Raw genomic sequence first — 91,740 nt, forward strand, 5'->3', positions numbered from 1 at the left:
AGCACTAATCGTAGAGTTCTACTCTCGTTAATAGTAAAAAGCCGTTCCCTATGGAGCGGCTTTTTTACTGTCTTTATACAAAAAAAGGCCTTTCGGCCTTTTTTTATGCGTATTGAATAAGCGTATATTTTTTCTTGCCTCGACGAATTACTGTAAATTGACCTTCAATACGGTCTTCTGCTCCTACTGTTTTTTGCAAATCTTGCTCACGCTCACCGTTTAAGTAAATCGCACCGTTTGAAATATCTTCACGCGCTTGACGTTTAGAAGGAGAGATTTTACTTTCTACAAGTAAATCGATTAAACCAATATCTTCACCTGTATGCGTGTAAGAAGGAACATCCTTGAATCCTTGCTTAATTTCTTCTGCTGTTAACTCTGAAATACTTCCGTTAAATAAAGCTTGCGAAATACGAATGGCTTGCTCAAGAGCTTCTTCACCGTGTACAAGCGTAGTCATCGCCGCTGCTAGTGCTTTTTGTGCTTCGCGTTTTTCAGGCGCTTCTTTTGCAGATGCTGCTAATTCATTAATTTCTTCATGTGATAAGAATGTAAAGTATTTTAAATATTTTATAACATCACGATCATCTGTATTGATCCAGAACTGGTAGAATTCATACGGACTTGTTTTTTCAGCGTCTAACCAAATTGCTCCGCCTTCTGTTTTACCGAACTTCGTGCCGTCTGCTTTTGTTACAAGCGGAACTGTTAATCCAAATGCTTTTGCATCTTCTTCTGATTTACGAATTAATTCTAAGCCAGCTGTAATATTTCCCCATTGGTCGCTGCCGCCAATTTGAAGCTTACAGTTATACGTTTGGTATAAGTTCAAGAAATCATATGATTGTAAAATCATGTAGCTGAATTCCGTAAATGAGATGCCTGATTCGATACGAGATTGAACAGAATCCTTTGCCATCATGTAGTTAATACCAAAGTTTTTACCGATATCTCGTAGGAATGTAATAACATCTAACGTGCCAATCCAGTCATAGTTATTCGCAATAACCGCTGCATTTTCACCTTCTTCAAAATCTAAGAAGCGTGAAAGCTGACCTTTAATACGCTCACTAAACATAGCAACCGTTTCTTTTTCATTTAACGTACGCTCTGCTTTTTTACCGCTTGGATCTCCAATAAGACCCGTACCTCCACCAACTAATGCAATCGGTTGGTGTCCAGCTTGTTGAAAGCGACGCAAAATTAAAACAGGAAGCATGTGGCCGATGTGAAGGCTGTCGGCTGTTGGATCGAATCCACAGTACAAACGAACAGACTCTTTACTCAAAAGTTCATTTAAACCTTTTTCATCCGTTTGTTGATTAATGAGCCCTCGAAACTCAAGATCTTGTAAAATATCCATGTTATATTCTCTCCTTTATCTAATTGCTCGTTACAATTTGTTGAACAACATAAAAAACGCCCCTTCTTAAAAAAGAAGGGACGAAAATATCGCGGTACCACCCTATTTGGAAATAAATTATTTCCCACTTAAATGATGTAACGGTCTACCCGTCTTTTGCTACTGTAAGTTCACAAAAGATGCTCAAGGACGTATTTCATATTTGTCTATGTACTGATTTTCAGCAACCATCAGCTCTCTTAAACAGGGAGACAAGTATTACTTCTTCCTATCACTGCAGTTTATTTTATTTAAAAGTTTACACCCCACAATTATGAATGATTTCATTTTAAAATTCAAGTCCAAAAAAAAGTTCAAACAGCTGGCTGTTTGAACTTTATAAAAATCACTTATTTTCCATACAAAGATTGAAACGTTTACTCCTTAGTCTTCCATCGTCGACAAATCGCCCGTTGGCAAATCTAATTCCCACGCTTTTAAAACGCGACGCATAATTTTACCGCTTCGTGTTTTAGGTAGCTTATCTTTAAACTCGATTTCACGTGGAGCTGCATGAGCAGCTAACCCTTTTTTCACAAATTGACGAATATCTTCAATCAGTTCATCTGAAGATTCATACCCATCTCTAAGTGCGATAAACGCTTTAATAATTTCCCCACGCACAGGATCAGGCTTACCAATGACACCCGCTTCTGCTACAGCAGGGTGTTCAACAAGCTTACTTTCTACTTCAAATGGACCAACTCGTTCTCCTGCGGTCATAATAACGTCATCAATTCGGCCTTGGAACCAAAAATAACCGTCTTCATCCATATACGCGGAATCACCTGATACGTACCAGTCGCCTGGCATAAAGTATGACTCATACTTTTCCTTGTTGTTCCAAATTGCATGCATCATAGATGGCCAGCCTTTTTTAATTGCTAAGTTACCCATTCGATAAGGTGGAAGCTCTTGTCCTTGATCGTCAACGATTGCTGCTTGTACACCCGGAATAGGTTTTCCCATAGATCCTGGTTTAATTTTCATAGACGGGTAATTACAAATCGTCTGACCTCCAGTTTCAGTCATCCACCACGTGTCATGAATACGTTTTTGGAAAACCTTCATTCCCCAGCGTACCACTTCAGGATTTAATGGTTCTCCCACGCTTAATACATGTCTCAGGCTGCTTAAATCATAGCGTTTAACTAAGTCATCGCCAGCACCCATTAGCATACGAAATGCTGTAGGCGCACTGTACCAAACCGTTACGCCAAAATCTTCAAGTGCTTGATACCATGCATCTGGACTAAAGCGTCCTCCTACAATCACATTTGTTGCTCCAGCAAGCCAAGGACCAAAAATTCCGTAGGAAGTTCCCGTTACCCAACCCGGATCTGCTGTACACCAATACACATCGTCATCTTTTAAGTCGAGCACCCACTTAGCAGTTTGATAATGCTGAAGCATTGCATTATGAACGTGAAGCACCCCTTTTGGTTTTCCAGTTGAACCTGATGTATAATGAAGCAGCATACCATCTGTTCTATCTACCCACTCAATCTCCACCTCTTTATTCGCCGCTTCTAATCGCTTCAGAAAATCTAGTTGAATGCCTTCTTCTGCTACATTTTCCCCTACAAGGAGAATGTGTTTTAAAGCTGGCAAATCCTTCACCGGAACGCGGCTCAGCAGTTCAGGCGTTGTAATTAACACTTTTGCATCACTGTCTTGCAAACGATCTTTTACTGCACCTTCCATGAATGCTTCAAACAAAGGCCCAACAATAGCGCCAAGCTTCACCGCGCCTAACAATGCAAAATAAAGTTCCGGAGAGCGAGGCATAAAGATAAACACACGATCTCCCTTCTCTACGTCTGCTTGTTTTAGCACGTTTGCGGCTTTGTTTGACCATTCTTTCATTTCTTTGAATGTATATTTTTCATTGCGCTGCGCATCTCGATAATAAAGCGCAACTTTATTTTTACGCGTAGAGTTTGCGTGCTTATCAATTGCTTCATAAGCTGCATTTAATTTACCTGTTTCATGCCATGAAAATTCCTTCTCCACTTGTGACCAGTCAAAGGTTTGATACGTTTTATCGTAGTCCTGTAAGTTGTATACCCCTTCAATTACAGGAAGCGCTTCCACCTTCATCACAAACTCCCCCTTATGTATAAAATTTACAAACCTATTATATAACAAAAATAGACTTTTCACAATTTTATAAAAATTATTTGTCGGAATTGGGATAATAGTCTCCCTTGTTATATGACAACCTTTGTTATATAAGTGTCGAATTAACAAGAATCTCTTTTAATTTCCTATTCTATGTTTTTGAAAAAACTCCTTTTCTTTTATTTAATTTTTTGAAAACGCTTTAATGTAGAGTTTTTTTTGTATTATAATACAGATAAGACTGCTTGAAGGTGGTGATTCATGTGAAACATTCCCAAACATACAATATGAAAGAACTAAAAACAGCGGTTGGAGCAATTGTTATTGAAGGACCTGTCTCCTCACAAACCTTGCAACAACTTGATTTTCATGAGCAACTAACGGCCTTTCGTCCACCTGAACAGCAAAAAGAAGCATTGATCGAGATTGCCAACTTGCCTGAAGGTAGAATCATTATTGCTCGTCATCATCATACAATCATTGGTTATGTCACCTTTTTATATCCCGATCCTCTAGAACGATGGTCGGAAGGAAATATGGAGAATTTAATCGAATTAGGAGCTATAGAGGTAGCTGCCCCGTTTCGCAGCTACGCTGTTGGAAAAAACTTGCTTATCGTATCTATGATGGATGATGCAATGGAAGATTATATTGTCATTACGACAGAATACTACTGGCATTGGGATTTAAAAGGAACAGGGCTAAATGTGTGGGATTACCGCAAAATTATGGAGAAAATGATGAATAAAGGCGGACTGACGTGGTTTGCCACAGATGATCCGGAGATTAGCTCCCACCCTGCTAATTGTTTGATGGTAAGAATCGGGAGCAGAGTCCCTCAAGAAAGCATACAAGAATTTGATAGCCTGCGCTTTCGAAATCGCTTTATGTATTGAGCTGACCTTTAAGAAAAGGAGCTGTGTCTGATGATTGTTGAAGAGATGATGAAAACCGATCTCGTTACCTTAACCCCCGACCATACGATTGCTGAAGCTATGAAACTTTTAGATACACATAAGATTAGACATATTCCTATCGTTAATGACCTTCATCACGTAGTTGGCATCATTTCTGATCGAGACGTAAGAGATGCAAGTCCATCTATTTTAGATAATACTTATACATCTGCTCTTCTATCCGAACCCGTGCGGATGATTATGAAAACAGAAGTCATTACAGCTCACCCTCTTGATTTTGTTGAAGAAATTGCAAGCATTTTTTATGAACACCAAATCGGTTGTATTCCCGTCACAAAAAACAAGCGGTTAGTAGGAGTTGTTACCGAAAGAGATCTACTACATACGTTTATTCAGCTTACTGGCACTAATAAGCCAGGTTCACAAATTGAAATAAAAGTAGAAAATAAGGCTGGCGTGCTCGCTGAAGTTACATCCCTCTTTGGTTCAAAGAGAACAAACATCTTAAGCGTACTTGTCTACCCTGATGTAGATGAACGATATAAAATCCTTGTGCTTCGCATTCAAGCTATTAATCCATTGATTAGTATAAATACATTAAAAGAAAACGGCTATGAGGTGCTATGGCCTAAATTACCGGAGATGACGTAATGACTAGTAATGCTGTATTTATTTATTCAGATGATATTCTTTCGTACAAATTCAGCAATAATCATCCGTTTAACCAGCTTCGTGTTCAACTAACATATGAACTGTTACGGGAATTTGGCGCTTTAGGCAATCAAGATATTGTATTACCGCGGATGGCATCTGATGAAGAACTTCAGCTTGTCCATGATACTAGCTATATTCAAGCGGTAAAATTAGCAGGAAGCGGCGAGCTTTCTGTTGAAAAAGCAGCAGATTTTGGTCTTGGAACAGAAGATACACCTATGTTTCCCAACATGCATGAAGCCAGTGCGTTTTTAGTTGGGGGTACACTTACGGCTGTAGATTATGTGATGACTGGAAAAGCTAAGCATGCTCTAAATTTAGGAGGAGGATTGCACCACGGCTTTCGAGGAAAAGCTTCCGGCTTCTGTATTTATAACGATAGCGCGGTAGCCATCAAATATATGCAGCAAAAGTACAACGCGCGCGTCCTCTATGTCGATACAGATGCTCACCATGGTGACGGCGTGCAATGGACATTTTATGACGATCCTTCCGTTTGTACTCTTTCCATTCATGAAACGGGACGCTACTTGTTTCCAGGCACGGGAAACGTTAACGAACGCGGGCACAGTGAAGGCTATGGTTATTCATTTAATGTGCCTGTTGATGCTTATACGGAAGATGAGTCTTGGCTCGACGTTTATAAGACCTCTTTAAAAGAAGTAGCTGCTTTTTTTAAACCAGATGTTATCTTGACACAAAATGGAGCCGATTCTCATTATTACGATCCGCTCACTCATTTATGCGGCACCACGAAAATATACCGTGAGATTCCTAAAATTGCTCATGAAATTGCCCATGAATACTGTCAGGGAAGATGGATTGCGGTTGGCGGAGGAGGTTATGATATTTGGCGGGTTGTTCCTCGGGCTTGGTCATTCATTTGGCTTGAAATGATTGAACGAAAGGCAGAAGGCATGCTTCCTCTATCATGGCTTGAAAAATGGACAAAAGTATCGCCTCACCCCATTTGCACGCAGTGGGATGATGAACCTAATATCTATCAGCCAATTCCAAGAAAACCAGAAATAACAGAAAAAAACGCTCAAACTCTTGAGCGCGCTCTTTATCCTATTCGTTCTCATACATCTCATTCTTAAAAAAAGGCTATACAAACGTATGGCCTTTTTCACTGTGCTTCGGGATCTGAAATAATAATTTCGACGCGTCTATTTTTTTGTAAATTGTCATTAGACGTGTTCGGAACAAGCGGCTTTGTATCTCCGTATCCAAGTGCTTCAAAGCGGTTAGCAGAAAGAGAAAAGTGGTTCGTTAAATAACGTATGACGCCGCTGGCACGCGCTGCCGATAGTTCCCAATTAGATGGATAACGATAGGTGTGAATAGGTCGATTATCGGTATGACCTTCTACTTTAATATCATTTGGAATAGTACTGAATAACCTTCCTAATTCATCCAGGAAAGGGGTACCTTTCTTCAAAATGTCTGCCTGTCCTGTTTCAAACAGCACCTGTTCTTGTAAAATAAGCACAACTCCGCGTTCATCTCGCTTAGCAGTAATAACATTCTGAAGCTTATTTTCCTTCAGGTAATTTTGCACTTTCGCTAAAATGTTATCCAGCTTTTGAGACTGCTGGCTCTTTTCTACAGAAGCTAATGAGCCACCGCTTGTAAGCGAATTGACAACGGTCTGAAACTTTTGATTATCAACGCTAGACATTGAAAATAGTAAAATAAAAAAAACTAATATTAACGTCACCAAATCAGCAAATGTTACCATCCATTTTGGCGACTGTGCCGAATACCTTTTTCTTCTACGCTTCACGAACGTGTTCTCTCTTTTCTTCCAGCTTTCGTTTTTCAACAGGGGCAAATACTTTTAGCTTTGCTTGCACAAAGCGAGAATTTTGCCCCGCCTGCAAGCCGATGACACCTTCAATAATCACTTCTTTAACAAAAAGCTCATGCTCCGTTTTACCAGCTAATTTAGCTGCGATTGGCTGAAAAAACAAGTTTGAAAGCAGCGCCCCGTAGAAAGTCGTTAAAAGAGCAATTGCCATGTTAGGCCCAAGCGATGAAGGGGTATTAAGGCTTTTAAGCATTAGCACTAGCCCAACGAGCGTCCCAATCATTCCCCAAGCGGGGGCATAATCGCCTGCTTTTTCAAACATACTTCGACCTCTCGTATGTCTTTCTTCTACTGCAGCTATTTCAGCTTCAAGCAGCTCTCGAATCATTTCTGGTTCTACTCCATCAATGGCTAGCAAAATACCTTTTTTCACAAATGAATCATCGATTTGTTCAAGCTCTGCTTCTAACGATAGAAGCCCTTCTCGACGCGCTTTTTCCGATAAATGTACAAATGTTCCTACAATTTCTTCTACGTTTATTTCTTTCGATTGAAACGCTTGTTTCCCTACTCTTCCCATATTTTTTAATTGTTTTAACGGAAAGCTCACGCACAGCGTACCAAAAACGCCTCCCAGTACAATTAAAATCGATGGCACATCAATAAAAGCTAAAAAACCGCTCATTCCTCCACTTGAAATAACCCCAAACACAACCATAGAGATACCAATTAGTATCCCTATAGGTGTGAGCATATCAATTTTTTTCATATTCTATCTCCCCGTGTCTGAACTTTGGATTCGTTCTTATTCATTCACAGGTATTATTATTTTGTTGATTGTCTGAACTCGATGCGGTGAGGAAGCTGTACAATGCTGCTGTCTACCGTTTCTTTGTTCATGTATTTCGTTAAGAGACGCATCGCTACTGCACCAATATCATACATTGGCTGTACAACAGATGTTAACTGAGGACGAACCATTGTTGAAAGTCTTGTGTTATCAAAACCGATAACTTCTAGATCGTTTGGTACATTCAACCCGCGATCTTGTGCCCCGTGAATAACGCCTAATGCCATTTCATCCGTTCCAACGAAAATAGCAGTTGGCTTTTCATCTTCTTCTAATAGTTTTTCAACTGCTTCAATACCTGAATCGTACGTGTAGTCTCCTTCTACAATATAAGAATCGCGTACAGGCAATCCGCTTTCAGTAAGAGCACGCTTGTACCCTTTTACTTTTTTCGCATGATTGATCGGTTCTTCTAGCGTACCTGAAACGAATGCAATATTTTTATGACCGCTGTCAATTAGTGATTGCACTGCATCAAAAGCTGCTTGTTCATAATCAATAGTTACAGATGGAATTTGGTTAGTTGATTCGATTGATGCTGCAAGTACAACTGGAACCGGTGATTTTTTTAACTCTTCTACGTGTTCTTCCGTTACATTCCCACTCATGAAGATGATTCCGTCTACTTGTTTACCAAGCATGTTATTTAAAAGATGAAGTTCTTTATCTTGATTTTGGTCGGAGTTACTTAAGATGATATTATACTTGTACATTGTTGCAATATCTTCGATTCCACGCGCTAACTCTGCATAGAAAATATTTGAAATATCAGGAATGATAACTCCTACTGTCGTTGTTTTCTTACTGGCTAATCCACGCGCTACTGCGTTCGGACGATAGCCTAGTCTTTCAATTGTTTCTAATACTTTTTTTCTAGTTGATGGTTTTACATTTGGATTTCCGTTTACCACACGAGAAACCGTTGCCATCGACACGCTTGCTTCCCTTGCTACATCATAAATTGTTACGTTCACAACAAACACTCCTTATCGAAAAACATTTCGTTTATTTTATCCTTATTTCATTTCTTGTATTTACGTATATAAATCCATCTTCCTTTATAGAATGGCTATTTCTAGCTCCTTCACTCTTACATACAGCTTAGATACCCTGTATGCATCTAAATCATTCCTGTTATGCCCTTATTATTACGTGTGCAAAGACAATTTTACCAGTTTATATGTAACAATGTAAAAGACGGTGTATAGTAAGTAAATAAAAAAAGTGAATCGCGAATTTATATCATATGCACTCACAGAATGATAGCGAATATCTGTAACTACTATACGATACTATGTGCTTCACCGCAACGTATTTACCGCCTTTTTCCGACAAGTTTCACGAGAATTTCATAAATTCTTGTTTTTTGGATTTGCACTTATTCTTTCCTATTTTGACAAAAGTTATCGACTGTTTTCAAAATACGTGATAATTTCGCTTATCTTTATTATAACGAAAGGCAAACAAGCTTGAAACCATTAAGTGCCTCAAACTTGTCATAAAAGTATACGAATTTTTCTTTTTTACGTTTTTTTATAAATTTAAGTTACATATAGGTTTTAGCTGCTTCATAAATTCTGTAAATTGCGGAATATCCATTTGCTGAGCTGAGTCAGAAAGTGCTACCGCCGGATCTGGATGAACTTCTGCCATAATTCCATCCGCACCAATGGCAAGAGCCGCTTTAGCCGTTGGAACAAGCAAATCTCGTCTTCCTGTTGAATGCGTGACGTCGACTAAAACAGGTAAATGAGTTTCTTGTTTTAAAATGGGAACGGCTGAAATATCCAGCGTATTTCGCGTTGCTCGCTCATACGTACGAATTCCTCGTTCACACAAAATCAGCTGATCATTTCCTTTTGATACAATGTATTCAGCAGCATTAATAAACTCATCAATCGTAGCGGCTAAGCCCCGCTTTAATAAGACAGGCTTCTTCACCGCACCCGCTTCTTTTAACAGCTCAAAATTTTGCATATTACGAGCACCAATTTGAATCACATCTACGTATTCTACAGCCGTTTCAATATCAGCGGGGTCGACAATTTCACTAATAACGGCTAAATCATATTCGTCAGCTACTCTTTTTAAAATTTGCAGTCCTTCTAAGCCGAGGCCTTGAAAATCATAAGGAGATGTTCTTGGCTTGTAGGCTCCGCCTCTAAGCATCCGCACACCCTGCTGCTTTACGGCTTTTGCTACGGCTGCTACTTGCTCATAGCTTTCAACGGAACAAGGTCCTGCTACAAAACGCTGAAGTCCGTCACCAATTGTTTCTCCTTTTACCGTAACGATTGTATTTTCCGGCTTCTTTTTACGGGATACAAGAAGTGCTTTACGATGATCATCTTCTTGAAGCTCTAAATGAGCTTTGAAAATCTCTTTGAAAATATGTTGAAGCGTAGATGTTTGAAACGGTCCTTCATTCTTGCTTAAAATCGCATCAAGCATTGCTCGTTCACGAACAGGGTCAAATCGTTTGGTTGACTGCATTCCTTTTAATTTTCCTATTTCTTGAACAAGCTCGCCTCGCTCATTAATAAGCTTTAACAGTTTCATATTTACTTCGTCAATTTGAGATCGCAAATGCTGAAGATCTGAATTCGTCATGTACGTCCACCCTTTCACTGATTTTAAAAAATCCGTTTAGCAGGGTTACTACATAAGATGATAGGTGATGGAGGATATATGTAAGGGGCTTCTCTGCTTTTATGTGCTAAACTACATCTATTGTACGAAAAAGTGGATGAAACCGCAATCAGCTTACAAAAAAAACCGAACGATTAATCGTTCGGATCTTCCTTCACCTAAACTGCTTTTGTACCAGCCTCTTTCAATTAATGAGCTACATTTTTCGCTAATTCTTCTTCGTTAATGTTCCAGTGAGAAGCGTGCCACTTCACTTTTCCATCTTCAAACAGAAGCGCTTGAGGTGATTCATGCTTCACTTCATACGTTTCAGCAATATAGTTGGATACGTCTCGTGAATCTTGCACATGAAGATAATAAGAAGGAATGTCTTCATGACTAGAAGCAAACGCTGAAAATGCCTCATGACCAGCTGCACTAATTGGACACGTCGTGCTGTGCTTTAAAAATAAAAAGCGATGGTTTTCCTTAATAACTTGTTCGAACTCTTCAACTGTTGAAATCTTTTTCATTTTTTTCACCCTTTCTGTACTTACTCTTAAGTTTACATGGTTTGACCGTTTCCATACAAAAAGAGTGCTCAGCTTTATGTATAATGCTAATGAATTTATTTATAAGGTGAAGTTATTTTCAGCATAGAAAGAAAAGAACTTGTTAAATTAAAATCCCTCTGATGAAACTAACATTTACTTGCCGTTCAACCTAAATTACATACAAAAAAAGCGTTCACCCTATAGGTTAAACGCTTTTGATTCTTTATTATGGTCGTGGCACTGTGCTTTCCACTTCATCTAATGCTTTTTGAGCTTCTGTTAGCTTCTGTTGAACGTCTTCGTTGCTTTGAGACTCCACTTCATCAGCAAGCACTTCTAAGCTCGTTGGAGGTAATGCTTCGTGTTCAGGATCTACTTTACGGAAGTTTTTCACTTTGTCCACTACTTGTGAAGATTGCTCAGATAATGTTTGTGATAAACCAGCCGTTTTTTCTTTAGCCGTTTGAGCAAACCCTTGTCCTTTTTCAACAGCGCTGTTTTTCGCTTGCTCTGTTTTTAAACGAACGTAAGCTGCCTGCTCATTTAAATCCGAACGGAACTCTTTACCTGATTTTGGAGCAAGTAATAATGCCGTTGCAGCTCCTACAACTCCTCCAATCACTGTTCCTACTAAAAAGCCTTTATTTGAAGTGTTGTTTGGTTTATTTGGTTTGTTTGACATATGCGTCTCCTCCTTTAAAGTTCATCCTTATGAAAATGAGCGTGAGCGTTGAACCGCTTTTTCTTTTACTTCAACAGGTACAGGCTCCGCGTCAATTTTTTTCTGTTTTCTTAATTTTATACGTTCCCATACGTCTAATGCAACATTGCTCCATTGAACGACTTGAGCAACAGTTTCTTTATTTTCTTCTACTTTCTCTGAAACGCTTGATGATACGCTTTTAATCGACTTATTTAGGTCTTGGATTGAGTCACCTACGCCTTTAACAGAATCCACGACTGTGTTCAGCGCTTCGGATTTACGCTGAATATCTTCAGCTAACAGATTAGTCTTATGTAAAAGTGCAGTTGTTTCAGCTGTGATTCCTGTCATTTGCTTTTCTACACCGTCTAAAGTACCTGCCACTGAATTTAATGTGTGCTGAACGGATTTCAATGTTTTTGACACGGAAACCACCAGGTAAAAAATCGCAATGGCAACAATAGCAGCGCTTAAATAAAGAATAATAACCATCTGTGCAAGGCACCTCCTATTTTCATCTCTCTTGTTATAACTACTTTCCCAATTTTATAAACAATTAAACCTTCTATTCCCTATAGACTCTTTAACTTTACCATATTCTCTCTGCATTTATTCATAAAAAGGGAAGATTGCTACATTATTTCGCGATATATGAGTTATTTCCCTTCCTAAAGAAAAAAAGGATTTTAAAGCATAAAAACAAACAAAATAAGCTCAGTGGGGTACAATAGAAAGTGAATCATCAATCATTGTTATTTTAAGGAGGCACTATTTATGAAAGACCCTAGAATTGCAACATTAGCTAAAAATTTAATTAATTATTCTGTTCGCCTTCAAAAAGGAGAAAAAGTATTAATCGAAAACTTTGGACTTCAGCGCGAGCTTGTGACAGCACTTGTAGATGAAGCGTACAAGGCCGGTGGCTACCCGTTTGTACTGCTAAAAGATCATTCGGTAGACCGAGCTCTTTTAAACGGTGCACAAGAAGAGCAGTACAATATGATGGCAGACTTCGAAGCAAATGTGATGAAAGAAATGGATGCTTATATTGGCTTACGTTCTGGTTCAAACATTTTTGAACAATCAGATGTTCCGGCAGATAAAATGAAAATCCAAGGGAATACGATCGGTAAAAAAGTACATAGAGAAATTCGCGTTCCAAAAACAAAATGGGTCGTTCTTCGCTACCCAAACGATTCAATGGCGCAGCTTGCTAAAATGAGTACAGTAGCATTTGAAGATTTTTATTTTGATGTATGCAACTTAGACTATGGCAAAATGAGCAAAGCGATGGATGCTTTAGTTGAGCTCATGAACCGTACGGACAAAGTGCGTTTAACGGGTGAGAATACAGACTTAACGTTCTCTATTAAAGATATTCCTGCAGTGAAGTGTGCCGGAGAAATGAATATTCCGGACGGTGAAGTATACACGGCTCCTGTACGTGATTCTGTAAACGGAACAATTTCTTACAACACTCCTTCTAACTATCAAGGCTTTACGTTTGAGAATGTATCCTTAACATTTAAAAACGGTAAAATTGTTGAAGCAACCGCTAATGATACAGAACGCATCAACGGCATTTTTGATACAGATGAAGGCGCTCGTTTTGTTGGCGAATTTGCGATTGGCGTAAATCCGTATATTCAACATCCAATGCAAGACATTTTATTTGATGAAAAAATTGACGGAAGCTTCCACTTCACTCCTGGCGAGTGCTACGAAGATGCGTATAACGGAAACAAGTCAAATATTCACTGGGATATGGTGATGATTCAGCGCCCAGAATACGGTGGCGGTGAGGTTTATTTCGATGACGTGTTGATTCGTAAAGACGGGCTATTTGTCATTGAAGAATTAAAAGCGTTAAACCCTGAAAATTTAAAATGAGTTTTGAAATAAAAAAAAGGCACTCAGAAGAGTGCCTCTTTTTTATGATACGGTTTGCTGATATAGTTTTTCAAACTTTTGAATGTCTCCAGCACCCATAAATACTAATACAGCTTCATTATGGTCTTTTAACGATTCAATTGTTTCTTCATTAATTAATTCAGCTCCGCTGATTTTGCTTCGTAGATCTTCAATTGATAATTTACCTTGATGCTCACGGGCTGATCCAAAAATGTCACATAGATATACTTTATCAGCGTGCTGTAAGCTTGCTGCAAAGTCCTCTAAGAACGTTTGTGTACGCGTAAACGTATGCGGTTGGAAAACAGCCACAACTTCACGGTTTGGATACTTTTGACGAGCAGCTGAAATCGTTGCATTAATTTCCGTTGGATGGTGTGCATAATCATCGATTAGCACTTGTTTGCCAACGTTCTTTTCGCTGAAACGACGCTTTACACCTTGATATGTTTTAAAACGCTCTTGCAGCACAGCAACGTCAATTTCTTCATAATGACAAAGTGCAATAACGGAAAGTGCATTTAAGATGTTATGGTCGCCATACCCTGGAATCTCAAATGATGCGTGGAATGTATTTCGAACGAACACGTCAAATGTTGTGCCTGTTGTGCTTTTTACGATATTACGTGCTTGGAAATCATTTTCTTCGCCTAATCCGTAATAAAGAACAGGTACCTTCGCTTGAATTTGCTGCAGATGTTCATCGTCTCCACAGGCAATAATTCCTTTTTTGACTTGAAGTGCCATCTCTTGGAACGCGCTGAATACATCATCGATATTGGCAAAATAATCAGGGTGATCAAAATCAATATTCGTCATAATTGCATAGTCTGGCGTATAAGATAAGAAGTGGCGGCGATACTCACATGCCTCAAACGCAAAATACTTGCTGTCTTTTACACCTTTACCCGTACCGTCTCCAATTAAATATGAAGTAGGTTCAGCTCCTTGAATCACATGCGCTAACATACCCGTTGTGGATGTTTTTCCGTGTGCTCCTGTTACGGCTACACTCGTATACTGTTTCATAAAGTCACCTAAGAAACGGTGATAGCGTACAAGCTTGACTCCTTCTTTTGAAGCTGCTTCTGCAATTTCTTCATGCGTATCAGGAAAAGCATTTCCTGCAATTACAGTCATGCCGTCTTTAATATTATTTTTATCAAATGGTAAAACAGGAATTCCCTGCTGTTCTAGTGCTTTTTGCGTAAAAATTTCTTTTTCAATATCCGATCCTTGAACTTGAAAGCCCATATCGTTTAGGATTTGCGCAAGCGCACTCATTCCTGTTCCTTTAATACCTACAAAATGGTAAACTGTCATATAAAGAACCTCCAACATTCGTCTATCTGTAAGACAGTATATGACGGTTATCTAGAATTGCTCTTACAAACGTATATAAATGTCGTTTGATTGCTGATTTCACGATAACATTCGTACATTATATCACTTCTTATAACATAACTCCATGACTCCATTTCTACTCTCTTCCCTTGCGAAACGGCCTTTTATCTTGGCTTCATCACATAGTATATAGCCTGCTGTTTTAAAAACGATCGCCATGTCATTGCATTTTTTTTGTCATTATATTGGGTTACTAACTGTTCAATGCGTTGTTTATGTCCTAAAAAGAAAGAGTCAATTAACACGTCATATCCGATTGATTTTATTTTTCGAATCCAAATTACTTGTTGTTCCTCTAAATTTGCAAATCTTCCTCTTACATCTTTGATGATAACCTGCTCATTTGTCAATGGGGTATATCCTTTTAAGAAAAACGAATTAGGTACTTTAGACACAATAATTGGCTCTAGTACACTCGTCAAAAAAAAGGCTCCTTGAATTAAAAACGACTCTGTTTTCTGCTTCGCCTGATCAGCTAAAAACAGCTGCAGCAGGGTTTTCCCCTGAATGGTTACATATTCAAATGCAAACCACTGAAAAAATAATTGTTCATGGGAATCAGATAGAGCCGCCTCATGAGGCAAGTTTACTAACTCTTTAAATAGATGTGAAGCCCGCACTTTTTCTCGTATATTCGTATAGCGGTTCACAAAAAAGAAATATTGATTGTAAAAGTCGCAAATAGCATTATCAGACTGAAGCTGCTTTTGTTCACGAATTTCATTAAAGTTAATCAGTTCATGATTTTCTTCTGTCATTACTCTTCACTCGTACTCTGATTATTTTGGTTTGTCCTCTTTAAACGCCTTCAGCTCATATGTTTCAGCTGGTGAGAAATGATAGCAAACTATCACATGCTAAAAAAGCAAAACACACATTATCCTTACATATAGTAAATCATTTTACTAGTTCTGACAAACCTTTTCCTTTTTTTCCTGATGGATTTCTTCCAAAATCCCTACTCAAATTCTGTATAAACGAACTTAAAGCAGGAAAAAAAGAGGCGGCGGATACAGTGACAGAGCGTTAGCTCACATAAAGCTGTATCCTGCTGATTTTGCATAGCCTCTTTTTTTAACCTACATGCAGAAACACAGCTTAAAATGTAGAAGTGGCTGTTTGACTTTCCATTTCCTGAAGCTCGTTTTCGGTAATGAGCACATCTCTCGGCTTGCTTCCTCTTGCTTCTGAAATAATTCCTTGCTGCTCCATCATATCAATTAGGCGCGCTGCGCGATTGTACCCCATTCTGAAGCGTCTTTGCAGACTGGAAGTAGATGCACCGCCTTGGTCTAGCACAAACTCGCATGCTTCATAGAAAAGCTCATCTTCTTCATTTGAAGCAAAGCTTTGCTGCTTTTTCAACAAATCTTCTTGATCAAATAAGTATGTTGGCTTCATTTGCTTTTTGACATGATCTACAACGCGATCAATTTCTTCATCTGAAACAAAGTTCCCTTGAATTCGAACGCTTTTAGAAGATCCGTTTTCAAGAAGCAGCATATCACCTTTACCTAATAGCTTCTCTGCTCCTCCTGTGTCGATAATTGTACGTGAATCAACTTGCGAAGAAACAGAAAATGCGATACGCGTTGGCACATTTGCTTTAATTAAGCCTGTAATAACATCTACGGAAGGACGCTGCGTTGCAAGCAATAAGTGAATGCCACACGCTCTTGCCTTTTGTGCAATACGGCAAATAGCTTCCTCTACTTCCCCTGGAGATACCATCATCAAGTCGGCAAGTTCATCAATAATAATAACTAGATACGGCAGCTCCCCGCTTTTTTCATTATGTTCTTTTACACGTTCGTTGTATTTTGTAATATCACGTACGCCCGCATGTGCAAACAGTTCGTAACGGCGCTCCATTTCCTCTACTGCCCACTTTAAAGCTGTAGTAGCTGCTTTCGCATCCGTGATAACCGGGCTGACTAAATGCGGAATGCCGTTGTAAGGAGCTAGCTCAACCATTTTAGGGTCAATTAACATAAGCTTGACTTCGTGTGGCGCAGCTTTATAAAGCAAGCTGACGATAATGGTATTAATACACACACTTTTACCAGACCCCGTCGCTCCAGCAATTAAACCGTGAGGCATTTTGTTCAAGTCAGTCACAACCGGCGTTCCTGAAATATCTAACCCTAACGCCACCGTTAAAGGAGAGTTATCTTTTCTAAAAGAAGGATGCCTCAAAATTTCGCGAATTAACACCGGCTTACTTTGACGATTTGGCACTTCAATCCCAATCGTATTTTTCCCTGGAATTGGCGCTTCAATTCGAATATCACGCGCGGCTAGGCTCAGTTTAATATCATCTGTTAAATTCGTAATTTTGTTCACTTTCACACCGGGCTCAGGATGTACTTCAAATCTGGTTACGGTAGGACCTTGCGTGACGTTTACGACCTTAGCTCGAACGTTAAAGTTTTTTAATGTCATATCCAAAAGCTCACGCTGCTCATCCGCCCATTGATTATCTTCTTCAATAGCAGCTGGAGGAATGTTAAGCAAGTTCATTCCAGGAAATGTATAAGGAGAAGAAGCTTTTACATTTACAGGTTCTTCAGATTTTAATGAAGCCTGCGGAACCGCTTCTTCGGTTTTTTCACCGTGAACTTCTTCTTGCCTACTTACTTCCGTTTTTTTTTGCAGAGCTTCTGCCTCCTGCCTTTGGTATGAACCTTGGGACGGCTGACTTTTTTCTCGAGCGCTGTTATCCATCTTTGTGCGGTCTTTTTTCAGCATCATTACGTTAAAAGGCACTAATCGCTTACCGCGAGCTCGTTCAGCATTCCCTGGCTGTTCTGCAGGTACAAGAGGTTCTACAGCTGACTCTTGCTGTACTTGTCCTTGTAACTCTTGACTTTCTTGCATCCTGCTCTCTTCCTCTTTTATCACTGAATTTTCAAGCTCTCGGTGCACAACAGCGGATACCGCTTCTGGTTGCCATTCATCAGCTGCGGGTTGCGATGGATGTAAACTTTCAGAATTCAGCTCATGTTCTGCTTCAACATGAACACTGTTTGTTGGCTCTTCTAGAATGACGTGACTTTCTTTTTCAGCGGCTGGAACTTCTTCTCTCTTTCTAGGCTTTAGTGCTTCTACTTCTTCTGCTTGTAAAAACGCTGGGCTTTCTTCCATCAACGTTTCTGCTTCTGCCTCTTCAGCTTCATTTCCGATCTCTTGTTGGAAAGAAACGGATGATTCAAACGGAGGCGTTTCCTTTGAAATTGGAGCCTCTTCAGCTACTGCTGTTTCTTCCGCCAAATCCCAGTCGGTAGCTTTCTCTTTTGCCACTAACGGTTCGACCGCATGTGATTCTTCAAAAGTTGGAACCTCTTCCTGTTCTTTTACGGCTACTGAAGAACTTGGCTTTTCTTCAGGAAATGATATCTTCTCTTTTTGATTTTCCTCATATTGCTTCCACTGAGCAAAACGCTGAGAAGACAGTTGCATCATTTCTTCCGTTTCTTGAATCTGTGCTTCTTCCGCTATAGGCTTAGAAACTGGTTTTCTTAACGGCTCTACAACAGACGTATTCATCGCTCGTCGGTAAATTTCATCTTCAAACGCTGCTTTTGATAACTGTGTACTCGGAAGCTCATATTCTACTACTTCCTCACTTCCGTTTTGTACAACATTAGAAGGCCGCTTATTAAACCCATAAACAGGTGAAGGGATTTCAGTCGGACGGAACGGACGTTTTCTTACTTGCGGAATCGCTTCTTTCTTTTCAGATACCGCTTTTAACGGCTGAGATACTGACTTAGGCTGCGTTAGCGCCGACTTGCGAACAGGCTCTTGATAAAACGGAGCCGGTGCCTTTTTTGCTACAGGCCTTGGTTCATTTTTAGGAGCTGCTGCCTTTTTTGCTTCTCCCGTATCATCAATTAAAGGGAAACGAAACGTTCCTTTTGGGTATTGATAAGCTACTTTTGTATGAACATCTTGCTGCTCTTCACTGTAATTCCGCTTTTGCGTTCTGGCCGAGTGTGGAACAGAAGGTTTTGGCGCTGCTTTCATCACTGGCTTTTGATGAACTGACTGCATTTGTTTAGGCTTAGTAGCCTTCTTTTTAGGAATTGTTTTTTCTCTATTTAAAGGGTATTCTTCCGTTGTATTTCCATGTTCGTCTACAACGATTTCTTTCACTTCGTATCCTAGTAAATAATCCATTACTTTTCGTACAAAACCCATTTTTATCACTCTTTCTATCAGACTATCTTACTTCGTTTAGCCTCTTATATCGCAGTGCTGCGACATCTACAAAAAGCTATCCATGCATCCTTTATTTACCTTTGGCCTCAAAGTATTCTCTGAGATGGATATATATACTATCTTTTCATTTATCATTCTATCACGTATGCTTGAACTCTTACTATAAAATCTACTATTTTGCTTCCCTTATTTATACAGTAAAATTCCTCTTTGCAAAAATATTTTTTCATGTTTAATTAGCACTCATAATTAAACGCGAAAAAAGCCACTAGTCTATACTAGTGGCTTTTAATTTTATCAAACCTTTTTAAGAATTGACAATTGCTTTTCAGCAACTGTAACGCTTTGAAATATACGTGTAAAAAAACATCCTGCTTTTGCCCTATAAATTAGTATCACACTCTGCTTTTATGCTTGAAAAGGCTGACCTACTTCATATTTGTCTTCAAGTACTAAAATCCCTTTTTCTTGAGGAGCGTTCGGAAGCGCCAGCTCTTTAGCAGAGCAAATCATGCCTGAAGAAGGTACACCGCGCAGCTCTGCATCTTTAATGATCATACCGCTTGGCATAACCGCTCCTACTTTTGCTACGACGACTTTTTGACCTGCGTCTACATTTGGTGCTCCACATACAATTTGAAGTGTTTCTGTGCCAACATCTACTTTACAGATGTTTAGCTTATCTGCATTTGGATGCTTTTCTTTTTCTTGAACATATCCAACTACAAACTTAGGAGATAAATCCACTTCAAGTTTACCTTCAAAACCGCTTTCGCTAAGTACACGATTTACTTCTTCCACCATTTCTTCTGTTAATTCAAGAGAACCATTTCCCTCTACTTTTAACTTAGAAGAAGCATGAAAGATGTTATAGCCAGCCGTTGTATTTGATTTTTGATCAAAGATACGCACAACGTCGCTTTTTGTTTCAAACGTGCGATTTTCAATTGCAATATCTTCTAGCTTGACGATTAACGTATCGCCGATACCTTCTTTATTATAAAAAAGATTCATAATTAGTCCCGTCCTTTACTGCGATTTTTTCCTAGAATAAAAATAGGTTCTAGCTCACCGTTTTCGTATAAAAATGAAAGAGCTGTGATGGGTACACGTCCACTTGCAAAAAAGCTCATGGTCATTTGCGCAAGAATATCATAACCCGTTTCGTTTTGGATATCAGCTAGAATCAGCACATCTTGATGAGGTACTGCTACAGCCATTGTGCCCGAAACACTAGAAGCAAAATCTTGCAAAAATGCCTCGTTAAGAATTCGGCTTGCATCGTATCCATCGTTCTGATTTACAAAATAAAAGTCATTGCCTGCTACCGTATCTTTTTTATGTGAAATCGGCAAAGAGCGAAGATTAAATTTAGCCATTTCCCGCACTGCGGATAGATCTAAATTTTCCTTACGAATTAGTTTCTCATCTAATAGACGATATGTATTGCCTAAATCAAGCGCATAATAAATGCGTGTTTCAGCTGTATGTTCATCATAAATCAACGGCACGTCTTCATTCGATTTATCCGGAAAAGACGTTGAGCGAATAACTGGATAAATGCGCTTTTCTTTTCCCGTTACCTGCTGTTCATCGTTCATAACACGAAGAGCTTCTTTTATATAATATACCATTTCATCTAGAGCCGCTTCCTTTTTTTCTTCCCATTTTGCAATTAGCCCAGGTAAAGAAATGGTTACACCTTTTTTCGTTTCCTTATGTTCAACGCGAAGCGTATCTTTTTCACGGTCAAATAAAAATGACCAATCCGCACCCGTTAATCGCTCTTCAAGTAGCTTTCTCATCTTTTGACTATTCATTTTCGCCATATTTACGCCTCCTTTTCTCATTTTTATGTATGAAGACTGATAGCTGTAGATCGCTATCAGTCTTCACTTGATTTATGCATTTAAGCCGTTAATAAACTCTTCAATTTCTTCTTTTGTTTTACGGTCTTTGCTGACAAAACGCCCTGTTTCTTCTCCGTTGCTGTAACCGACAAAGCTTGGAATGCCAAAGATGCTTAATTCTGCACAAAGATCGATAAAGTCGTCGCGGTCGACATAATGAAATGTATACTCGCTATGATTCGCCTCAATTTCTGGAAGCACAGGCTCGATTACTCGGCAATCTGGGCACCAGTCTGCTGAAAACATCATGATATGTTTTCCTTCTTTAATGATTTCTTTGTATTGTTCAATTGTTTGCATTTTTTCCATTTTTCTTTCCTCCACTTTTTTTTTTTACTTTCGTATTTAAACGGCTAAAGCCCCATACATTTTTTAATCCTTCTACATCAAAACATAGTATATGAGTTGTTGCAACTATCATACACTGATGCTTTTCTATTATAAAGGGTTACAAAGGAATTTCCTATTGAACAGCTTGATTTGTCCTAAAATCCAGCTGTCCTTTTAGCATTAAAACAACCTGATAAAACATAGCGGTCCGATCTAAATTTCCATTGGTGAAAATGCCGATTGCTCCTTCTTTTTTTCGAATATTTTTTTGGTTTGTATACACTTCCATAGCTTCGGCTAATTCTTTTTTATCATGACGAAGCATATCGGCTACCGCTTCAGGAAGCCGAATACGAGCTCCTCCACCTAAAATCGGTTCAAGGTCCTTAGAGGTAACAAGACTTCCCCAGTTGCAAAGGAATAAGCCATGAGGCGTTTCCTGTACCCCTCCTTCAAGTCCAATGCCAATATCAGCACCTGTCTCTTTGACAGCAGCACGCGCGCGGTTAATCGCTCCTTGGATGGTTTCTTCATCAGAAAAAGGCTGTGGTGACACCCCGGACTGCACGTCTACCTCTACATATGTAAAAGTATCTCCAAATACTTTTTTTACTGCATTTACTTTTGTTGGGTTCTTCGTTCCGATTGCAATTTTCATTTTTTTCTCCTGTCATGATGAAACAAAGCAACCGCAAAAGCAGCTGCTTTGTTCTTCTTTATCCGTTTTGTTTAATCGTATCAAGCGTTGTTTGGTCTGTAGAGCGTACAAGTTTGACTAATAATTCTTTTGCAGCTGCATAGTCATCCACATGAATCATAGATGCATGGGTATGAATATAACGTGAACATACGCCGATCACTGCAGAAGGAACTCCGTTATTAGAAGTATGAACGCGCCCTGCATCCGTACCTCCTGGAGAAACGAAGTATTGATAAGGGATGCTGTTTGTCTCCGCTGTATCTAAAATAAATTCTCTCATTCCTCTATGTGTGACCATCGTACGGTCAAAGATACGAAGTAATACGCCTTTTCCTAATTGTCCAAATGCATTTTTATCGCCTGACGTATCGTTAGCAGGACTAGCATCTAGTGCATAAAACAAATCCGGTTTAATCATATTCGCAGCTGATTGAGCACCGCGAAGTCCTACTTCTTCTTGAACAGTAGCTCCAGAATATAAGATATTTGGCAATTTTTCATTTTTTACTTCTTTTAATAATTCAATCGCAAGTCCGCACCCATAGCGGTTATCCCATGCTTTTGCCAGTATTTTCTTTTCATTTGCCATTGGCGTAAACGGACAAATCGGTACAATTTGATCGCCAGGACGAATGCCCATTTCTGCTACTTCCTGCTTGCTATCTGCGCCCACATCAATCATCATATTTTTAATGGCCATTGGCTTGTTGCGCTGTGATTCGTCTAATAAATGGGGAGGGATAGAAGCAATTACGCCGGTGATAGGACCTTTTTTTGTCACAACATGGACGCGTTGAGCTAGAAGTACTTGACTCCACCATCCTCCTAGAGTTTGAAAACGAAGCATTCCTTTATCAGTTACAGACGTAACCATAAATCCTACTTCGTCCATATGTCCTGCTACCATTACTTTAGGACCTTTTTCTTCATTATAGCGAACGCCGAATAAACTTCCTAACCCATCTTGAATGACTTCATCTACAAGGGGTTCAATTTGCGAGCGCATAAATGAACGTACTTGATGTTCGTTTCCAGCGGCACCTGGTAACTCCGTTAATGTTTTAAATAGAGATAGCGTTTCATTGTTCATATATACTCTCCTTTATGTATCATTTTCTTTATTGTATCGAAAACCGGAAATAGTTGCTAGTTCCGTCCTTCTCTTCTATGACTCAACTTAACAAAGCATTCGACAATTTGATATAATGATGAAAACATATCCTTAAAAAGCAGGTGAATAACGTGAAATGGACTCAACTAATAGCAGGAGCTGCAGTCGGATTTGCAAGCGCTTATATTATTCAAAAAAGAACGTCGTCAATTTCCTCATCGGAAGCCCTTACGATTGTTAAAAGCGCTTTTAAACAAAATGGGGCAATCGACGGCTCATGGATTGAAACGACGACTAAGGTCATTCAAAAGCATGGTCTCTCTTTTTATGGTTATACAGGTGGAATTATCAGAACACGTGATGCAAAACAGGAACATTACGAGTTTTTCATTGATAAAAAAAGCGGTGCTATTATTGAATTGACGCTGAATACACCCGTTTAATTTCGTCAACTATTTCTCCTTTGTTATCCCATTTTACAGCTCGATAAAAAGCATCATGATAAAAACTTAGCCAAGCTTGATGCTCATAGGCATAAGCTAACCACTGCTGCTTTTGTTCAATCGAAGTCATTGGATAGTCATCATATGCCATTACCCATAAGACATTTTGATGTGCATGTGTTGGCAAAAGATCGCCCATGTGCACTAAGATGTCATTGTTTCCTTTTAATATAACTACAGCATGACCATCGCTATGACCGCCGGTATGATGAACCGTTACTCCAGGCACAATTTCATCTTTGTCGCTAAATGTTATTACTTGATGCTGAATAAATTCCCAATTTTGTTTCCAATACGTATTTTTAGAACGTATATTAGGATTCCTCATTTCATTCCACTCGATGTCACTAACAAAAATTCTTGCATTTGGAAAAGCAGAGGAAAAGTTTCCGTTGATACATTTTGTTAAGCCTGACACATGATCAAAGTGGAGATGCGTCATAATGATATGAGTAATATCTTCGCACGTGAACCCTAACTTTTGTAAGTCTTCAGCAATAAATGATTCTTCCGTTACGCCAAAATGACGCTTTTTTTTCTCATCCAACATCCCATTTCCTATACCTGCATCAATTAACATGAGGTGTTTTTCAGTTTGAACGAGCAAAGGATCAGTCCTCATGGGAATTCGATTCCCGTCTGAAATGGGATATTTTTTTGTCCAAAGCTCTTTTGGAACAACACCAAACATTGCCCCTCCATCTAAATGATTATTCCCTCCACGAAGCCATGTAACTTTTAATTCGCCTATTGTTAGCGTTTCCATTTTACACCTCCATTATATTCCTTTTTATTTTATCACTATCCCCTTCTCTTTTTGAACAAAAAAAGACTGAGGAACTCAGTCTTTTTCATTCAGGTATTTTACTTCACAGCGGTAAATGCGGCTGCCTTTTTGTGAAAATTTCTCTTCATATTCCGTCATAACATTGCCTTCAAAATCGCTTTTATGCAAATCTAAGCTAATGTACTTGAGAAGAAGTCCATATTCTGAAAAGCTTGTCAATGAATACTCAAATAGCCCTTGATTATCTGTTTTAAAGTGAATTTCTCCACCATCAACCAGCAGATTTTCATACATACTTAAGAACGTTTTGTATGTTAAGCGGCGCTTGGCATGTCTCTTTTTTGGCCATGGATCAGAGAAATTGAGATAAACGCGACCCACATCATTTTTTGCAAAAAACTCACTAAGATGGTTAGCATCTACATTCAACAACTTTAAATTTGGAAGCTCTTCTTCAATCAATCGTTCTAGAGCACTTAAGATGACACTTTCATACATTTCAATTCCAATATAGTTGATATGCGGATTTTGTTTAGCCATCCCTACTAAAAATTGGCCTTTTCCTGTTCCTACTTCAATATGAAGAGGATTTTCATTTCCAAAAACTTCTTTCCAGTTTCCTTTATACTCCGCTGGATTTGGAACCACGTATTGGGGATTTTCAGCAATTTTATCTTTTGCCCAAGGTTTGTTTCGTAATCTCATGTTGCACCTCTTTAATTTATTTTGACGCATTGAAAATGTCGGTTATTCGAAACAACCGACATTTTCATGCATAATTGTGTTTAGATAGAAAAAAATAAGAGCATCATACGAGAAAGGATGATGCTTAATGCCTTTAAATGCCGAACACCAAATGAATATAGTAAAAGATATTTTATCTAATCATCAAAGTGATTGCTGCGGAACGGTTGCGGAATGTGAACAGGTTGAACGTTTAATTCAATCAATGTTAGCAAAAGGATATGCTAGCACAGACGTACAAGCAACACTACAAAACGTTTATAAATACACGCAAGATGCAAAAAGTGCTGCTCATTTAGACGAACATATTCAAACCAATCAACAAAATTTATCACAATGGGTCCAAGAACTATCTACCTTGTCATAACCTTTGCTACTGTGCTTGAATGTCGTTGACGAGCAACATCCGAAGATATTCAAGCCAGTAATTCATTTCAGAATGTTCATTTTTCGAACGATGCCATTCAATGAATAAAATGGTTTGACTTATCACATACCACTTCATTCTCGTTTTCAAGTTCTCAGTTAGTTCAACCCCATAATGCTCAAGCCATTCTTCCCACTGAGATGGATTGATGTACCAATAAAGCAATAAACCTAAATCAATAGCAGGATCTGCAATCATCGCTCCGTCCCAATCGATTAAATATAGCTGCGTATTCTCTCCAAGCATCCAGTTATTGTGGTTCACATCACAGTGACATACCACATATTTATCTGTCTGAATGGACGGAAGCTCTGCTTGTAAATAGCTGATTCCCTGCTCTACAATACTCTCTTTTTGAAGTCGCTCGTCCACGTTCTCTAGAATATCGGCTAGCACGTCTCCGGGAAGAAGCGGTGTTTTCCCTAACCTTTTCAACATATCTAATAACTCGTTTGAATGATGAATTTTACTAAGCAATTCTGTCACTCGACTCGAATTCATATCTTTTGGTTTTAATTCTCGACCATCTAGCCAGTGCTGAGCTGTGATCACATCTCCATTTTCCATTCGTCTTGTCCACACGAGCTTCGGTACAATTCCTTCAGCTGACAATACTGCTAAAAAAGGTGATGAATTACGCTTTAAAAAAAGCTTTCGGTCTTGAAATTTTGCAAAATAAGCTTCTCCTGTCGCTCCGCCAGCAGGAGTAATTTCCCATTCGCTTCCTAATATATCTTCCAACCAATTCACCTTCAATTTCAACACACACATTTCGTTTAAAAATTTCACTCAATAAAGCAATCTATTAAGACATCATGACGTTATTTTCTTAGTAAATAAAAAAGACGGCTATTGAGGATATGTATCAATAGCCATCCTTTATAAATATTATCTCCATCACACTTTTTTCGTCAAGTGGTTGAAGACAATAATTACGTTTGAAATAAAATAAGAACGCTAAGCTTTGGAACATTTATAGCATTATCCTCTATAGTAGGATACCCATTTTTATATACTTTACAATGATCAAGTGCTATTTTCCATGGTCCTTCTGGCAAAACTACTTTTTCTTCCATTAGGCCTTGATTAAAAAACACAATAATATTCTTCCACGGACCGTAAGCCAATACGTTTGATAAGCAATAGCCAATAACGGATTTCGGCGTGTTTAGAAAAGAGACATGCTGCCTAATCGCTGAAGCATCCCCCAAGCGAAATGCATCGTGCTGTTTGCGAATACGAATCAGCTCTTGAACCCAATTCACATCAGAAGAAAATTCCCTTCTTCGATTCCAATCGAGTGCATTAATATCATCGGGTGAATTATAGCTGTTCTCTACGCCTTTTTTAGTGCGGTAAAACTCTTGACCACTATGAAGAAACGGTATGCCTTGTGAAAGAAGCACAATAGCAGTAGCAAGGCGATGACGACTTCTACGAGTGTCTTCGTCTTCTTCTCCGTTTGAATTCGTTAACTTATCCCACAGCGTATGATTATCATGTGATTCAACATAATTAATTGACTGTGCTGGATTTATAAATAAAGCGGGACTGTCTTCTTTATCCAGAATGCTACCCGCTATCACAGATTGCACTGCTTCTTTTTGATGAATATTCCCGCTGATAAAACCTTTTTCATACACATCGAACGTGCTTCCTTTTACAGAATCTCGAAAGCGGTCATTAAAATAGCCGATTTGAGGTGTTTGGCGGGCATTCGCCATCATTGCTTTTTGAGTGTGGGGAAGAGGCGTATTTAAATCCCAGCCTTCGCCAAACACCAAAATAGTAGAATCAATTTCATTTATTTTTTCCCGAATGATTTTCATCGTTTCTATATCTAAAATCCCCATGAGGTCAAAACGAAAACCATCAACATCGTACTCTTTTATCCAAAATAATACTGAATCGATAATAAACTTTTGCGCCATTTTCCGTTCAGAAGCAAAATCATTTCCTACTCCCGTCCCGTTCGAAGGCATCCCAAACTCATCATGTCGAAAATAATAGCCCGGAACAATTTTTTCAAAAGGTGATTCTTCTCGTACAAATACGTGATTATAAACTACATCTATAATAACACGGAATCCCTGTTGATGAAGCGTTGATATTAATTGCTTCACTTCAACAATACGAGTGGTGGGATTTGAAGGGTCAGCAGAGTAGCTTCCTTCCGGCACATTAAACAACAATGGGTTATACCCCCAATTATAAGAAGCTTGAGGATTTAATTCATCTACTCCTCCAAAGTCGTTAATAGGAAGAAATTCAAGGTGGGTCACTCCTAGCTCTTTTAAATAATGGAGGCCTGTTGGTTTGCCTGGCTGACCGCTTGATTCAGTAACAGCTAGGTACGTACCTTTTTTTTCTATCCCGCTTGAAGGATGAATAGAAAAGTCTCGAACGTGCATTTCGTAAATAACGGCATCCGTTGGCTGAAAGAAAGGCGGCTTTTCATGGAGATGAACATAGGCTGTATGAAGATTTATCAGAACTCCGTATTCACTATTTGCTGTAGCTGCAACGGCATAAGGGTCCACCGCTTCATTTGTCCGACCGTTTACATCTATTAAAAATCGATAATAATACCCTTCTTTATCTAAGGGAAGTTCCTTTTCCCATACGCCTTTTCTTTGACGAGTCATAACGTACAGTTCTTCTTCTCCGCTATTTGCATGTATTAATTTTAAAACCACTGCTGATGCAGTCGGGGCCCAGACTTTTATCATAATATGATCTGAATAAAAGGCTGCACCCAAATCATTTTGATTATAATAAAATTTTTCATCAAACTCTTTTGTTCGTATAACAGCCCCTACCTGCAACGGAACTTTCTCCCCGTGATTATCACAGATAACGTACGAATGTCCAATTTCTATGCTCTCTTCAACTTTACCTTCATATTTGATAAAACCTTCTAATTCATGTACGTTTTCAATAGAGATGGTCTCATGCATTTGTGCACCTTTAATCACAAAAAAATCAATTTGACCTTCATGATAAGAAGTTGGAACTAAAACAGTAATACGATCTATTTGATCTAAATAAGCCTGAAACTTATTATCACCAGTCATCCTTTTCTCCTCCTTATGCCAATTACCTCTTTAGTAGCATTATATGTAGCAAACGCAAAAACGAAAGCACTTTCATAGCATGAATGTTCAGATTATTCACCTGCTTCGAATTCCCGGTCAAAATAAATACTCTGGCTGTGTTCGAGCAGTACCTGAGCTGCTTTCATCTGTTTAAACTTTAAAGGCGCTTTAGATTTCCTAAGTTCATAAAACCATTCTTCATACTTTCTAGCATCTACAAATTCAACCTGATAAGGCTCCGCAGCGTAGTCAATGTATCCGTTTCTGCTTAGTAATATTTTCTTTACGCTATGTTCAATATCGTGAGTACGATAGATACTTCGGACAATTTGCTCCATTCGATTTAACCCAATTAACGGATTTAATATCTTTTTTTGATCTCTTCCTCTTAACTCTGTCCAAAAATTTTCTTTTGAATACTGAAAAACAGCGCTTTTATATGTTTCTATTAAACAAATACAGAGGGTTTCCGTTGGAGTAACAATAATGATATCCCCTTCTACCGGAGCTTTATTCATCAGGAAAACAGGCTTGTACATCACGAGATACGTATCAGGAAAGCGCTGAATAAAATAACGGAGAGCTTCATCATGGTAATATTTACGATCTGCTTGCGAGAACTCAAATAAAGTGGATGTAGCCCATTTCATTTGAAGATCAAATACATTTTCTAAAAACAATATTTTCAAATCTTCCGCTGTTTGTGGAAGAGTTGTAAACCTCAATAGCTCTTGATTTTCCACGCTATCGCTAGAGAACGCTTCTTCCACTTCAAGCGTTTCTTTTTTCCTTGTAAACCGCTCTTTTGCTTTTTGCAAAAATGAACGTTGAGCTTTTGTTTCTTCTTTTACAGGAGGGCCATGTAATAGCCCTTGTTCAAACAATTGCTTTGCTTTCTTCCAATTATGTTTTTTTAAATGATTAAACTGAGACGTGTAGTGATAAACGTCTTTTTCATAACGGGAAATATAATCTTGCACCTTAAGTAGCTGCGCCACGTTTACATCAATCCCCTAATTAAAATTCCTCTAACACTTGGTTCACCGATTGTTTCTCTATTATCATCGGCGTTTTCTTTCCTTTAATAAGAGTGATCTTTAAATAACCTCTCTCCATACTTGTATGTTCATATGCTACTGTGACTGCAATGAAAAAGATAGTATTTTTTTATATTTAGGTTTGCTAGCAGGATGAACTTCAAAAAGGGCAAATGAACTTACTTGAAACTGTTCTTCAACCGACGTTTGCTTTAACTGCTCTTCCGAAAGCCCGGCTTCCCCTCCCCACTTCTTTGCAATCGTAATATGAGGACGATAAGGACGTTTTTCGTATAAGCCGCTTAGGTCTCCCCATACAGCTTGTATATCCCTTTGTAGATTCACAAGCTTATCATTTGGCTTAAGGCTTACATAAAGCACTCTAGGCTTGTTATACGCACCGAACACATCGTACTGAACGGTCTGCAGTGAAAAACTTGAATGACGGGAGGCTACTTCTTTTAAGCGGTTAATCAGCTTTTCTTTTTTGTTATCTACAAATCCTAAGAATTGTAGTGTTATATGATAATCGTCAGGGTATGTCCATTGTTTAAAAGGAAAAGGTGTTAATTCTTTTGCCCAATTTTCTGCCTGATATGCAATGGAGACTGGCACGTTGATTCCAATAAAATAGTGTTGATCACTTTTCATCAAATCTCTCCTTTTCTTTTCATTATCTTTCCCCAATTTGTCATGTTCAAAAAGAGCTAGATTTATTTTAAAGGTTTTCTGGATCAAATAGAGAGGTTTTTCTGAAAATTTGTCATGTGCTTAAAAAATAAGAAATTGTGTTATCATAGAAATAATACAGAGAATTTTTATAAGAAAAGGATGAGAAAAATGAAAGTTGTTAACAATATGGCTGATTTGATTGGCGAGACACCTCTTGTTAAATTGAATCGTCTTCAACCAGCAGATGGAGCATCCGTTTACTTAAAACTAGAATTTTTTAATCCGAGCCGTAGTGTAAAAGACCGTGCTGCTTTTAATATGATCGTGGAAGCTGAAAAAGCAGGCTTGCTCAATGAAAATTCCACCATTATTGAACCAACGAGCGGAAATACAGGTATTGGCTTAGCTATGAATGCAGCAGCAAGAGGGTATCGTTCTATTTTAGTCATGCCCGATACGATGACTCAAGAACGAATTAACTTGTTAAAAGCATATGGTGCTGAAGTTGTTCTAACACCTGGCGATGAAAAAATGCCTGGCGCAATCCGCAAGGCAGAAGAGCTTACAAAAGAAATTCCAAATGCATTTATGCCCATGCAGTTTGAAAATAATGCAAACCCTGACGCACATCGAAAAACGACTGCTAAGGAAATTATTGAGGCAATGAACGATTTAGGAAAAGACCTATCTGCTTTTGTTGCTACTGCTGGAACAGGCGGAACGATCACGGGCACAGGTGAAGTCCTAAGAGAAAACTACCCAAATATGACCGTTCATGTTGTGGAACCAGCTGGGTCTCCTGTATTATCTGGAGGAAGACCTGGAAAGCACAAGCTTGTAGGAACAAGCCCTGGATTTATTCCTGATACGCTTAACATAGAGGTTTACGACGAAATTTTAAAAATTAAAGATGAACAAGCCTACGATATTACGCGACGCCTGGCTTCTGAAGAAGGAATTTTAGTCGGTCCTTCATCTGGCGCTGCCTGCTATGCTGCTATCGAGGTAGCCAAAAAATTATCTCCTGATCAAGTGGTCGTATGTATTGCTTGCGATACAGGTGAACGTTATTTATCAAGCGACCTATTCTCATTCGAATAATAAAGAGGCTGGAACAAAAGGATTTTAGCCCAAATGAAAAACGAACCATTGATCAACATGTTTGATTCATGGTTCGTTTTTTTGTGATGGTGAATGTAGGTTCATCGGTTTCGTTACTTCTAGCAGTTGATTGGAGGGCAAGGCGAAGACTCCTGCGGGAAAAGCGGAACAGGTGAGACCCCCCAGGAGCCCAGGCGACGAGGAGACTCAGCGGCCGCCCGCGGAAAGCGAAGCCTTGCATGGAAATCAACTGCGGTGTCACAAACAGTCCAGCTCATGTATCCTAGTTATTCACCTTTAAATTGGATTCGTTTCGTTATGTCTCAACCTCTTTTTATTTAGCCAATTCGTAAATAGCCTGTGCATAAATAGCTGTTGCACGAAGCAAATCTTCAATTACCATGTACTCGTCTTTTTCGTGCGCTACTTCTTCACGGCCTGGGAAAAGAGGTCCAAATGCCACACCCGCTTCTAATGCTCTGGCATATGTTCCTCCTCCAATTGAAATAAGCGTAGGTTCTTCATTTGTTTGTTCTTGGTAAACCTTTTGAAGCGTTTGAATAAGCTCATGTTTTTTATCGACGTGATGTGGTTTAGAATCTGTAAAATGTTTGATAGTCATTTGATAAGATTCACTTTTTTCTTTAATCGTATCAATAATATCGTCAATATGAGCTGATACAGGATAGCGAATATTTAAGCCAAAGTGCCCCGCTTCTTCTTGATTATAAGACATGATTCCCACATTTATTGTTAAATCACCCGTGACCTCATCTTTGCGATTTAAGCCCATTTTTTCTCCTAGTGCATCTTGGACTAAATACGCATTTGCATAACCTACAAACTGATTAGCTTGTTCATCAAGTTCTAATGTGTGTAAAAAGCGAAGAAGTGTAAGCCCAGCATTTTTCCCTTTATCAGGCACGCTTCCATGTGCTGAAACTCCTTCTAGAGTAAGTGTATACGCACCGCCCTTTTCGGTTATTGAACCTTTTAAAGACTTATCTTTTAAAAATTGATCATATTTATTTTTAATATCCGTTTCACTATGGAATTCAAGAACAGCTGTTGCAAGATCAGGAACCATATTGTAGCGTCGCCCAGAGACAAATGATATAAGCTGGACGCTTCCCTTTGTTCCTTCAATGGGCTGCTGGCGAATTTCTACATCTGTAATGCCTTTTTCAGCATAAATGATAGGAAAATCCGCATCCGGCGCAAATCCCATCGTTGGCATCTCTTCATGATTGAAGTAGTGGTCCACACATCTCCAGTCACTTTCTTCATCCGTTCCAATAATCATTCGAACCCGCTTAGATAGAGGAAGCCCTAAATCTTTCACAATTTTCATCGCATAATAAGCAGCCATCGTCGGGCCCTTATCGTCGATTGCTCCTCTAGCAAAAATTTTCCCGTCTTTTATTTCACCGCCGTATGGATCAACCGACCACCCGTCTCCTTCAGGAACGACGTCTACGTGACACAAAATGCCAAGAAGGTCTTTTCCTTCTCCCGCTTCAATATGACCTGCATATCCGTCTACGTTCTTGACGGAAAACCCGTCATTTTTTCCTTTGTTTAAAAGAAAGTGAAGCGCTTGAGCAACTCCAGGTCCAAATGGCTCTTCTTTTTTTTCTGTGTCTGTCAAAACACTTTTAATTTGCAAAAAACGCTGCGTCTCAGCTAGAATTTCAGCTTCTCTTTTTTGCACTTCCTCTTTCCAATTAATTGCTGTCATCTGTGTGCCTCCTTTGCCTGCTTTTACAGATTGTATCTATCATTACTATTGGTAAATTTAACTTTATCATACCTTTATATAGAAAGAAATAATTGTCTCTTTCCTTTCATATCAAAGGTTTACAGAGTCAAAATTCCGGGAAATAATTTGTAGGCACAATCGATAAAAACGGATTCTATTTGTTTATTGTTTACATATACTATAAAAAATGTGCAAATAGAGGAAGGAGATGTTACGAAAGGATTACATATTTATATCATTTTTTGTAAATATTGTGTTAATTTGCGTTTTCTCTTTTATTTTTCTGTCGATTTTGTGTACAATAAGGATAAGGACTGAAATAGTGCTTGACATCTCAGAGTTATAAAGAAGTTGTGCCTTACGAAAAACGAATAAGGAAGTGGTTTTTTGAAACCTTCAACTAATCGAATGCTAACTCGTATCAAATCGGTCTATATGTTCATTTGTAAAAATGGAACAGTTACAACGCAAGAGCTCGTAGACGAATTTGGTATTACACCAAGAACCATTCAGCGTGACTTGAATGTGTTAGCATATAATGATTTAGTTCGCAGCCCAAGTCGCGGTACATGGACGACTACGCAAAAGAAGGTCAAGATGTCATCCTAGTAAGTTTATTTCAAGGGTAGTAAGTGATTTATATATAGAGATAAAATTCTACGCAGTAGAAAGTCAAGACTTGGACGAGTGCATAGTCCCCCGCTCCATTTGCACGTCAAGCAGAGTTGGTACTCGTTTAAGTGCTTTAACGTGAAATGTTTCACTTGTCTAACAAAGTGGACAAAAAAAGGAACCATTTTAGACTTAGGTTCCTTTTTCTTTCGCCTCTTCTTAGGCATTTGATTTTTGTAATAAAGCTAGTTCTTCTTCCGTTAACTCCCTGTACTCTCCTAAATCTAACGACTCGTCTAATAGCAAAGCTCCCATAGATAAACGTTTTAAATACGTTACTTTTTTTCCTCTTGCTTCAAACATACGCTTCACTTGATGAAATTTCCCTTCAACGATCGTTAATTCAATTTCTGATTCCACACCGCTTGTTAGTACCTTTAACTCTGCTGATTTTGTTACGTATCCATCATCAAGAGTGACACCCTGTCTAAATGCTTTAGCATCTTCTTCAGTCACCGGCGCATTAATTTTTGCAAAATACGTTTTAGGAACGTGCTTTTTAGGAGATAGCAGCTGATGTGCAAGCTGACCGTCATTTGTCAGCAGCAAGAGCCCTTCTGTATCTTTGTCTAAACGCCCTACCGGAAATGGGTCATACACAGCATCGTCAATTTCCAATAAGTCCAAAACTGTTTCATGAAGAGAATCTTCCGTCGCTGATATGACACCTTGCGGCTTATGCAGCATAAAGTAAACAAATTCTCGGTAAGAAACGGCTTCGCCATGCACAGTTATTTCTTGTTCATCTGGATTAACATGTACCTTAGCATCTTTAACCGCTGTACCGTCTACCTTAACAGCTCCAGTCTTTAAAAGACCTTTAACTTCTTTTCGGCTTCCGTACCCAATGGTAGAAAGCAATTTATCCAAACGCATGTAATATCCTCCTTTTTTTGAAAAGAAGATGACTCTAACGAGTCATCTTCTTATGCACTGCGCTGTTTATTTCGGCGCAGTATCTTTCGTTCAATTGCACCTGTTACCCTCGCTCCCATTACTTTTTCAAGCAAGCTTGAACGATAGGTAATAATAAAGTAAATAAGGCCGCCTACTGCTGCTCCTATAATCGTAATAACCGTGGCAGAGAATCGTCCTGGGGTTGTAAACAGACCAATTACTACTGAAACAATTTTTACGCTGATTCCCATAATCGCAACAAAAATGAGAATGAGCACAGAGCGTTTTATAAACTCACTGTAGTTATATTTTGCGTGTTTTTGAATAAGCGCAAACATATAAACAAGAGATACGATATAGCCTAGTGCTGTCGCTAAAACTGAACCGATCTCGTGGAACATAAGAATAAATGGCACGTTCACGACAATTTTCACAATCAATCCAAATAATAGACTTAAAACAGCATATTTTTGTTTGTTGATCCCTTGTAAAATAGCTCCATTAACCGTGAAAAACGAGAACAATAAAGCTACGGGTGCATAATAAAGCAAGACATTTCCACCCGCATCCGATGCATCTGTTCCAAAGAAAAACGTATATGCTGGACCAGCTAAAGCCATTAACCCTACAGATGCTGGCAGCACAAGAAACATAATCGTTTGATATGTTTGATCAATTTGCTTTTGCAATACATTATAATCTTTATTCACAAATGAACGTGTAATCGTTGGTACAAGAGTCAAACCGAATGCAGTAGCTAATGAAACAGGAATCATCACAAGCTTTGGAACATAAGACTGAACAATTCCGTTCATGGACTCCGCTATTTCTTTTTGTCCAGCCGCTACCATCGCACGGTTAAATGTGAATTGATCCACATACTGATAAAGCGGAATAGCTAAGCTGACAAATACATAGGGCAATGAATACGTAAGCAGCTCTTTAAAAATGGATACGGTAGAAATACGCGTAGGCGTTACCGTCTGCTCGTTCACCATTTTATCGAGATGAGGCTTTCGTTTTTTCCAGTACCAAATTAATACGGCAAGTCCAGCAAGAGCTCCTACAAAAGCACCCATTGTAGCAAATCCAACGGCTAGCGCAAGACTCCCATGTACAACTTTGATGACGATATAAGTGGATGCTAATAAAAAGACAACCCGCACAAGTTGTTCAACTACTTGTGAAACAGCTGTGGGTCCCATAGACTGGTGACCTTGGAAAAATCCTCGCATTAAACTCATCATCGGTACTACAATTAACGCAACACTAACCATTCGCATAACCATTACTACATCTTCTAAGGAGTTATTTAAATCAGAACCTCCAAGTGTAATTCTAGACATAACAGGCGCTAACGAATATAAAAGTAAAAATGCAAGTATTCCTGTGACAAGCATTAATTTCATGCCGGCCCGATACATTCTTCTACTCGTATAATAATCACCGAGTGCATTATATTTTGATACAAATTTCGATACGGCCATTGGCATACCGGCTGTAGCAATACTTAAATAAATAGCATATTGGTTATATCCATAACCAAACAGTGCTCCCCCTACGGTTCCAACAAGGATCGCAAATGGAAATAAATAAATCATTCCCAGAATTCGGGATACATAAGTGCCAAGCGTTAGCACAAAGGTCCCTCTTAACAATTTTGAATCAGACATACGTTTGCCTCCGATACTTAATGTTACATACTGATAATAATGATAGAATTGAAAAGAAGCAAGTGAGAGTATACACTAAGAAAGGTCTTATACTCACTCACACTCGTCAACAAGCTAAAAAACAAAGACTATAGCCCATTTTATCCAATGTTGAGAGATTTGTCAGTGAACAAACTAAAATTTTTTAAGAATAGACAGGTTGGTGAAAGTATGATATATGATGTAGTCGTAATCGGAGGAGGACCTTCTGGTTTGATGGCATCGATTGCAGCTGGTGAGTCAGGTGCAAACGTATTATTAATTGATAAAGGCAATAAACTTGGACGAAAGCTTGCCATTTCTGGAGGGGGCCGCTGTAATGTAACAAACCGCCTTCCGATTGATGAACTTATTAAACACATTCCAGGAAACGGACGCTTTTTATACAGTGCGTTTTCTGTTTTTAATAACGAAGATATCATCTCCTATTTTGAAGGCCTTGGAATTAAATTAAAAGAAGAAGATCACGGGCGTATGTTTCCGGTTAGCAATAAAGCACAATCTGTTGTTGATGCATTAATTAGTGAACTTCACCGTCTTCGTGTAACAATTCGCACAAACACAGCCGTTAAACGCGTAAACTATGAAAACAACACCGTGAAAGAAGTTGTGCTTCAAAACGGAGAAGCAATCCAAACGAAAAGCGTTGTGATTGCAGTAGGCGGAAAATCAGTGCCTCATACGGGTTCGACAGGAGACGGTTATCAATGGGCAAAAGATGCAGGTCATAAAATTACTGAACTTTACCCAACAGAAGTTCCTATTACATCTAGCGAACACTTTATTAAAACAAAAACGCTTCAAGGTCTATCGCTTCGCAACGTAGGACTAAGCGTACTTAATAAAAAAGGCAAACCTGTCATAACTCATCAGATGGATATGATTTTCACTCACTTTGGCATCTCTGGCCCTGCCGCTCTTCGCTGCAGCCAATATGTTGTTAAAGAGTTAAAGAAACAAAAAAGCAACACTGTTCAAATGTCTCTTGATTTATTTCCTAGCCAAAACGAAGAAGAGATTTTTCAACAATTAGTCAAAACAACAAAAGAAGAGCCGAAAAAAGTGATTAAAAATGTTTTAAAAGGTTTTGTATCTGAACGCTATCTATTATTTTTACTCGAGCAAGCAGACATTGATAGCCAAGCGCTAGCGGGACAGCTTCAGCATGAAAAACTGAGAGAATTCTCGAGAATGTGCAAACGATTTGAATTTGCTGTAAACGGCACACTTTCTTTAGAGAAAGCATTCGTCACAGGAGGCGGAGTATCCGTTAAAGAAATTCACCCAAAAGAAATGTCTTCTAAATTTATGCAAGGCCTTTACTTCTGCGGGGAAATTCTTGATATCCACGGATATACTGGAGGATACAATATTACTTCTGCCCTTGTAACAGGCCGTTTGGCTGGCAGTAATGCAGGAGAATTTGCAACAAGCCTAGCATAATATGCTAGGCTTTATACATAACCATGGCTGAAAAACAGTACACCTGCTCATCACGATCAACATCCACTGTGACTTGGTACTTAATATCCACGACGTCTTCATCTTCTAATTTGCGTAAAAATCGGTTCACCGCAAACTCTAAATCTTTTTCATGCTCTTTATCAAACATTTTCACCTGTATCATAGCTTCTACCACCTTGTCCTATCAAATTTGTTTCAATCAGAATGGACTGCTTCTCTCAATGATGGCTTTCGTACTGATTTTCAACTTCTTCCTACCTCTATTTTTATGAAGACTTTTATAGATTTAGTCATCATTTGTTTTGCTACTATCATTTTAGTCGAATGGTAGAAGTTTCATTCCAAAAGAAAAAAGCGCCTGTCAAAGGCGCTTTTTCTTATTTATTAACCGTTTTTCCTTCCCACTCTAACATACCGCCAACCATATTTGTTACTTTATAACCTTGTTCTTGAAGGTAGTAACATACGTTTTCACTGCGGCGTCCAGAACGGCAAATGAAAATATATTCTTTTTCTTTATCGAAATAATCCACATTAGTTGGAATATCATTCATACGAATGTGTTTAGCAGTTGGAATCATTCCTTCTGCTACTTCCTCATCTTCGCGAACATCAACTAAATGAAGCTCTTCTCCATTTTCAACGCGTTTTTGAAGCTCTTCAGGCGTAATCACTTTTACTTCTTCCATCTTCGTCATTCCTCTCTATTCTTTCATTCAGCTTGCTATCGCTATTGTAGCAAATTCAAATACCTTTATGCCACTAAATAAGAAAAGCTTAAGCAGCAGCCTACCTAAGCTTTTCCAATCGTAGTTAAAGGTTTAACTAAGGGCCTGATGTCAACCCCGAAAGGGGGACATCAGACGCTTAGGTCTAGAACAGCCCCCCTGACTGCTCTTTAGTCAGGGGGGCTGTTCTACATCAATACTTAATTAGCTACGATGTTTACTAATTTACCAGGCACAGCAATCACTTTGCGTACTGTCTTACCTTCAATGAACTCTTGAACATCTTCATTAGCCATTGCAATATCTTGAAGCTCTTCACGAGATGCCTCAGCAGGTACGTTTAATTTTGCACGTACTTTACCGTTAATTTGAACGACAATTTCCACTTCATCATCTACAAGTTTCGCTTCATCAAACGCAGGCCAAGCTTCATATGAAATCGTATCTTCGTGGCCTAGTTTGCTCCATAATTCCTCAGTTGTATGAGGACAAATTGGTGCTAATAGCTTCACAAATCCTTCTACGTATTGCTTTGGCAGCACATCAACTTTGTATGCGTCGTTGATGAATACCATAAGTTGAGAGATACCTGTATTAAAACGAAGACCTTCGTAATCTTCCGTTACTTTTTTCACCGTTTGGTGATATACGCGTTCAAGTGTAGTATCATTGCTTTCTTGAACCTTGCTGCTTAATTCACCATTATCCTCGATAAGTAAACGCCATACACGATCTAAGAAACGGCGTGCACCATCAAGCCCTTTTGTTGACCAAGCAATGGATGCATCTAACGGTCCCATAAACATTTCGTAAAGGCGAAGCGTATCTGCACCGTGGCTTTCTACGATTTCGTCTGGGTTTACAACGTTACCTTTTGACTTACTCATTTTTTCATTGTTTTCTCCAAGAATCATACCTTGGTTAAACAGTTTTTGGAACGGCTCTTTTGTTGGAACTACGCCGATATCATATAAAAATTTATGCCAGAAACGAGCATACAATAGATGAAGAACAGCGTGTTCAGCTCCACCGATATAAATATCAACCGGCAACCATTCTTTTAATTTGTCTGCATCTGCTAATGCTTCGCTGTTCGTTGGATCAATGTAGCGTAAGTAATACCAGCAGCTGCCTGCCCATTGAGGCATTGTATTTGTTTCGCGGCGCCCTTTTTTGCCCGTTTCCGGATCTACAACGTTCACCCAGTCATCAATGTTTGCTAATGGAGATTCACCTGTACCTGACGGCTTGATTTCAGTTGTTTTTGGTAAAACAAGCGGAAGCTGATCTTCAGGAACTGCAGTTGTTGTGCCATCTTCCCAGTGAATAACAGGAATCGGTTCACCCCAGTAGCGCTGACGGCTGAATAACCAGTCACGCAGACGGTATGTTACTTGTTTTTCACCTTTTTCATTTGCTTGAAGCCACTGAATCATATTTGAAATTGCTTCTTCTTTGTCTAGACCATTTAAGAAGTCTGAATTAACGTGCTCGCCGTCGCCTGTATAAGCTTCTTTTGAAACGTCTCCACCCGCTACTACTTCTTTAATCGGCAGTTCAAATTTAACAGCAAACTCATAATCACGCTCATCATGAGCAGGAACAGCCATAATTGCACCTGTACCATAGCTCATTAGAACATAGTCAGCAATCCAAATTGGCATTCTCTCACCGTTTACAGGGTTAATTGCATAAGCACCTGTGAATACGCCCGTTTTGTCTTTAGCTAAGTCTGTACGCTCTAAATCGCTTTTGCTTTTAATTTGATCTAAATACGCTTCTACCGCTTCTTTTTGTTCGGCTGTCGTAATTTTATCCACAAACGGATGTTCAGGTGCTAAAACGGCATACGTTGCCCCAAACAGCGTATCAGGACGCGTTGTGAACACAGTAAATGTTTCGTCATATCCATCAATTGTGAAGTGAACGTGAGCTCCTTCAGAGCGGCCAATCCAGTTTCGCTGCATTTCTTTAATACTTTCTGGCCAATCAAGATCATCTAAATCTTCTAGTAAACGATCTGCATAAGCTGTGATTTTAAGCATCCACTGCTTCATTGGACGACGCTCAACCGGATGCCCACCGCGCTCACTTTTGCCATCTATAACTTCTTCGTTTGCAAGTACTGTTCCCAACGCAGGACACCAGTTAACAGCTACTTCATCCACATAAGCTAAGCCTTTTTTATATAACTGTAGGAAAATCCACTGCGTCCATTTGTAGTAGTTAGGATCAGTTGTATTAATTTCACGCTCCCAATCGTAAGAGAAACCTAACGATTTGATTTGACGACGGAAATTATTAATGTTAAGTTCAGTGAACTCAGCCGGATCGTTTCCTGTATCTAATGCATACTGCTCAGCAGGTAGTCCGAATGCATCCCATCCCATTGGATGAAGTACATTGTATCCTTGCATACGCTTCATACGAGATAAAATGTCCGTTGCTGTATAACCTTCTGGATGCCCAACGTGTAAACCCGCCCCAGATGGATAAGGGAACATATCTAATGCGTAAAACTTACGCTTTCCTTCATCTTCTGTTGTTCTAAATGTTTTATTTTCTTCCCAAACTTTTTGCCATTTTTGTTCGATCTTTTCATGATTAAAAGCCATACATAATCCTCCTTGTACGCTCCAGCTGTATTTAATTAAACTAAAAAACCCCTCATCCCTCAAACAAAGGGACGAGAGGTTGAATAAACTTCCCGCGGTACCACCCAAATTAGCACAATTATGTACTCACTCATTTTCCTTAACGCGGATAGACGGTAAATGTTACTTTACTTCACATTTACAACTCCAAGGTGAGTTCATGAACGCCCGTTTGCTGACTCGCACCACCCGTCAGCTCTCTTAGCTCGCTTCGTTCACTACTATTCCTTATCATAGTTTTTACATCATACTACCTTGTATTGTAAATAATATGTTCGCAAACTGCAAGTTGTTCAACGGATTTTGTAAAAGTTTCTACACTGCCTCACTGCTTTGTTGCTAAATCCCCTCTTTCATTCTTATATATGAACAACTTCTCCCAAAAACATACATACAACGCCAAACAAAGAGATTTAGACATAATTAAGTTAATCCTATCTAAAGCTGAATAAATAGGATATCTGGACTCCTTGCTACAAAACTGTTCATTTCCGTGCAAGGCTTCATCTTGCGCTCCAATCAACAGCTTAAAGCAACTAAACACATAAAAGCCGAGTTCACCATAATAATGAAAAGATCCGAACGATTTATCGTTCGGATCTTCCTTCACCTAAAATACTTTTGTCCCCGCCTCTACTTTCTTTAACAGCTATTATTAAATACCAAATCCAAAAGAAAACAGGATAATCGCAAGTACGAGACCAACAAGCGGAACAACTACCGTCATCGCTGCAACTGATCCATACGCATCTTTATGAGTTTCTCCGCAAATAGAATTAATTGTGGTGACGACATAACCATTATGAGGCAAGGAATCTAATACGCCAGAAGATATAGCTACTACACGATGGAGAGCTTCTGGATTTACACCAGCATCTAGATAGTGAGGGGCTAAAATTGGCAAAGCAATCGCCTGACCTCCTGAAGCCGAACCTGTCATCCCCGCGATAACACTCACCGCAATAGCTCCCCCTATCAACGGACTGCCTGGAATATGCGTCATGGCATCTACAGCCACTCCAAACGCGGGAACAGCCTTAGCAACCCCTCCAAAACCTACGACAGCAGCTGTATTCCCAATTGCAATTAACGCTCCAAGCGTCCCTTCTGATGCTGCATTCCAAAATCCTTTAAAGTGTTTTCGGTTCACAATGTATGTGACAATGATACCGCTTAAAAGTGCGACAATCAACGCAGATTGCTGAAGCGGCTTATGAAGTGCAAAAGAAATAATGAGCACGACCACAAGCGGAAGCAAACTTAATAACGGATTAGGAAGAGACTGATTTTCCGTTACTGCTGGATCTTTCTCGCGTGATATAAAACGCTCTCCATTTTTAACTGCTTTTGAAATTAAGCTCTTTAACCACCAGTAGCCGAATACAGCCATCACTACCGCTACAACTAAACTAACTTCCCATCCTGCATACGGACTAGTCTTTAAATATTCAATTGGAATCCAGTTTTGGATTTCAGGCGATCCAGCCGAGGTCATCGTAAACGTAACGGAACCGAATGCTAAAGCAGCAGGGATAAACCGCCTCGGCAAATCAGCTTGTTTGAATAAGCTTAAAGCCATTGGATAGACAGAGAATGCTACTACAAACAGACTGACTCCTCCATATGTTAAGACCGCACAGGCAAGTACAATCGCCAACACTGCTCTTTTCATTCCTAGTTTACTGACAATCCAGCGAGAAACACTATCAGCGGCCCCGCTGTCTTCCATCACTTTTCCAAAAATGGCGCCCAATAGAAACATTAAATACCAAGAAGCAATAAATCCTGTGAAACCAGACATATAATTCCCAACAAAATTTGCTTCTCCTTCTTTCACCAGCTGTGGAAATAAAGGCATTCCGCTTGTTAACGCAACAACTAAAGCACTAAGCGGACCTGCTATAAATAAATTCATGCCTCTCATCGTTAATACAATGAGCAGCAATAATCCTCCAATTAATCCAATCATACTAAGCATATTCTAGCCCCCCAAGAAGTTATATAATTAGAAAACGCTTACATTTTTACAGGTATATACTCCTTTCTTTGCTTGTCACGACCCTTACTATATTATTAAAGGAATACTGAAGACATTCCTACGTTTATTGAACAGTCAAAAATAAAACCACCTCTATTTATTTAGAGATGGTTAGTGAACGCTGACGTTTTTCTTTTAATTTATAATCGTATATCCATGTTGTACACATGCTAAATAACAATAGTGCAATTAATAAATAGCACAGGGTAGACATATTAAACGCATCGAAAATAACGCCTCCAAAGAGAGGGCCAATCATTTTACCTGCAGTAGCCATACTGTTGACTACGCCTTGATAAAACCCTTCTTTTCCTGATGGAGCTAACTGACTTGCGACAGCTGGAATTGCTGGCCAAACAAACATTTCTCCAACTGTTAACACAATCATTGCTGTTAAGAACTGCGAAAATGTTGTGGCATTCACCACGATGATGAAAGAAGCCACAAAAATAACCGTTCCAATTAGAACCTGTACTTTTAATGTCTTTGCTACTTTTTGAATGATAGGCACAATCAAAGGCTGACCGACTACAATTAAAATGCCGTTAATCGTCCAAAGCAAACTGTAGCTAGAAAGAGGTATATTCAACTCACGCGTATGCGTAGCAATCGTTGTTTGCCACTGAACATACGCGACCCAGCATAATACGTATCCTGTACATAAAATAAGAAGGGCCGTCAGTTTCGTTTTGTGCTGAATACTACCGGCTTCATTAAGGACATTCGTTTGCCCAACTGTAACCGAAATATGACGGTATGAAAAAATAGCAATAAGAAGAAAAATAACGTATAAAATTGTATTAGCTAAGAAAATATACGTAAATGAATAGGATGCTACAACGCCCCCTACCGCTGCGCCAATAGCCACTCCTGCATTTTGAGCAACGTACATCGCATTAAATGCTTTTCTTCCGCCTTGTGGCCAGACTGAGCCTGCCATTGCATACATAGATGGAAACACAATACCAGATCCAAATCCTACAATAACCAAGAGAACAACGTATGTAGGCCAACCATGGAAAAACACCAGTCCCACTAATGCAACAAGGGTAATAATAATTCCTGATAAAATGGATTTATATCCTCCAATTTTGTCAAAAAGCGTTCCCCCTAGTAAATTACCCACTACGCTTGCAGCAGAGTTCAGCATAAGAACCACTCCTGCAACGGATAACGACTTTCCTAAATGTTCATTTATATAAATTGTATTGAGAGGCCATAAAAACGAAGCTCCCGTTACGTTTACAAGCATACCAATAATCAAAAACCAAAGTGACTTGGGCATTGATCTCCCCCCTATCTATTCGAATGCCAACGTACATTCTAGTCTTTTCTTAAAGGGTTCGCAATGCTTTTACATATAGACAATTTATTTGAAATTCGCTGACTATTTAAAAAGGTGATTTCACATGACAATATCATGCAAAATCACCTTTTTACCGCTTATTTTTGCTTCGAACGAACCGGCTGGGCACGCTTGCTGTTCCGTGCTTTTAATTCTTTTACAGGATCAAAATCTTTTCCTAGCTCAATATCATTGCTATTGATCCCGTTTTTTGTTTTTTGTTCCGGGTTATTTTGATTTGAACGAGTTGCCATAAAATCCTCTCCTTAATGCTGAGTTGTAATCAATTTATTTTGCAGCTGCTGAACTTGCAGGCGCATGCGATATAGCTGCTCTCTTTGCTGTGCATTTGCACTGTGAGAAAACTCTTCAATTTCTTTATAAGCATTTTCTAATTTTTCCTGTGCTTTTGTATATTCAGTGTCATTGTAATGTTCTTGTTTCATGCCTTCCTGTAACTGACCTTGTCCAAAGCGAATAGCATCTTCACACTGCTGCATAAGTTGATCCACTGCTTGACGAGTTGTCATTGTCTATTCCTCCTATTCGTTCATTTCTGTCTTATTTTGCGCAACTTTACTCTCCTTTACGACAAGAAGAACCTGTTAAATATAAGCATCCCTAAATTTGTTTGGCACTTTTTCACGTTTTTGATACAATTTGTTGATGTATATTGCATGTAAAAAGGAGGTTGCTGATTTGAATCAGACAAACCCATTTCCGTATAAATCTGAAAACAAACGTTATCATACCTGGAATTACCACTTACGTAACCACTTTGGCCATAAGGTATTTAAAGTAGCCTTAGATGGAGGATTTGATTGTCCAAACAGAGACGGCACGGTAGCTCACGGCGGCTGTACGTTTTGCAGCGCTGCCGGTTCAGGAGATTTCGCTGGAAACAGAGCGGATGATCTTGTGACACAATTTAACGAAATCCGTGAAAAAATGCATCATAAATGGAAAGACGGAAAATACGTTGCTTACTTTCAAGCATTCACTAACACTCACGCTCCTGTTGAGGAGCTTCGTGAAAAATATGAAGCGGTCTTAAAGCTTCCCGGAGTTGTTGGGCTTTCTATCGCCACGCGCCCTGACTGTCTCCCCGACGATGTGGTGGAGTACTTGGCTGAATTAAATGAACGAACTTATCTATGGGTAGAACTTGGACTGCAAACTGTTCATGAACGAACTTCACTGCTTATCAACCGGGCACACGATCACCAATGCTATGTAGATGGTGTAGCAAAGCTTCGAAAACACGGTATTCGCGTTTGTTCTCACATCATTAATGGTTTGCCTTTAGAAACACCTGAGATGATGATGGAAACGGTACGGGAAGTAGCAAAATTAGACGTTCAAGGAATTAAGATTCATCTGCTTCATTTACTAAAAGGAACTCCTATGGTCAAACAGTATGAAAAGGGCCTTGTTGAATTTCTTTCATTTGAAGAATATGTAAAGCTTGTATGCGATCAGCTCGAAGTAATCCCTTCTGAGATGATTGTTCATCGTATTACCGGTGATGGACCGATAGACCTCATGATCGGACCGATGTGGAGCGTAAATAAGTGGAGCGTATTAAATGCCATTGATCAAGAGCTCGAACGTCGCCAAAGCTATCAAGGAAAATATTACGAAACAGAGTTGATGGAAAGATGAAAATAGAACGTATCCTGCCTTTTGCCCGCACGTTGCTCACTAATGCTGTGGCCGAAGGAGATGTCGCGATTGATGCTACAGCAGGAAATGGACATGATACATTGTTCTTAGCCAACTTAGTCGGAGATACAGGTCATGTATATGGATTTGACATTCAGCCCCAAGCCATTCAAGCAACTCAGCAGCGATTGACAGAACATCATGTAGAAAAACGAGTCACGCTTATCCAAGAAAGCCATAGCAATATAAGCATGCTTCCTACTTCTATTAATGGACGAGTGACGGGCGCTGTCTTTAATTTAGGTTATTTACCAGGTGGAGATAAAGACATCGTCACCACTTCTGAAACAACAATTTCTGCAATTGAGCAGTTACTTGATTTGCTAGCACCTGAAGGAGTGATTGTGCTCGTTATTTATCACGGACACGAACAAGGGAAACAAGAAAGAGACGATTTACTAACGTACGTCCAAAATCTGGATCAAAAAGATGTCCATGTTTTACAATACCGCTTCATGAATCAGCAAAACAATCCTCCGTTCATCATTGCTATTGAAAAAAGATAAGCCGCATATGGCTTATCTTTTTAACATTCGGTACAAGCGTCCGTTGATATAGAAAAAGTAGCTGAGTGCTCCCCCCGCTTTGATTAATCGACGTGCATTCACATGAACATGTTTTTGTGCCCTCACTTTTTGATCGGACAAATAAACGCCCAGGAGTCCCTTATAGATAAAGCAGTGAAAGTGATAATCCGGCAGTTTTTTAGCATATTCGTCCGCTTTTACAACAAAATGCAAAAAGCGGTCCATCATTTGCTGATAGTGAGGATAATAAAAACAAAAGTTCAAATCTCCTCCTGCTTTATCTTCTTCTTGGTCAATTAAATAATCGAGTAAAATATGTAAACCTTGAATATAAGGAAAATATCCCGCTTTTATTTTCTCCGTCATTTCTTTGGTCATCTCTTCTTGAAAACTGTAAGCGGCCAAACAAAAAATGCCTAACGTTGAACCAGAGCACGCTGAAAATTCATACCACTCCATTTCAGGAACACTGTGCCGGTGAGCATCAAACCAATTCTCTAATCGTGGAACTCTTTCCTTGATTTCAACATGCTTATGTATTTGCAAATCACAATAATAAGTAGCTAGTTCTAATAAATGTGAAGAGACGATATGGTAATTACAGGCTTTTCGCAAGGACTGCTGACAAGTCTGGACAAGTTCCGCTAAATATCCTCCATCGTCTTTATCCGTTCGAAAACGATAGTAATCCCCAAGAGGTGCATGAGGAGTCAACGCATCTGGCATCGATTCGTGTAAGGCTGCAAAATCTTTAGGATCGAGCGAATTGCTGCGGTCACATAAGTTATCTAAGTAATCGCTGATTGTTTGGTAGGCAACGATAAATTTTACGCATTCAATCATGTTTTCTTTCGCTAAAATCGATAGGATACCGCCTCCTTCACAATGAAAAGTTTTTGTATCGATACTTGCCAATGCTTGAGTGCGTAATTCTTTATTAGGAATCTCTTTTGCCCGTTCCCGCCAATGGTTAAGCTCATGATGAACGACGGGAAACACTTCTCGATAAATTTTTCTCATTAATGAAATAGGACGAGACGGAATCTTCATTTATTTTCACCTCAATTTCTGACAGCACTCATTAAATGTGAAGATCAACAAAGCTTTTCGCGTATGTAAAAACGTATTCTCTTTCAGGCTCATTAAAGATTTCGTGATACAGCTGAGACCATTCTTTGTAGATTTTTTCACTTAGCTCTATTTCATCAAACCACTGTCTAACAATCAGCTTTTCAATAATTTTATCTTCTCCTGCCTGCATCACAAGAAGCGGAACATCCGGCAAACGATCGATATCTTTAAAAGCTAAGTTAACAGCTTGAATCAATTCTCGGTACCATCTTACAGAAACTTTTGTAACGTACAGTGAGTCGTTTTCATCTTCATCTCGAACTTCTTGATTTCTTGTTGCTTTTTCAACAGTAAGACCCAAATCAAAAAGTTTGTTCGGCATGACTTTATTTAATCCTTTAGATAACATATCTAAGTAAGCTGGTACTTGCTCTTTTAATCCTAGACAAGGTGAGGAAAGAATCGCACCCCATATAGGAAGATTTTTTGTCTGCAGCGTACGAATAACCGCCAGTCCTCCCATACTATGTCCTAACAGGAAAATAGGCAAATCATATTTTTGCGCTTCACGTACCCATTCTTCCACTTCATATACATATTCATCAAAGGATAGGATATGTCCTCTTCTTCTCGTTGTTAAGCCTTGGCCAGGAAGGTCTCCCATGATTACGTGCATTCCAACCGAACGCCACATCTCAATCAGCCAGCGATAGCGCCCGTGATGCTCCGCTGCTCCATGGACCATGACAATAACGCCTTTTGGATTTACTGCTTCCCATTTATGCATTTGAGTTACTCCTTCTTCCTTTTTTTGTTTACCTGCTTTAAAAACCTTTGTACACTTACATTAGAAGATTTACTACTTTTTTTCAACTAATAAAGGGAGATGATTTGATGATTTATCCGTATAAAGAAAAAATGCCTAATATTGCACCCAGCTGCTTCCTCGCAGACTATGTCACGATTACTGGAGATGTCACCATTGGTGAAGAAAGCAGCATTTGGTTTAACACCGTTATTAGAGGAGATGTTTCACCTACTATTATAGGTAAACGAGTAAATATACAAGATCAATCAACACTCCATCAAAGCCCAAATGCTCCTTTGCTTATTGAGGATGATGTGACAGTAGGACATCAAGTTATTTTACACAGCTCCATCATCCGCAAACGCGCGCTCATTGGCATGGGCTCTATTATTTTAGACGGTGCGGAAATTGGTGAAGGTGCTTTTATCGGTGCAGGAAGTTTAGTGCCTCCCGGTAAAAAAATACCACCTAATACTCTCGCACTCGGTCGACCTGCTAAAGTAATCCGCACTCTGACTGAGGAGGATTTAAAAGATATGCAGCGCATTCGTACAGAATATGTAGAAAAAGGGCAGTATTATAAGTCTATTAAGAAATCTGATTCTTCATTATAAAGGAAACGTTCCCTCAGAAAGTCATACTGAGGGAATTTTTTTAGTATCTCCACAAACTCTCTAATCATGTTCTATTCTCTCCACAATTGTAAAGAAATTTCCATATTAATTTACATCGTTTTAGTACTGCCTCCACAATTAAAGATTAAACTGAATAATAAAGACGTATTTATTAAAAAGGGAGCGACTCTATGAAAGCCAAGTTAATTCAGTATGTATACGATGCCGAATGCCGATTATTCAAAAGTGTAAATCAACATTTTGATCGAAAGCACTTAAATAGATTTTTACGTTTACTAACTCATGCCGGCGGAGCCACGTTTACCATTGTGATAGCGTGCTTGCTGCTATTTCTGCATCTTTCATCCGTCGCTTACGCCTGTGCGTTTTCTCTAGCCGTTAGCCATATTCCTGTTGCCATTGCTAAGAAGCTATATCCGAGACAACGGCCTTATATTCAACTAAAGCATACAAAAGTATTAGAAAATCCATTAAAAGATCATTCATTTCCATCGGGGCATACAACGGCTATTTTTTCGTTAGTTACCCCTCTGATGATTACTTACCCAGCCTTCGCTGCCGTTCTTTTGCCGCTTGCAGTAACGGTAGGCATTTCAAGAATTTATCTCGGTCTGCACTATCCGACGGATGTCATGGTAGGCCTGATACTCGGCATCTTTTCAGGTGCTGTTTCACTGAACATATTTTTAGTCTAATTGATAGGAGGAGTACTCATGAGAATTGCTTTATTTACAGATACATTTGCTCCGGAAGTTAACGGAGCTGCTAAAACACTTTATCAATTTACTCAGTATGTCAAATCAAAGCAAATTCCCATCCAGGTATTTGCTCCTGAATTTGCTCATAATCGGTCGTTTTCAACATACGTTCACCGCTCGCCTAGCATGCCGTTTTTCCTTTATCCAAACAGCCGCTTTTCATTGCCAAACGTTCTAAAAATTAAAAAGCAGCTGCAGGAATTCAACCCTTCTCTTATTCATTTGGCCACTCCTTTTACAATGGGGCTTTGCGGCTCCTATTACGGGAAAAGATTAGGTATTCCTCTTGTCGGCTCTTATCATACCAATTTTGATGATTATTTATCTCACTATGAACTTGAAAAAATGCGTGTACCACTGCAAAAATATATGAAATGGTTTTATAAACCTGTACAAAAATTATTCGCTCCCTCCGAAGTGACCAAACAGCAGCTAGAAAAACAAGGGTTTCACAACGTAGCTATTTGGTCGCGAGGGGTAAATCACAAATTGTTCCATCCCCACTATGACCGCTTTGATATTCGTATTAAATATAATATAAAAAAACCCTACATCTTAACGTATGTAGGAAGGTTAGCTAAAGAAAAGAACGCTGATTTTTTACTAAAAATTGCCCGATCTTTACCTGATCATATCCGCCACCAAGTTCACTGGCTTATTGTGGGAGATGGTCCTTTAAAAGAACAAATGCAACAGCAAGCATCTGAGCATATGACATTTACAGGCTTTCTTGAAGGTAAGCAACTTGCTCATATCTATTCTTCATCTGATTTGTTTGTTTTCCCTTCAGAAACAGAAACGTTCGGAAATGTCGTACTGGAGTCTCTTGCTTCTGGAACTCCCGTGGTGGCAGCAAATGCAGGAGGAGTTAAACAGATGGTTCAGCACGGGCGAAACGGCTACCTTTGCAAACCTCACTCCTTAGAAGAATTCAGTTCGGCTATTACAGGTTTACTTGATGATTTGCACCAGCGGCTTCACTTTAGCCATGCAGCGAGACACTATGCTCTTACTCAATCATGGGACGCCATTTTTCAGCATTTGCTTTCAGAATATGAAGATGTCGTAGAAAAATCTGCTGAAGGTATTCAATGGGCATAAAAAAATCTCCGTTTTCACGGAGATTTTTTTATTATTTAGCTAAAGCTTGAGTTTTTAATGCTTCAGCTTTGTCTGTGAACTCCCAAGGAAGCTCCACATCTGTACGACCAAAGTGACCGTAAGCTGCTGTTTGCTTATAAATTGGGCGACGTAAATCAAGCATTTTAATGATGCCTGCTGGACGTAGGTCAAAGTTTTTGCGTACTACATCTACTAGTACTTCTTCAGAAACTTTTCCTGTACCGAATGTATCAATTGAAATAGATACTGGCTGTGCAACACCAATTGCATATGCTAGTTGTACTTCACATTTATCAGCAAGATCAGCTGCTACAATGTTTTTCGCAACATAACGAGCTGCATAAGCTGCTGAACGGTCTACTTTTGTTGCGTCCTTACCAGAGAATGCACCGCCGCCGTGACGAGCATATCCGCCGTAAGTATCAACGATAATTTTACGACCAGTTAAACCAGCATCTCCTTGAGGGCCGCCGATTACGAAACGTCCTGTTGGGTTAATGAAATACTTTGTATTTTCATCAATTAACTCATTTGGAACAACTGGATTAATTACATATTCTTTTAAGTTACGTTGAATTTGCTCTAACGTTACTTCTGGGTGATGCTGAGTTGAAATAACAATTGTATCGATGCGAACAGGTTTGTTGTTTTCATCATATTCAACTGTTACTTGTGTTTTACCATCCGGGCGAAGGTAAGGAAGAATTTCTTCTTTACGTACTTCTGTTAGACGGCGAGCAAGTTTATGAGCTAATGAAATTGGAAGAGGCATTAATTCTTTTGTTTCGTTACATGCATAACCAAACATTAACCCTTGGTCTCCAGCTCCGATTGCTTCGATTTCTTCATCGGACATTTGACCTTCACGTGCTTCTAACGCTTGGTCTACACCAGCAGCGATATCAGCTGACTGCTCGTCGATAGATGTTAATACTGCACAAGTTTCAGCATCAAATCCGTATTTTGCACGAGTATAGCCAATTCCTTTAATTGTTTCACGAACTGTTTTAGGAATATCCACGTAAGTAGAAGTTGTAATTTCACCGCTTACTAAAACTAAACCAGTTGTTACGCTTGTTTCACAAGCAACACGAGCATTTGGATCCTTTGCTAGGATAGCATCAAGAATTGAGTCAGAAATTTGGTCACAAATTTTATCGGGATGTCCCTCTGTAACAGATTCTGACGTGAACAGACGACGTTGTGTTGACATCAGTTTTCCTCCTTATAAATACGATACATTGTGATACGGTACTCATTCCCTTATTTTCATTACACGTTAAAAAATATAAAAAAACCTTTCCTTGTATCGAGGAAAGGTATCAAATTCTACATAAGCCTTTCACTCTTATCGATCAAGGTTGTGCCCTTGCATCAGGTTAGCACCTTATCGTCTACACAAAAAAATGACGATGGTTGCTGGGTTTCACAGGGCCTGTCCCTCCACCAGCTCGGGATAAGAGAGTATCCGTTCAAGGACATATAATACATGAAAAAGCGCTTCACTGTCAACAACATTCAAATGGAAATCATCTCTTTATGTTTGAATCTGTTTTAATGTAACATACTCAAATTTAAAAATAGTATACCTTATTAAGAATGATCACGAAGTTTGGTTAACAAGACAGACCAAAAAAAGGCTTTCACTTGAAATAGCTTCACTTTTTTCGCTTCTAGCACATATACATGTGTCTAAAATAGGTATAACGTACATTTTTTTATAATGCACAAACATTTTTAGTTAAATAGTATAGAATAATTAAATAAATGTGTTATACTAATTATAAATTTCAAACATTAATGAATAAATAATAGCTAAAAAAGGAAGGTAGTGCACATGAGTACTGTTGATATGTCTATCGAATTAAATGGTTTGCTTCAATTAAAAACAACAAAACACCAATTATCTGTTCCACAACTTGTTGAAAAAATTCTAGCTCGACGCGAAGGAACGCTGACTTCTACAGGTGCTGTGTCAGTCGAAACCGGAAAATATACAGGCCGCTCTCCTTTGGATAAATTTATTGTAAGCGATGCTGTATCTTCAAAAACGGTTGAATGGGGACCCGTCAATCAGCCAATTTCTGCTCAGCGATTCGATGCGCTATACAAAAAAGTCTTAACCCACTTAAAGAAGCAGGATGAACTTTTTGTTTTTAATGGATATGCTGGAGCTGATAAAAAGTATCAGTTACCAATTCAAGTAGTTAATGAATTTGCATGGCACAACCTATTCGCTCAGCAGTTATTCATTCGCCCTTCAGCTGAACAAAAAACAAATGATGATGTGAAGCCGTTTACAATTGTAGCAGCTCCAACGTTCAAAGCTGATCCTGAAACAGACGGGACGAATTCTGAAACCTTCATTATTCTTTCATTAGAGCGACGCATTGTGCTAATTGGAGGAACTGAATACGCTGGTGAAATGAAAAAATCTATTTTTTCAGTGATGAACTTCTTGCTTCCTCAAAACAATATTCTATCCATGCACTGTTCTGCTAACGTAGGAGAAGAAGGTGACGTTGCATTATTCTTTGGTTTATCTGGAACGGGTAAAACAACGCTTTCTGCTGATGCAAACCGTCGTTTAATCGGAGATGACGAGCACGGTTGGTCAAGCTCTGGTGTATTTAATATTGAAGGGGGCTGCTACGCGAAGTGCATTCAGCTTTCCGAAGAAAAAGAACCGCAAATTTTTAATGCAATTCGCTTCGGCGCAGTACTGGAAAATGTAGTGTTGAATCAAAATACGAAAGTAGCAGATTACAATGATAATAGTTTAACAGAGAATACTCGTGCCGCTTATTCAATTGACTCTATTGATAATACGGTATTGCCAAGCGTTGCTGGGCACCCTACAGCTATTGTCTTTTTAACTGCTGATGCCTTCGGCGTCTTACCTCCAATCAGCAAGCTTACAAAAGAACAAGCGATGTACCATTTTCTGAGCGGATACACTAGTAAGTTAGCTGGAACAGAGCGCGGCGTAACATCGCCACAGGCTACTTTCTCTACATGCTTTGGTGAGCCTTTCTTACCTCTTGCTCCAACAACTTATGCAGAAATGCTAGGAAAGAAAATCGATGAACATAACGTAAATGTCTACCTTGTAAACACTGGATGGACCGGCGGTGAATACGGCGTGGGTGAACGAATGAAGTTAAGTTACACTCGAGCTATGGTTCAAGCAGCTCTTGAAGGAGAACTAGCTAATACCGAAACAGTAACAGATGCTATTTTTGGTTTATCGATTCCAACTCATGTTCCGGGAGTTCCTGATGAAGTGCTTCAGCCTTCTAAAGCATGGAACGATGCAACAGCTTATAACCAAAAAGCAACTGAACTTGCCGCTAAATTCAAAGCGAACTTCAAGCGTTTTAATGATGTAGCATCGGACATTTCAACATTAGGCGGACCTAGAGTCTAATAAAAAACCGATCGTCTTATAGACGATCGGTTTTTTAGTTAGTCGAATGTAATTTTGTCAGTTCATATGTGACAATGGTTTTTTCCTGCTCCATTTCTACCTTACGCACAACAGCAGTTCCAATACATTCTCCATTTTTCGTTTTGTGAATGTTTAATGGAATATCCAACGGATACAAACGATATCCTTTTTTCTCAACTTGAAAAATGTTATCTGTTACACGCTTTTCGTTGCCTTTTGTCACAATCATTGTATTTAATTCTAGCGGCATCCCCATTTTCTCTCACTCCTCACTGTTATTCTACTTGTTTTTTCTATCGTAGCATATCTTTTATTGCGCTTTCATCCACTTCGTTAACTTCTTTACCGTTTCTCGGTTTTCTTTTGGTGGAAAAGCATGTGGAAAGTTTTCAAAATACCAGCTGGTAACTTTTTTATTGGACTTCTTTAGTTTAGATTCGAGCTGATAGGAATGATCAATTGAGACGTTTTTATCTTCTAAACCATGAATAAGCAAGACCGGCGGCTCGACGAGATGAGCACGATGCAAAGGTGTCCTCCATTCGTATCTTTCAGGATATTTAGAAGGAGTTCCTCCAATCACCCGCTTCATCATTCTTCTTAAATCTTCTCTTTCTTCATATGTCAGCACCATATCCGTGACGCCTCCCCATAGCACAAGAGAACGGCTGTCTTTTTTTTCAATGGCTGTGAGTAAAGCCATCACTCCCCCTCGTGAAAACCCAAAAATATGAATGCGGTCATGGTGGACGTTAGGGAGCTGTTTCAGTAAATCGTAAGCAGCAAAAGCATCGTAACGATCATCTCCTGCAAAATCTTCGTTTCCTTCGCCTCCTTGATTTCCCCTATAGAACGGAGCCATCACAATAAAACCTTGTGAAGCAAATTGAATGAGTCGAGCAGGGCGAACCGTTCCTACGTTCTTAATACCTCCTCTTAAGTATAAAAAGCCGTCATACATTCCTTTTTCTTTTGGCTCTGCAAGCATTCCTTTAATCTTAAGCCCTTGACATGCATATGTAATCACCCACAGCGTCACGCGAGGATTTGATGATGGGAAACGCTGTTTATGAAGAATTGTTCCATCTTTCATTTTTTTCCTCCATTCTTTATATAACTAGCCTACTTTCTTCCGCTAAGGTTTACTTTCAGTCGTTGACTACTACTTCTTTGATTTTCCACATAGTTATATAGGCACTCACCTTCTTCCACTTCTTTACATACATTATCATAAAATATTTTATTACTTTAAGGAGGCTTGCTTTATGAAACCAATTAAATGGCTTTTTTCTTTGCTTGCTATTATGATTTTACTCATTCCACTAATTAGCTGCAGCAAAACAACATCTGTACAAACGGTTCGTGTCGGCGAAGTAACTCGCTCTATCTTTTATGCTCCCCAGTACGTCGCTATTTCAAAAGGCTTTTTTGAAGAAGAAGGACTAAAGGTAGATTTAAAAACAACTTGGGGCGGAGATAAGACAATGACGTCACTTTTATCTGATGGCATCGACGTCGCCTTAGTCGGCTCGGAAACGTCAATCTACGTATATGCACAAGGGTCTAGTGATCCCGTCATCAACTTTGCACAGCTAACCCAAACCGACGGAACATTTCTAGTAGCACGTAAAAAGGTCGATCAATTTTCATGGGATCAGCTTAAAGGCAAAACGTTTCTTGGTCAACGCAAAGGCGGCATGCCGCAAATGGTAGGGGAATATGTGTTAAAACAGCATAATATTGATCCTAAAAAAGATGTAAAACTCGTTCAGAACATTGATTTTGCTAACGTTGCGAATGCTTTTGCTTCTGGTACTGGAGATTACGTTCAATTATTTGAGCCAACGGCTAGTATTTTAGAGAAACAAGGAAAAGGACATATCGTTGCTTCCTTCGGAAAAGAATCAGGAACAGTTCCTTATACAACATTTATGGCCAAAGAAAGCTATTTAAAAGATAATCCTGAAGCAGCAGCTAAATTTACTCGAGCTATTTACAAAGCACAAAAATGGGTGAATACACATAGCACAGATGAAATTGCTGAAGTGGTTGCACCGTATTTTGAAGATACACCTAAAGACACGCTAAAAACTGTTATTGACCGCTATAAATCGCAAAAATCCTTTGCAACTAACCCTTTATTAGATGAGAAAGAGTGGGATCATTTACAAACAATCATGGACGAATCTGGAGAACTTCCAAGACACATTGATCACAGCAAGCTAGTCAACACAAAATTCGCAAAAGATGCAATGAGGGAGTAATATGACAAAACTTCACATTCAAGATGTTCAACATATGTACCTTACGACAAAGTCTGCTACCACTGCACTTGAACATATTAATTTGTCTATTGAAGAAGGAGAATTCGTTTCCTTTCTCGGCCCAAGCGGATGTGGAAAAACGACGCTTCTATCGATTATTGCAGGCTTGATTGAACCAACGTCAGGCTCTGTCACAATAGACGGTGAAAATATCGGAACATCAGTTCCAAACATCGGTTATATGCTTCAACAAGATTATTTGTTTCCGTGGAAAACCATTAAAGAAAATATTTTACTTGGGCTTGAAATTCGCGGACAGCTAACAGACAAAACGGAGAGTAAAGCACTGCTGCTCCTAAAAGAAATTGGTCTACAAGGCGTAGATGACCTATATCCACACCAGTTATCCGGAGGCATGAGACAACGCGTCGCTTTAGTCCGAACACTTGCCATTGACCCCGCTATTTTACTCTTGGATGAACCTTTTTCAGCACTTGATTTTCAAACAAAACTCAAGCTTGAAGAACTTGTCTCCAAAACACTGATGACTTATCAAAAAACGGCCGTTTTGGTCACGCACGATATCGGCGAAGCCATTGCTATGAGCAGCCGAATCTTTTTATTCTCAGCCAAGCCAGGAAAAATCGCAAAAACATTCACGGTTCCTTCTATTTTACGAACCCTCTCTCCGTTTGAAGCACGACAGCATCCTGTCTATAACGATTTATTTATGGACATATGGAAGGAGCTTGAACAACTTGAAACCCACTAGCTCCCTAGATACTCTTCACGAAAGCTACCTTCGCAAGGTTCGGGGCGAAAAACGATTAGTACTGAGCGTACAGCTGGTCATTTTCTTAGCCTTTTTTAGCTTCTGGGAACTGGCTTCTCGTTTAAAGTGGATTGACCCTTTAATCTTCAGTTCTCCTACTAAAGTATGGCATTTATTTTTAATTAAACTTGCCGACGGCTCGCTGGCAGAACATATTGGTTTTACGTTATTCGAAACAGTTCTTGGCTTCATTTTAGGCACAGTGCTAGGTATTTTACTTGCAACGGCCCTTTGGTATTCAACTAGGCTTGCACATATATTAGACCCTTACCTCGTTATTTTAAACGCCATGCCTAAAGTAGCGCTGGGCCCTATTTTAATTGTAGCAATTGGGCCAGGATTTTTCTCAATTTTAACGATGGGAGCGATTATATCCGTTATCATTACATCCATCGTCGTTTACACAGCCTTTAAAGAAGTGGATCCAAACTATATTAAATTACTAAAAAGCTTCGGGGCAACGAAAACCCGCTGTTTTAAAGAAGCAATTCTTCCAGCTTCCATGCCTGCCATTATTTCCACATTTAAAGTAAACGTCGGTTTATCTTGGGTAGGCGTCATCGTAGGAGAATTTTTAGTTTCTTCAAAAGGGCTTGGATATATGATTATTTATGGTTTCCAAGTCTTCAACTTTACTCTTGTTCTTCTCAGCTTATTATTAATTGCCATTTTCGCTACGATTATGTACCAAGGCGTGGCTTATCTAGAAAAGAAATTGATCCGACGCTCATAAAAAATACCCCCGTACAAACGGGGGTATTTTCGTTGATATGATGCTTTTACAAAAATGTTCGCTTTACATATTTCATTACATACTGCAAAACATTATCTTTCATGATGAAGCTGTACGCATCATCTTGTTGAATGCCCGAAGGTAGTTCGTCAATCATTACGGGACCATCTGTTTCCATGTAGTCTTCTTTTTTAATTACATTTCCAATCGTAGCAAAATAAATATTTTTAATAATGGTCTTTCCTTTACTTACTACTTTATATTGACCAATATAAGTTAAAGAAGAGACTTCTCCGCCTGTTTCTTCAAACACTTCTCGAACCGCTGCTTCTTCTGGTATTTCATTGCCTTCTAGTTTTCCTCCGGGAAATTCTAAACCTCGTTTTGAGTGATTCGTTAGCAACCATTGATTTTCATACCTGCATACGACCCAAACGTGACGTGGAGTTTTCGAGAATGGATTTTTTTCAAATGATAAAAATACTTGATTATGATATGCATCCTTAAATGTGTACATGGTCGACTCAAACTCCATTTGATTTTTCCCTTATTTTATCATACATTACGGCCATACCTGATAAGAAAAGTATGCTCGTACTTTTTTTCTTTGCATTTTACCCCTTATTCCGTTCTATCTGAAGATAAAATATTCATCTGTTTGATATGTGATTTTGTTTCATCGTCTCCCAGCTGATAAAGCATGGCATATATGTCAACTGTTGTTTTATCGTACATATCATTTTGAGAATCATGATGATATTCCAGATACGGAATATGGGATCGCCAAAAGCTTGACCAATCGCTTGAAGCGCGCTGATCTAAATAGGTTCTCAGCTGCTCCACTTCTTCATCTGTTGCTTCAATCGCATAATTCCAATCTGAAGCAGTATTTGACTGATTGATTTCCCCTGAACTCAGAGATACATAATATTTTTTTGTCATGAAAGATATTCAGCTCCTTCTTTCTAGTGCCAACTTATCTTTCTTATGTGTATCTTATTCTTTTTTTATACACTCTACGATTTAAAGCGGTCTTTTAAAATCGCTATTGCTTTTTTTAACGGCTCTGGAATTGGAACCCCTACAATTCTTGCGTTTTCTGTAATTGAAATCATTTCGTTTAAAATATAGAACAAAATAGCTCCATCTCGAATAATATGACCGTTTTCCCAAAATACAGAATCGATAAAGTTTGCTACAGCAATCATGGCAAAAATAAAAATTTTTTTGGCAATTCCTTTAAAACCTACTTTGCTAGATAAACGTTTATTTATAAAAGCTGCAATCGTGCCTGTCAAGTAATCCATTGCCACTAATGCTACTAAAGCCATTAGTAAATAGTCCCACTCTCCAAATAAAAAAAAAGCCAGTGAACCTAAACTTGAAATTATCAAGACAGAAAGCTTCTGCATATCCACTTTTTTCACCCTTTCAGCAGTCATATCCCTACAGTATATGCCGGTGAAAAAAAAGTGTTCGTCCATCTTATCATAAAAAAACCTGCGATTGCTCGCAGGTTTTACTTACTTGCCTAGGAATGACTTTAACATCCACGTATGTTTTTCTAAGCTTTGATGAATAGCTAACAGCATGTCTCCTGTTGTTTCATCGCCCGCTTCACCGGCTGCATCCATTCCTTCTTTTAATTCAGCAGTTAGCGTATCAAAATCGCTTACTAAAGAAGCAACCATGTCTTTAGCCGTTTCGCTTCCATCCGCTTCTTTAATAGAAGAAAGCTCTAACGATTCTTTCATTGTTGCCACAGGTTTTCCTTCTAGTGCTAAAAGGCGTTCTGCAAGGTCATCAATAATTGTAGCTGTTTCCGTATACAGCTCTTCAAACTTTTCATGAAGAGTGAAGAATTGTTCACCTTTCACGTACCAATGAAAATTATGAAGTTTTATGTACATTACACTAAAGTTTGCCACTTGTTTATTAACAATTTCATTTACATTTGCTGCCATGTTGTTCGCTCCTTTATGAACTCTTTATATAGTATAGTTGTACCCTTTTTTAGTTGATTAAAACATTTTTTTCATAAAAAGAGACATTTCCCTTTCTTTAGACTCGGAGAAACGTCTTCATCTTTTTCCAAATAAAATAAGCAGCCCAGCGGACTGCTTATTTTTAGCCAAATACTTTTTCTAAATCTTCTTTGTCCTGTTCTAACCAGAACTTCATCAAGCGTTTTGCTCCTTCTAAATCGTGAAGTTTTGCTTGACCGCACTGTTTTTCATTTGCTGCTGGAATTTCAGTAATGTTAATTGCATCTTTTAGCGTATCGTCCAACAAATCAATAATTTCACGTACAGTCGGCTCCCCGCTCACTACTAAGTAGTATCCCGTTTGACATCCCATAGGCGAAATATCAATAATATCAAAGTGATCGTATTTTTCTACATGAGTACGAATATTAAAAGCTAATAAATGCTCTAACGTATGAATAACGTCCGGCTTCATTGCTTGTTTGTTTGGTTGGCAAAAACGAATATCGAATTTATTTACAACGCCGTCGCTTCCCACTTTGTGAACACCGCAGTGTCTTACGTAAGGTGCTTTAACCGCATTATGATCTAGCTCAAAACTTTCTACTGATGGCATAATACCACTCCTTTTTTCTTCTTTCACCTATCATAACATGCAATTCCGATATATTTCATCCATTTAATAACCTTTATTTCTTTTAGTTGCTTTTTATTCCTTCTATCCCTTATAGTATGAGCAAACACGAAAGAAAGAACGTGATAATAAATGATTGCAAAGCTTTTGCTTTTACTTATAAAAGGATATCAAAAAGGAATTTCGCCTTTTCTTCCGGCAAGGTGCCGGTTTTACCCTACTTGCTCCCAGTACGGAGTTGAATCCATTAAACGCTTTGGTGCCGTAAAGGGATCTTATTTGACTATAAAACGCATTTTAAAATGCCACCCGTTCCATCCGGGTGGCATCGATGAAGTACCTGAGAAAAAATCACACTAAGCTTTAGTTGTTTTCGATTGCTTCATACCCATTTACAACAACATCTAGCTTTCCTGTATTTGGATCAATAACTAGTCCATGTACAGGAGTATCTTTTGAAAATAGAGGATGATTACGAATTGTCTCTACACTATGCTGAACAGTCTCTTCTACTGAATCAAAACCCGTTAACCATTTTTTCAAGTCCATAGAATATTCAATGGTATTAATCACTTCATCTGAGATGCCTTTTGCTCTTACTTTCTCTAAAAAAGGTTCCGCCTGAAGTTTACCTGCTCCGCAGTCATGGTGACCAATTACACATACCTCATCAGCTTGTAGCTCGTACACAGCTACTAAAATGCTTCGCATAATACTTCCAAATGGATGTGAAACAAGTGCTCCTGCATTTTTAACAATTTTCACGTCTCCGTTACGCAGATTTAAAGCGTGCGGAAGCAGTTCTACCAATCTTGTGTCCATACACGATAAAATAACCATTTTTTTATTAGGGAATTTGCTTGTTTCGTAAAGTTCATACTTCTTTTCTTCTACAAATTTTTTGTTGAATTCTAAAACATCTTGTAATAAGCTCATTTGCTGTCTTCTCCTTCATAAAAAAAATTCTTTCTTGTATTATAATACTTTTTCCTATAAGATGAAAAGTGTTAAATCGTAATCATTATTATTTAAAGACAAGAAAGTAGGTTATAACAGTGAAAAAAATTCCCGTTACCGTTTTAAGCGGATACCTTGGGTCAGGTAAAACAACTCTTTTGAACCATATTTTAAAAAATAAAGAAGGTTTAAAGGTCGCGGTCATTGTCAATGACATGAGCGAAGTAAATATTGATGCAGACTTAGTTAAACAAGGCGGATTTTCTCGAACAGAAGAAAAACTTGTTGAAATGCAAAATGGCTGTATTTGCTGTACGCTTCGAGATGATTTAATGAAAGAGGTAGAACGCCTGGCTGACAATGATGATATTGATTATATTGTCATTGAATCTTCCGGAATCAGCGAACCTATCCCTGTTGCTCAAACATTTACTTATATTGATGAAGAGCTTGGCATTGATTTAACTCAGAAATGTTCATTAGATACGATGGTCACTGTAGTAGATGCTAATCGCTTTTGGGAAGACTTTTCATCAGGTGAAAGCTTATTAGACCGCAAAGAAGGAACGGATGAAAACGATAAAAGAGAAGTGGTTGATTTATTAATCGATCAAATTGAATTTGCAAACGTCATTTTATTAAACAAAGTTGATTTGTTAACAAAAGATGATGCAGATGAGCTGCAGGCTGTTCTTCACAAATTAAACTCAGAGGCCACTGTTATCCAAACAATTAATAGTGAGGTAAAACTTGAAACCATACTTCATACCGACTTATTCGACTTTGAAAAAGCTAGTCAAGGAGCCGGATGGATTAAAGAATTAAATGAAGAACACCATACGCCTGAAACAGAAGAGTTTGGTATTTCTTCTTTTGTATATAGAAGGAATCGTCCCCTTCATCCTGAACGCTTTATGAAATGGTTAGAGGACTGGCCGGTTGATATTGTACGTGCAAAAGGATTTTTCTGGCTTGCTTCACGTAACCATATGGCAGGACTTCTTTCTCAAGCAGGTACGTCCATTATGATTCAAGGAGCGGGTGAATGGGTCGCAACGTACATAGCAGAGGAAAGGGAACAAACCTTAAAGGAAGAACCTGAATTACGAGCAAAATGGGATGAACAATTTGGAGACCGTATTAACGAGCTTGTATTCATTGGTATTGATATGAACAAAGCTGAAATAATTGAAACTTTAGACCACTGTTTGCTGACAAATGAGGAAATGAATCAAGATTGGGCTACTTTCAAAGACCCCCTTCCTAAGTTTACAGTAAGTGCGTAAATTTTTAGTTTTCAAATCGTAATAATTACGATATAATAACATAGGTCATAAATGGTTACGATACGAACGGAAGGAGCAACATAATGAAATTCAAACCACTTTTAATGGTGCTGGCATTAGGAATTGGAACAGCCCTTGCAGGGTGCAGTTCAAGCAGTGCAAATAACGCATCTGATAATAAAAATAAAAAATTAGAAGTTTACACAACAATTTACCCTTTACAGGATTTCACTGAAAAAATCGGTGGAAAATATGTAGAAGCTAAAAGCATTTTACCAACAGGTGTAGATGCTCACTCATTTGAACCTACCACAAAAACAATGGTCAAAATCGCAAACGCGGACGCATTCGTTTACTCAGGAATTGGGCTTGAAGGCTTTGCAGATAAAGCACAGTCTACGCTAAAGAATGAAGATGTCGCTTTAGTAGAAGCTGCAAAAGGAATTGAACTAGCAAAGAGTTCTGAAGATGAGCATGCCCATGAGGACGAACATGCACATGAAGAAGAGCATCACCACGGAGATACAGACCCTCACGTTTGGCTTGATCCTATTTTAGCTATTCAATTAGCAGAAAATATTAAAAATGAACTTGTTGAATTAAAACCAGATAAAAAAGCAGAATTTGAAAAGAACTTCCAATCCTTAAAGACTCAGCTTGAAGATGTGAACCAAGAGTTAAAAACAACGATTGGCGACGCACCTCATAAAGAAATTTTAGTATCACATGCAGCCTACGGCTACTGGGAAAAACGATACGGATTAAAGCAAATTAGCGTAGCGGGTTTATCTCCTACAAATGAGCCGTCTCAAAAACAATTAGAAAACATCGTAAAACAAGCAAAAAAAGACCATATCAAATACTTTATCTTTGACCAAAATTTAAAGCCTAAAGTGTCTACACTTGTAAAAAATGAAGTGGGAGCTCAAGCTTTAACACTTCATAACTTAGAGTCATTAACGAAAAACGATGTTAAAAATAAAGAAGATTATTTCTCCATTATGCAACACAACATTGATACGTTGAAAAAAGCATTATATTAATAAAAAAACTAGCCTCTCGGCTAGTTTTTTTATTGTAATTTATATTTTTGCTTAAAGCGTTCCACACGGCCGCCTTTATCAGCAAATTTTTGTTTTCCTGTATAAAATGGATGTGTATCCGAACTAATTTCAACTTTTAAGAGCGGATATGTGTTGCCATCTTCCCATTGAACGTTCTCATTTGATTGTTTTGTAGATCCTGATAAAAATGATGTTCCGCTATTTGTATCCATAAATACAACTTTACGATAGTCTGGATGAATATTTGTTTTCATTAAATATCTCTCCTTTAAAACAATATATACTCATTATAATCGTAATGATTACTATTTTCAAGTTATATGTTTTACCAATTCTGATGCATAAAGCGTGGTAAAAAGTGGACAATAAGGTTTATCAATACTTTACTGGAAAGGTTGAAAAATGAATGGATCATTTAGTTACTGCACGTTCAATGTTTGGTCTGAACATGGGAGTACATATCATTTTTGCCACTCTTGGCGTCGGCATTCCTCTCATGATTTTATTGGCTGAAATTCTTTACTACAAAACAAAAGATAAAGATTATGAACTTATGGCACAGCGCTGGACAAAAGGAGCTGCTGTCCTGCTTGGAGTCGCTATTCCTACGGGAACGATTGCTGGTGTGCAATTAGCGTTGCTTTGGCCGGGTTTTATGGAAATCGTAGGAAAAGTGATGGCTCTTCCTTTTCAAATTGAAATTTATGCTTTCTTTATTGAGGCTCTTTTTCTCTCTATTTACGTATACGCAGCGGACCGTATTTCTCGAAAAATGAGGATTATCAGTCTCATTTTAGTAGCAATAGGCGCTCTTGCCTCTGCCGTTTTAATTACAAACGTGCACGCATTTGAAGGAACACCTGCTGGCTTTCGAATTTTAAATGGCGAAATTGTAAGCGTAGATCCTTGGGCAGCTTTCTTTAATCCGAGTTTCTTTGTAACGTCCGGTCACGTAGCCGTTTCTGCTTATACAACCGGAGGCTTTGTCATTGCTTCAGTCGCTGCCTTTAAAATGCTTCGTGCGCGAAAACATAATCCAAGAGAATATAAATTTCATCATAAAGCATTGATGATGGGATTAGTAATCGGCGGGATTTTTTCTTTTGTAACAGCTTTGAATGGACATGAATCGATGCAAAAAGTATACGAATATCAACCCGAAAAACTTGCAGCAGCTGAAGGTCTATTTGAAACGCAAGATCATGCGCCATTAGCTTTAGGCGGATTTACAGATGAAAAAGAACAGCGAGTCAAGTATGGCATTGAGTTTCCATGGATGCTCAGCTTCTTGTCGGGTAATAGCTTTAATACAGTGATTACTGGACTCAATGACTTCCCTAGAGATTATTGGCCGCCGCTTTTTGTGCATACCTTGTTTAACGGTATGGTCATTATCGGATCGATTTTAATTTTAGTGGCGCTAGTGGGCGTTGTTTGGTACAAGTTTTTAAAGAAGAAAAGCTTCCCTAAAGTTTTCATGTGGGCATTTGTCGCAACGGGCCCTCTCGCGATCATGGGCATTGAATTCGGATGGATTTTCGCATGTACAGGCAGACAACCCTGGGTCATTTACCGCATCATGCGTACATCAGAAGCCGTTACTACTTCTGCTAATTTGCATATTTTATTTTTCTTGTTTTTGCTTGTTTATATCGTACTCGTGGCCGCAGTCGCCCTTGTACTGGTGTTTTATTTTAGACGAAATCCGCTTTCTAAAGAGCTTGCTGCGCAAGCAGATTAAAAAGGATGTGAGAATATGGGTGATTCATTACTAGCAATTACTGTAATATGGGGCTTCATTTTTATCTATGCTGTAATGGGAACGATGGACTTTGGAGCTGGTTTTTGGTCGATGGTCTATATTAACCGTACGAAAACAAATGCTACAGATGTAGCAAACAGATATCTATCGCCTACTTGGGAAGTAACCAATGTATTTATCGTTGCGATTGTTGTTGCGCTGTTTAGCTTTTTTCCGCGAGCTACATTTACGCTTGGAACAGTGCTACTAGTACCGGGGAGTATCATTTTACTTCTCTTATCTATTCGAAGCGGATTTTTAGTGTTTTCACACTATGCTGGCAGCTTCAAATATCGGAGAGCGTTGGTTTACGTATCTGGTATATCTGGCGTATTAATTCCCGCTTTTTTAATCGCCGTACTGCCCGTAAGTCAAGGTGGATTTATTGATGTAATTGACGGAACGCAGCGATTAAATTTAGCAAGAGTGTTTTCAAGTCCGCACGTCTATTCATTTATTGGTTTTGCCATTACTTCTTCCCTGTTTCTGTCGTCTCTTTTATTAGCAGACTACTCGAAGTCATCTGACGAAATGGAAGCTTATGCGGTCTATCGGCGCGATGCGCTCATTACAGGACCTCTTTCACTGCTAATGGCTATCTTTATTATGATTACAATGCAATCAGAAGCCAGCTGGTTATATGATAAAATGATGCAGTTTAAGCCTCTTCTTTACGGGTCTGTAGGTCTATTTGTAGTAGCTGGTATTGCTCTGCTGCTGCCTTCTCAAAAAGGAAAAGGAATGCCTCGTTTAGCCGTGGTATCAATCGTCCTTCAATATTTCTTAGCAAGTTACGTATACGGACGAAGTCATTTACCGTATGTCGTGTATCCAAACGTAACGATTGAGAATGGATTTACACATCCCGATGCGTTCCATTCGTTATTTATTGTGTATATTGTTGGCTTTGCGATTTTATTTCCTGGATTCTTTTATTTCTGGCGTCTATTTATGAAAGATAATAAAGAATACAGCAAAAAGAAGCCATATTAAAAACCCGGTCAGCACTTGACCGGGTTTTCTTATGAAGCAGCAGATTTTGCCACTACTTCAGCAAAGTCTTTAGCAAATACCTTACATTTTTCTACATCTTCTCCAAAGGGAGAAAGCTCGATTTTCAAACCAGGAACAGCTATATTTCCGTTGCGTCCCTTTATTTTTTCTTCAATTAAATCAACTGCTCCGCAAAAAACATCATATGATGAATCACCTGAACCAAATACAGCCATCTGCTTTTGACTGAGATCTATATCATCCATTTCATCATAAAGATCTAAAAAATCATCTGGCAGCTCTCCATCTCCCCACGTATAAGCTCCAAAGATAATAGATTCTGCCAATACAAGGTCCGAAGCAGCAATGTCATATACTTCTGCTCGTTTCACATGCAATCCATGCTTGACTAATTCTTCTTCGATCAAATCGGCTATCGCTTCTGTGTTGCCTGACATACTCGCATAAGCTAGTAAGATTTCCTTCATGTAAATGACGCTCCTTTACACCAGCAGTGTGGGCCGCACATCCCCTTCTTCATCACATTCTTGCTTAAGAGGACAGTTTTCACACTCACTGGATGCATAGTTCTTTTGAAAATGTTTTGGTTCCATTAACACACTTTTGACAATATGTAGTTGAAGTATGGCCTTTTCATAATCGCCTGTTGCAATATAATAAGTTGTTGTTTCTCCGGTTAATAATGAATAAAAACGAATTTGTTCAGGAACCTTTTGAAAAGCTTGTTTCGAAAAAACGATAATAAAGTCTTTCATTGCGTTCTTCACTTCTTCATGGTCATCTAGAATGAATTTTGTTACCGTATAAGACTTCTCTGTCCATGCAGCAAAATCAATGGTCAGAGAAAGGTTGCTTTGAATTTCTTCTACATAAACGCTGTATTTTTCAAACACAAAAAGTGGTAGCTCCACATGTGTTTTCTCGCCTAAAAACCTCAGTAAATAATCACTTACTTTAGCTAACACATCGTAATAGTGAATGGGTGATGAAAACATATTTGGCTTTAGGCGCCAATATTTTTCAATAAGCTGTAAAACATAGAGGTTTGAGCGATACTCAACTGGCTTGCTATAGTATGTTTTAATGATTTGATGGACGGTTACTTGAACATGCTGTTTCCAATCTATAGATGTCTTTTTCAAAAGAAGCTGCTGCTGATAAAATTTGTACGGACATCGAATAAATTGTTCGATGTGGTTATTGGAGAGTGTCTTTATATGCACTTTTATCGGTTCCATCTATGTCTCACCACCCTAATTGAAATTCATTCTCAATAATGATCAAAAATTAAATCATGAAATTTGCTCAATCACTTTACGAATAGCACTCCATGAATGTTTGACGAAATAAATTGGTTTTTGCTGTTTTTTTGCTTTCTCTTTAATGACTTTTGCCATATTGTGATTAATAAAATCCGTAATAACTAATACAAACCCAATATGTTCGGGAATTTCTCGCTTCACCATATTGCTTTTACGGCCATCTAAATGAATTACTTCATTAAACCCTTCTCCCGCTAGACGATCTGTAATATGCTTTAACCTGTCTCCTCCTACAACCATGACTGATGACATGTTTGTTCCCTCCCAATTAATTATTCATTTAATGATTTGACAACAACCTGTATTCTTTACTATATATACAGTTTAATTGAGAATGATTCTCTTTGTCAACGTTTAATTGATAAAAATTCTCAATTAAAATGAAAGTCTACCACCTTTCTTATAAGTTAGTTGAATTTTGACCATACTATAGCTATCACATACAAAGGAGGGTTAACGTTGGAACAAAACATTCTTTGTGAAGTAAATAACTGTCACTTTTGGAAAAATGGAAATCACTGCAGTGCAGAAGAAATTTACGTAGTAAGTCATAGCGGAAAACATGCAGCAAGCAGCTATGAAACAGACTGTAAAACGTTCAAGCCAACTGAAGCGTAACCCGCAAAAGGACAGCCTCTGGGTTGTCTTTTTTCTCTCTTCAAGATCATAAAAAAGGAGACTAGTATGAAGACTGAACAACTGATTCATTTTTTTAAAGAAGAAGCCATAAAAGCAAATGAACAAACCTTTCCAATCTATGTACAATCATTTACTCATTTATGGACATACAAATGGGGAACACTTGAAAACATTCCAGAAGAAATTGATGACTTAATTACCACACGTGCGTTAGAACTTGGACTTATTCACTTAAAAAAAGCTGACTAATCAATAAGGAAATTAGTCAGCTTTTGTGTTTATAAATCATCAAATCCATTTGCATCTGATGCTTTTGTATATTGTCGTGATTTCTGTTCAAAGAAATCGGTTTTCCCTAAATCTACCTCTTGATAAGCAATAATCCAACGAAGAGGATTTTCAATCGGTGCTTCTGGGAAAGCAGCTCGACCGAAGCCTAACTGATTACAGCGTTTATTCGCCATATATTCAATGTACTGCTGCAGTTCTTTCATCGTAATGCCGTCGAATTTTTCTCCAATAACAGATTCCGCCCATTCAATTTCAAGACGAGCTGCCTCTTGGAACGTTTCAACTACAAACGTTTCTAGCTCCTCCGTACGATAAGCTGGATTTTCATTTAGTACTTCCTTGAAAATCTTTTCAAATAACCCAACGTGAAGCTGTTCATCACGATTGATATAATTAATCATCGTAGATGTCGCCACCATCTTTTGATTTCTCGCAAGATTATAGAAGAACGCAAATCCGCTATAGAAGAAAAGTCCTTCTAAAATAACATCATATACCATAGACTTCAAAAAGTTTTCAACCGTTGCTTCTTCGCTAAATGCTTTATATCCGTTTGTAATAAAGTCATTTCGTGCGCGAAGCTTTTCGTCTGTACGCCAGTATTCAAATACTTCATCTTGTTTTCCTTTTGGTACAAGACTTGATAAAACATATGAATACGAATGATTATGAACCACTTCTTGCTGCGCTAAAATAATCATTAGAGCGTTAATCGAAGAATCGGTTACATAGTCAGCTACTTTGCTAGCATAATCTGATTGAATACTGTCCAGTAGCGCCAGCAGGCCAATAATTTTTAGAAAGCTCTCTTGTTCGTCAGCGGTTAACTGAGGGAACTGTTTAATATCTTGACCCATATTAATTTCAAACGGCGTCCAGAAATTAGCTAGCATACGCTTGTATTTAGGGAACGCCCATGAAAATCGGACGTCATCCCAGTTTAGAATATTGGAGCTCTTGCCGTTGATGATTCCTGTCGAACGGTTCGGAGCTGTTTCGTTCATTAATTCTCGTTTTAACATGCTTGTCATCAATTATTCACTCCTTTTAACTATGACAGCTTTCACATTCTTCAATGACTTCACTTGATGTTGAACGTACGTAATAGGTCGTTTTTAATTTTTCTTTCCATGCCGTCATATGAAGATCCAGCAGCTCTTTTGCTCGGATATCATTTTGTACATATAAATTGAATGAAATAGATTGATCAATATGACGCTGGCGCTTGGCGTTTTGCTTAATGCTCCAGTGCTGATCAATTAAATAAACGGACTTATAATACCAGTTTGTTGCTGGCGATAAATCTGGTGCCGTCACTGGGATTTTATAGTTTTTCTTTTCCTCTGAATAAAACTTACGGAAAATCGGATCAATACTTGCCGTAGAACCCGCGATAATAGATGTTGATGAATTAGGTGCTACAGCCATTAAATATCCATTTCTTATCCCATTGCTTTGAACTTCGCTACGCAGTTCACTCCACGCTTCGCTCGTGTATTCACGTGTTTCAAAATAAGCGCCTGACTCAAAATCTGAGCCTTTAAATAATGGATATGCGCCTTTTTCTTTAGCTAAGTTCATGCTTGCCTGCACGGTTAAGTAAGAAATTTGTTCATACAATTCATCGCAATATGCTACCGCTTCATCTGTCTCCCATGCTATTTTCTTTAAGGCAAGCAAATGGTTCCAGCCAAATGTGCCAAGCCCTACTGCGCGGTACTTTTGATTCGTTAGCTTTGCTTGAAGTACCGGCAAATCATTTAACTCAATAACATTATCAAGCATGCGTACTTGAATTGGAATTAAACGTTCAAGTACATCTTCAGTTACGGCTCTCGCTAAGTTAATAGAAGAAAGATTACATACAACAAAATCGCCCGGATTCTTTGTAATAATAATTTTTCCGTCTTCCGTAATTTCCTCTGTTACGACCGTTGTACTTTGGTTTTGCGTGATTTCTGTACATAAGTTACTGCAGTAAATCATGCCCGCGTGTCGGTTTTGATTAGCTCGGTTAACCGTATCACGATAGAACATATAAGGAGTTCCGGTTTCAAGCTGCGAAAGCATAATGCGCTTGAAGATCTCAATAGCAGGCACTGTTTCTCTTGAAAGCTGTTCATTGTTTACACACTCAGCGTAACGAGTGCGGAACGAACCGCTGCCTTCTTCTTCATCATAAAAATCTTCTAACGAGTAGCCCATCAGCGTACGAACTTCGTGAGGATCGAATAAGTGCCAGTCTTCACGTGCTTCTACTTTTTCCATAAACAAATCTGGCAAACATACGCCAGTGAATAAATCATGCGTGCGCTGGCGTTCATCACCATTGTTCAAACGCGCGTCTAAGAATGAAAAAATGTCTTTATGCCAAACGTCTAAATATACGGCAATAGCTCCTTGTCGTTGACCTAGCTGATCGACACTTACAGCCGTATTATTTAGCTGTTTCATCCATGGAATTGTTCCTGATGATACGCCTTTAAAACCTTTTATATCACTTCCTCGGCTTCTAATATGACCGAGGTAGACACCAATTCCGCCTCCATTTTTACTAAGCGTGGCCAAATCTGTATTGCTATCATAAATACCGCGTAAGCTGTCATCAATCGTATCAATAAAGCAGCTAGATAGCTGTCCGTAGCTCTTTCCTGCGTTTGAGAGTGTTGGTGTGGCAACCGTCATATATAGACTAGAAAGCGCCCAGTACGCTTCTTTTACTAATGCTGTTCGATTTTCTTTCTTTTCTTGAGACATCAGCGTCATAGCAATGATAAGAAAACGTTCTTGCGGTAATTCGTATACACGCTTATCATGTGATGTCGCTAAATAGCGATCTGCTAATGTCAGCAATCCAATGTATGTAAATAAACGATCGCGTTCAGGAATAATGACTGAAGCAATTTCATTAATTTCTTCTTCTGTATATGTTTTTAATAGCTGTTTATTATAAATGCCGATTTTTGTTAGTTCTTGAATAAGCTGATAAAACGAACCGTACTTCTCTTTTTTATCATAACCTCGGTTGTCCGCTGCTTTTCGATATAGTTCGTTTAAGTAGACGTCTGCCGCCACGTACGTCCAATCTGGTTCTTCCATTGAAATACGCTCTAGGGCTGCCAAAATTAGTACGTTTGCAACCTTTTCGTCCGTCATATTTTCCTTTACTGTAACAGTTTGAATAACCTTTTCCTCATACAAAGAAAAATCAAGCTGCGTAAATTCTTTTTTTAAACGTTCAATATATGCAGTTAATTCATGTAGAATTGTAGGCTTTAATGTATTCACCATAAATATGGCTCCTCTCTTCACTTCAAAATAAAAAATCGCTCACCGTACCTCGGTGAGCGAATAGAACGAAGATAGAAGAAGACACTAAGTCTTTTCTCAATCCTCGCTCTACCCTCTCACCTCCCGAAGAAGATAAAACGACATAAAAAAGGCAGGTCTCCTGACTTATGCTTCTTTTTACTTTAAGGCCTTCCCATGATGTTTACTCACAGTGGATCTCCTTATTTCATCAGCATTCACAGTTGCGGGGACAGCTTTGGATTTTCACCAAATTCCCTTTTAAGTCTTTTTATCAGACACCTTTTTCACTGGAAAACACAAAATATAGTATTTTATTATTGTTTAACAAACAACATATTGTGTTATGTTATAAACACATTATATAGGACAACTTAGAAAACTATCAACCTATTTTCAAAAATAATTTTGTTTTTTACGATAAAATCCTTCGACTTTTTTCATCAAACTACTCCATCATAACATGTTTTGACACGCTTGATGGAACAATGTGCTCTTTTTAAAAAATTTGTCCTATTTTTCTACTAAACATTGCCAACATCAATAAAAAAACCGTTTTTCATAAAAAACGGTTTTTAATTATTTGTATTCTTTTTCAAATGCTGTGATTGTTTTGATAAACTTTTTATCAATATCGTATCCGATCCCCGGTTTTTCCTTCACCTTTATTACTCCGGCTTCTACCTCTACTTCGGGCTTAATAATATCTTTTTCCCAATAGCGAGACGACGCAGAAATGTCACCTGGTATCGTGAAAGAAGGCAGTGTGGCAAGGGCGATGTTATGAGCTCGTGAAATCCCGGCTTCTAACATTCCGCCAACCCAAAGCCTTACACCATGTAGGGCGCATAAATCATGAATTTTTTTTGCTACAGACATTCCGCCAACTCGACCGATTTTCACATTGATAATCTTGCAGCTTTTTTGTTCGATTGCATGACGTGCATCTTCATAGCTCACAATACTTTCATCTAAGCAAATCGGCGTCTTCATTTGCTTTTGTAATAATCGATGATCAAGGATATCATCCGAACTTAACGGCTGTTCGATCATCATTAAATTCAATTCATCTAGTTTTTTCAATGAATCACTATCGCTTAACGTATAGGCTGAATTGGCATCAGCCATAAGAGGAATGCTTGGAAATTCATCTCGAATTTGTTTCAGTAGCTCATAGTCAGCGCCTGGCTTAATTTTCACTTTAAAGCGCTTATAACCATCTTTCATATAAGTCTTTATTTGTTCTTTCATGATGGAAATATCATTTAAGCCAACTACCACTCCAGCTTCTACAGCAGGCCTTATTCCGCCAATTACTTCAGCTAAGGGCTTATTTTGGCGCTTTGCATACAAATCCCATACAGCACAGTCCAAAGCTGCTTTAGCCATGTTGTTCCGCTTTAGAGGTTTGAATAACTTTTGAACATCCTCTGGTTTTTGAAGCTGCTGGTGAAGAAGCGAAGGAATTAAAAAATCGTCTAACATATGAAAACATGTCTGAATCGTTTCTTCCGTATACCAAGGAGATGAAAAAGCAACGACTTCTCCCCATCCTGTAAATCCTTTTTCATCTTCTACTTCAAGCAAAATCAATTCTCGATCCTGGACCGTACCATAGCTTGTTGAAAAAGGAGAAAGAAGCTTCATGTCAATTTTATAAAGATGTACTTTTTTGATAATCATCGATTAAATTCCTTTCTGTATGAACGATGATAGCTTCCGGCGTATGATTTTATTAGAGGCCGTTCGCGGCAGCTCCTCTACTCGAACGAAATACTTTGGAAGTTTGTACTTTGCTAAAAATTGTTGAATGTGTAAAGATAACTCTTCATCTGAAACGTCTTCGTTTATAACAATGCATGCTGCAGGAACTTGTCCCCATTTTCCATCGGCTACTCCCGTTACACCGGCCTCTTTAACAGCGGGATGCTTCAACAAAACATTTTCAATTTCAGCTGGATATACATTTTCTCCACCTGAAATAATAAGGTCCGAGCGTCTGTCTAATACATATAGAAAGCCTTCTTCATCCACTTTCCCGATATCTCCTGTATAGAACCAGCCTTGTTGAAGGGCTTTTTTAGTAGCTTCAGGTTTATTTAAATATCCTTTTGTAACATTTGGACCTTTAACAATGATTTCTCCTGCTTCACGTGTTTCATTTCCATTCTCATCTACAATTTTCATTGCACACGGAAATAATGGTTTACCTGCTGATCCCAGTTTTCGCAAACTATCTTCAGGTGAAAGCGTAACGAACTGTGAAGATGTTTCTGTCATTCCATACGTTTGATAAACAGGAATTTCTTTATTCACACAAGCCTCTAAAATAGTAAGCGGTGCGGGTCCTCCTCCTAAAAGCATACAGCGAAATGTATTTGGATATTTACGTTCAGCTAATTCATCCAGCATATTCGATAGCATGGAAGTGACAACCGAAATAATTGTTACTCCTTTGTTTTCAATGGCTTCATTCACCGCTCTTGCTTCAAATCGTTCTTCTAAAATGATTTTCATTCCGTAAAAGACGCTCCGCATTAAAATGGATAATCCGCTAATATGAAACAAAGGAACCGCTATAAGCCAGCAGTCTTTTTCATTTAATCCTAAATTAAGCGCTGAACCAATGGAACTCCACCAGTGATTTCCATATGTCTGCAGCACTCCTTTTGGATTACCTGTTGTTCCAGACGTATACATAATGGTGAACGTCTCCTCGAGATTCCACGTTTTCTGAAAATACGTTTCTGTTTCTGGAGAACTTTTTAAAGAAGATAAAGGAAGCTGAGTAATGGAACTTTGGAACTCTCTCGTTAAAAATGCTTCATCCGTAATAAGCAACGACACGTTTGCATCTGTTAGCTGATAATTGATTTCTTCATTTGTCAAACGCGTATTGACGAGCAGCACCCGAGCGCCAATATAAGAAACCGCATGTAAAATCTCAATAAACTCCACGCTGTTTTTCATGCATAAAGCAATGGTATCACCTTGCTTTACACCGTTAAACGAAAGCTGCTGCGCTACTTTTTGAACACGCTTATGAAGCTCTTGAAAAGTAAGCGACGTTTGCAGTGTTTCTACCGCCACTCGGTTTGGCGTCAAATATGCTCTTTGCATAAGCCCATTAGGAATCGTTTGGCCACTCATAAATTTCTCTCCTTTTTATACTAATTAACTAAATCAAATTGAAAAAACAGCCTGATGATAATCACCAAGCTGTTTCAGCTGTTTAAGGGAAACGTGGGAACTGTTGGAAGTCTGGATTGCGTTTTTCCTTAAATGCATCGCGACCTTCTTTTGCCTCGTCCGTTGTGTAATAAAGAAGCGTTGCGTCACCCGCAAATTGCTGGATACCAGCTAAGCCGTCCGTATCAGCATTAAATGCTGCTTTTAAGAAACGAAGAGCGGTTGGACTTTTTTCTAACATCTCTTCACACCATTGAATTGTTTCAGCTTCAAGCTGTTCTAATGGAACGACCGTGTTTACTAATCCCATGTCTAGTGCTTCTTGAGCGTTGTACTGACGGCATAAGAACCAGATCTCACGCGCTTTCTTATGGCCTACGATGCGAGCTAAGTAACCAGAGCCATATCCTGCATCGAAGCTTCCAACTTTAGGACCTGTTTGTCCAAAGACTGCGTTATCCGCTGCAATTGTTAAGTCACATACAACGTGAAGAACGTGGCCTCCACCAATTGCATAGCCTGATACCATTGCAACAACCGGCTTTGGAATTACGCGAATTAAACGCTGTAAATCTAGAACGTTTAGACGTGGAATTTCATCTTCTCCTACATAGCCGCCGTGACCGCGAACTCTTTGGTCTCCGCCTGAGCAAAATGCTTTATCCCCAGCACCTGCTAATACAATTACTCCAACGCTTGCATCGTCACGAGCATAAGCAAATGCATCGATCAATTCCATTACTGTTTTTGGACGGAATGCATTGTGCACTTCCGGACGGTTAATCGTAATTTTAGCGATTCCGTTATATGTTTCGTATAAAATGTCTTCATATTGACGTACTGATGTCCATTCAACTGTCATCTTTATTTCCTCCTAATTATGTAGTAGCTAAGAACTCACTTACTATTCTACCAAAAATCTCGGGTTGTTCCACGTGAATTGCATGGCCTGTCCCTAAAATAATTTTAGAAGTAGCATTTGGTATTAATGTTTGCATTTCTTTGGAAATTAAACAAAACTTTTGATCTACTTCTCCTGTAATAAGCAAAACCGGCATCAACAGATCGTCCAGCTTCTCCCAAAGGGACGGCTGGACTCCTGTTCCCATTCCTTTCAAACTGTTGGAAAGGCCGATTTCTGTATGCGAAAGTCTTTCTTGACGCACCGCTTCTTGAACATAGCTAGGCAATTGCTTTTGAGAACGAAAAAGAGGGATTTCCTCCCAAAAGTTCACAAATTCTTCAATTCCATTTTTCACAATGCGGCTCGCCAGCTGCTCATCTTTTTCTTTTCTTAGCTTTTGTTCTTCTCGCGTTTTTAAACCAGGCGATGCGCTTTCTAATACCAACTTTTTCACAAGGTGTGGATATCGCTGAGCAAATGAGAGAGCAAGCCTTCCTCCCATCGAATATCCAATTACATTCACCTGTGATAGAGATAGCTGTTGAAGCAGCTCATGCAGTGCTTCAACAACTGCTTCCATTGAATATGGTTTGATTTCTTTCGGAGCTGCTGATTGGCCATGACCAATAATATCAACAGCAATCACTTGATAGTCTTTAACGAATTTCTTCATAAAGGTACGCCAGGTTTGAGAAGAACCGGTAAAGCCGTGAAGAAGCAGCAGCGGCTCTCCTTTTCCCTCGGTGTGCACATAGTAAGATACACCATTTAATTGATACATCATTGCTTATTCCACACCGTTTGACAAATTTATTTCCTCGGAAACAAGTTTCCACAAACTGCGATGAGTCTCTACATTTTCTGTACGAGTTGTACGAATCTCTACAACATGTAACCCGCCTTTTGTGAAAGCATGGTTCATTGCATGTCGAAATTCTTCCCAGCTGCTTGCTGAAGAAAATGTGCCATCATACAGACGAGTGGCATGCTCAAAATTCAATCCAGTTGGCGTACCGAATAAAAATTCAAAGTGCTTTTCTTGTTTTGACTGCGGTAAAAATGAAAAAATTCCTCCGCCGTCATTGTTAACTAGCACAACGGTTAAATTTAAATTATGCATCTTAGCTGCCAGCAGACCATTTAAATCGTGATAAAAAGATAGGTCACCAATAAATAAAACGGTGTGATCGTAAGCCGTGCTTACGCCTAGAGCAGACGAAACCACACCATCAATTCCATTTGCTCCTCGGTTTACAAAAAGTGGAATATCTTTCTCCGTATTTAAGAAGAAAGAATCAATATCTCGAACAGGCATTGAATTTCCAACAAACAAAGCCGTGCCTTCAGGTACTACATCCACAATTTCTTGAACTACTTGTCCTTCGAACCATTCCTGGCCAGAAGTTAATGTTTTGAGAGCCTGTGCAGTTTGAGCATTAATCTTTTTCCATAGACTCAGCCATGAAGTAGACTCCTCTTGATTCGCTGAAAGGCGCTTGATCAGTTCTTCACAAAATAATGTTTCATTGGCTTCAATCATCACTGTTGAACGCAAAGTAGGATCTCTCCAGCCTTTACCTTGGTCAACTACAAACATTTCTTTCGGCTCGTGTGCTTTTAAAAATTGCAATAGCGGTTTCGATACCGGCATCGCGCCAAAACGAATGACAACTTCGGGGTAAAAACGCTCATCAACCTTATCACTTTTTAAAAATGTATCATATGTCTCTATTACATTTTCTTTTGAATGCTTGCCGCTTCTTAATTGTGATAACGGATCTGCGAGCACCGGAAAGCTTAAAGCGTCAGCTAAACGGCATACGCTGTCTACTGCTTTTAAAGACATTTGATCTCCGCATATAATAAGTCCTTTTGTTGTTCCCTCTAGGCGCTTCGCAATTTCTTCGAATCCTTTTTCAGATAGAGATGCTTCTCCATGAATAGCAGCCACATATGATTTACCGCGTTTCCCCTGACTCCATAAATCTTCAATAGACAAATCTGGTACAATCGGTTCACGTAAAGGTACGTTAATGTGTACAGGACCGCTCGGTATAGCTTGAGCTGTATGAACAGCCCTTGAAGCTACTGTTCGAATATAACGATTCATATCTGCACTTTCTTCTGGTAAAGCTGTATCTACAAACCACTTCGCATACTGACCGAAAAGATGATTCTGATTAATTGCCTGCGGGGCACCTATATCCCTTAACTCGTGCGGCCGATCGGCTGTGATAACGACTAAAGGAATGCGTGAGTAGTGAGCTTCAATTACTGCAGGATAATAATTCGCTGCAGCTGTTCCAGATGTACATACAAGCGCCACTGGTTTTTTCTTTGCTTTTGCTATTCCTAGAGCAAAAAAGCCGGCAGAACGTTCATCAATGTTTAAGTGCACATGAATATCAGGGTGCTCAGCCATAAGCATCGCAATAGGCGTTGAACGTGACCCTGGACTGACCACTACTTCTTCAACATTTGCTTCTACTAATTCATCCACGAATGACGCAATATACGTTGTTAATGATTTAATGTGTTCCACGCATAATCCCTCCTAAAGCTGAAAGCATCGGGTTGAATTTAATTTTTGTTTCTTCATATTCACTTTCAGGCGTAGAATCTGCTACAATTCCACAGCCCGCAAATAAAACAGCTTCTTTTTGCTGAATAACAGCCGAGCGGATTCCTACTATAAATTCACCGTTTCCATTGATATCCATCCATCCTAAAGGAGCTGCGTACCACCCTCGGTCAAAGGATTCTAGCTTTCGAATAATAGGCAAGGCCTCCTGTTGAGGATATCCTCCTAACGCTGGTGTTGGATGGAGCTTTTGAATAAATGAAAATAGCGTCACATCTTCCTTTATACGCCCTTTCACAGGTGTATACAAATGTTGAATATGCTTTGTTTTATATAAACTTGGCTTACTTGGAATTTCTACTTCATAACAATAAGAATTCATCGCTTCTTTAATCATATGAACAACAACATCGTGCTCAATTAAGTTCTTAGGATCCTGAAGCAATTCCTCACCTAGTTCGTGATCTTCCTGCCTTGTCTTTCCTCTTGGAATCGAACCCGCTAAACAAGTGGAAAACACGTAATCTCCTTGTTTTTGTACTAGTCTTTCTGGGGAAGCGCCGATAAAATGCTGATGCTCTCCCTCTAAAATATATGTGTAGCTAGTTGGCTGTTCCTTTAACAGACGCTGAAGCACGTATTCAGTAGAAATATCTTCATTAAATTTTACTTTTAATTGGCGAGCAAGAACCACTTTCTCTATAACCTGTTGCTTAATTAAAGTAGTAGCTCTTTCAATATTTCCTTTAAATTTCTCTACCCCAATTTCTTCTTTTTCCAACAGCAAAGGTGAAATATGAGATTCCCCGTCGTACTCTTCACAAAGAACAAGTTTTTGGACCTCTTCGAAATAATTGATGTGCTCTTTTACAGAATCTTGTCCTTTAACCATCATATTAACGGTAAGATATCCTTCTTTATTTACCTGGGTATATAACACAGTTGGAATCATAAATTTTGAACTCGGGAAATCACTCCAATAGTTTTCTCGATACTGATTTGGGTCAAATGAAAATCCTCCAAATAAAAGAGGACCTGTCCCATCAGGGAAAATTTGGTTATTTTTATAAAAGTCTTCTTTTATAAAGCGCTTCCATTCATTTTCAATGTGGAAATAACGTTCTTTTGCCGCATTGGTGCAAATAGTATGCGCATATCCTAATCCAACAAATGTATAATAACTGTTGGGATCTTTCCAAAAAAAGCGTTCTTTATAAAACTGGTCATGTCCGTTCGCATAAAAAATAAGGGGGTCAATAGGTCTTACTTTTTTCACTAAACTGACCAATTTTGGCTGATTTTCATTTTTTGCACGCTCAATCGCATCTTTAATGTATTCTTGTACTAACTGTTCGGTCGTTGCAATCACACTACGTCCCCCCGTTCATCTTTTTTTCTTAAGTCTGTAACTAACTTATTATAAACTTTCAGTTCAAAAAAATCTAGCATCGCGATTCATGAGCAAAAATTAATTTTGCTTGTCTAAATTACGCCTTTTCAGTAAACCAATAAAAAAATCTTTATGATCTATTTAGTACCCTTTAGCCCTCAAGAACATTATTTTTATCATACCCTTTTCTATAACCTTTACCTTTCTTTAATTTTCCACTCCATTTCTCTCTTAGCTTCATGAATACCCCAAATCCTCCTAATATGAATCGTGTTTTTTTGAATTTTTAACACATACTACAAAAGCACACTAAATTTTTAAGGGGGAGCTTCATGACACTTTCAAAACAAGAAATCAGTCAGTTAAAACAAAATTTACAGCAGCAGCAGGCTGATATTCAATCGCACTTTGATCAAAATGATCATTTTGGTCTAACTCGAAGCGACGCTCACGATGCTGTAGGAGAACTTTCAAGCTACGATAACCACCCTGGTGACACAGCCACAGAAACATACGAGCGTGAAAAAGACCTTGCACTAAATGAACATGCAAAACAAGAGCTACATGAAATAGAAGAAGCACTGCAGGCAATCGCTCACAGCACGTATGGAACATGCAAAGTATGTGGAGCAGATATCTCATTTGAAAGACTTCAGGCTGTACCAACTACTTTATACTGTAGAGAACATAGCCCATCACAGGATATTCCAAAGCACAGACCTGTAGAAGAAAATGTTCTCCATCACCCATTTGGTCAATACGACTATGACGATACCGAGACGACAGGATACGACGCAGAAGATTCTTGGCAAGACGTTGCGCGTTACGGGACGTCTGAATCTCCTTCTGATTTTATAGAAGATACGTCTAACTATAGTGAAACCTATATTGAGGCGGATGAAGCTATCGGGTACGTTGAAGATTATGAAAACTTTGCCGCTACCGATTTATATGGACAGCCTCTTCCTATTTACCCTTCAAAAGAGCATGAGCGATATGAAAATGCACTGGATGAAGAAGGTACGATGACCATATTTGGAGATTTACCGGCCTATGAGAAAGATCCATACACTGAAAAGGAGTAGTTCTTCATACTACTCTTTTTTCTATTTTTAGTAGGAGCTATGGGAGATGACATCGAATGAATAGGAGATTAGAATTAATAATGAGGTGAACATAATGAATGCACATGAAATTGATTATAAATTGTATGGAGATGACATGCAGTTTGTTGAAATTGAATTAGATCCTTCAGAAAGTGTGATAGCAGAAGCTGGAGGAATGATGATGATGGAAGATGATATTGAGATGGAAACCATTTTTGGTGACGGTTCTTCCTCCAACAGCAGCGGACTTTTTAATAAACTAAAAGGTGCTGGGAAACGCGTATTAACTGGTGAAAGTTTATTTATGACGGTATATACAAATAACGGATATCACAAGCGAAAAGTATCTTTCGCTTCACCTTTTCCAGGTAAGATTATTCCTGTCGATTTAGAGCAGCTCGATCATAAAATCATTTGTCAAAAAAGCTCCTTTTTATGCGCTGCCAAAGGCGTATCCGTTGGTATTGACTTTCAAAAAAAACTAGGAACGGGCTTCTTTGGCGGTGAAGGTTTTATTATGCAAAAATTAGAAGGCAATGGCCTCGCATTTTTGCATGCAGGCGGCACCATTCATAAGAGACAGCTGCAGCCGGGTGAACGCCTTCGTGTAGATACTGGCTGTTTAGTGGCCATGACCCGTGATGTAAATTACAACATCGAATATGTAGGGAAAATTAAAACAGCTCTGTTTGGAGGAGAAGGCATGTTTTTTGCTACTCTGTCAGGACCGGGAACAGTTTGGATTCAATCTCTTCCTTTTAGTCGACTAGCCGATCGCGTTTTATCAAGTGCAGTTTCACCAACGGGAGGTAAAGGTGAAGGCAGTATCCTTGGTTCTTTAGGTGATTTCTTAAACGGTGACAACAGATAAAATAAAAAGGTGTAGTCGTTGACTACACCTTTTTTATTTATTGATTTAATAAATTTTTAGTGGAATGAATTCCCCAAATATCAGATGCATATTCCTCAATCGTTCGGTCACTAGAAAAAAAGCCGGAATGTGCAATGTTCGTCGCACTCATTTGAAGCCATTTATTTTCATTTCCATAAGCTTCGTTTACTTTTTGCTGTGCCGTAACGTATGAGTCAAAGTCACGGAGTACGTAGTATTCATCATTTTGCATTAATAATGAATCATATATAGGCTCGAATAAGTCATATGTGTCAGGTAAGAAGCCGTTTGTGAGCTGCTCGAGCACTTGTCGAATCCGCTTATCATGATGGTAATAATCATAGGCACGGTATCCTCCATTTTGCTGATAGCTCAATACTTCTTCGGCTTTTAACCCAAAAATAAAGACATTATCTTTTCCTACTGCCTCGCTAATTTCGACGTTCGCTCCGTCCATCGTACCAAGAGTTAACGCTCCGTTCATCATGAATTTCATATTTCCCGTTCCCGAAGCTTCTTTGCTGGCGGTTGAAATCTGTTCGCTGACATCCGCTGCAGGAAAGATATACTCAGCAAGTGACACTCGATAGTTTTCTAAAAAAACGACTTTTAAAAACGGTGATGTTTGTGGATCATGATTGACAACATCAGCTACAGAATTAATTAGCTTGATGACTTTTTTTGCATAATAATAGCCGGGAGAAGCTTTCGCACCAAAAATAAATGTACGAGGCACGATTTGAAAATTAGGGTCTTCTTTTAATCGATTGTACAAATACATAATGTGCAGTACATTTAAAAGCTGTCTTTTATAAGCATGAAGCCTTTTAACCTGTACATCAAAAATAGAATGTGAATCTATTTTAATTCCCGTTTGCTCTTGAATAATATCGGCAAGCAGCTTTTTACGCTGTTGTTTTACTGTTTTTAGTCCTTGTAAAAAGCTTGGATCTTCCACATACTCTTGGAGCTTTATAAGAGAATGCGGCTGTTTAATCCATTTATCTCCTATCACCTCGGTAATAAGAGAGGAAAGCTGCGGGTTAGCTTTTAACAACCAGCGCCGGTGGGTAATTCCATTCGTTTTATTGTTAAATTTAGCAGGATAAAACTGATAAAAATCTTTCATTTCTCGTTCTTTTAAAATATCAGTATGAATCTTTGCCACGCCGTTTACTTTATAACTTCCCACAATTGCTAAATGAGCCATCTTTACTAGCCCGTGCGCTAAAATAGCCATATTTTCAATCCGCTGCCAGTCTCCTGGATATGCTTCCCATAATTCTTTACAAAAGCGCTCATTAATTTCTTCAATAATCATATACACTCGTGGAAGCAAGGGTTGAAATAAATCAATCGGCCATTTCTCAAGGGCTTCAGAAAGAGTCGTATGGTTTGTGTATGAAATGGTATTGGACGTAATATGCCATGCATCTTCCCATTCCATTTTTTCTTCATCCAGTAAAATTCTCATTAGCTCAGGAATCGCAAGTACAGGATGCGTATCGTTAATATGAATGGCTACTTTTTCGTGAAAGTTTGTAAGTGTTTGATAGGTATTTCGATGTGCTCTGATAATACTTTGTAAGCTAGCTGACACAAGAAAATATTGCTGTTTCAACCTTAATATTTTACCATCTTCATGTGTATCATCCGGATATAAAAATTCTGATACAGCCTCTGTTTGACGCTTATACTCCATCACATCTTTATGTACTGGAAATGATGAAGGCTCCGCATTCCAAAGGCGAAGTGTATTCACTGTATCTGTTTTATACCCGATAACCGGGATGTCATAAGGAACAGCAGAGACGGGTTCTCCTTTTACATGACGAAAAGAGAATGTTCCGTCTTCCTGTACCATTTCAACTTCGCCCCAAAAGTTCACTTCGATTGCTTGATCTAATTTGCGTACTTCCCATGAATTCCCATGCCTTAACCATTGTTCTGGGAGCTCAATTTGAAAGCCGTTTACAATCTTTTGATCAAACAAACCGTGTTTATAGCGAATCCCATAACCGTGACCAGGAAGATTAAGTGAAGCAAGAGAATCTAAAAAACAAGCAGCAAGCCTGCCTAATCCCCCGTTTCCTAATCCTGCGTCTACTTCGATTTCCTCAATATTTTCAAGTGAAATATTCAGATCACTTAATCCTTCTTTTACAACTTCCCGAATTCCTAAGTTCAACAGATTTTGACCCAACAGTCTGCCTAATAAAAATTCGATAGAAAGATAATACACTTGCTTTGTATGTGAAGACCTATGAATTTCATTGGTTGAAATCCAATCGCTGCTAATATACTCTCGCACCATATTTCCTAATGTATGATAGTGATCTTGAACAGTAGATTCTTTAAAGCTCTTTCCATATGTCATTTCCAGCTTTTTTAAAAAAGCCTCTTGAAAGCTTTTTTTATCAGAGAACAATCTGCTCACCCTTTCACGATGGAGTAGATGTCAAATTTGAATACAATTGATTATATTTAAATGCCGATTGCCCCCAGCTATAATCCTGACTCATAGCATCCATCATTAATTTTTTCCATACATCTTTCTGGTGATAAAATGAAACAGCTCTTTCTAACGTATGAAGCATGTCATGAGCATTATAATTCTTAAAAGAGAAGCCATTTCCCTCTCCGCTATATTCATTATAAGCTTTGACCGTGTCATTCAGACCGCCCGTTTCACGCACGACTGGAATGGTTCCATACTTTAAGGCTATTAATTGTCCGAGTCCGCAAGGCTCAAAACGGGAAGGCATTAAAAATAAATCCGTACCGGCATAAACTTTATGAGCAAGTTCCTCATTAAAACCAATAATGGCTTTTACTTGTTGCGGGTACGTATCTTCCATCTCACGGAAAAACTGCTCAAACTCGTGTTCGCCAGTTCCTAAAATAACAATTTGGGCTCCTAAGTTAACCGTCTCATGGAAAACGTGCTTGACTAAATCCAATCCCTTCTGCTGGGTTAACCTTGTAACCATCGAAATAATTGGAACATCGTTATTTTCCTCTAATTCAAGATAGCGCTGGAGCTCTTTTTTATTTTTATATTTTCCTTCAATCTCTTCTACAGAATAAGGATAAGATATAAGCTGATCTGCGTCTGGGCTATAAGCTTCTTCATCGATTCCATTTACAATCCCAATTAAATCTTGATTTCGCTGACGCAATAATCCATCTAAACTTTCTCCGTAATAGGGCATTTGAATTTCATCTCGATATGTAGGACTTACCGTGGTAATTTTATCAGCTGATACAAGAGCCGCTTTCATAAAATTAATATTCCCATAAAACTCGAGCTGGCTTGTAGTAAAATAATAATCATTTAAATTTAATAGCTCATATAAATTGCTTTTAGGGAAAATTCCTTGGAATTGCAAGTTATGAATCGTAAAGACCGTCTGGATATGATCATACATATCATAATTAGCACGAAGTAAAAATGGAATCATAGCCGTATGCCAGTCGTGACAATGAATGATATCAGGCTCATTCTCTAAAAATGGGATAGCTTCAAGCACAGCTCTGCTGAAGAAAGCAAATCGTTCAGCGTCATCGTAGTGCCCATATAAGCTATCTCTTTTAAAATAATATTCATTATCAATGAAAATATATTTAACGCCATCCATCGTTAACGATTCAATCCCACAGTACTGTCTTCTCCACCCAACCTGCACATGAATAACTTTTTCAAGCACCATTTCATCTTGATAATGTTGAGGAATGGTTCCGTACTTTGGCATGACTACACATACGTTCGTTCCTAACTTTTTTAATTCTTTAGGCAGGGCACCTGCTACGTCTGCTAATCCTCCTGTTTTAATAAAAGGTACACATTCTGATACAGCAAATAATACATTCACGACTTCATCAACGCTCCTTGAGTTGTTCCTTTAGCAATGACTCTAGGTAGACCTGACTCACCTAGCAACGTTTCATTACTTCCTATTTTCACATCTTTGTCTAAAACAACATTTTCTAATACACTATTTTCTAAAATAACGCCTTTTTGCATCACAATGCTATTCTTAACGACCGTACCTTTTCCAATTTTAACGCCTCGGAAGATAATACTATTTTCCACATGTCCTTCAATCACGCACCCGTTTGCGATCATTGAGTTTTTCACAACCGCTTTTTTTGCGTAACGAGTAGGCGGTTCATCTTTTACTTTAGTGAAAACAGGACGTTCGTTGATAAATAACTGCTTCCAAACATCTGGAGATAAAATTTCCATACTTGTTTTATAGTAGGCATCTAAGCTAGAAATCTCAGCCGTATATCCATGGTGCTCGTACTTTTCTACACGATGAGATTGTGCCATATATCGAACCATTTCTTTAATCGTATAAAAATCATGCGATTCATTTTGCAAAATATTAACTAGAATAGATTTATTAATAATATACATATTAAGCGATTTATCACCCTGCTTCATTTCAGTAATATCTGCATTTGAAGCAATATGACGCTGCAGCACGTGCTCAAAGTCAACTGTACATATCGTATAACTATTAGCAATTAATACGTATTCCTGCTTACTTCTTAAGAAATAATCAATATGATAACGGAACTGCGTGAATAGTGATGGACTCTCTAAGTGTAAATCACTTGTCATAGGAGGGAAGATAAACAATCCATCTCGCTTCCGATCCAAATCCCATTCTTTTCCTGAACCTATATGATCCATCAATGCGCGATAGCGATCACGAGGAAAAATGGCAACGCTCGAAATTCCAGAGTTCACCATATTAGAAAGCGTAAAATCGATTAATCGATAGCGCCCTGCAAAAGGAATGGCAGCAATCGATCTATAAAAGGTTAAAGGCTGCAGCGCTGTTGTGTTTGTACAAGCATCAATAATACCAAGCATTTGATTATTCAATGTCGTTCATCCTCTCTGTTCGTTAAATGCATTTAGCAACTGATTCAATCAATTCTTGAGTAACAAGAATTACTTCTTCGCTTCCTTTGGTCGGTCGAATGATAGTACCGTCTGGAACTTCAATGTCCGATGGAACAATTGCGTTTTCAATATATACGTTAGAGCCTATCTTTGCAGTAGGCATGACAACCGTTTTCTTAACTTCAGAACCTGAACCGATTTGTACACCTGGAAATAACACGGACTGCTCTACGTTTCCTTCGACAACGCACCCTTCATTTACTAATGACTCCACCACGCAGGCGTTTGGCGCAATATATTGAGGAGGCTGATTAGGGTTAACAGAGTATACTTTCCATGAAGAGTCAAATAAATTAAGCTCGTCTTTATCACATAACAAATCCATATTCGCTTCCCATAAGCTTTTTACAGTTCCTACATCTTTCCAATAACCTTGGAATGGATATGCAATTAGCTTTTTCTTTTCATCTAGTAAAAGCGGAATAACATCTTTACCAAAATCATGGCTTGAGTATGGATTGCGTGCATCCATTTCTAAATATTCTTTTAAAATACTCCATTTAAAAATATAAATCCCCATAGAAGCTAGATTATTTTTAGGACGCTGTGGCTTTTCATCGAACTCCATTACATCTAGGTCACTATTTGTATTTAAAATACCAAAACGGCTCGCTTCTTCCCAAGGTACTTCAATAACAGAAATCGTTACATCTGCTTCTTTGTTTATATGATAATCAAGCATATTTTCATAGTTCATTTTATAAATGTGATCACCTGATAGAATCAGTACGTACTCAGGATCATATTGTGTCAAATAGTTTAAATTTTCATAAATAGCGCTAGCCGTGCCTTTATACCACTTTACTCCATCTGACTCCGCGTATGGAGGCAATACTGTGACGCCACCATTCCGTCGGTCCAAATCCCAAGCGCTTCCAATTCCAATGTATGAATTGAGAACTAGCGGTTGATATTGTGTTAATACACCTACTGTTTCAATACCTGAATTTGTACAATTACTTAAAGCAAAATCAATAATTCGGTACTTACCACCAAATGGTACAGCTGGCTTTGCTAGATTTTTTGTAAGCGAACTTAGCCGACTACCTTTTCCTCCTGCCAATAACATCGCTACGCATTTCTTTTTTAACATGTTGTTTTCTCTCCCCTCGTTTTCTCTTTGCTCGTAGTATACTAATGCCAAACGGCGGAATATTCATTTCAATGCAAAAAGGTTGACCGTGAAACGATTCATCCACTGATTTTAATGCCTTTTTATTTACAATGCCTGAACCGCCGTACACTTCGTCATCACTGTTAATCACTTCAATGTACTCTGTCTCAACTGGAACTCCAACTTTGTAAGAATGATATGGATGCTCAGAAAAATTGCTAACAACTATAAAAATCTCCTGATTTTCTTTCGACTTGCGAATAAAGGAGAAAATTTGTTGATGATGATTGTTAACATCAATCCATTCAAATCCATCTGGATTATGGTCTAATTCATATAAAGGCTTGCTTCTTTTATAAATCTTGATGAGATCCTTCATATACCCGTTAAGATTGCGATGCATGTCAAAGTCATAAAGCATCCAGTCTAACTCTTCTAAATCTTTCCACTCATCAAATTGGCCAAACTCTCCGCCCATAAATAAAAGCTTTTTTCCAGGGTGTGCAAAGAAATATCCATATAGCAGTCGAAGCTGTGCAAACTTGCGCCAGTAATCACCTGGCATCTTATTAAGCAATGATTTTTTCCCATGTACGACTTCATCATGAGAAAGCGGCAAAATAAAGTTTTCGTTAAACGCATACATTAGTGAAAAGGTCATTTTATCGTGAAGATAGGGACGTCTTTCCACGCCAGCTTCCATGTACGTTAAAACGTCATTCATCCATCCCATGTTCCACTTATAATTAAAGCCTAAACCGCCCTCATACGTAGGTGCTGTAACAAGGGGCCAATCCGTTGAATCTTCTGCCATCATTAATATCGTTTCATCAGATTTAAAAACAGCTTCATTCAATTTTTTTAAGAAGCTGACAGCTCCATCATTTACTGCTTTTCCAGAAGAATTTTGCCAATAAAGCATATTAGCTACAGCATCTACTCGAAATCCATCTATGTGGAAGTACTCCAACCAAAACAAAGCGTTCGAAATGAGAAAACTTTGTACTTCAGGCTTGCCTAAATCGAAATTAGCTGTTCCCCAAACATAGTTTTCACGGTCGGGTTCTTTTTTGTATTCATAAGTAGGTTCTCCATCGAACATATACAGACCATGTTCATCCTTACAAAAATGCCCGGGTACCCAGTCTAAAAGAACGCCTATATTATTTTGATGACACTCATCTATAAAGTTCATCAACTCTTTGGGTGTACCGTATCGACTGGTAGCAGAATAGTATCCAGTTCCTTGATATCCCCAGGATCGGTCGAGCGGATGCTCAATGACTGGTAATAACTCAATATGTGTAAAACCTTGTTCAGCAATATAAGGAATAAGCTCCTGTGCTAATTCACTGTATGTATAAAGGCTGCCATCTTCATGAGTCCTCCAAGACCCTGCATGCAGCTCGTAAATACACAGTGGTCTTTCATATATATTTTGCTGTTTTTTCTTTCTACGCCAATATTGGTCGTTCCATTTGTACCCATCCAATGAGTAAACAATAGACGCAGTGTTTGGACGCACTTCACTGAAGAAAGCGTATGGATCTGCTTTTAATTTTTTTTGATTGCTTTGTGTGATGATTTCATATTTATAAATAGTCCCTTGTTCTAATTCAGGGATAAATGTCATCCAAATACCTTCTTCATTAACTTTAACCATTGAATGTTGAAAACCGTTCCATTTATTAAAATCACCTACAACGCTTACACCCTTTGCATGAGGTGCCCACACGCAAAATCGTACGCCTTCAATTCCTTCTACCGTTACCTGATGCGCACCGAAAATAGAGTAACTGCGAAATAAGTTTCCTTCGTGATACAAATGAACATCAAATTCAGTAGGCTGAACCGCTAGATTCACTTTTGCCACCCCTTTAACTTCAAACATAATATACGCACATAATATACGCTTCTTACCACTCATTCCCTTTTATAGTAAAAACATAAACCTTTTCTACAAATATAATAGAATAAATGTTCTCTAAAATTACTCTTTATTCCATACTCTTCATACTTTATTACTTTATGAATAATTCCATATGATATAGGGAAAATCCTGCTTAAAACTTACTTTTTATTCTGAAAATTCATGGTAATTATTCCTAACTATTATTCCTGTTTACTTAATCTTTAAAAAAGCGCAAATAAAAAAAAGGTTTGCATATATGCAAACCTTTTTAAGATGACCCGTACGGGATTCGAACCCGTGTTACCGCCGTGAAAGGGCGGTGTCTTAACCGCTTGACCAACGGGCCATATTTAAATTTAAAACGACTGGCGGAGAAGGAGGGATTTGAACCCTCGCGCCGCTTACACGACCTACACCCTTAGCAGGGGCGCCTCTTCAGCCACTTGAGTACTTCTCCGTATGGCTCCACAGGTAGGACTCGAACCTACGACCGATCGGTTAACAGCCGATAGCTCTACCACTGAGCTACTGTGG

The 91,740-nt window shown here is 38.7% G+C and carries 90 protein-coding genes, 2 tRNA genes, 2 riboswitches and 2 other annotated features (1 of these 96 cut by a window edge); of the genes, 29 read left to right on the top strand and 63 right to left on the bottom strand.

Annotated elements, in window-relative coordinates; genetic code table 11:
- Positions 1–31 carry the final stretch of a 30S ribosomal protein S4 gene (gene rpsD / locus ACRPLY_RS18930; protein ID WP_013059485.1) on the top strand. Its footprint begins 572 nt before the window's first position, so the window shows 31 of its 603 coding nt (coding positions 573–603); the start codon falls outside the window, past its left edge; its stop codon occupies positions 29–31.
- Positions 32–103: 72 nt separating this feature from the next.
- Here the strand turns inward: rpsD and tyrS are convergent, their stop codons facing one another.
- Both tyrS and acsA read right to left on the bottom strand, forming a co-directional pair.
- Positions 104–1,363, bottom strand: a complete 1,260-nt coding sequence (gene tyrS, locus ACRPLY_RS18935) for a tyrosine--tRNA ligase (protein ID WP_028411808.1) — start codon at positions 1,361–1,363, stop codon at positions 104–106.
- Between the two features lie 73 nt (positions 1,364–1,436).
- Positions 1,437–1,647, bottom strand: a binding site (T-box leader).
- Positions 1,648–1,786: 139 nt separating this feature from the next.
- Positions 1,787–3,502 (bottom strand): acetate--CoA ligase, encoded by a 1,716-nt coding sequence (acsA, locus tag ACRPLY_RS18940; RefSeq protein ID WP_028411809.1) that lies wholly within the window; start codon positions 3,500–3,502, stop codon positions 1,787–1,789.
- Between the two features lie 284 nt (positions 3,503–3,786).
- On the opposite strand from acsA, the gene ACRPLY_RS18945 reads away from it, so the two are divergent.
- The 3 genes from ACRPLY_RS18945 to ACRPLY_RS18955 are packed head-to-tail and all read left to right on the top strand — an operon-like array spanning position 3,787 to position 6,254.
- Complete coding sequence (locus ACRPLY_RS18945; RefSeq protein WP_028411810.1) at positions 3,787–4,419, top strand: hypothetical protein; 633 nt, start codon at positions 3,787–3,789, stop codon at positions 4,417–4,419.
- Between the two features lie 30 nt (positions 4,420–4,449).
- Positions 4,450–5,091, top strand: a complete 642-nt coding sequence (locus ACRPLY_RS18950) for an acetoin utilization AcuB family protein (protein WP_028411811.1) — start codon at positions 4,450–4,452, stop codon at positions 5,089–5,091.
- On the top strand, positions 5,091–6,254 hold the full coding sequence (locus ACRPLY_RS18955) for an acetoin utilization protein AcuC (RefSeq protein WP_028411812.1): 1,164 nt from the start codon (positions 5,091–5,093) through the stop codon (positions 6,252–6,254). The genes ACRPLY_RS18950 and ACRPLY_RS18955 overlap by 1 nt, the downstream gene beginning before the upstream one ends.
- Before the next feature lie 29 nt (positions 6,255–6,283).
- Here the strand turns inward: ACRPLY_RS18955 and motS are convergent, their stop codons facing one another.
- The 7 genes from motS to ACRPLY_RS18990 all read right to left on the bottom strand — a co-directional run bounded on the left by motS (position 6,284) and on the right by ACRPLY_RS18990 (position 12,191).
- Positions 6,284–6,940, bottom strand: coding sequence for a flagellar motor protein MotS (motS, locus tag ACRPLY_RS18960; protein ID WP_028411813.1), 657 nt, complete (start codon positions 6,938–6,940; stop codon positions 6,284–6,286).
- A complete protein-coding gene (gene motP, locus ACRPLY_RS18965) occupies positions 6,930–7,733 on the bottom strand; it encodes a flagellar motor protein MotP (protein WP_033579602.1) in 804 nt (267 codons plus the stop codon). The genes motS and motP overlap by 11 nt, the downstream gene beginning before the upstream one ends.
- 56 nt (positions 7,734–7,789) lie before the next feature.
- Positions 7,790–8,788 carry a catabolite control protein A gene (gene ccpA / locus ACRPLY_RS18970; protein ID WP_013059493.1) on the bottom strand — a complete coding sequence of 333 codons (999 nt, stop codon included), beginning with the start codon at positions 8,786–8,788 and terminating at the stop codon, positions 7,790–7,792.
- A gap of 559 nt (positions 8,789–9,347) precedes the next feature.
- Positions 9,348–10,424, bottom strand: a complete 1,077-nt coding sequence (locus tag ACRPLY_RS18975) for a bifunctional 3-deoxy-7-phosphoheptulonate synthase/chorismate mutase (protein WP_033579601.1) — start codon at positions 10,422–10,424, stop codon at positions 9,348–9,350.
- Between the two features lie 227 nt (positions 10,425–10,651).
- On the bottom strand, positions 10,652–10,975 hold the full coding sequence (gene ytxJ / locus ACRPLY_RS18980) for a bacillithiol system redox-active protein YtxJ (RefSeq protein ID WP_028411816.1): 324 nt from the start codon (positions 10,973–10,975) through the stop codon (positions 10,652–10,654).
- A 247-nt stretch (positions 10,976–11,222) separates the two neighbouring features.
- On the bottom strand, positions 11,223–11,678 hold the full coding sequence (locus ACRPLY_RS18985; protein WP_013059496.1) for a YtxH domain-containing protein: 456 nt from the start codon (positions 11,676–11,678) through the stop codon (positions 11,223–11,225).
- A gap of 27 nt (positions 11,679–11,705) precedes the next feature.
- Complete coding sequence (locus ACRPLY_RS18990; RefSeq protein ID WP_028411817.1) at positions 11,706–12,191, bottom strand: DUF948 domain-containing protein; 486 nt, start codon at positions 12,189–12,191, stop codon at positions 11,706–11,708.
- A 282-nt stretch (positions 12,192–12,473) separates the two neighbouring features.
- On the opposite strand from ACRPLY_RS18990, the gene ACRPLY_RS18995 reads away from it, so the two are divergent.
- Positions 12,474–13,589: an aminopeptidase gene (locus ACRPLY_RS18995; RefSeq protein WP_165635100.1), complete on the top strand. Its 1,116-nt coding sequence runs from the start codon at positions 12,474–12,476 to the stop codon at positions 13,587–13,589.
- A gap of 42 nt (positions 13,590–13,631) precedes the next feature.
- Here ACRPLY_RS18995 and murC read toward each other — a convergent pair whose 3' ends face one another.
- From murC to ACRPLY_RS19035, 8 genes are all read right to left on the bottom strand, one after another.
- Positions 13,632–14,933, bottom strand: coding sequence for a UDP-N-acetylmuramate--L-alanine ligase (gene murC / locus ACRPLY_RS19000; RefSeq protein WP_013059499.1), 1,302 nt, complete (start codon positions 14,931–14,933; stop codon positions 13,632–13,634).
- Positions 14,934–15,118: 185 nt separating this feature from the next.
- Positions 15,119–15,772, bottom strand: coding sequence for a nicotinate phosphoribosyltransferase (locus ACRPLY_RS19005; protein ID WP_432232091.1), 654 nt, complete (start codon positions 15,770–15,772; stop codon positions 15,119–15,121).
- Positions 15,773–16,112: 340 nt separating this feature from the next.
- A complete protein-coding gene (locus ACRPLY_RS19010; protein WP_323873928.1) occupies positions 16,113–19,214 on the bottom strand; it encodes a DNA translocase FtsK in 3,102 nt (1,033 codons plus the stop codon).
- A gap of 429 nt (positions 19,215–19,643) precedes the next feature.
- Complete coding sequence (gene ytpR / locus ACRPLY_RS19015; protein ID WP_028411821.1) at positions 19,644–20,249, bottom strand: YtpR family tRNA-binding protein; 606 nt, start codon at positions 20,247–20,249, stop codon at positions 19,644–19,646.
- Between the two features lie 2 nt (positions 20,250–20,251).
- Positions 20,252–21,064 carry a DUF1444 domain-containing protein gene (locus ACRPLY_RS19020; RefSeq protein WP_080754456.1) on the bottom strand — a complete coding sequence of 271 codons (813 nt, stop codon included), beginning with the start codon at positions 21,062–21,064 and terminating at the stop codon, positions 20,252–20,254.
- Between the two features lie 72 nt (positions 21,065–21,136).
- Positions 21,137–21,454, bottom strand: coding sequence for a thioredoxin family protein (locus ACRPLY_RS19025; RefSeq protein ID WP_013059504.1), 318 nt, complete (start codon positions 21,452–21,454; stop codon positions 21,137–21,139).
- Positions 21,455–21,608: 154 nt separating this feature from the next.
- The gene (locus tag ACRPLY_RS19030) at positions 21,609–22,133 is read right to left on the bottom strand and encodes a DUF84 family protein (protein ID WP_034271430.1); all 525 of its coding nucleotides are present in this window, start codon (positions 22,131–22,133) and stop codon (positions 21,609–21,611) included.
- Positions 22,134–22,191: 58 nt separating this feature from the next.
- On the bottom strand, positions 22,192–23,265 hold the full coding sequence (locus ACRPLY_RS19035; RefSeq protein ID WP_013059506.1) for a M42 family metallopeptidase: 1,074 nt from the start codon (positions 23,263–23,265) through the stop codon (positions 22,192–22,194).
- A gap of 152 nt (positions 23,266–23,417) precedes the next feature.
- Between ACRPLY_RS19035 and ACRPLY_RS19040 the strand changes: the two genes are divergently transcribed.
- Entirely contained in the window at positions 23,418–23,729 is a 312-nt protein-coding gene (locus ACRPLY_RS19040) for a PepSY domain-containing protein (RefSeq protein WP_028411825.1), read from the top strand.
- Here the strand turns inward: ACRPLY_RS19040 and ACRPLY_RS19045 are convergent.
- Complete coding sequence (locus ACRPLY_RS19045; RefSeq protein WP_028411826.1) at positions 23,698–24,555, bottom strand: YtnP family quorum-quenching lactonase; 858 nt, start codon at positions 24,553–24,555, stop codon at positions 23,698–23,700. The genes ACRPLY_RS19040 and ACRPLY_RS19045 overlap by 32 nt on opposite strands.
- Positions 24,556–24,630: 75 nt before the next feature.
- Entirely contained in the window at positions 24,631–25,281 is a 651-nt protein-coding gene (gene trmB / locus ACRPLY_RS19050; protein ID WP_028411827.1) for a tRNA (guanosine(46)-N7)-methyltransferase TrmB, read from the bottom strand.
- Positions 25,282–25,408: 127 nt separating this feature from the next.
- Here trmB and ACRPLY_RS19055 point away from each other — a divergent pair, with 127 nt between their 5' ends.
- The gene (locus ACRPLY_RS19055) at positions 25,409–25,687 is read left to right on the top strand and encodes a YtzH-like family protein (protein WP_028411828.1); all 279 of its coding nucleotides are present in this window, start codon (positions 25,409–25,411) and stop codon (positions 25,685–25,687) included.
- Between the two features lie 6 nt (positions 25,688–25,693).
- Here ACRPLY_RS19055 and ACRPLY_RS19060 read toward each other — a convergent pair whose 3' ends face one another.
- From ACRPLY_RS19060 to thpR, 4 genes are all read right to left on the bottom strand, one after another.
- The gene (locus ACRPLY_RS19060) at positions 25,694–26,518 is read right to left on the bottom strand and encodes a phosphotransferase family protein (RefSeq protein ID WP_176344694.1); all 825 of its coding nucleotides are present in this window, start codon (positions 26,516–26,518) and stop codon (positions 25,694–25,696) included.
- A 161-nt stretch (positions 26,519–26,679) separates the two neighbouring features.
- Positions 26,680–28,821, bottom strand: a complete 2,142-nt coding sequence (gene pulA / locus ACRPLY_RS19065) for a type I pullulanase (protein ID WP_323873927.1) — start codon at positions 28,819–28,821, stop codon at positions 26,680–26,682.
- A 92-nt stretch (positions 28,822–28,913) separates the two neighbouring features.
- Positions 28,914–29,840 (bottom strand): hypothetical protein, encoded by a 927-nt coding sequence (locus tag ACRPLY_RS19070; RefSeq protein WP_165635095.1) that lies wholly within the window; start codon positions 29,838–29,840, stop codon positions 28,914–28,916.
- Between the two features lie 135 nt (positions 29,841–29,975).
- Positions 29,976–30,530: an RNA 2',3'-cyclic phosphodiesterase gene (thpR, locus tag ACRPLY_RS19075; RefSeq protein ID WP_028411832.1), complete on the bottom strand. Its 555-nt coding sequence runs from the start codon at positions 30,528–30,530 to the stop codon at positions 29,976–29,978.
- A 189-nt stretch (positions 30,531–30,719) separates the two neighbouring features.
- On the opposite strand from thpR, the gene cysK reads away from it, so the two are divergent.
- Together cysK and ACRPLY_RS19085 are read left to right on the top strand one after the other, a co-directional pair.
- A complete protein-coding gene (cysK, locus tag ACRPLY_RS19080; protein WP_168761351.1) occupies positions 30,720–31,652 on the top strand; it encodes a cysteine synthase A in 933 nt (310 codons plus the stop codon).
- A 126-nt stretch (positions 31,653–31,778) separates the two neighbouring features.
- The gene (locus tag ACRPLY_RS19085; RefSeq protein WP_165635093.1) at positions 31,779–31,994 is read left to right on the top strand and encodes a hypothetical protein; all 216 of its coding nucleotides are present in this window, start codon (positions 31,779–31,781) and stop codon (positions 31,992–31,994) included.
- On the opposite strand, the gene pepV is transcribed toward ACRPLY_RS19085, so the two are convergent.
- The gene (gene pepV / locus ACRPLY_RS19090; protein ID WP_432232092.1) at positions 31,987–33,390 is read right to left on the bottom strand and encodes a dipeptidase PepV; all 1,404 of its coding nucleotides are present in this window, start codon (positions 33,388–33,390) and stop codon (positions 31,987–31,989) included. The genes ACRPLY_RS19085 and pepV overlap by 8 nt on opposite strands.
- 408 nt (positions 33,391–33,798) lie before the next feature.
- Between pepV and ACRPLY_RS19095 the strand changes: the two genes are divergently transcribed.
- Complete coding sequence (locus ACRPLY_RS19095) at positions 33,799–34,020, top strand: DeoR family transcriptional regulator (RefSeq protein ID WP_013059517.1); 222 nt, start codon at positions 33,799–33,801, stop codon at positions 34,018–34,020.
- 222 nt (positions 34,021–34,242) lie between these two features.
- On the opposite strand, the gene ACRPLY_RS19100 is transcribed toward ACRPLY_RS19095, so the two are convergent.
- Both ACRPLY_RS19100 and ACRPLY_RS19105 read right to left on the bottom strand, forming a co-directional pair.
- Entirely contained in the window at positions 34,243–34,959 is a 717-nt protein-coding gene (locus ACRPLY_RS19100) for a pseudouridine synthase (protein WP_221831918.1), read from the bottom strand.
- Between the two features lie 50 nt (positions 34,960–35,009).
- A complete protein-coding gene (locus ACRPLY_RS19105) occupies positions 35,010–36,653 on the bottom strand; it encodes a putative polysaccharide biosynthesis protein (protein ID WP_028411836.1) in 1,644 nt (547 codons plus the stop codon).
- A 210-nt stretch (positions 36,654–36,863) separates the two neighbouring features.
- On the opposite strand from ACRPLY_RS19105, the gene ACRPLY_RS19110 reads away from it, so the two are divergent.
- The gene (locus ACRPLY_RS19110) at positions 36,864–38,135 is read left to right on the top strand and encodes an NAD(P)/FAD-dependent oxidoreductase (protein WP_033579591.1); all 1,272 of its coding nucleotides are present in this window, start codon (positions 36,864–36,866) and stop codon (positions 38,133–38,135) included.
- A 4-nt stretch (positions 38,136–38,139) separates the two neighbouring features.
- On the opposite strand, the gene ACRPLY_RS19115 is transcribed toward ACRPLY_RS19110, so the two are convergent.
- The 7 genes from ACRPLY_RS19115 to ACRPLY_RS19145 form a co-directional block, all read right to left on the bottom strand.
- A complete protein-coding gene (locus tag ACRPLY_RS19115; protein ID WP_013059521.1) occupies positions 38,140–38,319 on the bottom strand; it encodes a sporulation protein Cse60 in 180 nt (59 codons plus the stop codon).
- Positions 38,320–38,533: 214 nt separating this feature from the next.
- Positions 38,534–38,845, bottom strand: coding sequence for a rhodanese-like domain-containing protein (locus ACRPLY_RS19120; RefSeq protein WP_028411838.1), 312 nt, complete (start codon positions 38,843–38,845; stop codon positions 38,534–38,536).
- A gap of 239 nt (positions 38,846–39,084) precedes the next feature.
- Positions 39,085–41,499 carry a leucine--tRNA ligase gene (leuS, locus tag ACRPLY_RS19125; protein ID WP_028411839.1) on the bottom strand — a complete coding sequence of 805 codons (2,415 nt, stop codon included), beginning with the start codon at positions 41,497–41,499 and terminating at the stop codon, positions 39,085–39,087.
- Between the two features lie 64 nt (positions 41,500–41,563).
- Positions 41,564–41,782, bottom strand: a binding site (T-box leader).
- Between the two features lie 411 nt (positions 41,783–42,193).
- Positions 42,194–43,516, bottom strand: a complete 1,323-nt coding sequence (locus tag ACRPLY_RS19130; protein ID WP_367076833.1) for a GntP family permease — start codon at positions 43,514–43,516, stop codon at positions 42,194–42,196.
- Positions 43,517–43,673: 157 nt separating this feature from the next.
- Positions 43,674–44,861, bottom strand: a complete 1,188-nt coding sequence (locus ACRPLY_RS19135) for an MDR family MFS transporter (protein WP_028411841.1) — start codon at positions 44,859–44,861, stop codon at positions 43,674–43,676.
- A gap of 158 nt (positions 44,862–45,019) precedes the next feature.
- Positions 45,020–45,175: a hypothetical protein gene (locus tag ACRPLY_RS19140; RefSeq protein ID WP_013059527.1), complete on the bottom strand. Its 156-nt coding sequence runs from the start codon at positions 45,173–45,175 to the stop codon at positions 45,020–45,022.
- 12 nt (positions 45,176–45,187) lie between these two features.
- On the bottom strand, positions 45,188–45,451 hold the full coding sequence (locus tag ACRPLY_RS19145; protein WP_013059528.1) for a YtzC family protein: 264 nt from the start codon (positions 45,449–45,451) through the stop codon (positions 45,188–45,190).
- Positions 45,452–45,620: 169 nt separating this feature from the next.
- Here ACRPLY_RS19145 and ACRPLY_RS19150 point away from each other — a divergent pair, with 169 nt between their 5' ends.
- Together ACRPLY_RS19150 and ACRPLY_RS19155 are read left to right on the top strand one after the other, a co-directional pair.
- Complete coding sequence (locus ACRPLY_RS19150; RefSeq protein WP_028411842.1) at positions 45,621–46,583, top strand: TIGR01212 family radical SAM protein; 963 nt, start codon at positions 45,621–45,623, stop codon at positions 46,581–46,583.
- Positions 46,580–47,149: a class I SAM-dependent methyltransferase gene (locus tag ACRPLY_RS19155; protein ID WP_028411843.1), complete on the top strand. Its 570-nt coding sequence runs from the start codon at positions 46,580–46,582 to the stop codon at positions 47,147–47,149. The genes ACRPLY_RS19150 and ACRPLY_RS19155 overlap by 4 nt, the downstream gene beginning before the upstream one ends.
- A gap of 12 nt (positions 47,150–47,161) precedes the next feature.
- Here the strand turns inward: ACRPLY_RS19155 and ACRPLY_RS19160 are convergent, their stop codons facing one another.
- On the bottom strand, positions 47,162–48,220 hold the full coding sequence (locus ACRPLY_RS19160; RefSeq protein WP_028411844.1) for a tetraprenyl-beta-curcumene synthase family protein: 1,059 nt from the start codon (positions 48,218–48,220) through the stop codon (positions 47,162–47,164).
- A 31-nt stretch (positions 48,221–48,251) separates the two neighbouring features.
- Complete coding sequence (locus tag ACRPLY_RS19165) at positions 48,252–49,028, bottom strand: alpha/beta fold hydrolase (RefSeq protein ID WP_013059532.1); 777 nt, start codon at positions 49,026–49,028, stop codon at positions 48,252–48,254.
- 107 nt (positions 49,029–49,135) lie between these two features.
- Here ACRPLY_RS19165 and ACRPLY_RS19170 point away from each other — a divergent pair, with 107 nt between their 5' ends.
- The 3 genes from ACRPLY_RS19170 (at position 49,136) to ACRPLY_RS19180 (ending at position 51,543) form a co-directional block, all read left to right on the top strand.
- Positions 49,136–49,663 carry a gamma carbonic anhydrase gene (locus tag ACRPLY_RS19170; RefSeq protein WP_028411845.1) on the top strand — a complete coding sequence of 176 codons (528 nt, stop codon included), beginning with the start codon at positions 49,136–49,138 and terminating at the stop codon, positions 49,661–49,663.
- 191 nt (positions 49,664–49,854) lie between these two features.
- Positions 49,855–50,379, top strand: a complete 525-nt coding sequence (locus ACRPLY_RS19175) for a phosphatase PAP2 family protein (RefSeq protein ID WP_325077262.1) — start codon at positions 49,855–49,857, stop codon at positions 50,377–50,379.
- An 18-nt stretch (positions 50,380–50,397) separates the two neighbouring features.
- Complete coding sequence (locus ACRPLY_RS19180; RefSeq protein ID WP_028411847.1) at positions 50,398–51,543, top strand: glycosyltransferase family 4 protein; 1,146 nt, start codon at positions 50,398–50,400, stop codon at positions 51,541–51,543.
- A gap of 31 nt (positions 51,544–51,574) precedes the next feature.
- On the opposite strand, the gene metK is transcribed toward ACRPLY_RS19180, so the two are convergent.
- A complete protein-coding gene (metK, locus tag ACRPLY_RS19185; RefSeq protein ID WP_013059536.1) occupies positions 51,575–52,777 on the bottom strand; it encodes a methionine adenosyltransferase in 1,203 nt (400 codons plus the stop codon).
- 132 nt (positions 52,778–52,909) lie between these two features.
- A riboswitch (SAM riboswitch) is annotated at positions 52,910–53,027 on the bottom strand.
- Between the two features lie 374 nt (positions 53,028–53,401).
- On the opposite strand from metK, the gene pckA reads away from it, so the two are divergent.
- Positions 53,402–54,991: a phosphoenolpyruvate carboxykinase (ATP) gene (gene pckA, locus ACRPLY_RS19190; RefSeq protein ID WP_028411848.1), complete on the top strand. Its 1,590-nt coding sequence runs from the start codon at positions 53,402–53,404 to the stop codon at positions 54,989–54,991.
- Positions 54,992–55,025: 34 nt separating this feature from the next.
- On the opposite strand, the gene ACRPLY_RS19195 is transcribed toward pckA, so the two are convergent.
- Together ACRPLY_RS19195 and ACRPLY_RS19200 are read right to left on the bottom strand one after the other, a co-directional pair.
- Positions 55,026–55,268 carry a DUF2584 domain-containing protein gene (locus ACRPLY_RS19195; protein WP_028411849.1) on the bottom strand — a complete coding sequence of 81 codons (243 nt, stop codon included), beginning with the start codon at positions 55,266–55,268 and terminating at the stop codon, positions 55,026–55,028.
- Positions 55,269–55,322: 54 nt separating this feature from the next.
- The gene (locus ACRPLY_RS19200) at positions 55,323–56,105 is read right to left on the bottom strand and encodes an alpha/beta hydrolase family protein (protein WP_028411850.1); all 783 of its coding nucleotides are present in this window, start codon (positions 56,103–56,105) and stop codon (positions 55,323–55,325) included.
- A 172-nt stretch (positions 56,106–56,277) separates the two neighbouring features.
- Here ACRPLY_RS19200 and ACRPLY_RS19205 point away from each other — a divergent pair, with 172 nt between their 5' ends.
- Genes ACRPLY_RS19205 through ACRPLY_RS19215 form a run of 3 tightly spaced genes read left to right on the top strand, consistent with a single transcriptional unit; the run spans position 56,278 to position 58,841 of the window.
- A complete protein-coding gene (locus ACRPLY_RS19205; protein WP_028411851.1) occupies positions 56,278–57,276 on the top strand; it encodes an ABC transporter substrate-binding protein in 999 nt (332 codons plus the stop codon).
- A gap of 1 nt (position 57,277) precedes the next feature.
- A complete protein-coding gene (locus ACRPLY_RS19210; RefSeq protein WP_367076831.1) occupies positions 57,278–58,048 on the top strand; it encodes an ABC transporter ATP-binding protein in 771 nt (256 codons plus the stop codon).
- On the top strand, positions 58,035–58,841 hold the full coding sequence (locus ACRPLY_RS19215) for an ABC transporter permease (protein ID WP_033579585.1): 807 nt from the start codon (positions 58,035–58,037) through the stop codon (positions 58,839–58,841). The genes ACRPLY_RS19210 and ACRPLY_RS19215 overlap by 14 nt, the downstream gene beginning before the upstream one ends.
- 46 nt (positions 58,842–58,887) lie before the next feature.
- On the opposite strand, the gene ytkD is transcribed toward ACRPLY_RS19215, so the two are convergent.
- The 5 genes from ytkD to ACRPLY_RS19240 all read right to left on the bottom strand — a co-directional run bounded on the left by ytkD (position 58,888) and on the right by ACRPLY_RS19240 (position 61,442).
- Complete coding sequence (gene ytkD / locus ACRPLY_RS19220) at positions 58,888–59,358, bottom strand: RNA deprotection pyrophosphohydrolase (protein WP_034271379.1); 471 nt, start codon at positions 59,356–59,358, stop codon at positions 58,888–58,890.
- A 104-nt stretch (positions 59,359–59,462) separates the two neighbouring features.
- Entirely contained in the window at positions 59,463–59,783 is a 321-nt protein-coding gene (locus tag ACRPLY_RS19225; protein ID WP_033579584.1) for a hypothetical protein, read from the bottom strand.
- Positions 59,784–59,857: 74 nt separating this feature from the next.
- Complete coding sequence (locus ACRPLY_RS19230) at positions 59,858–60,283, bottom strand: phage holin family protein (protein WP_014457957.1); 426 nt, start codon at positions 60,281–60,283, stop codon at positions 59,858–59,860.
- An 81-nt stretch (positions 60,284–60,364) separates the two neighbouring features.
- The gene (locus tag ACRPLY_RS19235; protein WP_013059546.1) at positions 60,365–60,805 is read right to left on the bottom strand and encodes a Dps family protein; all 441 of its coding nucleotides are present in this window, start codon (positions 60,803–60,805) and stop codon (positions 60,365–60,367) included.
- A 163-nt stretch (positions 60,806–60,968) separates the two neighbouring features.
- Positions 60,969–61,442 (bottom strand): S-ribosylhomocysteine lyase, encoded by a 474-nt coding sequence (locus ACRPLY_RS19240; protein WP_013059547.1) that lies wholly within the window; start codon positions 61,440–61,442, stop codon positions 60,969–60,971.
- Positions 61,443–61,592: 150 nt separating this feature from the next.
- Here ACRPLY_RS19240 and yidD point away from each other — a divergent pair, with 150 nt between their 5' ends.
- Positions 61,593–61,820 (top strand): membrane protein insertion efficiency factor YidD, encoded by a 228-nt coding sequence (yidD, locus tag ACRPLY_RS19245; protein WP_080754454.1) that lies wholly within the window; start codon positions 61,593–61,595, stop codon positions 61,818–61,820.
- A gap of 3 nt (positions 61,821–61,823) precedes the next feature.
- On the opposite strand, the gene ACRPLY_RS19250 is transcribed toward yidD, so the two are convergent.
- Positions 61,824–62,396, bottom strand: coding sequence for a beta-class carbonic anhydrase (locus tag ACRPLY_RS19250; protein WP_028411855.1), 573 nt, complete (start codon positions 62,394–62,396; stop codon positions 61,824–61,826).
- 119 nt (positions 62,397–62,515) lie between these two features.
- On the opposite strand from ACRPLY_RS19250, the gene ACRPLY_RS19255 reads away from it, so the two are divergent.
- Both ACRPLY_RS19255 and ACRPLY_RS19260 read left to right on the top strand, forming a co-directional pair.
- Positions 62,516–63,703: a GTP-binding protein gene (locus ACRPLY_RS19255; protein WP_028411856.1), complete on the top strand. Its 1,188-nt coding sequence runs from the start codon at positions 62,516–62,518 to the stop codon at positions 63,701–63,703.
- An 83-nt stretch (positions 63,704–63,786) separates the two neighbouring features.
- Complete coding sequence (locus ACRPLY_RS19260) at positions 63,787–64,746, top strand: metal ABC transporter solute-binding protein, Zn/Mn family (RefSeq protein ID WP_028411857.1); 960 nt, start codon at positions 63,787–63,789, stop codon at positions 64,744–64,746.
- A 29-nt stretch (positions 64,747–64,775) separates the two neighbouring features.
- On the opposite strand, the gene ACRPLY_RS19265 is transcribed toward ACRPLY_RS19260, so the two are convergent.
- On the bottom strand, positions 64,776–65,021 hold the full coding sequence (locus ACRPLY_RS19265; RefSeq protein ID WP_028411858.1) for a type B 50S ribosomal protein L31: 246 nt from the start codon (positions 65,019–65,021) through the stop codon (positions 64,776–64,778).
- Positions 65,022–65,173: 152 nt separating this feature from the next.
- Here ACRPLY_RS19265 and ACRPLY_RS19270 point away from each other — a divergent pair, with 152 nt between their 5' ends.
- Both ACRPLY_RS19270 and ACRPLY_RS19275 read left to right on the top strand, forming a co-directional pair.
- Positions 65,174–66,508 carry a cytochrome ubiquinol oxidase subunit I gene (locus ACRPLY_RS19270; protein ID WP_028411859.1) on the top strand — a complete coding sequence of 445 codons (1,335 nt, stop codon included), beginning with the start codon at positions 65,174–65,176 and terminating at the stop codon, positions 66,506–66,508.
- A gap of 15 nt (positions 66,509–66,523) precedes the next feature.
- Complete coding sequence (locus ACRPLY_RS19275) at positions 66,524–67,561, top strand: cytochrome d ubiquinol oxidase subunit II (RefSeq protein ID WP_028411860.1); 1,038 nt, start codon at positions 66,524–66,526, stop codon at positions 67,559–67,561.
- 29 nt (positions 67,562–67,590) lie between these two features.
- On the opposite strand, the gene ACRPLY_RS19280 is transcribed toward ACRPLY_RS19275, so the two are convergent.
- Genes ACRPLY_RS19280 through ACRPLY_RS19290 form a run of 3 tightly spaced genes read right to left on the bottom strand, consistent with a single transcriptional unit; the run spans position 67,591 to position 69,156 of the window.
- Entirely contained in the window at positions 67,591–68,049 is a 459-nt protein-coding gene (locus tag ACRPLY_RS19280; RefSeq protein ID WP_028411861.1) for a flavodoxin, read from the bottom strand.
- Between the two features lie 15 nt (positions 68,050–68,064).
- Positions 68,065–68,820, bottom strand: coding sequence for a hypothetical protein (locus tag ACRPLY_RS19285; RefSeq protein ID WP_223546271.1), 756 nt, complete (start codon positions 68,818–68,820; stop codon positions 68,065–68,067).
- Between the two features lie 54 nt (positions 68,821–68,874).
- The gene (locus ACRPLY_RS19290; RefSeq protein ID WP_028411863.1) at positions 68,875–69,156 is read right to left on the bottom strand and encodes a DUF2325 domain-containing protein; all 282 of its coding nucleotides are present in this window, start codon (positions 69,154–69,156) and stop codon (positions 68,875–68,877) included.
- Positions 69,157–69,363: 207 nt separating this feature from the next.
- On the opposite strand from ACRPLY_RS19290, the gene ACRPLY_RS19295 reads away from it, so the two are divergent.
- The gene (locus tag ACRPLY_RS19295; RefSeq protein ID WP_013059558.1) at positions 69,364–69,522 is read left to right on the top strand and encodes a DUF1540 domain-containing protein; all 159 of its coding nucleotides are present in this window, start codon (positions 69,364–69,366) and stop codon (positions 69,520–69,522) included.
- A gap of 66 nt (positions 69,523–69,588) precedes the next feature.
- Positions 69,589–69,792: a hypothetical protein gene (locus ACRPLY_RS19300; protein WP_013059559.1), complete on the top strand. Its 204-nt coding sequence runs from the start codon at positions 69,589–69,591 to the stop codon at positions 69,790–69,792.
- Between the two features lie 29 nt (positions 69,793–69,821).
- On the opposite strand, the gene ACRPLY_RS19305 is transcribed toward ACRPLY_RS19300, so the two are convergent.
- From ACRPLY_RS19305 to ACRPLY_RS19340, 8 genes are all read right to left on the bottom strand, one after another.
- Entirely contained in the window at positions 69,822–70,865 is a 1,044-nt protein-coding gene (locus tag ACRPLY_RS19305) for a ribonucleotide-diphosphate reductase subunit beta (protein WP_013059560.1), read from the bottom strand.
- 16 nt (positions 70,866–70,881) lie between these two features.
- Complete coding sequence (locus tag ACRPLY_RS19310; protein ID WP_028411864.1) at positions 70,882–73,125, bottom strand: ribonucleoside-diphosphate reductase subunit alpha; 2,244 nt, start codon at positions 73,123–73,125, stop codon at positions 70,882–70,884.
- A 133-nt stretch (positions 73,126–73,258) separates the two neighbouring features.
- Positions 73,259–73,444: riboswitch (cobalamin riboswitch) on the bottom strand.
- A gap of 278 nt (positions 73,445–73,722) precedes the next feature.
- The gene (menC, locus tag ACRPLY_RS19315; RefSeq protein ID WP_028411865.1) at positions 73,723–74,826 is read right to left on the bottom strand and encodes an o-succinylbenzoate synthase; all 1,104 of its coding nucleotides are present in this window, start codon (positions 74,824–74,826) and stop codon (positions 73,723–73,725) included.
- 3 nt (positions 74,827–74,829) lie between these two features.
- Positions 74,830–76,293, bottom strand: coding sequence for an o-succinylbenzoate--CoA ligase (locus tag ACRPLY_RS19320; protein WP_028411866.1), 1,464 nt, complete (start codon positions 76,291–76,293; stop codon positions 74,830–74,832).
- A gap of 82 nt (positions 76,294–76,375) precedes the next feature.
- Entirely contained in the window at positions 76,376–77,194 is an 819-nt protein-coding gene (menB, locus tag ACRPLY_RS19325; RefSeq protein WP_013085280.1) for a 1,4-dihydroxy-2-naphthoyl-CoA synthase, read from the bottom strand.
- Positions 77,195–77,210: 16 nt separating this feature from the next.
- Positions 77,211–78,020: a 2-succinyl-6-hydroxy-2,4-cyclohexadiene-1-carboxylate synthase gene (gene menH, locus ACRPLY_RS19330; RefSeq protein ID WP_028411867.1), complete on the bottom strand. Its 810-nt coding sequence runs from the start codon at positions 78,018–78,020 to the stop codon at positions 77,211–77,213.
- A gap of 3 nt (positions 78,021–78,023) precedes the next feature.
- On the bottom strand, positions 78,024–79,778 hold the full coding sequence (gene menD / locus ACRPLY_RS19335; protein WP_028411868.1) for a 2-succinyl-5-enolpyruvyl-6-hydroxy-3-cyclohexene-1-carboxylic-acid synthase: 1,755 nt from the start codon (positions 79,776–79,778) through the stop codon (positions 78,024–78,026).
- The gene (locus ACRPLY_RS19340; RefSeq protein ID WP_098627468.1) at positions 79,765–81,186 is read right to left on the bottom strand and encodes an isochorismate synthase; all 1,422 of its coding nucleotides are present in this window, start codon (positions 81,184–81,186) and stop codon (positions 79,765–79,767) included. Before ACRPLY_RS19340 ends, menD begins: the two co-directional genes overlap by 14 nt.
- 353 nt (positions 81,187–81,539) lie before the next feature.
- Here ACRPLY_RS19340 and ACRPLY_RS19345 point away from each other — a divergent pair, with 353 nt between their 5' ends.
- A complete protein-coding gene (locus ACRPLY_RS19345; RefSeq protein ID WP_013059568.1) occupies positions 81,540–82,292 on the top strand; it encodes a TraR/DksA C4-type zinc finger protein in 753 nt (250 codons plus the stop codon).
- Positions 82,293–82,386: 94 nt separating this feature from the next.
- Positions 82,387–83,184 (top strand): TIGR00266 family protein, encoded by a 798-nt coding sequence (locus ACRPLY_RS19350; protein ID WP_013059569.1) that lies wholly within the window; start codon positions 82,387–82,389, stop codon positions 83,182–83,184.
- A gap of 37 nt (positions 83,185–83,221) precedes the next feature.
- Here ACRPLY_RS19350 and ACRPLY_RS19355 read toward each other — a convergent pair whose 3' ends face one another.
- The 7 genes from ACRPLY_RS19355 to ACRPLY_RS19385 form a co-directional block, all read right to left on the bottom strand.
- Entirely contained in the window at positions 83,222–85,633 is a 2,412-nt protein-coding gene (locus tag ACRPLY_RS19355) for a glycogen/starch/alpha-glucan phosphorylase (RefSeq protein ID WP_028411871.1), read from the bottom strand.
- A 13-nt stretch (positions 85,634–85,646) separates the two neighbouring features.
- Entirely contained in the window at positions 85,647–87,077 is a 1,431-nt protein-coding gene (gene glgA / locus ACRPLY_RS19360) for a glycogen synthase GlgA (protein WP_028411872.1), read from the bottom strand.
- Positions 87,074–88,099 carry a glucose-1-phosphate adenylyltransferase family protein gene (locus tag ACRPLY_RS19365; protein WP_025750736.1) on the bottom strand — a complete coding sequence of 342 codons (1,026 nt, stop codon included), beginning with the start codon at positions 88,097–88,099 and terminating at the stop codon, positions 87,074–87,076. Before ACRPLY_RS19365 ends, glgA begins: the two co-directional genes overlap by 4 nt.
- Positions 88,100–88,121: 22 nt before the next feature.
- Positions 88,122–89,273, bottom strand: a complete 1,152-nt coding sequence (locus ACRPLY_RS19370) for a glucose-1-phosphate adenylyltransferase (RefSeq protein ID WP_016765788.1) — start codon at positions 89,271–89,273, stop codon at positions 88,122–88,124.
- Positions 89,224–91,185, bottom strand: coding sequence for a 1,4-alpha-glucan branching protein GlgB (gene glgB, locus ACRPLY_RS19375; RefSeq protein WP_033579577.1), 1,962 nt, complete (start codon positions 91,183–91,185; stop codon positions 89,224–89,226). Before glgB ends, ACRPLY_RS19370 begins: the two co-directional genes overlap by 50 nt.
- A 295-nt stretch (positions 91,186–91,480) precedes the next feature.
- Positions 91,481–91,552: transfer RNA gene (locus tag ACRPLY_RS19380), tRNA-Glu, on the bottom strand.
- 20 nt (positions 91,553–91,572) lie between these two features.
- Positions 91,573–91,663: transfer RNA gene (locus tag ACRPLY_RS19385), tRNA-Ser, on the bottom strand.
- Positions 91,664–91,740 lie beyond the last annotated feature (77 nt).

The organism is Priestia sp. TGN 0903, from assembly GCF_050846855.1.
GTDB classification, from domain to species: domain Bacteria; phylum Bacillota; class Bacilli; order Bacillales; family Bacillaceae_H; genus Priestia; species Priestia zanthoxyli.

Bases quoted from the DNA above. Each gene is read 5' to 3' on its own strand.
- ACRPLY_RS19025 (WP_013059504.1), bottom strand. From the start codon at position 21,454: ATGGAAAAAATGCAAACAATTGAACAATACAAAGAAATCATTAAAGAA.
- ACRPLY_RS19305 (WP_013059560.1), bottom strand. From the start codon at position 70,865: ATGACAAGCATGTTAAAACGAGAATTAATGAACGAAACAGCTCCGAAC.
- ACRPLY_RS19270 (WP_028411859.1), top strand. From the start codon at position 65,174: ATGGATCATTTAGTTACTGCACGTTCAATGTTTGGTCTGAACATGGGA.
- ACRPLY_RS19210 (WP_367076831.1), top strand. From the start codon at position 57,278: ATGACAAAACTTCACATTCAAGATGTTCAACATATGTACCTTACGACA.
- glgB (WP_033579577.1), bottom strand. From the start codon at position 91,185: ATGTTTGAAGTTAAAGGGGTGGCAAAAGTGAATCTAGCGGTTCAGCCT.
- ACRPLY_RS19145 (WP_013059528.1), bottom strand. From the start codon at position 45,451: ATGACAACTCGTCAAGCAGTGGATCAACTTATGCAGCAGTGTGAAGAT.
- yidD (WP_080754454.1), top strand. From the start codon at position 61,593: ATGATTGCAAAGCTTTTGCTTTTACTTATAAAAGGATATCAAAAAGGA.
- acsA (WP_028411809.1), bottom strand. From the start codon at position 3,502: ATGAAGGTGGAAGCGCTTCCTGTAATTGAAGGGGTATACAACTTACAG.
- ACRPLY_RS19020 (WP_080754456.1), bottom strand. From the start codon at position 21,064: ATGGCGAAAATGAATAGTCAAAAGATGAGAAAGCTACTTGAAGAGCGA.
- ACRPLY_RS19140 (WP_013059527.1), bottom strand. From the start codon at position 45,175: ATGGCAACTCGTTCAAATCAAAATAACCCGGAACAAAAAACAAAAAAC.
- ACRPLY_RS19160 (WP_028411844.1), bottom strand. From the start codon at position 48,220: ATGAAGATTCCGTCTCGTCCTATTTCATTAATGAGAAAAATTTATCGA.
- ACRPLY_RS19165 (WP_013059532.1), bottom strand. From the start codon at position 49,028: ATGCATAAATGGGAAGCAGTAAATCCAAAAGGCGTTATTGTCATGGTC.
- ACRPLY_RS19250 (WP_028411855.1), bottom strand. From the start codon at position 62,396: ATGAGCTTATTACAAGATGTTTTAGAATTCAACAAAAAATTTGTAGAA.
- ytkD (WP_034271379.1), bottom strand. From the start codon at position 59,358: ATGTACACATTTAAGGATGCATATCATAATCAAGTATTTTTATCATTT.
- ACRPLY_RS19170 (WP_028411845.1), top strand. From the start codon at position 49,136: ATGATTTATCCGTATAAAGAAAAAATGCCTAATATTGCACCCAGCTGC.
- ACRPLY_RS19105 (WP_028411836.1), bottom strand. From the start codon at position 36,653: ATGTCTGATTCAAAATTGTTAAGAGGGACCTTTGTGCTAACGCTTGGC.
- ACRPLY_RS19110 (WP_033579591.1), top strand. From the start codon at position 36,864: ATGATATATGATGTAGTCGTAATCGGAGGAGGACCTTCTGGTTTGATG.
- ytxJ (WP_028411816.1), bottom strand. From the start codon at position 10,975: ATGAAAAAGATTTCAACAGTTGAAGAGTTCGAACAAGTTATTAAGGAA.
- trmB (WP_028411827.1), bottom strand. From the start codon at position 25,281: ATGAGATTACGAAACAAACCTTGGGCAAAAGATAAAATTGCTGAAAAT.
- ACRPLY_RS19265 (WP_028411858.1), bottom strand. From the start codon at position 65,021: ATGAAAACAAATATTCATCCAGACTATCGTAAAGTTGTATTTATGGAT.
- ACRPLY_RS19030 (WP_034271430.1), bottom strand. From the start codon at position 22,133: ATGAAAATTGCAATCGGAACGAAGAACCCAACAAAAGTAAATGCAGTA.
- ACRPLY_RS19300 (WP_013059559.1), top strand. From the start codon at position 69,589: ATGAAGACTGAACAACTGATTCATTTTTTTAAAGAAGAAGCCATAAAA.
- ACRPLY_RS19275 (WP_028411860.1), top strand. From the start codon at position 66,524: ATGGGTGATTCATTACTAGCAATTACTGTAATATGGGGCTTCATTTTT.
- ACRPLY_RS19175 (WP_325077262.1), top strand. From the start codon at position 49,855: ATGAAAGCCAAGTTAATTCAGTATGTATACGATGCCGAATGCCGATTA.
- menB (WP_013085280.1), bottom strand. From the start codon at position 77,194: ATGACAGTTGAATGGACATCAGTACGTCAATATGAAGACATTTTATAC.
- menC (WP_028411865.1), bottom strand. From the start codon at position 74,826: ATGATTATCAAAAAAGTACATCTTTATAAAATTGACATGAAGCTTCTT.
- ACRPLY_RS19115 (WP_013059521.1), bottom strand. From the start codon at position 38,319: ATGATACAGGTGAAAATGTTTGATAAAGAGCATGAAAAAGATTTAGAG.
- ACRPLY_RS19135 (WP_028411841.1), bottom strand. From the start codon at position 44,861: ATGCCCAAGTCACTTTGGTTTTTGATTATTGGTATGCTTGTAAACGTA.
- ACRPLY_RS19310 (WP_028411864.1), bottom strand. From the start codon at position 73,125: ATGGTGAATACATTAAAGCCTACAATTCTACATGAATTAACTGCATAT.
- ACRPLY_RS19230 (WP_014457957.1), bottom strand. From the start codon at position 60,283: ATGACTGCTGAAAGGGTGAAAAAAGTGGATATGCAGAAGCTTTCTGTC.
- metK (WP_013059536.1), bottom strand. From the start codon at position 52,777: ATGTCAACACAACGTCGTCTGTTCACGTCAGAATCTGTTACAGAGGGA.
- ACRPLY_RS19010 (WP_323873928.1), bottom strand. From the start codon at position 19,214: ATGGGTTTTGTACGAAAAGTAATGGATTATTTACTAGGATACGAAGTG.
- ACRPLY_RS19205 (WP_028411851.1), top strand. From the start codon at position 56,278: ATGAAACCAATTAAATGGCTTTTTTCTTTGCTTGCTATTATGATTTTA.
- ACRPLY_RS19055 (WP_028411828.1), top strand. From the start codon at position 25,409: ATGCCTTTAAATGCCGAACACCAAATGAATATAGTAAAAGATATTTTA.
- ACRPLY_RS19100 (WP_221831918.1), bottom strand. From the start codon at position 34,959: ATGCGTTTGGATAAATTGCTTTCTACCATTGGGTACGGAAGCCGAAAA.
- menH (WP_028411867.1), bottom strand. From the start codon at position 78,020: ATGATGTATCAATTAAATGGTGTATCTTACTATGTGCACACCGAGGGA.
- leuS (WP_028411839.1), bottom strand. From the start codon at position 41,499: ATGGCTTTTAATCATGAAAAGATCGAACAAAAATGGCAAAAAGTTTGG.
- pepV (WP_432232092.1), bottom strand. From the start codon at position 33,390: ATGACAGCAATTAATTGGAAAGAGGAAGTGCAAAAAAGAGAAGCTGAA.
- ACRPLY_RS18950 (WP_028411811.1), top strand. From the start codon at position 4,450: ATGATTGTTGAAGAGATGATGAAAACCGATCTCGTTACCTTAACCCCC.
- ACRPLY_RS19280 (WP_028411861.1), bottom strand. From the start codon at position 68,049: ATGAAGGAAATCTTACTAGCTTATGCGAGTATGTCAGGCAACACAGAA.
- ACRPLY_RS19045 (WP_028411826.1), bottom strand. From the start codon at position 24,555: ATGGAAACGCTAACAATAGGCGAATTAAAAGTTACATGGCTTCGTGGA.
- murC (WP_013059499.1), bottom strand. From the start codon at position 14,933: ATGACAGTTTACCATTTTGTAGGTATTAAAGGAACAGGAATGAGTGCG.
- ACRPLY_RS19130 (WP_367076833.1), bottom strand. From the start codon at position 43,516: ATGCTTAGTATGATTGGATTAATTGGAGGATTATTGCTGCTCATTGTA.
- ACRPLY_RS19370 (WP_016765788.1), bottom strand. From the start codon at position 89,273: ATGTTAAAAAAGAAATGCGTAGCGATGTTATTGGCAGGAGGAAAAGGT.
- ACRPLY_RS19155 (WP_028411843.1), top strand. From the start codon at position 46,580: ATGAAAATAGAACGTATCCTGCCTTTTGCCCGCACGTTGCTCACTAAT.
- ACRPLY_RS19290 (WP_028411863.1), bottom strand. From the start codon at position 69,156: ATGTCATCAGTCATGGTTGTAGGAGGAGACAGGTTAAAGCATATTACA.
- ACRPLY_RS18985 (WP_013059496.1), bottom strand. From the start codon at position 11,678: ATGTCAAACAAACCAAATAAACCAAACAACACTTCAAATAAAGGCTTT.
- ACRPLY_RS19350 (WP_013059569.1), top strand. From the start codon at position 82,387: ATGAATGCACATGAAATTGATTATAAATTGTATGGAGATGACATGCAG.
- ACRPLY_RS18995 (WP_165635100.1), top strand. From the start codon at position 12,474: ATGAAAGACCCTAGAATTGCAACATTAGCTAAAAATTTAATTAATTAT.
- ACRPLY_RS19235 (WP_013059546.1), bottom strand. From the start codon at position 60,805: ATGGCAGCAAATGTAAATGAAATTGTTAATAAACAAGTGGCAAACTTT.
- pckA (WP_028411848.1), top strand. From the start codon at position 53,402: ATGAGTACTGTTGATATGTCTATCGAATTAAATGGTTTGCTTCAATTA.
- ACRPLY_RS18975 (WP_033579601.1), bottom strand. From the start codon at position 10,424: ATGACGAATTCAGATCTTCAGCATTTGCGATCTCAAATTGACGAAGTA.
- cysK (WP_168761351.1), top strand. From the start codon at position 30,720: ATGAAAGTTGTTAACAATATGGCTGATTTGATTGGCGAGACACCTCTT.
- ACRPLY_RS19320 (WP_028411866.1), bottom strand. From the start codon at position 76,293: ATGAGTGGCCAAACGATTCCTAATGGGCTTATGCAAAGAGCATATTTG.
- thpR (WP_028411832.1), bottom strand. From the start codon at position 30,530: ATGAAAAGTGATCAACACTATTTTATTGGAATCAACGTGCCAGTCTCC.
- ACRPLY_RS19120 (WP_028411838.1), bottom strand. From the start codon at position 38,845: ATGGAAGAAGTAAAAGTGATTACGCCTGAAGAGCTTCAAAAACGCGTT.
- ACRPLY_RS18955 (WP_028411812.1), top strand. From the start codon at position 5,091: ATGACTAGTAATGCTGTATTTATTTATTCAGATGATATTCTTTCGTAC.
- ACRPLY_RS19180 (WP_028411847.1), top strand. From the start codon at position 50,398: ATGAGAATTGCTTTATTTACAGATACATTTGCTCCGGAAGTTAACGGA.
- pulA (WP_323873927.1), bottom strand. From the start codon at position 28,821: ATGACTGGTGATAATAAGTTTCAGGCTTATTTAGATCAAATAGATCGT.
- ACRPLY_RS19260 (WP_028411857.1), top strand. From the start codon at position 63,787: ATGAAATTCAAACCACTTTTAATGGTGCTGGCATTAGGAATTGGAACA.
- ACRPLY_RS19005 (WP_432232091.1), bottom strand. From the start codon at position 15,772: ATGACAGAAGAAAATCATGAACTGATTAACTTTAATGAAATTCGTGAA.
- ACRPLY_RS19345 (WP_013059568.1), top strand. From the start codon at position 81,540: ATGACACTTTCAAAACAAGAAATCAGTCAGTTAAAACAAAATTTACAG.
- ACRPLY_RS18990 (WP_028411817.1), bottom strand. From the start codon at position 12,191: ATGGTTATTATTCTTTATTTAAGCGCTGCTATTGTTGCCATTGCGATT.
- ACRPLY_RS19285 (WP_223546271.1), bottom strand. From the start codon at position 68,820: ATGGAACCGATAAAAGTGCATATAAAGACACTCTCCAATAACCACATC.
- ACRPLY_RS19240 (WP_013059547.1), bottom strand. From the start codon at position 61,442: ATGCCATCAGTAGAAAGTTTTGAGCTAGATCATAATGCGGTTAAAGCA.
- tyrS (WP_028411808.1), bottom strand. From the start codon at position 1,363: ATGGATATTTTACAAGATCTTGAGTTTCGAGGGCTCATTAATCAACAA.
- ACRPLY_RS19060 (WP_176344694.1), bottom strand. From the start codon at position 26,518: ATGTGTGTGTTGAAATTGAAGGTGAATTGGTTGGAAGATATATTAGGA.
- motP (WP_033579602.1), bottom strand. From the start codon at position 7,733: ATGAAAAAAATTGATATGCTCACACCTATAGGGATACTAATTGGTATC.
- ACRPLY_RS19225 (WP_033579584.1), bottom strand. From the start codon at position 59,783: ATGACAAAAAAATATTATGTATCTCTGAGTTCAGGGGAAATCAATCAG.
- ACRPLY_RS19195 (WP_028411849.1), bottom strand. From the start codon at position 55,268: ATGGGGATGCCGCTAGAATTAAATACAATGATTGTGACAAAAGGCAAC.
- ytpR (WP_028411821.1), bottom strand. From the start codon at position 20,249: ATGAATCTTTTTTATAATAAAGAAGGTATCGGCGATACGTTAATCGTC.
- ACRPLY_RS19200 (WP_028411850.1), bottom strand. From the start codon at position 56,105: ATGAAAGATGGAACAATTCTTCATAAACAGCGTTTCCCATCATCAAAT.
- ACRPLY_RS19035 (WP_013059506.1), bottom strand. From the start codon at position 23,265: ATGAACAATGAAACGCTATCTCTATTTAAAACATTAACGGAGTTACCA.